We start from the raw sequence: 114,967 nt of genomic DNA, 5'->3' as shown, positions 1-114,967 counted from the left end.
CCGGCGGGCGAATACCAGGTTCAGCTTCATGCCAGCGGGGAAAACTGGCATCTCTACGTCTACGAATTCGCGCATGAGCTGTGCCACATTCTCTCGAATTTCGACGAAAACGCCACCCAGCAGGACGTCCGCTACAACCAGTGGTTCGAAGAGACGCTGTGCGAGACGGCGTCGCTCTTCGTGCTGAAGAACCTCGCGGCGAGATGGGAGAGTTCGCCGCCCGCGCCAAGATGGTCGGAAGCCGCGAAGAAGTTGCGCCGATTCTTCGATCACCTGCTATCCGAGGGGCACCGCCAGCTCCCGCTGCATACGCCATTGACTGCCTGGCTGCAGGAAAATGAAGAGCAACTGCGCAAAGACCCTTACCTGAGGCAGAAAAACGAGGTGGTCGCCAACCTGCTTCTGCCGCTGTTCCGCGATGAGCCCCAGGACTGGGCTGCGCTGCGCTACCTCAACCTCGATCCTTCGGATGCCCGCAACAGCCTGCGGCATTACCTGCTCCACTGGTACAGGAACGCGCCGCTCGAACACAAGCACTTCGTCGCCGGCATTCTCGCGATGTTCCGGCTCGACGATCTTGTGCCGATGACGCCTGCCCTGGCCGACACGACGGGCATGGACCACTCCAGCGACCTCGCTCGAAACTGAGCGCCCGGCGCACGGCTTCTTGCCGGACGGATTGAACTTCTTGCGCTTCAGCTGATCCACCGGTCAGGCGAGCCGTTGCGAAGAGATTGCTCGGACCGGCGGTGCGTCGAAAGGGAGCCGGTGTGACTGCCGCTCCCGGGAGCGGTTGGCGATCATTGTGGGGTCATTCATCGTCGTTTGACTCTGGAAGGGGGGGTAATGAACTACCAACCCGCAATACAAAGTGAATCGTTTCAAGGAGAAATCAAATGAAGAACTCTCCCAAACTGAAGTCCGCTCTCAGCCTCTTGGTGCTTTCGGGCACGTGCTTGCCGCTTGCCTCGGTTGCCGGTGTCTGGGATTACGACAACGTGAAGTCGGTCGATCAACCCGCAGCCGAAGCTGCAGCTCCGAAGTCGGTCGAGCAACCCGTAGCCGAAGCCGCAGCTCCGAGAAGTGGCCTGGAAGGGCCGATCCGCACGGAAACCATGGAACCCGCTCGCTCCGAGGATGCAGGCACCATTTACGAACTCGGGCAGATCCAGCAGTCGCCCGCGGAAGCGTCGCCAGGCAAACACGGCGCCGCGGGTCCGGTTGGCAAAGAGACCGCGGAATTCCCCTACCCGTGATCGGTTGAGCGATAGCGGTCGCTGTAAGGCGGCCGGCGGGCGGCCGGGTGGTTGTTGCGAAGCGCGGCCTCGGCGGCTGTTGAGCGCAAGCAGCCGGGGCGCATCGTCTTCCCGGTTGACCATCGGCGACACACCAGAGCGCGCGGCCGGGAGACTCTGTGTCGAAATCGGCCTTGACTTTTTCCGATCAGGCGCCTAAATTCAAGCAGTTTTCGGTGGATGAGGTTTAGGCATCGTCGTTCGGTGCGCGGCCTCATCTGATTTAAAGGCAAACGGGGGGAAACCCCCGGACGCAAAGCCGCGGACCCTACCCTGAGTTGTCAGATGAGCTCAGAAGGGTGGCCGGGTTGCCCGAATCGAGCGTATCCCTTACGCAGATCGAGTTCCCTCCTTCAGCTTTGCGTCTCCAGTTTGACGGAGGCGTCATGGCACTCGCATCGTGGACCCAGCAACAGATCCTTGATCAACTGATTTCAGGAGCGCGTTGGAGCGGGCCGACAATCACTTATGCCTTTCCCGCGGCGGCGTCCGGAATCTACGGTAGCCAGGAACTGTCGGGGTTCGTGGGCCTCAATGCGGCGCAGCAGACCCAGGCCGAGCGGGCGCTGCAAACCTGGGATGACCTGATCGCACCCGATCTGGTGCGTACCACGGCGACCACCTCCAACATCGAGTTTGGCACGTCGACAACCGGTGTCGGCTACGCCCATGCCTACTTCCCGACTACCGGCAGCGTCTGGTTCAGCCGCAGCTACGCTGACCTGATGTCACCGCAGGTCGGCCAGCACTCCTTCATGACGTATGTGCATGAGATCGGGCACGCGCTGGGCCTCGATCACATGGGCGACTACAACGGTTCGGGGAGTTGGACGCCGTCTTCGTACGAGGACAGTGGCGTCTACTCGGTGATGTCGTACTTCGGTCCAAACATGAACAGTGGCAGCGGTAAGGTTGCCTGGGCCGACTGGGTGGGTGCGGACGGCAGGTTGTACTCCCCACAGACACCGATGGTCAACGACGTGATGGCGATCCAGGCGATCTACGGCGCCGAGACGACGACGCGCACCGGCGATACCGTGTATGGCTTCGGCTCCAATGTCACCGGCTCGATGGCGCCGATCTTCGATTTCACGCTCAATGCCAATCCCATCGTCACCATCTACGATTCCGGCGGCATCGACACGCTCAATCTGAGCGGCTGGAACACGGCCTGCACCATCAATCTGGCGCCGGGGTCGTATTCGTCGGGCAACAGCATGACGTACAACATCGCCATCGCCTATACGTGCGATGTCGAAAACGCGGTGGGAGGCTCTGTCGGTGACCAGATTACCGGCAATCTGCTGGCCAACCGACTCGATGGTGGCGTGGGCAACGACACGCTGTCGGGTGGCGGCGGCAACGATGTCCTTGTCGCCGGTGCCGGCAACGACGTGCTCGACGGCGGCGAAGGGACGGACAGTGTGGTGTTTTCCGGCGCCTGGGGGGCCTACAGCTATACCTGCACGAACCTCTACCCGACGACCTTCGCCTTCACCTTCTACGGCGCCGCGACCGGGACGGACACCCTGCGGGGGATCGAGACGTTCATCTTCGCCGACGTCACCAAGTACGCGAGCGAGTTGTCGGGGGCTGGGCCCTCGCCGTCGCTGGTTTCGATTTCCAGCAGTGCCGCGACGCAGGCCGAAGGCAATGCCGGGCAGACGCTCTTTTCCTACAAGGTCAGCCTGAGTGCTGCGAGTTCCTCGGTGCAAACAGTCAACTGGAGCCTGAGTGGCACGGGATCGTCGGCAGCCGATCCGGCGAGCGATTTTTCCGGGGCTACCGCCGGCAGCATCACCTTTCAAATCGGTGAGACCGAAAAGACCATCCAGATCTACGCGCGCGGTGACACCAGCGTGGAAGCGGATGAGCACTTCACGGTGACCTTGTCGAATCCGTCTGCCGGCCTGAAGTTCGCCTCGTCAAGCGCGCAGGGCACCATCGTCAATGACGACACGAGCAGCGGCGACGACGATTTCGGATCCACGACGGCAAGCGCCGGCAACCTGGCGGTGAATGGCAGCGGGGTATCGGGTGCGATCGAGCGGGCAGGCGACCTCGATCTGTTCCGCGTCAACCTGAACGCCGGTGTGACCTATGTCTTCGATCTCGTCGCTACTGGCTCGGGAGTCGATCCTTACCTGTCGCTCTATGCGATGACGGCCACTTCTCTGTCTGCGGTCGCCAGCAACGACAACGTCAGAGCCGGGACGAGCAGTGCGCAGATCACCTATACCGCAACCAGCAGCGCAACGTACTACCTGTTGGCCCAGGATGCCTGGACGGGTACCGGGAGCTACACGATCAGCGCGATCACCTTCGCGGGCAGGACGATCACCGGCGACGAGGCAGCGAACCGGCTGACCGGCACCCTGGGGGACGACGTGCTGTACGGTCTGGGTGGTGCGGACGTCCTGTCGGGCGACGGTGGCGACGACCGTCTCGACGGCGGCACTGGTGCAGATGCGATGAGCGGTGGCAATGGCAACGATATCTACGTGGTGGACAACGCGGCCGACTCCGTCAGCGAAACGAGCGCCGCCGGTGGAGTCGATCGCATTGAGTCGTTGGTAAGCTTCACGCTGGGCACCAATCTGGAAAACCTCGTGCTCACCGGGAACGCCGACAGCAACGGCACCGGCAACAGCCAGAGCAATCAGTTGACGGGCAACAGCGGCAACAACGTCCTCGATGGCAAGGCGGGGCTGGATACCTTTGCCGGCGGTTCGGGCAACGATACCTATCTGCTCGACATGGAGGGCGAGTTGGCGAACGTGACCGAGAACGCCGGCCAGGGAACCGACACGCTGACCGTTCTTTACGCCAATCCCTTGGCGGCAAAATCCATCGCGCTGACCGGGAATCTGGCCAACATCGAAAACGTCCTGCTCAGCGGTGCCGGCCTGTTCAATGTGCTGGGCAATGGCCTCGCCAATGTCCTGACGGGCAATGCCCTGGCCAACCGCCTCGACGGTGGCGCGGGAATCGACACGCTGATCGGTGGCGCCGGTGGGGATACCTATGTCGTCGACCAGGTGGGCGATGTGCTGGTCGAAACCTCAAGCCTGGCGAGCGAGATCGACACCGTCGAGAGCTGGGTCAGTTGGGGGCTGGGCGCCAACCTGGAGAATCTGACGCTGCTGGGCAGCGGCAACCTGGCTGCCACCGGCAATGCGCTGAACAACACGCTGACCGGCAACGCCGGCGCCAATCGCCTGGACGGCGGCCTGGGTGCCGACATCCTGCTGGGCGGTGCCGGTGACGATCGCTACGTCGTCGACAACCTCGGCGACAAGGTCTACGAAACCACGACCAGGACCAGCCAGTTCGATGCCGGCGGCACTGATACGGTCGAGAGCAGCATCAACTGGACGCTCGGCAACTTCGTCGAGAATCTGACGCTCAGCGGCAGCGGCAACCTCAGCGGCACCGGCAATGCTCTCGCCAACACGCTGCGGGGCAATGCCGGGATCAACGTCCTCGACGGCAAGGCCGGGGTCGACGTACTCGACGGTGGCGAGGGTTCGGACATCTACCTGGTCGGGCTGGCCAGCGATCATGCGGCGGCGGAGATTGCCGACAGCGGCAACGTCGGCAGCGACGAGGTCCGCTTTGCGGCAAGCACCAGCGGCACACTGACGCTGTTCGCCGGCGATCGTGGCATCGAGCGGGTGGTGATCGGCAAAGGGGGTGAGGTTGCTGGGGTGACGGTTCGCAGGTGGTCAAGCAGCGGTACGCTGGCGCTGGACGTGGACGCTTCGCAGGTGGTCAACGCCTTGTCATTGCTTGGCAATGCGGGTGCCAATGTGCTCACCGGTACTGCCTACGCCGACACGCTCGACGGTGGTGCCGGTGCCGACCGGCTGATGGGTGGCGACGGCAACGACCGCCTGATCGGCGGTGCGGGTAACGACACGCTGACCGGCGGCGCCGGCGCAGACGAGTTCGTGCTGACTCAGGCATTGAGTTCGACCGCCAACCGGGACGTGCTGGCCGATTTCGTATCGGGAACCGATACCATTGAGTTGAGTCTGTCGGTGTTCGGGGCCCTCGGTGTGGCGCCCGGCGACCTGACCGCGGACCAGTTCTGGTCGGGCAACGGCATTCGCGCGGCGCACGACGACAGCGACCGGATCATCTATGACACGGCGACAGGAAGCCTGCTCTACGACGCTGACGGCAGCGGCAGCGGCGCGGCCGTGGCGATCGCTGTCGTCGGGCTGGCGACGCATCCGAGCTTGGCGTGCGGCGACTTTCAGTTGATTGCCTGAGACCCGGGCCTTGAACCGGCGATTGCCGGGACCGATGAGTCGTACCTGGCTGGATTCGATAAGGGCGGCGACGTCGCCGCGGTTGCAGACGATGACGCGCGGGCTCTGGTCACGCAGCAGCAGCTCGAGTGGGGCGGGGCGGAGCACGCCTCTGGCGACGAGCAGATAGTCTCGTCGCCAGAGGCGTGCGGCGGCGAGCACGTCGTCGAGCAGGGGGTCCATGTTGGTGGTCAGGACGAAGTCGAAATAGTTCTGCGCACAGAGCGCGGCGAGCGCCCGGTAGCCGGCGCTCACCTCGGCCGGCTTGCGTGTCTGGAGGAACTCGGCCAGGTAGCGGTAGCGCTCCGTGGCGGTCGTCTGGCGATCTTCTGGCAGAACGCGTCGAAATCGGCGCAGCCGCAAAACTGGAGCAGCTCGTTCATGGCGCCGATTCCGGCATCCACGGAGGCGCCGGCACCGAGCAGCATTACGGGCGGTTTGTTGCCAACCGCGCAGCGCTCAATGCCAGCCGCCGGCGCCGGCCTGCTGGCGCGCCTCGCGATCGCGGCGCAGGTTCTCCTCGAGTTCTTCGCGGCCGCTCTTGGCGATCGCCACGGTTTTCGCCTCGTCGCGAAAGTGCGGCAGCATTGCGTTGAGCGTGATCATGTTCTGGCGGCGAAAGGCCTCGGCGATCGAGCGCGCCTCATAGGGCTCGACGCCGAGGACGGTCAATGCCGTGCGGGCGCTCTTCAATGACGACTCGAAGGTCTCGCGCTCGATCGCCGTCACGCCGCGATCGGCCAGTTCCAGCCAATGCCGCACATTGCGGGCGCGCGCAACGATGGTGAGCTTCGGAAAAGTCGCCCGGGCCAGGTCGACCAGGGCGAGGCTGTCGGCCACGTCGTCGATCGCCACTACCAGCAGCTTCGCCCGCGCCGCGCCTGCCGCCGCCAGCAGATCGAGCCGCGTCGCATCACCATAGAACACCTGGTAGCCGAACTTGCGCAGGGTATCGATCTGGTCCGGGTCGTGGTCAAGCACCGTGATCGGGATGCCCTGCGCGAGCAGCACGCGGCCGACTATCTGGCCGTAACGCCCCATGCCGGCGATGATCACCGGCGCACTGTCGTCGTCGATCGCGTCCGCCGCGCGCTGCGTGCGTGCGCGGCGAGCCGTCAGGCGATCGAAAGCGATCAGCAGCAGCGGCGTGGCGGCCATCGACAGCGCCACGGCGGCAGTCAGCAGGCCTTCCCAGTCGCGCGGCAGGACCTGCGCCGCCCGCGCGACGCCGAAGACGACGAAGGCGAACTCGCCGGCTTGCGCGAGCAGCGCTGCGAACAGCCAGCGTTCGCCGGGCGGAACCTCAAGGCGCGGCGCGATCAGCGCCAGCATCGTCCCCTTGACCACCAGCAGACCGACGACCAGCACCGCCAGCAGGGCGGGCCGCGCGATCACCTGGCCGAAGTCGATCGACATGCCCACGGCGATGAAGAACAGTCCGAGCAGCAGCCCCTTGAACGGCGCGATGTCGCTTTCCAGGGCGTGCCGGTATTCCGAACTGGCCAGCAGCACGCCGGCCAGAAACGCTCCCAACGCCATCGACAGGCCGGCCCCGGCCATCAATTGGGCGATGCCGATCACCAGCAGCAGGGCGAAGGCGGTGAAGATTTCGCGCACTTCGGATTTGGCGATCAGCCGCATCAGTGGTCGTGTGAGAAAGCGGCCGATGATCACCACGCCAAGGATCGCGCCAAGCGCTTTCGCCGCGCCCGCCCAGCCGGCGCCGCCCTCGCCGCTGGCGGCACCGAGGAAGGGTACCAGGGCGATCAGCGGGATCGCCGCGATGTCCTGGAACAGCAGCACCGCAAAGCTGCTGCGGCCGACAGGTGCCGCCATCAGGTTGCGTTCGTTCATCGTCTGCACGGCGATGGCCGTCGACGACAGCGCCAGCGCCAGTCCGGCGGCCACTGCCGCCTGCCACGTCAAGCCGAGGGCGATGAGGCCGAGCGCGAGCACTGCGCCGCACGCGGCCATCTGCAGGCTGCCGCCGCCGAACACGGCGCGACGCATTTCGATCAGACGTTTCAGCTCGAGTTCGAGCCCGATCAGGAACAGCATCAGGACGACGCCGAACTCGGCGAAGTGCAGCGTCGACTCGACATCGCCGACGAGCTTGAGGCCCCATGGGCCGATCAGCCAACCGGCAAGCAGGTAGCCCAACACCGAGCCGAGACCGCTGCGTTTGGCGATCGGCACGCAGAGGACGGCCGCCGCGAGGTAAACAAGGGCATTGCCCAACGGATCAGTCACGGGCCACCTCCGCATCCGCCACAAACCCCTGCAATCGCCGGCGATACTGCGCGGCATGCTGGTGCAGCGCGTGGTCATCGATCTGATGCGCGCCGTGCACCACCAGTGGCGGCAGCCAGTGCATGCCGCAATAGCGTGCGGTCATTTCCATCGCCGGTATGAAGGCCGCAAACGGGAACTTGTGGACGCCCTCCGGCGTGTAGCCTGCTGACGGCGCGCCGGTGGTCGTCACCCAGAGACACGACTTGCCGACCAGCGCGGTGCCGCCTTCGCCGGTGGCCCAGCCGTCGGTGAGCACCGTGTCGAACCAGAGCTTCTGCAGCGCCGGTGCGGAGTACCACATGAGCGGGTGTTGCCAGATGATCAGGCGGGATTCGAGCAACAGTTTACGTTCGGCGGCGACATCGATCGCGAAATCCGGATAGCTGTCGTACAGCGAGCGGACCGTCACCGAGGGCTCGCGGCGCGCCGCTTCCAGCAGCACGCGATTGGCGCGCGAGCGCGCTGGATGCGGGTGGGCGTAGATCAGGGCGATCAAGATGACTCCTCGGCAGTTGGCGCGACTTCTCGCCAGGTCCGGCGCGCGCGACGCACGAGCACGGCTTGCCCGCCGGCCGCCACACCGTCCTCGGCGGCTCGCGCATCGCGGCTTCAATGGCGTTGCGCTGAGTATACCGCGCGATGCTGGTCGAGAAAGGAGCGCCGCTCGCGGCGCGCTCGCCGCTTCGGATGGGCCGGGCGGGCCGCGTGTTTTCTTGCACGGCATGCTTTCTGTTCAGCCTGCCGCGAACACGTCGTGGCGATTCGGACAACAGGCCCCGCTCAGCCCTGTACAGCAACTTTCCGATCGCCGCCCATGTTCGACAACCTGCAAAAATTTGCCGCCGCTTATGCCGTGGCAATCGGTGGAATTCTCCGCACCTGCCTGTCCTCGTAGAACGTGCCTCAGGAGTTGCAAACCAGCCGCTACTACCTGTCGGCGCATCCGCCAGCCGGGCACGTCAGGCTGGTTGCGCCGACCGGCACTCGGCTGGAGGTGGCGCGCGCCTACGCGGTGACCAGGTTGGGCTGGATTCGCCGCCAACAGGCTCGCCGCTTGGCGAGAGTTGACCCAATCGGGCCACATCGCCGCTCAACCGATCGCGGGTGCCGAGCCTGGCGGCACGAAGGCCGGCCGTCTCCCTCGTTGCTCAATTGCCGAGCGAATTCATCAACATCGGCGCCCAACGGGCCTTCACGCATCCGCAGCAGCGTATGCGGATCTCTGTAAAGTTGTTCCATTGCGATCTCCTTCCATAGAGACGTATTGCCCTGGACGAAGGCTAGAAGTATGCTCAGTCAACCAACGCCGACCGGCCCTGGTAGGGTGGAGTTCCGAACTTGGCATTAGCGCCACACATACGCAAAGCAGTTGATGCTGATATCCCGGCGATCCCGACCCTTGCCATGTCTTCATTTGGCACTACGGAAGGGCCGGAAATCGTTCAACTGATTGGTGACTTGTTGGTCGATGTGACCGCGCAGCCCCTGCTGTCGCTGGTTGCAACCGTCGACGGCAGGGTCGTCGGGCACGTCCTTTTCAGCAAAGTCAGACTCAAGCCCGCCGGCCAGGAGGTATCTGCCGCACTCCTTGCTCCGCTTGCGGTCCATCCAGACTGCCAGTCGCAGGGAATAGGGGGGCAACTCGTTGCGGCAGGGCTCGAACAACTTTCAGGCGCTGGCGTGGATCTTGTATTTGTGCTCGGGTATCCTCGTTATTACCCACGATTCGGTTTCCTGGAGGCCGGAGTCAAAGGGTTTGACGCCCCCTATCCCATTGCAGAGAAAAACGCGGCGGCCTGGATGGTGCGGGAACGTCATCCAGGCGTGATCGGCAGGACGCGTCGGCAAGTGATATGCGCCGACGCGCTTACTGCGCCAGAATACTGGCGTGAGTGACGCCTCCAACGGCCGGCTTCGCCACAGCTTTCCGCGCCACTCAAGCCACACCCGGGAGTTGGTCAGGCTACTCGCGGAGGGCATTCCGTTCGCGCTTATCGTTGCAACCGGTAGGCCAAGGCAAAGCCGACTGCCAGCAGTGACGCCAGCGGTGCGATCCAGAATTCGGGCGCGTCCATCGCCCACAGTGTCGCCCCGCTGATCAGGCACCAGGCGGCCGGAATCGGAAACAGCCAGCCCGCATGCCGCAGCTGGATTGCGAGCAGCACGCCGAGGGTGGCAAGCGCGGTGGGGTCGGGCGCCATGCCGAACAGTTCGGCCGGGGTCCAGCCACGGCCCAGCAGCGGTGCCAGCAGCGGGTAAATCACTCCGACGGCCCCCAGCAGGACCAGGCCATACCCGCGCCGCAGGACGGCCGCCGGCGCCGCATCAAATCGGCCCTGCCATGCTGCCATGCCGAGCAGCACCGCTTGCACACCCCACGCCCACGCGAAATACTCGGCGGCCCAATTGATCGGGGCGTAGCGTTGCGCGTGCCAGGCCCACGCCACCCACAGCCAGCAGGCGGCCAGGACGATGAGCTGCGCCCGGCCTGCCCGTTCGCCGCCGCGCCAGGCCAGCGCGAACAGCACGGCGCCGAGCGCGAGTGCGAACAGCGGCAAGGGCCACCATTCCTGATTATGCAGTTCGAACAGCCGGGTGTAGGTGCGCTGCGAAAACAGCAGCAGGTCGCGCAGGCTGTAGGTCCACCACTCACTCATCCGAGGCCCGCCACGAAGGCGGCCATGCGGGCGCGCATGGCGGCGTCGGGCATGCGTCCACTGGCGGCAGCGAGATTTTCGCGCACATGATCGACGCGGGTGGTGGCGGGAATCGTACAGGTGACGGACGGGTGGGAGATGATGAACTTGAGCGCGACCTGCGCCCAGCTCGTGCAGTCAATTTCGGCCGCCCACGCCGGCAGCGGGCGGCGCGCCAGACGGTCGAGCAGCGCGCCCTGCTGGAACGGACGGTTGGCAATGACGGCGATGCCACGCGCCTGCGCCAGCGGCAGCAGGCGCTGCTCGACTTCGCGGTCGACGAGGTTGTAGGTGAGCTGCACGAAGTCGATCGGCTGGCTCGCCATGATGCGCTCGAGGTCGCCGTGGCGGCGTCCGTGCGAGGTGGTGATGCCGACGTAGCGCAACTGGCCCGCCGCCTTCATGGCGAACAGCGTGGGCAAATGGTCTTCCCACGCCAGCAGGTTGTGCACCTGCATCAGGTCGAAGCGCGGGATGCCCCACAGCCGGCGCGAGGTCTCCATCTGCGCGCGGCCTTCGGCGCCGTCTCCGATCCACACCTTGTCGGCGGCGAACAGCCCGGCCGGGCGGCCGAGTTTGGCCAGGCCGTAACCGATGACTTCCTGCGCCGAGCCATACATGGGCGAGCTATCGACCAGGCGCCCGCCTGCCTGGAAGAAGGCACGCATCACTTCGGCGCTGGCATCGAGCGCGGCGCGGTCGTTGCCGACGTTGAAGGTGATCCAGCTGCCCAGCCCCACCAGCGGGATCGCCTCGCCGGCGGAGGGAATGGCGCGGGTTGCGGGGCGGGCGGGCTGCGCAAGGGCTGCCGCCGGGCCGAGCAGCGACGCGGTGGCGAGCGCGCCGAGCAGGCGGCGGCGGGTGTAATCGGGTCTCATCGCGTGCAGGATACAGGATAGGAAAGCCAATGGGCTTTGAAGGCGAGCGAACTCGGCGGGCCGCGTTTCCAGGGCAAGTTGCTCGCCGAGACGGACAACAAGTTGTTCAGCCAAGCCAGCCTGCCGCACTCCACGGGAACATCCGGATCGGGCGACGCCAGAGTGGCGTTCGCCCGACTTTTTTTCGTCAATCGGCCCGCCATTGCGGCAGCCGCCAATCGAACACCAGTGCCAACCCGCGCAGGACAGTCGCCAGCGAGGCGCCTGCCAGCAGACCAACCCAGCCGGCCAGGCCCAGCAGATCCGCGGCGACCACTACCCAGCCGCCGGCAAACGAACATACGGCATAAGGTCGATGATCGCGGAACGCCTGCGGGATTTCGTTGCAGACGATGTCGCGCAGGACGCCGCCGAACACGGCGGTGATCATGCCCATCAGCACGGCGACGATGGCCGGCATGCCGGCGGCGATGGCGAGTTGGCTGCCACCCGCGGTGAACAAGCCGAGCCCGATGGCATCAGGCCACTGCATCGCGCGTTCGGTCAGCGCGAAATGCCGCGCCTGCAGGAAGAACATCGCCAGGACCGACAGGGCAAGCAGCACCCACAGCCACACGGAATGTTCCACCCAGAAGAAGGGACGGCGGTCGAGCAGGATGTCGCGTAGCGTACCGCCGCCAAAGGCGCTCAGGCCGACGACGATGCAGACACCCACCGCGTCGAGCTTCTTGCGCGCAGCCTCAAGCAGGCCGGAGATGGCAAAGGCAAGGATGGCCGCTGCCTCGATGGCAAACTGTGCTGTCGACAAGGTCAATGCGTTGGAGATCATGTGACGCGCTTTGCACGCTCTAGGGGTGACTGGATCGGGAAGAATCGATGTGGCGCGAGTTCCGAAGGTCTTTGTCGTTGGTGCATTGTAGCGAAGACACATGCGGCCGGAGGGCTTGCGCGAACATTGGCCGATCCTGACCGGACATCGCCGAGCGGTCTCCGTATCCGGATGGGAGCCGGCCCCATCCGTGATTCAGGGAGCGTCAGCGTTGGCCAAGGACTTGCCAGTGAGCAGTCGCCTTGAACGGCCGCCGAACTTTGTTGCCTGCCCTTCACGCGGCGACAGCGCGAAAGTCGGCAATGGGCACGTAAGCGTCGTTGGTTGGCGAAAATTCCACGTCTGTTGCAAACACCGCCTGGCAGTGCGGGCAATCGTCGAGCGATTAGTCAAGTTGCCGAAATACGGCTGCGCTGACCCGCTGATGATCGAAGCTGGGCGACGGGACCATGGCAACCGGTTGTCCGTGGATCAGCCAAGGAAAAAGCCAATCCGAAGATTGGCTTTTTCCTTGATTCTATTGGCACGCCCGGAGCGATTCGAACGCCCGACCCCTTGGTTCGTAGTTAGGTACGATAGCCGTTTTTGACACTTCCTGAAACGTCCCGAACTTTGAATATTTCATGTAACCAGTTGTTTTACTTTAATCAATCGCCTATACTTTGTCTCAAGGGGTATCAAGAACTACCATACTGAATCACTCTAACTTGTACCCTGGCTTGTACCCGGGAACGTTCGGAATGGGATGTCTGTACAAAGGGAGGATGGAACATGGGCAAGTACAACGTCAAAAGTCTTGAGGCTGTTGCGGCCAAGGTCATCACGGGGGAACGGTACTTGTCTGACGGCGATGGGTTATATCTGCGGGTTCGCGCAGGGGAGGCGAGGCAGGTTTGGTTCTACCGCTACACCATGAACGGGAAGGCCCGAAAGATGCAGCTGGGCGCCTACAGCGATATGGGTCTAGCTGCTGCGCGAGTCAGGGCAAATGAGCTATCAGCCATGCGTCGTCAAGGTGTGGACCCTGTTCTGGCTGAAGAGGCCGAAGAAGCGGCAAAGGCAGAAGCCAAGGTGGCGGCTGCGGAAGCTGAGGCAGCAGCAGCGGCAAAGGCCGCGGCGCGGCTTACAGTAGGGGCCTTGCTCGATCGGTGGCAGACTGACTACCTCGCCCACAAGCGCAAAGACGGGGGCGCCGAGATACGGCGATCGTTCGCCAAGGATGTGTTGCCGGTTCTTGGTGCGGTTCCTGCTGAAGATGTTGGCCGGGGCATGGTTGCTAATCTCCTCGATAGCGTCGTTCGTCGAGGTTCCCCGGTCATAGCAAACTACCTGCTTGCTGATTTGCGCCAGATGTTCGAGTTTGCGCGTGCTCGCCAAATCATTGAGGCGAACCCTTGCGATGGACTGAGCAAGGCGCAGTTTGGCGGCTCCAAGGTCGAACGTGATCGCTTTCTGAGCGAGGCCGAGATTCGGGAACTGCTCGCCAAGATTCCGGGGGCAAAGTTGCAGAAGCGCACCGAGGCGGCGATCTGGTTGATGTTGAGCACAGGTTGCCGAGTCGGAGAAATTAGCAAGGCACTATGGTCCGCTGTCGATCTGGAGGGCAGGGTTTGGATCATCCCCGCTGAGGATGCGAAGAATACCAAGGAGCACCGAATCTATCTGTCGGCTTTTGCCGTCAAGTGGTTTGAAGTGCTGAAACCAACGTCGGGCGCTTCGCAATGGGTGTTCCCCGCAGAGAACAAGACTGACACCCATGTGTGCGTCAAGAGCATCACAAAGCAGATCGGCGACAGGCAGCGAGAAGGCGCGCCGATGAAGAACCGTAGTCACGCGGTGGCGTCACTGAAGCTGAGTGGCGGCGATTGGACGCCTCATGACTTGCGGCGGACGGCGGCAACCCTGGCCGGGGAACTTGGAACGCCACCCTACGTGATTGAGCGGATGCTGAACCACCAACAGCGGAATCCGCTTGAGCGCATCTATCAGCGGCAATCGTTGGAAGCTGAACAGCGGGAAGGCTGGCGGTTGCTGGGGCAACGGCTGGAAATGCTAACCAGCCACGCGTCAAATGTGGTCACGCTCAAGCGTACAGCCTGAAGCACGGACATGGGGCGCGGCGATCTGATCGAGAAGCGGCGCAAACTCATGGAAGAGTGGGCGCGGTACTGCGCGACGGTGACGCCGGCGACCGGCAACCTGCTACCAATGAGATCTACGAAAACCGGCTGATCGAGTGTCGCTGCGGCCGAGTGGTCGCCAAAAAAACCGCCGATGCGATGACCAATTGCTCGGCCACCCGCCCATAGCGGGTCCATGGCCAGCCCGATCATGTAAAATCGGTTCGTCGCATGGTGTGGCACGCAGTTTAATGCTGCATCGTGGGCGGGAGTGCCGGACGGGAGCCTGAGAACACCCGATCCGGCGATCAAAATTGCAGTGACCACACAGCAGCTTTTGAACGCGTCTTGACAGACACGGCGACAGCGTAATTCAACTTACGCATGCCGTGCGTATTTTATCGCGAACGCGTTTAAGGCTGCCTTTCGCCATAGGCGGAAAGCAAGCGATGAAAACTAGCACGCGCACCACCCAAGAAAGCAAACAAATCCCCGAAGTCGTTTCGCAGTTCGACCAAATGCCTGACCAGGCCGTTGTCGACCTGAACAATGCCCGTGCCATTTCTGGCCGTTCGCGGGCAAGCCTTTACAGACACTTCCGGGCCGGCGATCTGACGCTCATCAAGGTCGGCAACTCAACCCGCGTTCGCGTCGGAGAGTTGCGGCGGTTGATTGGTGCGGCGTGAGGGCTGCTGACCATGACAACCGACAAAAAACCCGCTACGGCGGGCACCGAAGCGGGCTCAAGAACTGCATTCGACGGAGACATTCTAGCAGAGATCGCAAAAAACAGCCGACAGGTCTACCGCATCGTGCGGTACTCCTTCAAAGGCTATCCGCTGGTCGACATTCGTGTTTGGCTCGCCGACGACACTACCGGCGAGCTGCGACCGGGCAAGGGTGTGTCGATCAAGCTCGAAGTCCTGCCTGAGATTGTCGCGGCGCTATCTGGGCTGATCGAAGGACGTCGGCAATGAGCGGGCGCGGCAAGTCACAGAAAAGCATGGATCTGATTCACGCTGCATTCCGGATTTTTTCGGAGATCCAGCCGGCAAGCGTTCGTGCTGCCTGTTACCGGCTTTTCACAGAGGGCCTTATCCCGTCCATGGCGAAAAACCACACCAATGCGGTCGGCACTCAGTTGGTATGGGCGCGAGAAAATCACCATCTGCCGTGGGACTGGGTTGTGGACGAGACACGTGCGGCTGAGCGTATCGCCAGTTGGGAAAACCCGGAAACCATCATCAGGTCCGCCATCGGCCAGTACCGGAAAGACTACTGGAAGGATCAACCGGAATGGGTGGAGGTCTGGAGCGAGAAAGGAACTGTCCGCGGTACGCTTTCGCCAGTCCTGAAAAAGTACGGTGTCACCTTCCGCGTGATGCACGGCTATGGATCGGCGACAAGCCTGCACAACATCGCCCAAGAATCGGCGAGAAGCTCAAAGTATCTGACCATCCTGTATATCGGCGACTGGGACCCCAGCGGGATGAACATGTCAGAAGTCGATCTTCCCGCGCGGATGAATCGATACGAAGGCGACTTCACTATCGAGCGCATTGCACTCGACGCCGGCGACGTTGGACCAGGAACGAAGCTCCCATCCTTCGCTGCCGAAACCAAGGTCGGAGACTCGCGGCATAAGTGGTTCGTGGACCGCTACGGTCAACGCTGCTGGGAGCTTGATGCTCTATCGCCTGTCGTTCTTCGCCAGCGCGTTGAAACCGCCATCCTCGGATGCTTGGACCAGGATGCATGGGACCATTCGGTGAACGTTGAGGCTGTGGAGCGTGAGTCCATGACCGGCTTCATGGACACGTGGCAGAGTATTTCGAGGCCTGCAAAGAAATACTCCCTGGACTCATTGGAAGGAGGCGCGCGATGAGAGACGCCCCAGCTTTTCAAGAGTATGCAGCCGCAATGCTGGCCAACGCGAACTACCGCATGATGACGTTGGCCGAACGCGGTCTGCTGGACACCTTGCGCCGCGAGTGCTGGGTGAACGGTAGTCTGCCTGAAGACCCCGCAAGGCTCGGCAAGATGCTGGCCTTCGATCGGGCGGAGATCGCCGCAGCGCTGCCTGCCGTTATGCCGTTCTTCGCCACCAAGGGCGGATTAATCATCTGCCCGGAGCTTGACGAGCTGCGCGCGACCTACTCAGAGCGACGGGAGCGGCAGGCGGCGGGCGGGAAACGCTCTGCCGAAAAGCGCAAAGGGGAGGCGGCAACTATCTTGCGAGGTGCTTCGAAGCAGCCTGCAAGTAGCTTGCAAGTCCGTAGAGTGGAACGGTCGCTTGGGGAAGGTCGATAACTGTCAGGTGGGCGTCTTCGCGGCGGTGACGCGCGATGGCGTAGCAAGCGTGGTGGATGCCGACTTGTATCTGCCGGAGAAGTGGGCCAAAGATACGACACGTTGCGAGGCGGTGGGGGTGCCTGAGGAGGCGCAGACGTTCCGCACCAAGGGCGAGATCGCTCTGGACATGGTAATTCGCCTGAGGCGGGAAGGCTTGCACTTCTCTTTCGTCGCCTTTGATGGCGGCTACGGGCACTTGCCCTGGCTGCTCGGGGAACTGGATGTCGAGGGAGAGATCTTCTTCGCTGAGGTGCATTCGGATCAGGCGATCTATCTCCAGGATCCCGCACCCGCGGTGGCGGCTCGTCGTTCGTCGAAGGGTCGAGCGCCCCGTCGGCTGCGGACCACGGCGGTGCCCATGACGGTGGCCGCGTGGGCAGCCACGCAGTCGGCATCCGCCTGGGGGCGTCTGTCGATCCGTGACGGCGAGAAGGGCGAGGTGATGGCCGACTATCTCACCCAGCGGGTGTGGGTCTGGGACGGCGAGGCGCCGTCGGCGAGCCGTTGGCATCTCCTGGTACGACGGGAACTCGATGGGACGAAACTCAAATTCGGCCTGTCCAATGCCAAGCCCAGGGCGTCTTTGCGCCGCTTGGCGGAAATGCAGGGAGCGCGCCATTTCGTCGAGCAGTCCTTCCGAGAGGCCAAGAGCGCCTGCGGCATGGCCGAGTATCAGGTCCGCCGCTGGCAGGCGTGGCACCATCACATGGCCCTGGTCATGATCGCCACCATGTTCCTGGCCAAGGAGCGCCTGGCCCATCGCGAGACGGCTGAACTGCTCTCCTGCCGTGACTTGATAGAGATCATGCGCCATCGGCTGCCTACCAAGATCGTCACCGACGAAGACCTCGCGGCATCCATCATCGATAGGCATCGACGGCGGCACAAAGCCATGGAATCCGCCTACAGAAAGCAAGCCGCCATGCTCTCAGCATTAGATTGAAAGACAATCTGACAAAGTAGAAGTAGACAAGACCAGACCAAACCAAACCAGTCAAAAGCAGTAGCCAAGGAAGGGGTTGTTCCCTGCAAGGAATACGAGGAATGGACGGGCGGCGGTACCGACCCCGACGAATACCGGCGAGCGGCTGACGGCGGCTGAGCACTGGCCGGCAAGGTCCGGGCGCTGTGTCGTTGCCATGGCATCCGGTCCGACCCCGGCGATCTCCGGCCGAACCAGAAGTCAAGGTACTCCTGGGGCATTTTGCATTGCGGATAATGCGAACCCCGGCATGCCTCTAGGATATTTTCTGCCCACATACGCAACAGCTTGCCCAATCGCTTGCCCAGCCATTCGTTCGCGCCCAAATGCCACGCAGTCGCATATGGATTTTCCCGTAGTGGCTGAAGTCGAGCCCTTTTCTTCGCCGCGCTAGCATGGCGATCGAGAAAGCAACCTGCACCGCCTGCTGGCCCGTCTGGCCGGTGGGGAGTGTCGCATGACGACCGGCGAGCCGCTGAGGGGCGCAATCGCCGCGCGGGTGGCAAGGGGTGCTGGCCAGATCGCTCGTCCTGGCGCGTTTCTGCAAGCCTGGGCGCAGTATTGCAGGCGCTACCAGGCGTCCGGATGCTGGTGACTGCACTGGTGTTGGAGCTGCTTGCGGGGGCGTTCGTGAAGTTGAAGGTGTTCGGGGGTGGGCAGTGAGCGATGGCGGTCAATCGATCGCAACCGGCAGGGCTCCACTGTCCGAAGGGGATGTTCTGTCCAAACAAACGGGGCCACCTCTGACCGCGCCGGTTAATCAGGAAGCCAAGCCAAAGATGATGCTCCGTGCATCGAACGCTCGCCTGTCACCCGCCAACCTGATAAATTACAACCTTTGCGATTGAATCCGACTTTATGCGACCCGAACCACTGCTGCCCAGCGTGGTCATGACCGTTGAGCCGTGGGTGTCCGTCGACCAGATTGCCGAGCATCTGGGCGTAACACGTGACTCGATCTACCGCTGGATCGAGCGCAAGGGTCTGCCTGCACATCGGGTGGGGCGGCTATGGAAGTTCAAGGTGTCGGCAGTTGATCAGTGGGTGCTCTCTGGTGGTGCGGATGAAAGCAAGAAAGAACAAACAGGAGGCCTAGCATGAGCGTGAACGAATCTGCCTGCGAGAGCTACAGCAGCGCTCCAAGAGTCGGCACGACAAAGAAGCACTATCTCATTAGCTCCATTGCAAAACTATACGAGACGCCGTTGCCGTCGGCACGCACGGGCCCTCTCTATAACGCCTTCTCTTATCCGACGAAGATCTCTCCTGAGGCAATCGCCGTTTATATCGCCACTCACACCGAGCCTGGGGCGACGATCCTTGACGCATTCGCGGGCAGCGGCACGACGGGCATTGCCACGCTGCTGTGCGACCGCCCTACTTCAGAGATGAAAAGGATTGCAGAGTCTTTGGGCGTGCAGCCTAGTTGGGGCGCACGGTACGCGCATCTCTTCGAAATCGGCGTCTTGGGCTCGTTCGTGTCCGAGACGCTGTGCCATCCACCGGAACCTGAAGCGTTCGCTAGTGCTGTAGATGAACTCTGCTTGCAGGCTCAGGAGAGGCTCGGATGGCTTTATGAAGCTAAGGACGAGGCTGGCCGAACGGGAGTGCTTCGCCATGCCATCTGGTCGGATGTCCTAATCTGCCCACACTGCAAGACAGAAACCTCTCTTTGGGACGCGAGCGTAAGGACCAAGCCGCTGGTCATGGCCGACTCGTTTTGCTGCAAGGGATGTCGAGAACAAGTTGCCGTCGAGACCTGCGAACGTGCGACCGAAGTCGCGGTAGACGCTTTTGGCTGGAAACGGCTCGCAAAGAAGCGCGTCCTCGCACGCGTTCACGGACGAAGCGCGTCGACAAAGTGGCAGCGGCCTCCAACGGATGAAGATTACGAGCTTTTGGCGGGGATCGCTGAGACGAAGCCGCCGAAATCCGCCCCTCACGCGGACATTCGGTGGGGCGAACTGCGGCGTGGGGGCTATCACCTTGGCATCGACAAGCTTCATCACTTCTACACGAAGCGCAACTTCATCGCGATGGCCACGCTCATGGAGCTCGCCTCCGCATTTCCGCCCAACGTGCGCGACGCGCTGCGCCTGCTGATCCTGAGCTACAACGCTAGCCACTCCACACTTATGACGCGCGTTGTGTTGAAAAAGGGGCAAAGCGACTTCGTGCTCACGGGCTCGCAAAGCGGGGTCCTCTACATCAGCGGTCTGCCGGTTGAGAAGAACATCCTCGAAGGGGTACGCCGCAAGTCCAAGGTGTTTATCGACTCGTTCCGAATGCTGCATGGGAGTCGAAGCCAAGTAGTCGTCCACAATGCGAGCAGCGAGATGATGCCGCTTCTGGAGCGCTCGGTGGACTATGTCTTCACCGATCCTCCCTTCGGTGGCTACATTCCCTACGCTGAACTCAATCAGATCAACGAGCTGTGGCTGGGGCGCACGACTGACCGCTCGCGCGAAGTGATCGTGAGTCCGTCGCAGTCGAAGGGCGTTGCCGAATACGGCGCGATGATGGGAACTGTGTTCAAGGAGGTGGCGCGTGCGCTCAAGCCCGAGGGCATGGCCACCGTAGTCTTCCATTCAGCGCACTCGCAGGTGTGGCGCGCGCTCGTACAAGCTTACACCACGGCAGGATTTGCAGTCGAAGCGACGAGCGTCTTGGATAAGATACAAGCGAGCTTCAAGCAAGTAGTTTCGACCGTCTCGGTAAAGGGTGATCCGCTCCTACTGCTGTCAAAGCGGCAGGTGGAGTGCTCTAAGGCCCAGTCCAGCGCAAAAATCGCTACCGAAGTGATCCGCGCCGCCCGAAATGGAGCGAAGCTTGATCCTCAGCGTCTTTACTCTCAGTTCGTGGGCAAGTGCTTGGAACTTGGGCGAGATGTGGACATGGACGCCAAGACGTTCTATGCGCTGGCCAAGGCCGAAACCCTTTCGACGATGCAGGGTGCCGCGCCTTGAAGCAGGTGCGCCGCCCATCGCAGGAGCCAGGCCAAACCACAGATACGGGGCGGCGCAAGCGTCTAGGGCAGTATTTCACCGGAACGGGGCTCGGGCGCCTGCTGGCCGCTCTTGCCCAAGCAGACAAGGCGAAGACCATCATCGACCCAATGGTGGGCTCGGGCGACCTACTCGCGTCCTGCCTTGAAATCGGAGCGAAGCCCGAGCTAATAGCGGGCGTCGAAATCGATGCGCTCGCGCTGGGCGCTTGCCAGAACCGACTACCCGTCGCGAACTGTCTACTGGGGAACGCGTTTGACTCGGACGTAATCTCCAGCTTGCCTGGGCATGCGTGGGATCTGGTCATCGCCAACCCCCCCTACGTGCGGTATCAATCCTTCTCCGACAAGGCCGAAGTCTCTCACGCGCTACCCACCGCGATACAGATTCGCACGGGTCTACTGCAGTCGCTAAGGCTGCTTCCCGCGCTCGACGATGAGGACAAGCGGATCTTCGCCAGCCTGGTCAGCGGCTACTCGGGGCTATCGGATCTCGCCGTACCGTCGTGGATCCTCTGCGCGGGGCTGGTCAAGCAAGGCGGGAGGCTCGCGCTCGTGGTGCCCGAGTCTTGGCTTAGCCGTGACTATGCAACCATCGTCCACTACCTGCTATTTCGTTGGTTCGACATTGAATTCGTCATCGAAGACGAGCACGCATCGTGGTTCGAGAACGCCCAGGTGAAGACAACGCTAATCGTCGCCAAACGAGTGAAGCGGCGCACATCGGCCTTGTCGCGACCGGAGGGAGCGAGTTACTGCCACATCGCGATCTCTGCAGCGGCAGCTAGCTCCCAAAGCCCTATCGGACGGCTCGCGCTTCTCGGCAAGGAATCTGAGAAAAGCTTCGCCAAGCAAGCTCGGCAATGGCTGCGTGACGCGTCGCACCACGACACTGGCCTGGTACGCGTCCGGCCTGTCTCGTTGAAACTGGCGTGCACGAACGCGGTCGCCGCCGCCTCGCGCCAGAAATGGTTCGCGCTCCTTGGGAAGGACGAGAGATTGGCATCGGAGGGCATCTACGTTCCGCATGAGCTTCACGACTGGCTCTCGCGCCACCACCTTGCCGTCGCCTTCAACACATTCGAATCGCAGGGCGTAGCGGTTGGCCAGGGCCTGCGCACTGGAGCCAACGGCTTCTTCTATGCCGACGGCGAGCGCCATGGCGATGAAGTGATGCTTACATTCTCCGGGCCGCTTTTGGCCCTCACTGCCAAGGCTCCGTCGATCATCGCTAAACCCGTCCTCAGACGTCAGTCCGAGCTGCCCGACTGCTTCGTTGTGTCGTCAGCCACTACCAATGGTTACGCTCTCGATCTACGAGGCCACGCCCTCCCGGATGACCTGGAGGCTGGCAACTTGGTCTCGAAGCCTTACGAACCCATGCCGATCGAAGTAGCTGCGGTCGTGAACGCGGCGGCGCGGGCAAACTTCGGCACGGCGGCGAAGCCTCTCAAGGTCTTCGAACTCACGGCGGTCTCCCCGAACATCAGGCTCGCCTCGCGCGGCGCGCCTGCTCGGCATTGGTACATGTTGCCGGACTTCGCGCCTCGGCACCGGCCGGACATCTTTCTCGCGCGAGTCAACTCGGCAACGCCGAAGGCCTACCTTAACGAAGGCCGAGAGTGCCTGATCGACGCAAATTTCTCGACGATATGGACGAAAACTACGTCAAAGTGGAGCGCGAATGCGATCCTCGCATTCATGAACAGCGCTTGGGCTCAGGCGGTGATCGAGCACTCGGGCTCGGTCATGGGCGGAGGCGCCTTAAAGGTCGAAGCCACGCACTTGCGCCGCTTTCCCATCCCCAGCCTAAGCGAGGATCAACTCCGCAGGCTCGATGGACTCGGTGTCAGGCTCGCGAAGGGCGAAAGCGTCGACGAGTCGATCGCGGCGATCGATGCGGTGATCGCGGCCTCTTTCGGCTGCGACCAAGACGGGACGAGGGAACTGAGAAGAATCGCGAGTGAGGGACAGGCGCGCCGAGCCAAGCACACCGGAAAACGAAGAGAGAACTATGGGAACGAAGTACATTGAGGCCCAAGGCAAGGCGTTCCTGAAAGTGGCAGTGGCCCTCATGAACGAGGGCAAGGCGGAGGATGTTCTGCGACACGCACTCTCTGCCAAGCTACCCCTGATGTTTCCTGAGGACCCTTGGTGGATCAAGGCGCACGTCACCGGCACTGAGTCGCTTGCGAAGTTCCACGAATTTGGCGCTAAAAAGTACGGCTTCGTGGACGTGTTGGTGGGCTCCACGGTCATCGAATACGAACGCGACCTCACGGCGTCCGGCACGTTCGAACATGGCCTGCACCAGGTCAAGCAATACTGCGCGTCCCAGCTCAATGCGGGCGCGCGCCCCGATCTTCTCGTTGGCGTGCTGTCGGATACCGTCCGCTGGCATGCCTTCGGAGTGTCGAGCGTCAAGGAAATCTCTGCCGTCCCTGGCCCGACGACCTACGGCCCGGAGCACATCGAGATCAACCTGATCGAGGCATGCGACCTGTCAGTTGCCGGAAATGTCGAAGCCAAGAAGCTCGGCGATTTTCTCGTGCGGCATCTGGGACGCGAAGGCGGACGATTGCTTGCCGCATTCACGCTGGCGAAGGACTTGGGCTTTGAGAGCCCCTTCTGCCAAGCACACCTGGAACCTATCGACAACCTCGTGAAAGTCGCTTTCAAGAGCGACCCGGCCTACGCGGGACTGATCACGAAACTATGGAATGACTTTGTGTCTTACTTGGGAGGTGAGACCGCCGCAGGCATGTTCGACATGAAGTCGTATGTGGGGGAACTCTACATCCTCACGCTTGCCAAGCTCATTTGCGCCAACGTCCTGAGCGACAAAGGATTGGTCAGTGACGGTGCGGAACTGCAGTCGATCCTGGACGGCTCGTTCTTTAAGGCGCGCGGGCTTCCCAACCTCGTCGAATACGACTACTTCGGCTGGCTCAATGCGAGCCCCTATGTATCCGACCTAGTTGAAGTAGCGCGCGACATCCAGGACGACCTTCGCGCCTATGATTTCGCTTCATCGCCGGCTGAAGACCTGTTCGGCTCGCTGATGGCGCAGCTCGCCGCGCGTTCGCAGCGGCTGCTTCTCGGCCAGGAGTGGACTCCGGCTTGGCTTGCGGCGAAGCTGGTGGAGGTCGCGTTCTCGAAGATCCCGAAGGAGCAGCAGCCTAGGTTTCTGGACATGTGCTGTGGTTCGGGCGCGATGGTGGTCGAGACCGTTAAGGGAGCCCAAGCCAGGCTGCTTGCCTCCGGCGCTAAGCGGGGCGACCCGGCGGCGCTGAGCGAACTGGCCGCCGCCATCACCGCTTTCGATATCGATCCACTTGCCGTGATGCTGGCGAAGGTGGGCTGGGTGCTGACCAATAAGGAATGGCTCGTTCCCGGCCAAGAAGCGCAGATTCCTGTCTACCACGCCGACTCACTGTTCGCGAACACACCGGTGACCAAAGTGTTCAGCACGACGGGCGAAGAGCGGCGAAAGCTGCGGCTCGACACCGAGGCGGTCGAGCTGCCAAAGTTCCTGATCGAATCGAAGCGCCAAGCTCTCTTCGACGCGCTGCTCTCGCGCGGATACGAGATGGCGATGAGCAGCGCGAGCTCGGCGAAAACCACCCTCAAAGATCACGACATCGAAGTGATGGTGGACGCGGTGGCGGCCGACACAGGCGCGGCCCTTGCCGCCGACGAGCGATCCGCAGCGTTGCAGTTCTGCGGTTGCCTTCTTCGCGCGCTCGAAGTTCTACAGCGGGCCGGTCGCAATGGCATCTGGGCCTTCGTGCTAAGAAACAGTTTCCGGCCGGCCTTGGTCGCGGGGCGCTTCAATGGGGTAGTCACCAATCCCCCCTGGCTCGCGCTCAGCAGGATTGGGAGCAACCCCTATCGAGATGCGTTGAAGGCGAAGGCAGACAAGTATGGGATCAAGGCACCGGGTGCCTCGCACCTGCACGTCGAGATCGCGACGATCTTCCTGTTGCACGCCATTGATCGTTACCTCACGCAGGGAGCGGTGATTGCGTGCATTCTTCCCGACACCGTCCTCAACGGCACTCATCATGAGCCGTTCAGGTCGGCCGACTATCTATCGGCGACTCGCCCAGTGACCTTTGACCCGCAGGAGATTTGGAAGGTTGCGAGCCAGACCTTCAAGAACGAAGCGATCGTGCTGTTCGGCTCCAAGACGCAGCCCAAGGCGCCAGCCACGAAGTTTGTCGGGCGCGAAGTCGGGCGGTATTCCGATTTGAACACTACGTATCACCTCGTCACGTCCGGAGGCAAGACGGCCTGGACGACGGAGCCGCCTACCGCCGCGATCAACGTGAAAGCAGCAGAATCTATCGGTCCGCTGTTTCGACAAGGGGCGGACGTCATGCCTCGAGGCATCATCTTCCACGCCGCTCAAGACACTGGATCCGGTTGGAATCTTGGGCCGATCACTGTAGGGTCTCCGCTTTACTACCTGCGCTCCGAAGGCAAGGTCTTGGCGGACTTCACGCTCACCGTCAACGGCGTCAGCGACCAAGTCATGTTCGACGTGCTGCTCTCCAAACACTTGGCTCCCTACGAGCTCGCAACGGGTGCCAAAGGCTTTCTGCCTCTGAAATACGGGTCAAGCGGATGGGAGGTACTCACAGGTCCCGCACTCGCCGCGCTCGGAGCATCCACCGCAGGAGCCATCACGAAAGCGCTCGCTGCTAAGAACAATGAGACGCTGAATCAGTTTTTCGCCAGGGTCGACACCGACCGAAAGAAGCTCACGAACCAAGGTTGGACGGGCCAAGACTGGCTTGTCTTCGCATCGGCAGGCGGGAAGCTTCCGTGTGCCGCGTATGTTCGGGGCTATCAGATTCCTTGCTCGAAGACCATCATCGATCAAACACTCTATTGGGGTAGCGTCGGGTCTGAGGACGAAGCGATCTACATCACCGCGTTGATCAACAGTCCTGCAGTCATTGGTGTGATCGTGGCCCACCAACCTCGCGGCGCTTTCGGAGAGCGGCATATCCACAAGTTGGCGTTTGACAGGACACCAACGTTTGATCCGACTAATCCAAAACACCTCGCCGTTGTTTCGGTCGCAAGGGCATTGCTATCGGAATGGTCTACACGGAGAAAGGAACCTGATATTCAACAGCTACTCACCCCAGAAAAGCACATGATTACGCGGCGCAAGAAGATCCGTGAGGCGCTCGAGAGCCTGCCTTCTTGGACAGCATACGAGAAGGTCACGACCGATGTGTATGGAGTCTGAAACCCGCGGCCGTCTTGGTGGTGCGAGAGCCGGAGCCGTCCAGGCTTTCCACCAATGAGAAGGTGCGCTGTTCCGGCATCTGTTTCGCGGGCGTACGGACATCTACCCGATCGGCTGGGAAAGTGAGCACGGAGAAGGATGGCGGTCACTGTCCGAGCACGGCAACTGATTCAGCAAGGTGGCCGTCGACGTGCTATTATCGTGAGGCGCGTGTCACGGTCTGGCCCTTGGCGTAGGGCCGCGCAATAAGGGAGCCTCGCCCCGCTTGCCGTCGAAGTGAGGAAAATATAAGAGGAAGCGATGCCCGACAAACCTGTGACCGTCACGAAACGAGGCAGGCCGCCCAAAGGCGACCAACCGATGACCTGACTGCCGAACGCAAGCACGCGCAGCGGCAGCGTGACAAGCAGGCGATCACAGACGGCATCGGCGATGAACAAAACGCGCCGCTACGGGCGCTGCTGGCGATCCTGGGGCGGGTTGATGCGTCGGACGCCGCTCGACTCTGCGCCCAGCGAGCTTGGGCAGAAATCGGCCGGCGCTATGGTTTCGTGAGTGTCACAGAAAAGCCAGCACTGAAAAAACACCGTCGAGGTACAAAAAATGATTGACAAGACGAGAACCGAAAACCTGCGCCCTGGCTGGAAACCTGGCCAGTCCGGCAACCCAGCAGGGCGACCCAAGGGAAGTCGCAACCGTGTCACATTGGTGGCGTTGGCTGCGATGGAAGAAGGCGCCGATGCGATCGCCAGAAAGGTGGTGGATCTCGCCAAGGAAGGTGACATCAGCGCGGCCAGATTGGTGCTGGAAAGACTGGTGCCACCGGCGAAGGAGCGCCCGATTTTCCTGTCCTTGCCGGATACCAGCTCTGCCGATGGCGTCGCGCAGGCTCAGGCTGCCATTCTGCAAGCAGTCGCGGCCGGCGACCTTCTGCCCGGCGAGGCTGCGACGCTCGCCGGTATCGTGGAGGCGCGCCGCAAGGCGCTGGAGACGCAGGAACTGGAGGCGCGGATCAGCGCACTCGAAACGCGACCGAAATGACCACGCTGCAGCAGAAGCGACTGGCGAAGCTGGAAGAGTCTCAGCGGCGCCGCGACGTGTGTTGGGACCTCGACAGGCTGTTTGCGCAAGCGGGTACCAGCCGTGCTGCGATCCTGGCCCAGCACGGTACGCTGTGGGCGTTCAGGGATTGGTTGGACGCGCAAGATGGAAGAGGTTGGGCAGACAGGAAGAACAAGCAATGACCACGGCACTTGAGAATCGGCTGAAGAGGCTGGAGAAGGCGATGATACCGCCCGGAGACAGCATCGATCTGATTTGCATCCGCCTCGTGTCGCCCGGTGGCAGAGGCGAGATTATCCGCGCTGACCTCGGCGACGGAATTCTGGAACGACGCGCCGATGAAGCCGAAGACACTTTCATCGAGCGAGCGAAGGTCGCGGCGCTCGCCGCCAGCCCGCAGCGCCCCCGCCGCATCATTCTGCACCCGAACAGGTGACATGAGCGCACTCGAACGTCGCCTGGCACAACTGGAAGAAGTGTTGCTGCCGAAGCCCTGGCAACCCGTCTGCATGCTGACTGAGCCAGCGAGCGATGCACTAACCGAGGAATGGGCGGAATACCGGCAGCAGGTTGAGGCAGCGAAAGCTCGTGGAGATTTCGTCATCGTGGTGGCGCCCGTGAAGCACGTGCGAAGACGGCGAACTACGACAAAAGGCGTGACGTACTGCGCCAGCGAATTCGAGGCGCGACTGGTAGAAGCGTCGATGCTTCCGTCGGAGCGTGGCAACGACAGTCTGCTGGTCGACGTGATGAAGAGTTTGCCTGGTAACGTGATCGGGCCGGTGGTCTGCGACACGGCGTAAGCGGCCAACGACTTCTCGTGGTTCGGTGGCGGCACTCGACCCAGACCACACGGCAGAGGTTCTTGAAAGCGGCCGTTGCTCGCAACCGCGCGCCACGCGGAAGCTGCCGTTCGATTTCCAGCAGTGCTACTCTTGCTTGACGGGTAGCTTTTAAGCGGGAGCGGTCACTGGGTGTAGGGTGGCGTCTGGCGGCAACCGGCCATCAGCGGCCGGTGCGGCGATCGAAAATTTCTTCCTGATTAGCAATGAACGTCAGCCGCCCGAATCGAGCGCTGGGGCAGCGGCGAGCAGGCTACGGCGGCGAGCAGGAGCCGCGCGTTCAAGGTCCTGAGATCGAATCGGCGGTTGAATCGGTAGGCGAAAGCGGCGAGGTACTGAGCACCATACTTTCGGAAGGCAAGCGCGTGATAACAGCCCGAAAGGCTGGTCTTGAGATTACCCAAGACCGTGTTGACCCACTTGAACTCTGGCAGGTCCTTGGGCTTTCGCCCGGCGACAACGGTCGGCTGATGAACGCAGCCTGCGTCGATGACGGCGTTGAAGCAAGCCAGACCATCCGACAGCACCGTCGATCCCGGAGCGAGGTTGCTCTTGGCCCACTGGGCAATTGCCGTCAGGGTGAAACCGGGAACGAGCGTGAGTTTGGCACGCAAGGGGTGGCCCTCCTCACTGAACGAGACGGCTGCAACGAAGGGCACCTTGTTCTCCGAACCGCGCCCGACCTTGCCGCCGGTACGCTCGCCTCCCAGGTAGGCGTCGTCGACCTGCACCTGACCTTCGAGCACATAGCGCTCTTCTCGCTGTTCCATTGCCCGCATCAGCTTGTGGTGGATGAGCCAGGCGGTGGGGTAGCTCACGCCCAGATGTCGCTTCAGCGCCAGCGCCGACAGACCCGTCTTGGCCTGGCTGATGAGGTAGATCGCCAGGAACCACACGGTCAGCGGCAGCTTGGTGCCTTGAAACACCGTCCCGGCGATCAGCGACGTTTGATGCCGACAGGCGTTGCACTGGAAAACCTTGCAGGAACCCCCGCGCAGAACACAGTGTCCCGCTCCACCGCAGCGCGGACAGGAAAACCCGTTCGGCCACCGCGCCGCCTCCAGCGCTGCTGCGCACTGCGACTCGGTTCCGAAGCGCTTAGCAAACTCTGGCATCGACAAACCGGGTTGAAACTGAATTCGATTCATTGCCATGGCCCTGACCTCCCTGTGGTGACAGAGTTCAGGATAAGCCCAGCCGGGCTCACCAGATGCGCCCAGCTGACGATCGTTGCTAATCAGGAATTTCTTTGCTTGGGCGACTGCTCTTCTGCTCAACCCGGACCTCTACCCGCAGTGGCGCGCTGGGTGCCAGCACCCCGCGGTGACAGCGTCCATGCCTGTGCCGGCATTTAATTGCAAATTATGCAACCTTTGATTTGTTCTTCAGCTTGTTTAAATACACTACCAAACCGATTTGATTATTTTTGGATAGTCGTTCCGATAATTTTGCAAAGGCGGGAATTACACCATATCCAGGAATAAAATGACCAGTTATATCAAACACAACATCTAGAACAGCCTCAGATGTGCTGTGCCTTAGTGACTTCTCCGAAATTATCTTCTCGAGAGCATCAATGTATTCTTTGTGAACAGATTCGACAACTTGGGCAACCAGTCGCTTCGGGGGTTCTGGTTGCAAAATCATACCACTCAATAATTTGTCTAATTCTTTCCGTAAAAACTGGGCTTCAGATTGTAGCTCGATAATATCTTTTGCAGATAAGAATGATAGATTGCCAACCCCCACTCTATTAAACAGCTGCCTAACTATTTTCTTCTGAATCACGTCTTGCTTGTATAGTTCGTGAAGTTGCACTAGCTCGGATTTTCCTTTGGTGTCGACAATCCCTTCGCAGCCTAGAGTGTGTGCAATGAACATATGCCAAAGGTCAGCTTTTGCGTCCACGTAGCGTGATGTAAGTTCAGGGCCGTGATTAGAGCTAATCTTTAGGTGTGAGTCAAATTCTGTCAAATATTCGAACGCAATATTTTGTTGTTCTCTTGTTACGACCGATGTAAATGAGTCAGAGCTATCTCGACCCTCGACCCCCCAGGCTTTAACAACCCCAGCCTCCGATAGTTCATTAAATGTTAGAAATATTGCATTCCATTGCTGTTCATCATTTTTTGAGTACTTAATAACACTATCGATAAATCCGGTTCGGATATAGATATGTTTTGCGTAGCTAACAAGTGCGGAAACAACCTGACTCCACTCTGGAATTCCGAAACTTGTCTTGTGCGTTAAAAATAGGGTTGTCATTTGGTCGTTTCTAAGGCAAAAGAAAAATCTGACTCGTAGATATGATAACTATGCGCAATATGGGTGTAAGCCATCTTGCTGACGCCTAATTCATCAGAAACCAATTTAAGCAGAGAACAATTCGATACCATGTCGGGTAGCGCCGCCATCCAAGCATCATTGCTGCGAAAAAATGAGGTGAGGCCTAGAGTACCATTTCTCAATAGGAACTGATGGAGTACATTACACGGTGGATGGTCTACTTCGTAATCGATGGCAGGATTCCACAACGAAATGACACACCGTCTTGAGTTAGTTGATTCTCGAAATTTTCTTATTATCTTTTCTAGCTGGTTAATGTGCCCATCTCCATAATCATACAGCCTGCTACCTACTGAAACACCTGCAAATCCTTGTTCCAGGGATCTTTTGTATGAGTCAATAAAGCCATCTCTATAGCAGTATTTTTTCGAGATCTCTATCGGCTGTTTGACTTCTGGTATGTGAATGGTGAAGTTAATTCCCTCAATGGCTTGTAATCCTCTTTCAGTCTCAGTCCAGCTTCCGCAACCTAGTAAGACAGTAATACTTTTTTCCCAGGCGGCGGAAACTGTTTCTCCTGTGATAAGTGTGGGAGTACACTCACCTCTTTGATATTCGGTATTCGACATAGCTGTTGACGGCTGCTTTTGTTGTTATGGTCAGATTTTCTGGTAAGTCGTTAATGGGAAACCATCCCATTCCTTTGTGGGAATCGGGCTCTATATTTTGAGGGGTACCAGACTTTACGTGGACTAGGAAGGCGGGAGAGACCCAGTGAAACGCGTTATTTTCGCCAATGTGATTGGTGACTCTTAAAAGAGAAATGATTTCTCCCTTAATTCCTAGCTCCTCATCTATTTCACGAAGTATCGCACTTTCAATAGTTTCCCCGTATTCAACCCCACCACCTGGAATTGACCAGCACCCTTGTTCTGGGGCTTTTTTTCTTAATAGAAGAAGAATTCGTTCATCGTTAACAATAACGGCACCAACTCCAACGCCGATGTAATCAACACCCTTTTTCATACAGATCTCCTGTCGTAAAATGAAACTACCAATCGTGGCATCGATAATCTTTTAATAAGACGCCAAATTCCGGGTTTCCTGACGATTCGCCCATGAAAATCGGGTCGAGAACCCTAGACGCACCATCTAGAGCATCTAATGGTGGAGTTACAGATGTTGAACGATATTTTCCGTGTAGTGGTATAGGGTTCTCATTTGTAATCCAACCTGTATCAACCGAAGTGACAAAAATTCTTTTCCGCGCAAAATCTGTTGATATTGTTTTTGTTAACATGTTTAGGCCGGCCTTTGCAATATTTGTATGAGGATGGTATGAGTTTTTGTTCTTTTTTGAAAACACACCCTCCATAGACGATACATTGACAATATATCGTCTTTCGCGGGGAGATTTCTCCATCATTTGGCGCAATCCACTTATAAGGAGATATGGCGAAATTAGATTAACCAATTGTACCTCTAGAAACTCAATTGGGTGAATTGTATCAATCTTCCTGATCCAGCTATTTACCTTGCGTATATCTAAAGGCTGTCCTTCCGAGTCAAAGCGGTTGGGTGGAAAGTTGGAAGCATCCTCGTCACCAGCATACAATGGTGGGTAGCCATATATTGTAGTTTCTGAGTTATTCGGGGTTAGCCGTCCCATCTGGTTCAGTAATACTTCACTTCCTGCGAGGTTCGTAGGCAGTGTGCTAGGTGCACTATCTAAGGGATTGCTTTGTATATGGCCATGATAGTAATTCCTGGGCCGTCTAATAGTTTGCGCCGCGTTATTTATTAAAATATCAATGTGGCTAACCGACCTTGATAGCTCATTGATAAATTCTAATACATATTGTGGATATATTAAATCAAGCTGATGTATTATTAACCTGTCTTTCCATTGCTCAAAATCCGGCTCTCGCATATAGGTTTCGATCGAATGGGATACAAAACGCGAGGTTCCATGCACCGTTGCCCCTGACCGCAACAATTTTTTTGCCGTTTCTATTCCGACTTTTATTCTGCATCCAGTGATTAAAACGACTGCACCGGTTAAGTCACTTAAGCTATTCCTTTTCTGAACATTTAGATTTCCGCACTCTAGACACATTTTGTTGTAATGGTTGTGCGGAATAAAGTCTTGCTTTTTGCAGATATAGCAAGCATTCATAGTATTATCCTGAGAAAACCATCGGTTCTGCAGAGGTGACCGTAGCAGTTTGACATTTCCGGGAGTAGCCCATTCGTGAAAAGCGCACCGATGGCGGTGGCGTCGTGGTTCCGTCGAGTGCCGGTATGGCACTCGCACAAGACGAAGGAACCGCTTCTCTGCCGTCGCGAATAGGCCCCTTTGAGGGGCCAGCGACGGAAGGCCCCCGGCTCTGCCGGGGGATGGTTACTGTTGGCTGCGCTTGCCATCTCCTCGGCAATTGAAAAGAGTATTTATGCGAATCGCAAATCGTGTTTTTGCGGACGTTTGAAGACAGCTCTAGCATTTAAAAAAAGCCCCACGGGATTTTCGGGATTAATATTAACAGTGCTATTGAGGCGCTTCAGCGCCATGCTGCGCTTAACGTTCAAGGTCAGGGGCGCGGCGCAGCTTTATCGCGCAGCGTTCCCTGCACAGCAGGGTTGGGCCTCATGCCGGTAGGGCGCCACCAGGAAGGAAGATCAGCGAAACAGATGTACGCGATCCCTATAGGCATTGCTTCCCCTTCCGGCACTTTTCCATCTCCTCGAAATGCCATCGATAAAAGTCATTCATCATGCGTTCCTCCTCTTGTTTCTTCTCTTCCTCAGCGCGGTGACGGCCGAAGAAAGCATCGACCAGCATGACTAGACAAACCCAAAAGAGAAGGGGTTCGTGCTTATACATCAGAAGGCCTACGGGTAAGACGATGATACCGGTCAAGGGCATGGTCTCGAAGAGCCACAGTGCTCCCTTGACTATGTCCGTGACTGTGTCGTTCAGCCAGTCACTGAAAGATTTTTTTGCTTGGCCCATGTGATCCCCTGCCCCCTTCCGAGGCCTACGGTAGTGGTCGATGCCGCGAAGAGCAAAGCAGCGACAAGATAGCTACGCGAATAGTGAGGCATGCCTTCCTCCTATTGCTCAGCGAAAGAACGAAGGACGTATTGATCGCGGTGGGCAACGTCCACCAATTTATCGCCGACGGCGCACCGCCAAGCCTGGGCAAAGTATTCCTGTTCTGACGGAACGTAGTTCAGTCCGCTCAGCACAATCGGGTACGTCGCCAGCAATCGACCTGTCTTTGCTTCGATGACTTGCACATTCATAGCTCGTTCCTTTTCGCTACGTGGTGATAGAGGCCCAACCGTTCAGCTTGCAGGCGGTCCCCTCGAAGCGATGGGTGGGCGTCACTATGGCAGCGGAACAGGGTGGATGGATTTGTAGGCATGCTCGGCAAACGCCTTGAGATGGTCGGCGACGAGATCGAGAGCCCGAGCCGTGTAGCTCTCCGTTGGCACAATGTATTGATGATGGAGGTCATTGAATACATAGAGACCCTTCCCAAGGTATTCGCTGGCCGTCTTGGAACGTAGAGACTCCGGCAACTTAGCCGTACTTCCATCGTGATGCGCAAGTGTATTTCGAAGACCTTTCAGCTCCTCCAACTCCTTGCGGATTGTCTTGTCCGGAAAGGCGGAAAGCGACAGCACACGATCGACGAACACTTCCACTTGCTTCAGGAAGTCGCCGGCACGTAGCTCCTGCAACCCAAAGGGTAGTTGCTTCTGCCTCCGCACATATTCTCCGATGTTCTTTACGGACGACTCGTAGACCGACCAAAGCGAGATTACGAACCCTCCGCGCAGGATCTTGGGGAATAACTCGTCGACAACCCTCGTGTATTCGTCGATCTTGTCTTCAACATCGTCGGGGTGGAGTCGCCCTTCAAAGCGTGCGATTTCAGCGTTCGCCTGGACACCGCGCTGATCCCTGAGGAAAACGAGCTGATTTTCGATCGCCTGCCGAGCAGTGCGCAGCCCTTCGATCCGCAGCCAAGGGTCCGGAAACTCGACGTGGCGGCGGAAATGCTCGTCCAAAGAGAACGCATCGTCAGACATCGCGATCTTGTGACGCCCAACGTAGAGGTGACCGGCGCTGCGCGGCTTTATCGCCCAGCGTCCAGCGACTGAAGGGAGCGAGGTTGAGCGCCCGGTTAGCGAAGTGATCGGGCCAGCGGCCGCAAATCGCCCCGCATTCAAGCCGCGTGCTGTTCATCAAATCGCGCACTAAGAAAGGAGTAACTTAAGAGAGTATGCCGCGTTGCTGCATCCGTTCTTGAATCACTTGCGGATGCACACGGTACCGACCTTCCGCGACACGCAAGGTGAAATGGGTGTACGTTGGGCTGTGCGGAGCCCCTGTGTTGATTTCTGAATTGGACAAAAAGACACCAGTAGTCGCTGGATTGTCTTTTGAGAAGTACCGCATAAGTTCCTGCCTTGTAACGATGATTCCGTTGCCCAATTGGCCATCAATAAGGGCATCGAGAAACCTGTCTCTGAGTGTCATTTTTCTTCGCCTCTAACGTTGTTATCGGGAGACAGGTTTGCGCCATAACTCCGGCGCCCGCTCCCTAACGCGGCGTCGTCTGGCGTGCTCAAAGCCGCTTGGGATCTGGCTTTGCGCCGCATGTTTGCTGATTCCAAACAGCATACAGTACTGAAAACAGGTGTAAAGCGGCACCTCACCAGCTACGGCGATAGCATACACCCAGACCGCTTCAATGACTGCTTTCGGCTGATTTCTTCCACGTCCGGGCCAGCCGCCCCTCATCAATGCACCATCGGCACCATTTCCCGCAGCCTCTCCCACACCGCCACGATGATTACCATCGAAGCGTCGTCGGCGTTTGGCTCGCCTGTCGATTCGAGCAGCGATTGGTTGCCAGACCACAGCCCCAGATTGTTCCGAATCCAGGCGCCCACCATGTGCAAGCCGATCAGTTCAGACTCCGCCATCGCGCTGATCGTCGCCTTGTCGGTATCCGACAGAGTGGCGATGACCACGCCGACCGCTTCGTCAACCGTCGCCGGCCACTCCTTCTGATTCAGCGGCGCCCTTCCTTCCGCCAATCCCACGGAGGTATCGGCTGGCCATCGGCCCACAGGCCGGCACGCTTCGCCCGCGCTTCCCGCTCCGAGAATTCGTAGGCTCAACGATCCTCGGGCGACTGATCCTTCGCATATTTCCGATACCACCAGGCCATACCGACCGTGATCTGTGCATGACCGACGTCTAGTGTAATCGGGCAAGTCGGGCAACTGGCCGGCTGCACCCAAACCTTGCCGACGATGCGCTTGTATTTGTCTCGCTTCTCCCACTCGACGCGTACGTCCTTGTTGAATACGAGGCGCGACAGGTTTTCCTTTGAGCGCTGGCCAAACGGCTGCGCCGTCTCGGGAGCGTCGATACCGCCTAGTCTGATTTTGTGCTGTGGGTGCTGAGCACCGTGACCGTGTCAACGTTGCCTATTGGCAGCCGACATGTCGATCAGCGGCGATGCGCCGACACCAGGAGTGGATCAAGGCGCTTCGCTTACTGGTAGCAGTCATTACAAACGAAGTTGCCTTACAGCGGTAGCTTCGTTGGGTAAACAGATTTGTACGACAGCCACAAGTCTGACACAACTCTTCCCACTCGGCTTCCCAACGTGTGTTCATACGAGAAACTGCGGAATCACAGCACCCCTCCTAGGCATTTCCAGTTTTCAAGACTCTGGGTGCCTTCTCCGAGCGTTTCAATACGGCTGACTACAACGCTTCAATCAACTCGTCTGATTTGTGGTTTTCAGCTTGTTCATCATCTCTGACCTTTTCTAATTCGTAATTCCTAATTCGACGAACGACATCAGATTCAAAACAAACAACAACATTTCCTGTTGTTGCTTCCATACGCTCTGTGGCTTGAGGCCGTGCGAATAAACGTTTCATATTCATGCCGCTTTTCCTCCTTGCTCTTTCCTAAAATTTAGGTAGGTGGACGATCCAACGGTATACATTAGCTGAGTGATAAAAACCCACGACAACATGTCAGCAAATATGTAGAGAACGTTAATGTCGATGTTCGAAAAAGAGTCGACAGGACCATTATCAAAGTAGAATGTTGCAGGATGTTCAATACATATAAACCCAAGGGTCGACCGGCCTTCATTTGAAAGTCTAAGCGTCTTCACCATCCCACTATCTAGCCGGTGCTCGTTCGCATGTGCCCGAAAGGTAATTGGTACGATTAACTGTGACTTTGGTAGCCATTTTGTGCTCGTTTTTGTGCCTGCTCGCATCTCGCCCCAAAGCACATCCTTTTTTTCTCTTCGTAAGATGTTATTCCGAAATCTCGCCCACAGTTTGTTGTCGCGGCGCTTGTATTGGTAAGACTTCCGAATCTTGTCAACATCCAATTTTGAATGACAAAAGACTCCTGTGCGCTTTGCGGCTTCCGGAATATTGTTGGTTAGGTGAGGGAGACCGGTTTCGGCGACATCCAAAAATGATGTATCATTGCCCGACCACTCAACTGGGTCACTCAACCAATTGGGTAAACTGACCACTTCAACAAGATGCCCTCTATCATCCTTCATGATAATAGACACGCGCGGCCCAATTTTATGTCGATGCGTCTCGGTAAAATAATGGACTATTCGCATAGTAGAATCCGCGCATAGGTTCTTGAAACCCCTCTCAAGAAACGCGTTCAAGCGTCCGTACGCCAACGAGGAGTCGTTCGGTTTCAAGAAGAAGTGATTTTTGAATTCTCGATGGTGCCGGGATGCAGTGTATTGATAGTTGGTAAATCGGAGTTGGAATTCGCAAAACGACTTCCTGATTTGTTCGGTGCAACTCTCAATGGATGTGTCAACAGCGGTCAATCGGACCAGTTTGCTAAGCCGGTCAATTAATCGCCAAAGCGTCCAAACCAGGCTAGCTGATTCCATGATTCACCAGTTGAAAACGGCGCAACAAAAGCGCTCCCGGGAACACGAGCCTAAGCCGAGGGCGCAAGCTAAACGAAAGCCCATTTTAGCTAACAATCATCTCGCGTTTGACGCCCAGAATAAACTGCCACCAAAATGTGCAGTCCACTTATGATCGAAGGTCTCAGACAGGTCGCTACGCCTAGATGTCTAACGATTGTTGCAACAAGAAGTCTGCCTGAGGCAAGTCTTCGTTGTCAACGATAGTGTTTACAAAGCAGCCCTGACGCATGACCCTGCCGAATCGGATCCGTTTGCCGGAAGCCCGTGCTTTCGCCGTTGAAGCGGTCAGATCACAGGGGGCTGGCGACAAGCGAGCGCGTGATGCGTTGGTGGTGTGGGGTCAGAGAAGAGGAGATAGCGAGGTGTCAGGAACTCCGGGACGATCGCTGGTCGCGCCCAGTTCAACCCCTTCCTGCCCGACTGGCTGACGAACCACTGCACACAAAAAGGGCTACTTGCCCGGGACTTCAACGGCGAGTTGACGGTTTCGATTCGGCGGCAAGCGCATACGCTTGAGTCCTTGAAACGCGCCGACGACACAAGCCGTGGTGAGTTGGGCCTGCCTGATGAGCCTCACGTGGAGTCGCTGAGGCGTGAGTCTCTTCCACCTATTCTGCAGGGGGCCTCACACGAGGTTGATCAATGCCTTGCGAAGTGCTCTCTTGGCAGGGTTCTGCGCGAGTGGCAGTGTACAAGATGCCGGCCATTTTCGCCGACTTGTACCCGGATTTGTACCCCCGCGCGCCACAAAGCAAAAAGGCCAATCCGAAGATTGGCTTAAGTGCTTGATTCTATTGGCACGCCCGGAGCGATTCGAACGCCCGACCCCTTGGTTCGTAGCCAAGTACTCTATCCAGCTGAGCTACGGGCGCCTTGCCGTGTTTGAGGCCGAGATTATACCGAGCTGGTTCGCCCCGCTCAAGCACTATTTGGACCAACCGTCTGGACGCTGGCGCTGCCGCGGTTTGGCGAGTGGTCTGTGCGCTGCCGGCGCCGGCCGGGATGTGCCGTGTCGCGCTAGGCCAGGGCTCGCCCGACGATCTCAAGCACGTCTGACGACAGGCCGTCGATAGCCCGCAGACTTTCGAGCGAGGCTCGTGCGTATGCCTGACGGCCAGAGTCGAACTTGCGCCAGCGATCAAAACGCCGCGCCAGGCGTGCCGCCACCTGTGGATTGCTGGGATCAAGCGCGCCGATCTGCGCCGCCAGGAAGCAGTATCCGCTGCCGTCGGCGGCATGAAACCGGACATGGTTGTTGCCGAAAGTATTCAGCAGGGCGTAAACCTTGTTCGGGTTATGCAGGTCGAACGCCGGGTGAGCCAGCAGTTCCTGCACCACCACCAGCGTTCCCGGCAATCGGCTCGACGCCTGCACCGACAACCACTTGTCGACCACCAGTGCTTCGTCATGCCAGCGCTCGTAGAACGCCGCCAGGGCTTGCGCGCGCTCTCGGCAGTCGTATTGCGCCAGTGTTGCCAGGGCGGCGAACTGATCGGTCATGTTGTCGGCCGATACGAATTGCTGCATCGCCAGGGTCCGCGTTTCGGCGGTATCGAGCTCGCTGAGGTAGCCCAGGCAGAGGTTGCGCAGGGCACGCCTGCCGGCGGCTGCCGGTGTCGGCTGATAGGGCGCGTCTGGCGCGAGCGATTCGTAGCATTGCCGTAGCTCGTGCTGTAGTTGCTCCGCGACGAAGCAGCGCAGGCCGTTGCGGGCCGCGTGCAGTGCGTCTGGGTCGACGATGGCGATTTCTTCCGCCAGCGTCGCTTCGCCGGGCAGCGTCAGCGCTTCTGCGGCGAAGGCCGGATCCTCCCCGGCGCGCAGCAGGACCTGCAGCGCTGCTTCGGCAAAGCTCAGTGGCCAGTGCGCCGGCCGGCCGGCGGCGATGTCCACGGCGGCCGCCAGGATCAGGCGGCTGGCCAGGCGTTGTCCGGCTTCCCAGCGGTTGAAGGGGTCGCTGTCGTGGGCGAGGAGGTGGCTCAGGTCTTCATCGCGCCAGTTGTAATCGAGAATCACGGGCGCCGAGAAGTCGCGCAACAGCGACGGTACCGGGGCGGCAGCCAGATCTTCAAAGACGAACTCCTGTTCGGGTTCCGTCAGGGAGAGGACGCAGGTCGTTCGCTGCTGGTCGGCGCGATCGCTTTCTCCGGCCAGGTGGAGGGGCATGTCGATGCCATGGGGGTCGATGAGCCCAATGGCGACTGGAATATGGAAAGGGGAAGGGGAGTCGGGGGAAGGGGAGCCGGGCTCGGCGGCCGTCGGCCCCGACTGGGACAGGCTGAGCACGTAGCGGCGGGTCGCCGGGTCATAAACGCCGCTGGCCCGCAGGCGAGGCGTGCCGGCGTGATCGTACCAGCGCTTGAACTGGCTCAGGTCGATTCCGGAGGCGTCGGCCATCGCGGCGACGAAGTCGTCACAGGTCACAGCCTGGCCATCGTGGCGGGCGAAATAGAGATCCATGCCCCGCCGGAAGGCTTGCCTCCCGATCAGCGTCTGGATCATGCGTACCACTTCAGCGCCTTTTTCATAGACCGTGCTGGTGTAGAAGTTGTTGATCTCGATGTACGAGTTGGGACGCACCGGATGCGCCATAGGGCCGGCGTCCTCGGGGAACTGGGCGGCGCGCAGCGCGCGCACGTCGCGGATGCGGGTCACCGCGCGACTGTGCATGTCGGCGCCGAATTCCTGGTCGCGGAAGACGGTCAGGCCCTCCTTGAGCGAGAGCTGAAACCAGTCGCGACAGGTGACGCGGTTGCCGGTCCAGTTGTGGAAGTACTCGTGCGCGACGACGCGGTCGATGTTCTGGTAGTCGCCGTCGGTGGCGCTATCGGCCCGGGCGAGAACGTACTTCGTATTGAAGATGTTCAGGCCCTTGTTTTCCATGGCGCCCATGTTGAAGTCGCCGACCGCGACGATCATGTAGTGATCGAGGTCGCATTCGAGTCCGAAAGCCGCTTCATCCCAGCGCATCGAGCGCTGCAGCGCGTCCATCGCATGCGCGCACTGGTCGAGCTTGCCGGGCTCGACGAAGACAGCGAGCTGGACCTGGCGACCGCTGCCGGTGGTGAAATAATCGCGCAGCACGTCGAGGCGGGCGGCAACGAGCGCAAAGAGATAGCAGGGCTTGGCAAAGGGATCCTCCCAGCGCGCCCAGTGGCGGTCGGCGCCTTCGTCGCCGCTGCCGATCGGATTGCCGTTGGCCAGCAGCACCGGCAGCGCCGCCTTGTCGGCATGCAGCGTGACGACGTAACGCGACATGATGTCCGGGCGATCCGGGAACCAGGTGATCCTGCGGAAGCCCTGCGCCTCGCATTGGGTGAAATAGCCGTCTTTCGAGCGGTAGAGTCCCGACAGGCTGGTGTTGTGATCGGCATCGACGCGCACCAGCGAGCTCAGTGTCAGGGTGTCCGGCGGACTGGCGATGGTCAGCAGCGAGTCACTGCAGCTGTAGCCGCCTTCGCCGAGGGGGCTGCCGTTGATTGCCAGCGAGAGGGTTTCGAGCCCGTGGCCGTCGAGTTGCAGGGCCTGTCCCGGCGTGGCGACCGGATTGCGCCGCAGGCGGAGCTGGCTGCTGACCAGCACTTCGCCGCTGTGGAACTGGATGTCCAGGTCCACCTGGTCAACGAGAAAGGGCGGCGGGGTGTAATCCTGGCGATGGATTCGTTGCGGGGTTTCGGTTTTCATTGGTGCCTCGATGGTGGCTTGCCGGTGTTGCTGATCGACAGGACGTCGACGATCACGGCTTCTTCAGTAATCCGGTGGCCTGCAACTGCTCGGTAATGCCTTCAGCCAATTTACGGTAGCCGTCGGCGTTGGGGTGGATGGCATCGGCTTTCAACGCAGGGTCGGACAGGACGGCGGCGAGAACCCCGGCCACCAGCGGCAGCCTTTCTTCGCCGGCGAGCTCGGCATAGATCGTCGAGTCCGGCAGCTTGCCGGTTGCCACGCCGATCAGCGAGAGCTTCGGTACGGCGACCAGCACCACCTGTGCGCCGGAATGCCGGATGGCGGCGATAATCGCCCGCAGCTCCTCCTTGACGGCCGCTTCAGGTCGCCGCCTCAGGAAGTCATTGCCGCCGATTTCGACGATGACCAATGCCGGACGTGTTGCAGTGAGTTCGTCGCGCATCCTGTCGCGGGCGGCCGCCGCGGTATCGCCGGGGAGACCGGCGTTATGGACCTGCCAGCCGCTACTGGCGGCCAGTCGGCTGGGGTAATCCTCGGCCGGGTTGGCGCCGGTGCCGAAAGTGATGCTGTTGCCAAAGGCAAGCACGCTGCTGCCGGCCGGCAGGGCGGCAAGGCGTGGTGAATCCTGGCAGCCGGCGAGCAGCGTGAAAGCCAGCCAGAGCAGCAGGCGCAGGCGGCTCATTTTCGGGCGATGGGGTCGGGTTCTTCGCGGCTCACGGCAGATCGTCGCGGTGCAGCAGGAAGACATACTGATCACCGGCTGTCGTATCGAGCCAGGTGAAGGGTGTCTCCGGGAAGGCGGCTTCGAGTGCCTCGCGGTTGTGGCCGATCTCGACGACCAGCAGTCCGTGGGGCCTGAGCTGCCTGCGCGCTCCGGCGAGGATGGCACGCGTCAGATCCAGGCCATCGTCGCCACTTGCCAGCGCCAGTTCGGGTTCGCGTCGATACTCGGCGGGTAGCGTCGCCATCGCGACGGCATTGACGTAGGGCGGATTGGCGATGATCAGGTCGTAACGCCGGCTCTTCAGCCCGGCAAAAAGGTTGCCTTCAACGAGACGAATGCGCGCTGCCAGATCATAGTCCGCGACGTTGTGCCTGGCCACGGCAAGCGCATCGGGCGAGAGGTCGACGGCGTCAATGCGGGCTGCCGGAAAGGCGTGCGCCGCCAGGATTGCCAGGCAAGCCGAGCCGGTGCACAGGTCGAGCACGTCAGCCACCGCGTCCGGGTCCTCGACCCAGGGCGCCAACTGCTCGCGCAGCAGTTCGGCGATGAACGAGCGCGGAACGATCACCCGTTCATCGACGTAGAAACTGAACTCGCCCAGCCAGGCCTCATTGGTCAGGTAGGCGACCGGCAGACGTTCCTTGACCCGGCGTTCGATGAGGTGCAGCAGGTCGGCGCGTTCAGCGCTGGTCAGCTTCGCGTCAAGAAAGGGTTCGAGCCGGTCGAGCGGCAGGTGCAGGCTATGCAGCAGCAGATAGACGGCTTCGTCCCAGGCGTTGTCGGTCCCGTGCCCGAAGAACAGCCTGGCCTCGTTGTAGCGGCTGACGGCGAAGCGCAGCAGGTCGCGCAGCGTCGAGAGTTCGGTCCTGGCCTGTTCAAGCATGGCCGGGCAGCAACTGCTCGATGATGCGGCGATAGATGGCGGCCAGTTGCGGCAAGTCGGCTAGCGCCACACACTCGTTGACCTTGTGGATGCTGGCGTTGACCGGGCCAATCTCGAGGACCTGCGGACAGATGTCCGCGATGAAGCGACCGTCCGATGTGCCGCCCGTGGTCGACAGCTCGGCTTCGATGCCGGTTTCAGCGGCGATGGCCTGCAGCGCCGCGTCGATCAAAGCGCCGCGGCCGGTGAGGAAGGGCCTGGCGCCGAGTGTCCAGGCGATGTCGTAGTCCAGGCCTGCGCGGTCGAGGATGTCGCACATCGTCGCCTGCAGTTGCTGCGGGGTGCTGGCGGTGCCGAAGCGAAAGTTGAAATCGATGATGACACTGCCGGGGATGACGTTATTCGCACCGGCGCCGCCGTGGATGTTCGAGATTTGCCAGGTCGTTGGCGGAAAGAAGTCGTTGCCATCGTCCCAGACGATGTCTGCCAGAGTGGCGATCGCCGGCGCCACGAGATGGACCGGGTTTTTCGCCAGATGCGGGTAGGCGATGTGGCCCTGAATGCCTTTGACGGTCAGTCTCCCCGAGAGTGACCCGCGGCGGCCGTTCTTGACCATGTCGCCGAGACGGCGGACCGCGGTGGGTTCGCCGACGATGCAGTAGTCGAGCAACTCGCCGCGCCGCTGCAGGGCGTCGGTGACGACGACTGTGCCGTCCACGGCATCGCCTTCCTCATCGGAGGTGAGCAGGAAGGCGAGCGAGCCGCCATGCGCCGGCTGCGCGGCGACGAAGGCTTCCGCCGCCGTCACGAACGCGGCCAGCGAAGCCTTCATGTCGGCGGCGCCGCGGCCATACAGCATGCCATCCCGATGCACCGGCAGGAACGGGTCGCTGTGCCACTCATCGAGCGGTCCGCTAGGGACGACGTCGGTGTGGCCGGCAAGACAGACTAGCGGACTGCGGTCGCCTCGGCGAGCCCAGAGGTTGGTGACACGGCCGCGATTGATGAACTCGCAGCTGAAGCCGATCGCGGCGAGGCGGCTACTGATGATCGCCAGGCAGCCGGCGTCTTCGGGAGTGACCGAGCGACAGGCAATCAGCTGCTCGGCCAGTCTGACCGTGGCGTCGCCTGTCGCTATGCGGCTGCTGTCACCTGACATCTGCTGGTTCCTGCCTACTGCTGCTCAGCGTCATCCAGACTGAGGGAGAATTCCTTGTAGGAAGGGCCGCCAGGGTTGGTGCTTGACAGGTCGAAAACAGCATCGTGCGGCTTTGCTTCCGTCGCCAGATTGCCGGTTGCTTCGTGGTTGTTGATCAGCCACGACAGGTTGGTGGGTGAGTCCGCATTGAGCAGTGCTTCCTGCAGGGTGATCACGTCGTTGCGATAAAGCCGGAACAGATCCTGCTCGAAGGTCTGTGAGCCGGGTGCGAGGCTCTGTTCCATCGCTTCCTTTAGGGCCGGCACGTCGCCAGCCTCGATCAGTTCCTGCACGTGGTAACTGTTGAGCAGTACCTCGACCGCTGGGGTCAGCTTGCCGTCCCTTTTTTTCACCAGCCGCTGCGAAACGATCGCCTTCAGGCTGACCGAGAGGTCCATGTACAGGGCTCCCCGGCTATCCAGCGGGAAGAAGTTGATGGCCCGATTGAGCGCGTGGTAGCTGTTGTTGGCATGCAGCGTGCCGAGGCACAGATGGCCGGTCTGGGCGTAGGCGATCGCCGCCTGCATGGTCTCCCGGTCGCGGATTTCGCCGATCAGGATGCAGTCGGGTGCCTGCCGCATCGCGTTCTTCAACGCGTTTTCCCAGCCGAGGGTGTCCATTCCGATCTCGCGCTGGTTGACCAGTGACTTCTTGTGCCGGAACAGATACTCGATCGGGTCCTCGATGGTGAGAATGTGGCCCGAACAAAGCGTGTTCCGGTGATCGAGCATCGACGCCAGGGTGGTCGATTTTCCCGAACCCGTCGCCCCGACGATGAGGATCAGCCCCCGTCTCTCCATGACCAGGTCGGCCAGCACGGGGGGCAAACTCAGCGAGTCGAGGGCCGGAATGTTACCCATGACATAACGGATGACGATCGAGATCGAGGCGCGTTGCCGGAACAGGTTGATACGAAAATTGCCCAGGTTGGGGACGCCGAACGAGAGGTTCATCTCCTTCGTTTTTTCGAAGGCTGCTGTCTGCTCGGGATTCAACAACTCGGCGGCGATCTTCTCGATCATCGCCGAATCCATCATCTGTTGATTGATCGGTACGGAATTGCCCTGGATCTTGATGTGGATCGGTGCACCGGCGCAGATAAAGATGTCCGAAGCCTGCCGGTCGGCCATCACCTGAAAGAGCTTGTCGAGGATCATTCGTCTTACCGCCGATTCAACACCGAGGGGGGCGATCAATCGCCGCGCAGCAGATCATTGATGCTGGTCTTGGCTCGCGTCCGGGCGTCGACCTTCTTGACGATCACCGCGCAGTAAAGGCTGTAGCTGCCGTCTTTTGACGGCAGGTTGCCGGACACCACCACCGAGCCCGGCGGCACCCGGCCGTAGCTCACTTCGCCGGTTTCACGATCAAGAATCTTGGTCGACTGACCCAGATAGACGCCCATCGAGAGGACCGAGCCTTCACCGATGATGACCCCCTCGACGACCTCCGAGCGGGCGCCGATGAAGCAGTTGTCCTCGATGATCGTCGGGTTGGCCTGCAGCGGCTCGAGCACGCCGCCGATGCCGACCCCCCCCGAGAGGTGGACGTTCTTGCCGATCTGGGCACAGGATCCGACCGTTGCCCAGGTGTCAACCATCGTGCCTTCATCGACATAGGCGCCAATATTGACGTATGACGGCATCAGGACCACGTTCTTGCCGATGAAGGCACCGCGACGGGCGGTTGCCGGCGGAACGACGCGGAAACCGCCGCGGAGAAATTTTTCGCTGTCGTAACTGGCAAACTTGTTCGGCACCTTGTCGAAATAGCGCATCGCGCCGCCATCCATCAGGCTGTTGTCCTGCAGTCGGAACGACAGCAGCACGGCTTTCTTGAGCCATTGGTGCGTGACCCATTCGCCGTCAATCTTTTCGGCGACGCGCAGGGCGCCTTGGTCAAGCTGGTCGAGAACGCTGGCAACGGCTTCGCCGATGGCTGCGGGCGCCGTGCCGGGTTGTAGCGAGCTGCGGTTTTCCCACGCCTCATCGATGATCTGCTGGATGGCCTGCATGTCTGCTATTCCTAGAGTTTGGAAATGAATGAGCGGATTCGCTCGGCGGCTTCGAGGCAATCCGCGAGCGGCGCAACGAGCGCGATGCGGACGAAGCCGGCGCCTGGATTGACCCCTTGGGAAGTGCGTGCCAGGTAGGTTCCCGGCAGAAGAATGACATTATAGCCGGCGAGTAGCCGACGGGCGAACTCGCTGTCGCTGACCGGCGTCCGGACCCACAGATAGAAGCCGGCGTCAGGGATGGCGGCCGGCAGGACCTCCGCCAGGCGAGGCGTGACGGCCGCGAACTTTTCCCGGTACTGGCGACGGTTTTCGCGAACGTGCGCCTCGTCATTCCAGGCTGCGACGCTGGCTGCTTGCACCGCCGGGTTCATCGCACTGCCATGATAAGTGCGGTAGAGCAGGAAAGACTTGAGTGTTGCCGGGTCACCGGCGACGAAGCCCGAACGCATGCCGGGCACGTTGGATCGCTTGGACAGGCTGGAGAACATGACCAGCCGCTCGAAATCGCGTCCGAGCAGGCTGGCGGCCTGCAGGCAGCCGAGCGGTGGGTCGGCTTCGTCAAGGAAAATCTCCGAGTAGCATTCGTCGGAGGCGATCACGAAGCCGTAGCGGTCGGCCAAGGCAAACAACTGCTGCCAGTCCTCGAGGTTCAGCACCTTGCCGGTCGGATTGCCCGGCGAGCAGACGAAGAACAGCTGCACCCGCCGCCATTCGGCTTCGCTCAGCGCGGTGAAGTCAAACGCGTAATTGTTGGCCGGCAAGGTATTCAGGAATCTCGGCTCGGCACCGGCAAGGTAGGCCGCGCCCTCGTAGATCTGGTAGAAGGGGTTGGGGCTGACGACCAGCGGCGTGTAGCCTCGCGATGGATCGATGATCGTCTGTGCAAAAGCGAACAAGGCCTCGCGCGAGCCATTGACCGGGATGACCTGCGTTTCCGCGTCGATGCCGTGCAGGCCGTAACGCCGCTCCAGCCAGGCGGCAATACCCCGCCGCAATTCGCTGCTGCCGAGCGTGGTAGGATAGGTGGCCAACCCGGCGAGGCCAGCTGTCAATGCGTCCTTGATGAACGCCGGCGTCTCGTGCTGCGGCTCGCCAATCGACAGTCTGATTTCGCGCTGCTGCGGGTCAGGCGTGACACCGGAAAACAGTTTCCGCAACTTCTCGAAGGGGTACGGTTGCAGCTTGCTGAGGAAGGGATTCACTGGCTTGCACGTCTCGTGGCGGGACGCTGGATTATAAGGGGCATCGAGCGACGGTGAAAGCAAGCGCGGCAGACACGGATTGGCGGTTCCCCGCGTGCCCTTCGGGCCGCCGCACCGGGATACCGCCAGTTGCGGGCCAGCGGGCATGCAACCTGCGTGCAAGCGACGGCAGCAAGCACGGCGCTTTCTGGCGAAGGTTCTACACGCTCTCAGCCGGCACGGCGCCGCAGCATTTCTTGAACTTCTTGCCGCTGCCGCAGGGGCAAGGGTCATTGCGGCCGATCCTGGGGTCCTCGCGGCGAATGGTCCCTACGCCGCGGTGTGCGACCCAGAAGCGGTAGATGTTGGTCACCGCCTGCGGCAGGTTTTCTTCGCACTCCTCGCGCAGACGATCGAGATCCTTGCCCGAAAGCCATTCTTCGCCGGCTGCACTGGCCGCCGCTTCGGCGTCGCCGGTGAGCATGAACAGCGGAAAGAGTTGCTCGTCAAGGTAAGCGATCTCCTCGCTGTCCTCCTTGTCATCATCCGCGCCAAGCGCCTCGAACCAGTCTGCGGGTGCGGTGTCGATCCCATGCAGATAGGCCTGGCACCAGGGGACGTAGTCGCTGGCGGAGTTCTCGTCTTCGTCCATGGCGTAGAGCAGTAGCAGCGGCGGATCGCCGCTCGCCAATTCGGCCTGCAACTGGGTTCCCAGCAAGCGCAGCAAGTGTGCCGCTTCGCGCCAGTGATCACCGGCAGTTTGTTCCGAGTCGCCGAGCACCTCGCTCAGCCACTGTGACTCGGGGGTTGGCTGCGGACCGGAAAGTGCCGCGCAGAGATAGCCCTGAGCTTCGTCAAGGCGCATCGCCTGCGCCAGCACGGGACCACCGAGAAGTTGCTCGAGTCGCAGGAGTTGGTTGTCGCTAAGTTGTGCCTGGATGCTCATGATCTCGGCCCCGGGTGCTGGATTGACTGGGAAATTCCGCGAGTTGCACCGTCGGCGCTGGCGTCCAGCCTTTCTGGCGGTGTTCGGCGACGACCGTGGTAAAGATGCCGCCGCGGACATAGAAGCGGGCCGTCAGTCGCATGTAGCGAGGTTTCGTCGCGCTTGCCAGATCGTCAAGGATGCGGTTGGTCACGTCCTCGTGGAAACAGCCGGTGTTGCGGAACGACCAGACGTAGAGCTTCAGGCTTTTCAGCTCGACGCAGGTCCGCGCAGGAATGTAATCGAGAATCAGTGTCGCGAAGTCCGGCTGTCCGGTTTTCGGGCACAGGCAGGTAAATTCAGGGATTTCCATGTGGATATGGAAATCGCGCCGCGGGGCCGGATTTGGGAAGGTTTCGAGGGTTGGGACCGGATGGGTGCTCATTGTGATTCCGGGTGGCATTCGGGGGGGCAACGAATCGGGCGGACGGAATGCTATTATAGTCAGTTGTGATGGCATTCCGGGGGAATATTTTTCGCTCGCTTACTGCCGGGGTGAGGGCTGACAGTCGCTCCACATCATCCTCTTGTCGATCTCTTCTGACGCGACTGTAGCGGTTGCGTTCTCGTTCATGCGCCTGACCAAACTGAAACTCGCCGGCTTCAAGTCCTTCGTCGATCCGACGACGCTCGCCTTGCCTGGCCAGCTCGTCGGCGTCGTTGGCCCCAACGGTTGTGGTAAGTCCAACGTCATGGATTCCGTGCGCTGGGTGCTAGGCGAATCGAAAGCCTCGGAGTTGCGTGGCGAATCGATGCAGGATGTGATTTTCAACGGTTCCGGGAGTCGGAAACCCGTTTCGCGGGCGGCGGTCGAACTGGTGTTTGACAACTCGCTCGGTCGTCTCGCCGGCCAGTGGTCGCAGTATGCGGAACTCTCGGTCAAGCGCCTGCTGACGCGCAACGGCCAGTCCGAGTACTACATCAACAACCTGCATGTTCGCCGCAAGGACGTCACCGACCTCTTTCTCGGTACCGGTCTCGGGCCCCGCGCTTACGCCATCATCGGCCAGGGGACCATTTCGCGAATCATCGAAGCCAAGCCGGACGAACTGCGTGTTTTTCTCGAAGAGGCAGCCGGTGTCACCCGTTACAAGGAAAGACGCAAGGAGACCGAGAACCGCCTGCGCGACACACGCGAGAACCTGACGCGGGTGGAAGACATTCGCCTCGAGCTCGGGTCCCAGATGGAGCGCCTCGAGGGTCAGGCTAGTGTCGCTCGCCAGTATCGTGAATACAGCGACGAGCTCGCACGCAAGCAGCAATTGCTCTGGCTGCTGCGGCGCAATGAAGCGCAGTCGGAGCGTGAACGGCTGACGCGCGAGATCGAACAGGCAGCGACCGATCTCGAAGCCCGGAACGCGGCCCTGCGTGATCTCGAGGCTCGTCTCGAGGAGGCGCGCGAAGCTCATTTTGCCGCCAGCGATGGGGTGCATGCGGCACAGAGTGACCTCTTTGCGGCCAATGCCGAGGTTGCACGGCTGGAAGCCGAGATTCGCCACCGGCGGGATTCGCGCCGCGAGTACGAGACGCGGCTCGCCCAATTGACCGACGACCGGGCGCATTGGCAGGCTCAGGCCGGGAAGCTGGCGACCGACGACGAGCGCTGGCAGGGCCTGCTGCTGGTTGCTGATGAGCAGGTCGAACAAGGGCAGCTGCGCCTCGAAGCGCGGCAGGAACGCCTGCCTCTCGCCGAGGAGAAGTACGCCGCGGCTCTGGAGGCGGTCAACCGCGAGCGCACGGAAATTGCCCAGGCCGAACAGCGGCTGCACGTCGAGCAGGCGAATCGCGGGCACGCGCAGCGCTCGCTGCAGATCGTCGCCAGCCGTCGTGAGCGCCTGGCGCTCGATCGCCAGGCGATGGCGGTCCCCGATGACGCTGCATTTGCCGACAAGCAGGAGGAGCTTGCCGAGCTGCGTGAAAGGATCAGTGCGGCCCTGGAGAGTCAGAAGGGCCAGCAACTCGAGCTGCCGCGCCTGGAACAGCGACGGCGGGAAGTGCTGGCGGAAGTTCAGCACGCACAGAAGGAACGTGCCGAGGCCAACGCTCGTCGGATTGCGCTGCAGCAACTGCAGCAGCGCCTGCAGACCAACGGCAAACTGGACGAATGGTTGCGCCGGCACGGGCTGCAGCAGGGAGAGCCGTTGTGGAAATCCCTGCACGTCGAAGCCGGTTGGGAAGACGCGGTCGAAGCGATCCTGCGCGAACGGCTGTCCGCTCTACCGGCAGAACGTGCCGACCCGGCATGGAGCAGGGACCGCCCGGGCGGCAAGCTGACCTTGTTGTTGCCCCTGGCCGGCGCGAGCCAGCCGCCGGCAACTGCCGACGAGTGGCTGCTGGCGCGAATCCGCTGCGACGATCCGTCCTTGTCGTCGATTCTTGCCGACTGGCTGGGCGACGTGCTGACTGCTCCCGACCTGGCTGCGGCTCTGGCGCGCCGCAGCCAGCTGGCAGCGAACGGATGCTGCGTGACCGCCGGCGGCGACATCGTCAGCCGGCAGAGTGTGACGCTGTTTGCGCCGGACAGTGCGGCGCACGGCCTGCTCGAACGTCAGCGCGAGATTGACGCGCTGGCGGCGGTGATCGCTCAGCGGGACGAAACGGTGGCGCACACGCAGGCGAGCCTCGGTGATGTCGAACGCCGCCTGGCCGATGCGCAACACGCTTTGCACGAGGCGCGGCAGCAACTGGGCGTTCTGCAGGACAAGGCGCATGCCATCCAGGTCGAGACGCTGAAGCTGTCACAGGCGCAGGAGCGCTTCCGTGAGCGACAGGAGCAGATCGACGAGAGTCTGGCTGAAATGGTTGCCGAGGAAGAGACCGAGAGCGAGCGCCTGTTTCTTGCGGACGAAGCCATCGACCTGCAACGTCAACGGGTGAGCGAGCTGCAGACGGTGATGCAGGCGGCGCGGGCGGAGTTTGAGCACAGCGAGCGGATGCTGCGCGACGAGCGCGAGCAGGTCAACGGCGCTGAACGCGAACTGCGCGAGGCCGAGTTTGCGCAGCGCGAGTGTCGCAACAAACTGCAGGAGCTGGCCGGCAACCAGGAGCTTGCGCGGCAGCAGCTGGCACGTATCGTTGAAGAACTGGCGCGCTGCGAGGAAAACGCCAGCGCCATGCAGGCCGAGGATCTCGAGCCCGAACTGCAGCAGGCGCTCGATCATCGCGTGGCTCGCGAGCACGCGCTGGCAAACGCTCGTGATGCCCTCGAGGCGGCGGCAAACGGTCTGCGCATGCTCGACGAAGAGCGCCTGAAAGTCGAGCAGAGCCTGGACCCGCTGCGCAACCGGATCGGTGAACTCCGGCTCAGGGAACAGGCGGCCAGTCTCAGTTGCGAGCAGTTCGCGGCGCAGTTGACCGAAGCCAATGCCGATGAATTTTCGCTGCTGGGCGAACTCGCCGGCGCGCGCGCGGGCGGCTTGCAGAATGCGATCGCCGCGCTGCAACGCTCGATTGAAGCACTCGGTGCCGTTAATCTGGCGGCCCTCGACGAACTGGAAGCAGCACGTGAACGCAAGGGATACCTCGACGCCCAGTCGGCGGACCTGACGCAGGCGATGGAAACGCTCGAGAATGCGATTCGGCGCATCGACCGCGAAACGCGCGATCTGCTGCAGACGACCTACGACGCGGTCAACCGCAGCTTTGGCGAACTTTTTCCAACGCTTTTCGGCGGCGGCGAGGCCAGGCTGATCATGACCGGCGACGAGATTCTCGATGCTGGCCTGCAGGTGATGGCGCAGCCGCCCGGCAAAAAAAACTCGACGATTCACCTGCTTTCCGGCGGTGAAAAGGCGTTGACGGCGATTGCGCTGGTATTCTCCATGTTTCAGCTCAATCCGGCGCCCTTCTGTCTGCTCGACGAAGTCGATGCGCCACTTGACGATACCAATACCGAACGCTTCTGCGCGATGGTGCGACGCATGTCGGCTAATACGCAGTTTCTGTTCATCAGCCACAACAAGATCACGATGGAGATGGCGCAACAGCTCGTCGGTGTGACCATGCAGGAATCCGGCGTCTCGCGCATCGTTGAAGTCGACATGGAAGAAGCGCTGCGCTTGCGCGAGCAACTCGTTTAGGAATGGACATGACAGACTTGCAGATGGGTTTGATCGGCCTCGGTGGCGCCGCGGTCGTCGGCGTGCTGGCCTACAACAAGTGGCAGGAACACAAGCATCGCAAACTTGCCGAGGAACTGTTGAGCGCTCGTCAGGCCGACGTCCTGCTCGATGAAGCGGCGGCTGACGACCGGGCTGACGAGTACGCCGGCGAGGCTTCGCGGGCGATTGGCGACTTCCATTTGCCGCCGGCCGTCGCCGGCGCGACCGCCAGGGCTGGGCAGGAGCGGGTCGAGCCGCTGTTGCGCGAGGCGTCCGCGCTGGCAGAGGTGGCGTCGGACAGCGACGCCGATGCCGCCGGCGAGACTGTACACGCGGCACACCCTGCACACCCGACTTCGGCGCCGCTTTGCCTCGTGTCGCCGGCAATCGATTACATTGCCGCGATCGAGGTTTCCGAGCCGGCGGCGGCCTACCAGATTCGTGAAGCGCAGCGCGCTGCCCTGGCGCGGCTTGGAAAAACCGTGAACTGGATCGGCTTCAACGAACACTCGCACGAGTGGGAGCCGATCCTCGAGGACGGTGATGGCGCCTACCGGCACATTCGCGTCGGGCTGCAGCTCGTTGACCGCAAAGGTCCGGTCCGTGACGGCGACCTGTCGATCTTCCATGTCGCCATACAGGATCTGGCAACCGAATTGATGGGCGTTGCCGAGTTGCCTCTACGCGAACCGGCTTTGCAGCTGGCGTCGCAACTTGACGAGTTCTGTGCCGGGGTCGATATTCAGATCGGCGTCAACGTCATCAGCCAGGGGCAGGTTTTCCCCGGGACCAAGTTGCGTACCCTGGCCGAATCGGCCGGCATGGTCATCGACGCAGACGGCCGCTTTGCCCGTGTCGATGACGAAGGCAATCTGCTCTTTGTGCTGCTTAACCAGGAGACACAAGGCTTTTCGGCCGAATCGATGCGCTCCATGAGTACGCACGGCGTCACTTTCCTGCTCGACGTTCCGCGAGTCGCGAGTGGTGATCGCGTGTTGACCCAGATGCTCGAACTCGGGCGGCGATTTGCCGACTCGCTGCACGGCGCGCTGGTCGACGATAACCGGCGTCCGCTGTCCGAGAGTGCGATCGAGCCAATCCGGCGGCAGGTGGTGCAGTACCAGACAGCGATGGCGCATCGCCAATTACCGGCAGGCGGGGCGCTGGCCCGGCGCCTGTTCTCCTGAATCCCGAAGGTTGGGGCATGAGTTTCAGCGAGCGCGCCCGTGCCCTGCGGGTCGAGATCGAGAAGCACAACCACCGGTATTATGTCCTTGACGCACCGCTGATCAGCGACGCCGAGTACGACACCCTGTTTCGCGAGCTGCAGTCGCTGGAGGCCGAACACCCCGAACTGGTGACCAGCGATTCGCCGACGCAAAGGGTCGGCGCCCCGCCGCTGCCCGAGTTTGCGTCGGTCGTCCATGCGACCCCGATGTTGTCCCTCAGCAACGCCTTCGCCGACGAAGAGGTACAGGTTTTTGACCGCCGTGTCCGCGAGGGCCTGGGCAGCGAAGCTGAGGTCGCTTATGCGGCCGATCCCAAATTCGACGGGCTGGCGGTCAGCCTGTCCTACGAACAGGGCATTCTGGTGCATGGCGCAACGCGCGGTGACGGTACGACAGGCGAGGACGTGACGGCCAACCTGCGCACCTTGCACAGTATCCCGCTGCATCTGCAGGGCAGCGGCTGGCCGGATCGGTTCGAGGTGCGTGGCGAGGTGCTGTTCTGGCGCAGCGATTTCGAGCGGCTAAACGCCCGCCAGCGCGAGAGGGGCGAGAAGGAATATGTCAACGCGCGCAATGCCGCAGCCGGTAGCCTGCGCCAGCTCGACTCGGGGATCACCGCGACGCGGCCGCTGCGCTTCTTTGCCTACGGCGTGGGCTCGGTCAAAGGCGCCGCCTTGCCGGCGACGCACTCGGCCTTGCTCGACCAACTCGCCGAATGGGGTTTTCCGGTGGCGCCGGAACGGCGCCGGGTCAGCGGCCTCGCGGGCCTGCTCGCCTATTTTGCCGAGATCGGTCGGCGCCGCGAGTCACTGCCCTACGACATCGATGGCGTGGTCTACAAAGTCGATGACCTGGCGGCGCAGGAGCGCCTGGGTTTTGTCTCGCGCGCACCGCGTTTTGCACTTGCGCACAAGTTCCCGGCCGAGGAAGCCGTCACCGAGTTGCTGGATATCTCGATCCAGGTGGGTCGGACCGGCGCGCTGACGCCGGTGGCGCGGCTGGCGCCGGTGTTCGTCGGCGGCGTCACGGTGACCAACGCCACCCTGCACAACGAGGACGAGATCCGCCGCAAGGACGTGCGCATTGGCGATACGGTCGTCGTTCGCCGGGCGGGCGACGTGATTCCGGAAGTCGCCCGCATCCTGCCCGAAAAGCGTCCGCTGGCTGCCAGGCAATTCATCATGCCGACAAGCTGCCCGGTCTGCGGCTCGCAGGTCGTGCGCAACCCGGACGAGGCGGTGGCGCGCTGCAGCGGCGGGCTCTACTGTCCGGCGCAGCGCAAGCAGGCACTGCTGCACTTCGCCTCGCGTCGCGCGATGGATATCGAAGGTCTCGGTGACAAACTGGTCGAACAGCTGGTCGATAGCGCCGTCGTGCGCACGCCGGCCGACCTCTACCGGCTGGGATTGCTGGCCCTGGTCAATCTCGAACGGATGGCCGAGAAGTCGGCGAGCAATCTGCTGGCGGCGATCGAGCAGAGCAAGCAGACAACGCTGGCGCGCTTCATCTACGCGCTTGGCATCCGCAACGTCGGCGAAGCGACAGCCAAGGATCTGGCGCGCCACTTCGCCAGCCTCGACCGGCTGCTGGCTGCCGACGAAGCACAGTTGCTGCAGGTGACCGATGTCGGCCCGATCGTCGCGCAGAGTATCCGTCAGTTCTGCAGCGAGCCGCACAACCTCGAGGTGATCGAGCAGTTGCGTGCGGCCGGGGTGGTGTGGAGCGAAGGCGAGGCGCCGGTGCCGCCCCGCGGCGCCGTGGTCGGCAAGGTGTTCGTCTTGACCGGTTCACTGCCTTCGCTGACCCGTGATGCGGCCAAAGAGCTGATCGAAGCGGCGGGTGGCAAGGTCGGCAGCGCGGTTTCGAAAAAGACCGATTTCGTCGTCGCCGGTGCCGAGGCCGGCAGCAAGCTCGAAAAGGCCCGGCTGCTCGCGATCAGGGTGATCGACGAGGGGCAGTTGCTGACTCTGCTGAACCTGGAGCAGACAGCGCCATGAACCGGTCCAGCGATCCGATGGCGCGGCAGCACGGTCACCACGGGGCTGTCCTGGCAGAACATCCGGCGAGCCCGGAGGAGGGGACATGAGCGACCCGCGACAGGCCATGGCCATCCTCGCCTCGGCCGATATCATCCACTCGGCGGAGACGGTCGCGGCCGCGGTCAGCCGCGTCGCGTGTGAAATTGCCGAAAGGCTGCGCGACAGCAACCCCCTCCTGCTGTGCGTGATGAACGGTGGCGTGCCTTTTGCTGGCCAGTTGATGACGCAGCTGACTTTTCCGCTCGACTTCGACTACGTGCATGTCACGCGTTACGGCCAGCAGATCGCGGGTGGCGCCTTGTCCTGGCGTGCCGAGCCGTCGACCCCGGTGAGCGGGCGCACGCTGCTGCTGGTGGACGATATCCTCGACGAAGGGCTGACGCTGGCCGCGATTCGTGAACGGCTGCTGCAGCGGGGCGCCGACGCCTGTTATACCGCGGTGCTGGCCGACAAGCTGATCGGCAGGAAGAAGCCGATTGCGGCCGACTTCGTGGCGCTGACCGTACCTGACCGCTTCCTCTTCGGTTACGGCATGGATGTCTTTGGCGCCTGGCGCAATCTGCCGGCAATCTACGCCATGCGGGACGATTGAGATGCTGGCAATCATCGGCGGTAGCGGCCTGACCCGGCTGGCCAGCCTGGAGGTTTCGCATCGCAGGCTGGCAGGCACGCCTTACGGCGAGCCGTCCGCGGCACTGACCTTCGGCCGCATCGGCGATCGGCCAGTGGTTTTCCTGGCGCGGCACGGGGATGCGCACAGCATTCCGCCGCACCAGGTGAATTACCGGGCGAACCTCTGGGCCCTGGCCGAGTGTGCGCCCGCCGGTATCGTCTCGGTGGCGGCGGTCGGCGGCATTCGTTCCGATCTCAGGCCGGGCGATCTGGTCATCCCGCACCAGATCATCGACTACACCTGGGGTCGCCATTCGACCTATCACGAAGGGCCCGACAGCCCGGTCAGGCACGTCGACTTCTCGCATCCCTACGATCAGTCGTTGCGCCGCAAGCTCCGCGACGCGGGTACGGCGGTCGGCCTCGTGGTCAGCGATTCTGCGGTCTATGCGGCAACGCAGGGGCCGCGCCTGGAAACTGCCGCCGAAATCAACCGCATTGAGCGCGATGGCGCCGATGTTGTCGGCATGACCGGCATGCCGGAAGCCGCCCTGGCGCGTGAACTCGGCGTGCCCTATGCGGCAATCAACGTCGTGGCCAACTATGCCGCGGGGCGGGGCGGCAGCCACGCGGGCATCAGCCTGGATGCCATCCATCAAGTCCTCGAGGGGGCGATGGCGCAAGTGCGTGCGCTCATCGAAGCGATGCTGAACAGCGATGATTAGACCTGTCCTGAGAATGGGCGACCCGCGCCTGTGGCAGCAGGCCAGACCGGTCGAGCGTTTCGATCGGCCGGATCTGCACGCGCTGATTGCCGACATGGAAGAGACCATGCATCACCTCGACGGTGCCGGCCTGGCGGCGCCGCAAATCGGTGTCGGCCTGCGCGTGGTGATTTTCGGCGTCGAATGTAATCCGCGCTATCCCGATGCCGAGCTGGTTCCACGGACGGTGTTGATCAATCCGGTGTTGACGCCGCTCTCGGCAGCGATCGAGGAAGGCTGGGAAGGCTGCCTCTCGGTGCCGGGGCTGCGCGGTTGGGTGCCGCGCTGGCGCAATTTGCGCTACACCGGCTTCGACGCCGTCGGTCGGCCGATCGACCGCACTGTCGCTGGTTTCCACGCGCGCGTGGTGCAACACGAATGCGACCACCTCGACGGCATTCTCTATCCGATGCGGATCAGGGATTTCAGCCGCTTCGGTTTCGTTGACGAGCTTTTTCCGAACGGTGGTGCCGGTGCGGTCGAATAGCGTGTTGCCGCGGGAGCGCTGTCGGTGGCCGTTGGCAAGACGGCGGTGGCCCCCAGCCACGGCCCGGTGCGGGAACGATTTCTGATGAGGACGCCAGCCGCGGCCAATCGATACCGGATTCTCTTCGTCTGCATGGGCAACATCTGTCGTTCGCCGATTGCCGAAGCAGTCGCCCGAAGCCTGGCGCAGAAGCAGGGCCTGGCGGCCATGCTCGAGTTCGACTCGGCAGGAACGCATGGCCATTACCATGCCGGCGAGGCGCCGGACGCACGCGCGCGGCGCGTTGCCGCCAGGCGTGGATACGATCTGTCGAGACTGCGCGCCCGCCCGGTAATTAAGGCCGATTTCGATCGGTTTGACTGCATTCTGGCCATGGACGAGGCCAACCTCGCGGCATTGCAACGCCTGCGCGCGGACGACAGCCGGTCGAAGCTTGGGCTCTTCCTCGACTACGCCGAGGGCCTTGGCATCTCCGAGGTCCCCGATCCCTACTACGGTGCCGAGTCAGGTTTCGAACGGGTGCTCGATCTCTGCGAACTGGCGGCGAAGGGTCTGCTGGCCGACTTCGCGCGCCGCCAGGGCGGGCCGGGCAGGGGGTAAGCGGCGCTATGGCCCACCCCGGCCAGCGGCGGCATTTCTGTCGCCGCTGGCTTCACGGTGCACGCACTAGGTAGCAAAGTCGCGGCTCGTGACACCGGGAGTCAGGCGACCCGGTTCTGTGGTTCACCGCGAACGAAAGCTTCGAGGTTGGCAGTCAGTTGATCGGCGAGGGCCTGCATCGCCGGCTGGCTCGCCCAGGCCACGTGCGGCGTCAGCAGGAAATTGGGCAGCGCGAGTAGTTGCGGCGCCAGCAGGAGGTTGCCATCGCTTGGTGGCTCGACCGTCAGCACATCGAACCCGGCGCCAGCGATCCAGCCCCGCTGCAGGGCGCTGGCCAAGGCCGCTTCATCAACCAGCCCGCCGCGCGCGGTATTGATCAGCAAGGCCGTCGGCTTCATCGCGCGCAACTCGGCTTCGCCGATCAGATTCTTCGTCGCCGCCGTCAACGGGCAGTGCAGAGAGATCGCGTCGGCCTCCCGCAGGGCCTGCTCGAACGGCGTGTAGCCGGGCCGTACGCGGGTCTCGCCCTTACGCTCGCTTCGCAGCACGCGCATGCCGAAGGCCTCGGCCAGCCGGGCGACACCGCTGCCCAGGCTGCCGCTGCCGATCACCGCCAGCGTCGCGCCGTGCAGGTCACGGATTGGGAAATCGAAACAGCAGAACTGCTCGGAGCGCTGCCAGTTGCCTGCAGCCATTGCCTGCCGGTAGGCGACGAGATTGCGCGACAGCGCCAGCAAGAGCAGAAAGACATGCTCGGGGACGGTATGCGCGGCATAGCCGCGGATGTTCGAGACGATGATGCCGCGGCTTCGGCAGGCGTCAAGGTCGACGTTGTTGGTGCCGGTCGCCGCGACGGCGACCATCTGCAGGGTCGGCAACGCGGCGACCAGCCTGGCGTCGATCTGGAGCTTGTTGACGATGGCGATCGTCGCCCCGGCAAGTCGCTCCTCAACGTCTGGCTGCAGCGTCTTCGCGTGTTCAACCCAGAGATGGGGGAAATCAGGCCTGCGCACGTTGGCGATGATCGACTCACGTTCGAGATAGACAATCCGGTGCATGGCTCAGCCCAAAAATGGCTTGCCGTGGCGGCCGGCGATGGCAGCCACCTTGCTGCCCAGCGCGGGGTCGCCGGCAAAGAGCAACAGGCTGACCTCCTCGGCGGCACACAGGCCTTCGATCGCCGCCAGGTCGCCTTGCAGGATATTGAAGACGCCCCCCGGGAAACCGCTGCGTGCCGTCAGCTCAGCCACTGCGAAGGCCGCGGAGGGGGCCTTGGGGCTTGGCTTGAGGACCAGCGTGGCGCCCGCCAGCAGCGCCGGAGCCGCCTGCTGCAGCGGGCCAAGCAAGGGTGCGCGGTCGTCGCTGACCACCGCCACGACACGGCCGCCGCCGGTTGCCGCGGCGCCGGCCGTCGCCGCGCGCAGCACCTGTAGCGCGGCGCTCACTTCCGCCGCCGCGGCCGCGGCATCCTTGCCGGTTTCCTCGGCGATCAGGCCGGCAAAGTGTTCGGCGTAGCCCGCCAGCGCATCGGCCAGCGCCGCGAGCAGCGTCGCTCGCGCTTCTGCCGTCAGGGCAGCCCATGCCGGAAGCGCGTTGCACGCCGATTCAACGGTAGCCAGCGCTTCTGCAGCGCCGCACAGGGGCGTCCGGCGCCGCACCTTGCCACTCCGCACATCGCGGACATCAAAAAAGGCCGGCGCCATGGTCAGGTAGGCGTGGCCATTGATCCACAGGGGAATGGCCAGGATCTCATCGCTTTCGGTCATCACATTCCTTGATAGGGCGCTGATTGGTGGCTTGCGCTGGCTGTCGCTGTCGCTACGCTTCGCTGATGGCCGCGGACAGGGTGCGGCAGACCAGGGGCGGAGCGCCGAATAGTAGTCTCCCGTGGCGCAAAACGGAAGGTTTGGTGGGTACGCAGCGGCTGCATCAGCGTCAGAAACAGGCCCGCCTGAGGGTCATGGGGTGTCTGCGACCGGTCCGACGTCGTGACCTTGATCTGCCGTCCGGCTTGCACGCTATCAGCCTGGCAGGCTAACGCCGATTGCTAAACGCCGCCGTCGCGGAGATAATCAGCCGCCCGGGCAGGTTGCTTCTGAACCGCAGCGGTCATCCAGGATGGAGGAATCCCGTGAACACGAAAAGCCAGATTCCGAACCGCGTTCGGATGCCGAGATGCGCGGGGAACGGGCGGAAATCTTCCCGTTGCGTGGGCGAGCTGATGCCGAAGGGCGTCAAGCCGACGACGACCGATGCCGATTTGCTCGCCGCCTGGGATGCCCGGACCTGCCAGAAATCCGGCTTCAAGGCGAGCCCCGACCGCTTCTCCCTGAGCGAAGCCAGCGTGGGGATGGATTGAGCTTGCGCCGCTCCCTGCAGCTTGCCGCGGCCATCGCGCTGGCGGCGATGGTCTTGGGCCAGACCGCCGGCTGCGCCCGGAGCAACCGCTATGATGGTCTCAAGGCCTTGCCGCTCGAGGAGGTCAAATCCGTCGTCGCACGCCATGGTGCCGACCACACCCCACGGGTCGGCATCGCCTTCGGCGGCGGCGGCGTACGCGGCTTCGTTCATCTCGGCGTCCTGCGCGCCTTCGAAGACGCGGGAATTCGCGCCGACGTGGTCGCCGGCACTTCCGTCGGCGCCCTGGCTGCCACTCTCTATGCCAGCGGCTTGAGCGCAGGCGAAATCGAGTCACTGGCCAAGTCGGCAAGCCGCTATGAATTGCTGGATCTTGTCGTCAGTCGCGAGGGCGTCATCAATGGCCAAGCCTACGCGTCCTGGATCCGTATCGTGACCGGCCACCGGAGCATGCGCGAACTGCCGGTGCCGCTGGGCATCACGGTGACCGACCTCGGTGCCGGCAAGGCTCTGCTCGTCGTCGACGGCGACCCGGGCGAGGCGGTACAGGCCTCGGCAACGGTGCCGGGCGTGGTGATCCCCGTGCACTCCAACGAACGCACCTATGTCGACGGTGGCGTGCTGACTATCGTTCCGGTCCGCTTCGTCAGGGCCATGGGCGCGGACGTGGTCATCGCGATTGACATCTATTGCGGCAAGCATCCAGCGCGACGCGGCAATGCCCTCGACACGGTACTCAAAACCTTCCGGCTGCAAAGCTGCCTGCTCAGCGATGCCGAGCTCGCCGAGGCCGACATCCTCATTCGCCCGGACTTCGAACCGGACAACCCGGTAAGCTTCGCCCAGCGTGACGCAGCCATCATGGCGGGCTATCGCAGCGCCGCCGCCGCGATCCCCGCGCTCAAGGCGAAGATCGCGGGCTGGCAACCCAGGCCGGAGTAATCCGGGGCATCGGCTGCCGTATCGTCATCCGGCAAGATCGGTCTGTTTTGGTCGTCGACCGCAAAATCCACCACGCAGCCATTTCTGGCATGACGGGGTTTCAAGCCAAGCCACATGACACGTCATGCCCGATTCCGTCGATGCAGCGAAAACTATCGTTCCACTGGGTGCCTACCTCGTCAGTCAGTAGCGCCTGTGTTTACCGGCTCGCGCTCACTTCGTACAAACTGAACGAGCGCGATGAGTGCCAGTAACTGAATGGTCAGGGTGAGGGCAAGCGTTATCAGGTTGATCGCCGGGGACAGGTATTTATTACTGAGGAACACCGAGATGTCCCATATTCCGTGGGCGATCATCGCCGGCACAATCCAGGCAAATCGCCGCCGGAAGAGGTAGAGCACGAAGCCGGTCAGTGCAGCGAGCAGCAACTGGATGATTCCGAGCGCGCCAGTGCCAAGAAAGATGTTCGGTATGTGCAGCAGTCCGAAAGCGATGGTCGTCCATAGCACCGCCATTCCTTCGCTGCGGCCGCTGGCGCGCATGCCGCGCAGAAACACGCCGCGCAGCGCCATCTCCTCGGCGAATCCGACCCCGATACCGACAGCGATAACGACCAGCAGCAAGTCAACAGGCACGTCGCCCCATTGGATGAACACCAGACGCAACAGGATGGTGCCGACGAACAGGGTCATCAAGGTGGCGTGCAGCCGATTGGTGGGCAGACGGACCGGGTCTCGCCATACGACGTTCCAGCGTGCCAGAACCAGGAACGCAATCAGCAGAAGGCTGCCTGCGACAAGCGGGATCAACGCCGAGTAAATTGCATTGTTGGCGTTGGCAAACCACTCGCCGTAGTCAATCCCGCTCGCCTGTGCGATGCCATAGAAGACAGTGATGTAAGCAATCAGGCATAAGGTGCCAATTGCAACGCTCGGGGAGAATCGCCAGGGGGGTGTCGGGACAATGGCTTCGTTGGGTTTGTTCATGTTACTGCCCTTTGGTTGGTGCAAAGCGGCGAAGCATCAGCCTGAGCTGGAATGTGGTCTGGCCCGACGCCCGGGCGACGTTTCGCGCACTACCTTACAAATCTTCGAACTTGTCTACACGCGGTTCGTTACTGACTTCGCAGCGCCTGTAGCCGGACTTGTACTTGAGATTGACTCCGAACATGCCATTTCCCAAATCATTGAAGCCTTCAACGTGGCCTTTCTCGCCCTTCATGAACATGTCGCAGGCTTCGAGGGCCTTGGCCGACGGGCCGGAAGCCTTCGTCTTTCCGGCGGGCTTGGTCGCTTCGCCGCGTGTCATTCCGGTGAATTCACCGTTCTTGGCGTAGGTGCAGGTAAACGGATCTTTGCCATCATAGGTGCCGGCGATGGAGTAGCTGCCATCCTTTGCTTTGACCAGCTTGCCGGTCTTGATATAGACCGGCTTGGTGCTAAATTCGCTGGCTGCCTGACCACGACAATAGGCGGGCATGTTGCCCGGTGTGACTTTTTCGGCCAGGACAGGTGTGGACAGAACGGCCAGTGCGAGCAGGGCGATCTTGGTTTTCATGCTTGTTTCCTTTTTGTTGAGGGTGATGAAGAAAAAATTCGATCAATTTCCGGGTTGACCGCGATCGAGCTGCGGCCGACTTGCCAAGGTCAGTATTCCATCCTCTTGTCGAGCTTCAGTTGCCAGCCAGCCTCCCCCGGCTTTAGCTTGTACTGGAGCTGCCGCGTTTTCCCGGTTGGCTGCTTGTTTTTGTCGCAGATTGGGAAACGGCGCAGGAATGTTCCTTCGACCGGCGCCATGTCGTCGTTGCCGCAATAGCCCTTGTCGGCCCCCTTGGTTTCGCTCAGGGCCGGCAGGTTGATCGCGCTCAGCGACTTCTTCTTGTTGGCGCTGAACGCAACCAGGGACATAAGCTTTTCCGGCCCTGGCTCCAGAACATAGATGTAGATTTCGGGCGAACGGTCGGCATTGATGTCCGCCACTTCGGCTCCGGTGACGATACCCGTAATATCCATCTCGATCGGCGAGTTGTCGATCTGCAGTCCGGCTGGAACGATGCGTACGGCGTTCCCTGCCGCCTTGTTGGGACTCGTGACGTGGAACGAAATGCCCTGCAGCTCTTCCTTTTTGTCAAAAGGCGCCGCACTGGCGAGGCCGGCACCCAGGACAAGCGCAGTGCCTGCAATCAGATTGACGATGTTTCTGTTTTTCATGCTTGGCTCCTGATCAACGGTTACCAGATGCGAATGCGCAAGGATTCATCGAGCCACATCGGATCTCCCTTGCGGATGCCGAATGCCTCGTAGAACGTCGCCTCATGCTGTGACGGTGCCAGCATGCGATAGACGCCGGGCGGATGCGGGTCGGTCGGGAGAATTTGCTTGAGCCAGCCTTCGTTGGACTTGTCGGCCCAGACCTGCGCCCAGGTCAGGAAGCAGCGTTGATCCTGCGACAGGCCGTCGATGCGCTTGTTCTTCTCAGGGTGCTCTTTCAGATACTTTTTCAGTGCAGCATGGCCTAGCGAAACGCCGCCGACATCGGCAAGATTTTCCCCGACGGCGAGTTTCCCGTTGATGTGCAAGCCAGGTAGTACCTCGACGGAATCAGCCTGGCCGACGAGTTTGTTGGTCTCGGCGATAAAGCGCTGGTTATCGACATCGGTCCACCAGTTGCTCAGATTGCCCTTTTCGTTGTAGAGGCGCCCCTGGGAATCGAAGCCATGGGTGATTTCATGGCCAATCACTGCCCCCAGCGCGCAATAGTTGCTCGCCGGGTCTGCTTTCGCGTCGAAGAACGGCGCCTGCAGGAAGGCGGCGGTGATCTCGATGCCGTTGCGTCCCGGACTGTAGGCGGCGTTGACGACGGTAGGCAGGGTGGCGGAAGGTTCATTGAAGCCGTCCGGGACGACTGGCTTGCCGAGTTTGGCAAGGTTCCGGCGGGCGCTGAACTCGTTGCTTCGCATGGCGTTGCCAAGATAGTCATCGCGACGGATATCGACGCCCGAGTAGTCGATCCAGTCTTGCGGATGAGCGACAGTGATCTTGGCAGCGTCGAGTTTCTGAAGTGCAGCGGCACGCGTATTCGGCTCCAGCCAGGTATTCTTTTCGATGCGCTCACGGAATTCGGCGCGTATCCGTTGCACCAGTTCTTCCGCATCCCGCTTGGTTTCAGGCGTGAAATGTCTTGCGACATAGACCTGACCAATAGGGTGGCCCAACTTGCCTGGCAAGGCGGCCGCGACCATGCGCTTACGTGGCGGGAAGTCAATCTTGCCATACATGGCTTCGGAAAAAGCCTTGGACGGTCCGAGGAATGCTGGCGTCAGGAAGGGGATTGAGCGGCGCAGCAACTCCCATTCGAGGTAGGCCCTGGTGTCGGCCAGCGGCAGTTCCTTCAGCATGGCGTTGCGCTCGCGCACGGCATTGGCGTGAATGACGACGACCTCGCTACCCGTCGGCAGGCCGAGGGTGCTGAAAAGCAGATCGACATCGATATTCGATAACATCTTCTTCAGGTCGGCATAACTCATGCGCACAAAAAGCTTGGCCGGGTCGCGCATTTCCAACGGGGTCAGCTTCTTGGCGGCCACCCGGGTATCCATGGCCAGCACCTTGGCAGCGACGGCAGCGGCGGCTTCCGGCGCGCTGCCAGCGATCACGAGTGAGTCGGCGATCAGCTTGAGTTGAGCATCGCGTATTGGCCGATTGCCCGGTTTCAAATAGTTGTCGAGACCCATCGGCAGATCGCCGTCTCCTGCCACGACTATGTTGCGGGTCCGGTCTAATGGATCGGTGCTTACCTGTAGGCCAAGCAGCAACGCGTCGTTGCTTAGCAGACTGAGCCTGGCCAGGGCTTCGGTCAGCGACTTCTTGTCCTTGATGGCGGCAATACGGTCGAACTCGGGCTGGAGTGGCTTCACGCCCAGTTCGGTAAGGCGTTCCTCATCCAAGCCTGCCGCGTAGAAGTCGCCCACTTGTTGCAATGGCGTGCCCTTTGGCGCGGACAGGCTGGCGCGCGAAGCTTCGTCAAACATGGCCTGCAACTGTAACTCGACCACTTTGCTCTGGATGGCGATACTGGACATGTTCAGGGAATCGGCAGGGATCTTCGCCGCATCGATCCAGCGTCCGGCCGCATAGCGCCGAAAATCCTGGCGCGGGTCGGCTGTCGTGTCCATTTTTTCGGGGGAGAAGCCAAGCGGGAATCCGAAATTCAGGGCTTGCGCATCGATCACATCTGACGTTTCGACATTGGCTGCTGACGGCTTGACGGTGTACTTAGCGGCGTAGGCAGGAAGCCCGAGCACCGCGATGGCCGCAACAATCAGGGTATGACGGGGAAGGAACTTGGACATCAGGTTTCCTTGGAATCTGGAGGAGGCTTCTGGGTCAGAAGGCGGAATTTGCAGGGCGGCTTAACGGGCGCGCAGATGGCGTGTCTCGATCCAGCCGGCTGTGCCTTGTCCCGTGGTGGTACGGACGTGGCACCAGTTACCTTCGCAGTTATCGACCGTCATCAAGCGGCCGTTGCCAACGCGCCCCACAACACCGCCACGGCCAGGCCCATCGAGAAGCACAAGCGCATCGACGGCATCGCTGGCGGCTCCGGTAATCGTCACGATCTGGCCGGCGCCGAATGCGCCGCCACTGCGGTGGCCGCTCGAACTGTGACCACGGTCATCATTGCCAGCCTGGCTGTTTCCCTCGGAAGCACAGCCGGCCAATGCTAGGGCAGTACACGCAAAAAGAACCCTGTAATTCATGATGGAATTCTCCGTGACAGGTTTGCAGAAATCTGACTCGTAATAAGAAAGGCGGCTCGTGGCCGCTTGTTGTCAGCCGCTTTACCAGAGGGACAGACGTTCCTCCGGTTTCAGATAGAGCTTTTCGGCTGGCTTGACATCAAACGCTTCGTACCAGGCGTCGACATTGCGCACCATGGCGGCTCGCGCCTCCAGTGTCGCGTAAGTGCTACCACCCAACGTGTCCTGCCTCAGGCGCTCATCCTTCAGCTTGCCCCGCCAGTTTTGCGCCCAGGCCAGAAAGAAGCGCTGATCGCCCGTGGTGTCATCGATGATCGGTGCGGGTTTGCCTTTTAGTGATCGACGATAGGCATCAAGGGCGATGTGGACGCCGCCCAGGTCTGCCTGAGATTCGTGCAGGGTGCGCTTGCCATCGACAAACATGCCGGGCATCGCCTCATAGCGCGACATTTGCCCGGCCAGTCGTTCGCCGCGTGCTTTGAACTTCTCGGCATCCGCAGGGGCGAACCAGTCTCGGACGTTGCCCTCTGCATCGAAATGGCTGCCGAGATGGTCAAAGAGATGCGTGAATTCATGCGCGATCACGGCACCCAGACCACCGTAATTTGCCGCCGGGTCAGCCGCCGCATCAAAGAAAGGCGCTTGCAATATGCCCGCCGTAATGATGATGGCGGGCTTGGTGGGATCAACCGTTGCTCCGGCCCAATAGGGGGCCATATGTTCGAGGTCCCAGGCCTTCCGGTCGCTCATAGTCCCCAGCTTGGCGCGGTAGATCCTGGCACTGCGGGCAATGACGCGTTCATGATTGCCCAGTGCATCGCCACGCACCACCTTGAGTGGCTCGGTTGCCGGCCAGTGGTCCGGATGGCTGATCTGCCCAAGCGTCGCTGCCAGCTTGCGGCGCGCCTCCGTACGTGTCGAATCCGAAATCCAGTCGAGCCGTGTCAGGCGATCGTCAAATGCGGCCTTGATTTCGTCGACCATGGTGATGGCGGCGGCTTTCGTCTGCTCGGATACGTAAAGCCTGACGTACTCCTCACCAAGAAAGCGTTGCAGCTTCTCCTTGGCCGTATCGATGCTCTCGGTCTGGCGTGGCCGCATCGTCTTCTGCAGCCCGAGCGAACGGGTGTAGAAGTCAAAATGCGCTTCGCGGAAGGCGAGCGGCAGGACTTCAGCACAGCCCTTGATGTATTGGTAGGTGAGGTAGTCACGCCAGGTTTCGAGGGGAACCCCTGCCACCAGGCGGGCTCCGGCTGCCAGCGCTTGCGGTGTTTTCACGAAAACACTGGACTGCTCGGAGAGGCCGGAAGCCGAGAAAAAGGCAGCCCAGTCCACCCCCGGGAAACGATTGCCCATCTCCCCAAACGGAATCATGTTGTAAGAGGAATAATCAACCTTGTCGGATGGCAGCAAGGCGGCGGCAATACGGCTTTCCAGATCCAGCACCCGTTGGGCTCGCCGCTGGGCATCCTTCAGCCCGGCCAGTGCCAGCATGCGTTCAACATGCTGGCGATAGGCTTGCCGTCTGGGTTTGCTCTTGGATTCAAGATAGGGTTCACGCTCACCGAGTGACAAGCCTTCGCTCAGAAGGTCCACCTGGGCGATGTAATGGGCAGAGTCCTTGGCGTCGATCTGGATAGAAGCCTTGATCGGGTTGCCGCCGGGAAGTCCATCACTGGTGCCGAGATAGCGCGCCAGATCCTGGCGGGTGCGAATCGCATTGATGCGGCGCAACGACGCCTGCAAGGGCGCCGTCCCGGCGGCCTCGATCGCCTTCTCGTCGTTATAGCTCGCAAACCAGTCGCCCAGAATCTGCCGGTTGCTTCCCGGTGGCGCCGCCCGGTCAGCGGCCATTTCCGTCAGTAGTTCCAGCAACTGCACTTGCATCCGATCATCGAGATCGCTGAACACGGTGACCTTTGACCTGTCATCGGGAATGCTCGTCCGCTGAATCCAGGCGCCATTGGCGTAACGGAGCCTCTTGCAAAACTCACCCTGCAGGGCTGATTTTTTCGCGGCTGGAGGCGAAAGCGGAGGACGCGGGCGGCCACTTCTGGCATGATATGGTTATCGAGACCAATATCATAACGCCCGCCAAATGAATACTACCCAACCCCAGCTGATCATGCAACGGTGGCACGTGGTTCAGCACGAGTTACTGCCCGAGTTGAAGGCGCAAGTGGGTCCGCTGACGCCGAAGCTGGAGAAGGTCATCCACACGCTGGAATGGGTACGTATCGAGGAATTCACGGCGGTTTCGTGGTGTGGCGTAGGGCGTCCGCCGTTTGAACGGGCGTGGCTGGCGAACGCCTTTGTGGCCAAGGCCGTGTTGGGCCTGACGACGACCGTGGGGCTGATTGAACGCCTGATGATCGACCGTGCGCTGCGCCGCATCTGTGGTTTCCCGCTACACAAGACGCTGCCTTCCGAGGCGACCTTCTCGCGCGCCTTCGACGAGTTTGCCGAAGGGGGCCTGAGCCAGCGCGTGCATGAAGCCCTGATCAAGGAACATCTGGGAGATCAGCTGATCGGGCATCTCAATCGTGACGGCACGGCCATCGAAGCCCGCGAACGTCCGTCCCGGAAGGAAACGCCCGCATCGGAAGCGGCCGCCACGGCACAGGCCGCCCTGTTGCCGAAGGAAGAGCGCCCTGCCGAGACGAGCGTGCCTGAAACGCCCGCACCGGCACGCAAGAGAGGCCGCCCGCGGCGCGGCGAAGCACGTCCGGCTGCGAAGGCCGCCCCGATCAAGCGCCAGCGCGAGCAAACGTTGGCTCAAATGCTCGAAGAGATTCCCACCGCGTGTGATCGCGGCACGAAGTGCAATGCCCAAGGCTACAAGAACAGTTGGCGCGGCTACAAGCTGCATCTCGACACCGCCGACTGCGGCGTCCCCATTGCGGCGCTGCTCTCCAGCGCCTCGATGCACGACAGCTTGGCCGCCATTCCGCTGTCGCTGATCAGCGCCGATCGCGTCACCAACCTTTACGACCTCATGGATGCGGCCTATTGCAGCGCCGACTTGCGCGAGCACAGCCAGAGCCTGGGCCACGTCCCCCTGATCGATCACAATCCGCGCCGCGGAGAGAAGATCGAATTCTCCCCGGCTGAAGCGATCCGCTACAACGAACGGACCGCCGCCGAGCGGAGCAACGCCCGGCTGAAGGATGAATTCGGCGGTCAGACCATCCGGGTCAAAGGCGACACCAAAGTGATGGCTCACCTGATGTTCGGCATCCTGGCGCTGTCCGCTGACCAGTTGATGCGATTACGACGATGACCGCCAGCGTTCCCTCTCCGGCCGCTGTGCATTCGCGGAATGCAGGAGGGCGCTCGCCCCGCATGAGGCAAACCATGCCATACGGTTAGCCGCTCAGCCAAGGAGACCTCCCTCGCGAAAAAAATCGCTCCCCGAGAGCGAATGGTGCGGCGCAGCAATTTGTCCGGGTGAGTTTTGCAAGAGGCTCAACGGTGAAAGTCATCACCCGGCTTGACGCTGCGATCCATGGCCGTCGTGTCGAAACCCCAGGTGCCCATCGCTGGTCCCGCAGCTAGTACAACGGGGCACGACATGGCAGCAGCGACGAACACCAGGAAAGCACGCCATAAACAAAACAGCTTTGTCATCTTGTTACCTCATAAGCAGGCTATTTCAGCAAGCTAATGGTCTTAGCGCTGGCGTTTGGCAATATCGTTGGAACGACTGATCAGGTTGTCGTCACATTCCCTGTTGAAGCTCATCGCCTGGCCCTTTCGGTTGTAGCTGGCGATGCAGCCGCGCTGGGGCCAGACGACTTCGAATCCACCGTTGGAGAGGCGGTTGATGTCATGTTCATCGCGGGAGCCACCGCCGTACGAATTGCTGCCGGAACCTCGGCGGGCTTCCTCGCCGTCGCGAAAGCCATCCTTGTAGTCTTGCGGGTGACGGTAGGTGTCGAACTGAGAGCCCTTGAGGCCATCGTTGTAGCCGCGCTTGTATTCGATGCTGGTGCCACCGGAGTGGGCGCTATAGCCGGAACCCGACTCGCGCAGGTAGCGCTCGAGTACCCAGCCGAACTCATAGCTGTTGTCAGGCAACTCGACCTTGCACCAGTATTCGCCACGATGCGATTCGCAGCTGCGGTTGCGAACCTCGTCGCCCTCGCGCAGGTTGAACTTGACCGAGGAATCACGAGACGGACTGATATGTACGGGCAGCCGGTTATCCTTGACTACTCCCTGGACCCCAGCGACCCGGCAAAGCTCGGAAGTGCCGCAATCGGCAAACGCAGAAGGTGCAGCGAAAACGGTGAGAGCAAGGACGATGCAACTTGCGGCGAAGGAATGGCATAGTGACATGAGGAGCGTTTCTCCGATGGATTGAGATGGAATTCGGTCGACTGCGGTCAAGCAGTCTGGCCTGCTTTATCAGCCGAACGAGGAAGAGTCGAGCGACGCGGACCGTCAGGGCCAGCGATTCTCTCCGGCACGCGATGCCGGGCGGATTCTGGCATCGCGCTCCGAGAAAAAACAGGTTTAACGTGTTAAACGGAGGGCGTCATACCCCGGGACGCAAATGCTGGGAATGCCGTAGCCCGGCCTTCTCCAGGCCGGCAATGCAATGATCGGTCAGTTCGCGGTTGAAGACGACCTTGCCGATCACGCCTGCGGGGTCTGCGGCCACTTCCGGCTTGAGCGCCAGCAGCCGCCGCAAGGCGGCCGTGGCCTTGGCTGTTTTGCCGAGTTGGCCGCAAATCATGGCGGTGAACAAGGGGTCCCAGAATGATTCCGGCGTATTGATACGATCCGCGTAGACCAGGGCCGCGCGGTAGTCGTGGCGCCGGTAGGCATCGAGCGCGCAGGGATACCAGTACCATGATGGATGCAGCGGATTGATGGCACGAGCACGTTCCAACAGTTCGAGACCCCGCTCCCAGTTTCCGGTCTGGCAGGTTTGCAGACCGATGCTGGCGAGAATGTCGACACGATTCGGGGCGCTTGCCAGCGCCCGCCCGGCAACATCATGAAACAGTGCATGCTCGCCACGAGACGCATGGCACAGCGCTAGGCAATGCAGACCTGTCGGGTTCTCCGGGTCGAGTTCGAGCGCACGACGCGCGGCGAAATCCGCTCGCTCCAGAGGAGGCAGAGCATCACGCCGGTTGAAGTCAAAACACTCCTCACCGACATAGGCGATGCCCAGGCAGGCCCACGCCTCGGCGTAATCGGGGGTGTCGACCACCGCCTGCTCGAGCAAATCGCGGGCATGGAGATGTCGTTCGGGGCTCAGCGAGTCCTGGTACTCGTGGAAGCGCAAGACGGCGTAATAGGAGGGCAGTGCCAGTTCGTGCGGCCCCTTCTGCCGCGCCAAGCGCTCGACGACTCCATGCGGCGAGCTGATCAACCCAACAACATGGTTCGCGATGTCCTCCTGAATCTCCCTCAGCGGCTGAACGCCCAAGTTTCGTCGGTAGCGCTCGGACCACAGCAGACAGTGACTCGATGCCTGGAACAGCTGCGCAGTGAAGTTCAGGCGCTGATCGCGCACACCGAGCCCGCAGGAGAGCGTGTAGTCGGCAACCGGGATGCTCGCAGCCTTGCGGGGAAAGCGGTCTTCTCCGCGTGACCGGAGCATTGCTTCGGAAGCGATGACGCTCAGATTGGCGGCTTGGGCAAGCCGATGGGTCAGTTCGAACGTCAAGCCATCACACACGAACTGCGTATCAGGACCTGCGTCGAGATTGACGACCGGTAATACGGCAACCGATGGCGCATTCCTTCGCAGGGTCGTCGGGCGAAAACCCGCTCGCGGTCCTTGCGCCGCATCGGCCTTCGCAGCCGGAATCACCTGCAGCGCGTAGCGACCGTGCCGAATCGTCAACTGCCAGGGACTGCCCGATCTCACCGTGGCGTAGAATTCAGCCAGCAGGCGTCGCAAGCGGCCGACATGCACCCCTACGAGCGAGTTGGTCTGCGGGTCGAAATCATCCGGCTGCTTGAAGACCTCGAGGGCAATCCGGTAAGCCGTAAGGCGTTTGCCCGGCGTTGAGTCGGCCAGGAAAGAGAGCAGACGGGCGAGTGCCGGCGCAGCGGCGAACGCCGGCGCCGCCAGGGCTTCCTGAACGCATTGGCCAAGCGGAGGCGGGCACCGGCTCGCGACGGCACACGACTGGTTCGACGATTGATCGGTGTCTTTCGGCAAGCGTGGCATCGACGTTCCGGGGGAAGCTCCAGTCCGGCTATCACTTTCCGCAGGCAGGCACCCATGCCATCACCTCGGCGGCCAATGGCGCATCGCCAGATGCCTCTACGGGAGGATCAAATTTTATACGGATAGAATGGGAACTGGCGGATTGCCAAACGTCGCAGTCGCGGAGATAATCAGGCGCCCGGGCAGGCTGCCGTTGACCGGCACCGGTCATCCAGGATGGATGAATTCCGTGAAGAGGAAACGCCAGATTTCGATCGCCCGCGCGGCCTTCACCGGCCTTGTCGTTGCCAACCGCAGGAAGAACGAGGATCGCGACCGTGAGGACTATCGCCGGAGTAACGACAACCAGGCGCGCGGCCATGCGCTGGACGACATGGGCTACCTGAAGCGCGGGTGCGTCAGCGCAGTGCGCTGTCACCTCGAACGCGACCACGGTGCTGTCCGCGTCCTGGACCTGCGTCACCCCACCCTCCACGACCGGATGCTGACCGGCCAGGGACGGGTGTATTTCGAACAGGGCGGCAAGCGGGATCTCGCCTACACGTCCACCTGCGACTTCGACCGCCGCGGTTGCATCCGCGATGGCCATTACAGCGACCGGAGCAGTTGGTGACCCCGAGCGGGCGACGACGCGGGGGGTCGAGATCGGCGGGTGTCCGGGCCGTTGCGCTCGTCAGCCTCTGGCTGATCGGCTGCGCCTCCCAGCCCGCTTCCCAGCCCGTCTCCCAGCCCGTCTCCCGGCCAGCCGGGCCAAGACCCGCAGCCGAATCGGCAGCGGCCCCGCGCGCCGACAGCCGTTTTGCCCCGGCCGAGGCGGCGATTGCGGCGAAGCACGGCAGCGATTACTCAGGATTCAACCTGCTCGAACGCAGCGACCGCGCCTTGCTCTGGCGGCTGACGCTGATCGACTCGGCAAAGCACAGCATCGACCTGCAGTATTACGTGTGGTTCGGCGACACACTGGGCCGGCTGATGATGGACCGCGTCATCAAGTCTGCCGACCGCGGCGTCAAGGTGCGCATCCTGTTTGACGACCTGAACACGATGCTGCACGACATGACCCATGTCGAGATGCGCGACGAACTTCTCGCACGTATTGATCGGCACCCGAACATCCAGATCCGCGTCTTCAACCCGTGGGACGATCGCTCGCTATTCGGCCGCGGGGTCGGCATGGCCAGTGATTTCAAGCGCCTGAACCGGCGCATGCACAACAAGCAGATGGTGGTCGACAACCGGGTGGCGATCATCGGTGGGCGCAATCTCGGCGACGAGTATTTCGGCCTCAATCCCGAATTCAACTTTCACGATCTCGACGTTCTCGGCGTCGGACCGGTGGCCAGGCAGGCCAGCCAGGTCTTCGACCGCTACTGGAACAGCGACTGGGTGCGCGCCATTCCGAGGCTGGCACCCGGGGCCGACATCCCGCCCGAGAGCGAATTGAGCACCGCGTCGATCCGGACCGTGATGGCCAACCCCAGCCTGATGAGCATCGACGCCGGCCGCAGCGACTGGACGGCGGAGATCGACGGCCTGCCGGGCATGCTGGCTGCCGGCCGCAGCGAGGTGCATACCGACTCCCCGGTGCGCGACGCCGGGACTAGTAACCACATGCCGAACGCCATTCACCACCTGATGCATTCGGCGAAAAGCGAACTTCTGATCACCAACGCCTACATCATCCCCGACGCCAGTTTCATGGCTGACCTGCGGGAACTGGCCGGGCGCGGCGTCACGGTGAGAATCCTGACCAATTCTCTTGCCTCGCATGACGTGCCGGCGGTCAACAGCCACTTCGAGCAATGGCGTGAGCCCATCCTCGAAACCGGCGCCGAGCTCTACGAGCTGCGCCCGGATGCGGCGATCCGTGGCGAGCTGGCGGATATCGCGCCGCTGCGCGCCGAATTCGTCGGCCTGCACACCAAGGCGATGGTGATCGATCGCCGGCGCGCCTTCGTCGGCTCGATGAACCTCGACCCGCGCTCCCAGATCCTGAACTCCGAGATGGGGGTCCTCATCGACAGCCCGCTGCTGGCCGAAAAACTGGCTGAACGCATGCTGCGCGACATGGCAGGTGACAACAGCTGGCAGGTGATCCGCGCCGACGACGGCACGCTGCGCTGGCGCAGCAGCGCCGGCGAACTGACGTCGCAGCCGGCCCGCAGCTTGTCCCAACGTATGCAGAACGTCCTCTTCAAGGCCTTTCCGGTCGATCTCTACTGACTGCTCCCGCCATGATCCGCCGTCCAACTTCCTCGCTGGCCACGCTGCTCTTGGCCGCGCTGCTTGCCGGTTGCGCCGGTGTTCCCCCGCTGCCGCCCCCGGATGCCGATCCCGGCGGCCGCTACACACCCCTGACGACGCCCATCACCGCTCTCGGTGATACGCAGGAGCATCAATCGACCGGTTTCCCGATGCACGATAACGACAGCGCCGTCGACGCCTACGTCGAGGTCGCGCAGCGCCCGCCCGAGCAGGCGCTGTTCGGCCGCCGGCTGATGGAGTGGGCGCTGCACAGCCATCCCGACGAGCCCTTTCTGCATCTTGGCGACGTCCTCGACCTGTCGTGCCGCAGCGAGGCCGAGCGGATGAGCCGCATCTTCGTTGAAGCGCGGCGTCCGGGTGCCATCCTGCCGGGCAACCACGACGGCCTGATGTTCGGCATCTACGCCTACAGCACGCTGGGGGCCTACCTGGCGGAGTCCTCGAGGAGCAATGCCGTGCGCTGGAACCGGGCATGCCGGCGCGGCGCGGAGGTCGACGACGGCAGCTTCAGGTCCGACAGTGAAGCCTTCACCAAGCGTGATTTCATCGCGCGCTACATTGCCGAGCACCACGATGTCGCTCCGCCCAAGCCCGGCCTCGAGCCCCCGCCGCCCATCGGCAGCCACACCATAAGCTGGCGCGACCCGAATCCCGAGAGCTTCCTTTCCGGTGTCGAGGCCGAGCTGTTCGACGGTCCATCGCACGCCGAATCCTTCCTCGCGCAGCGCCTCAAACTGCCGCGTGCTCCCGGCGCCACGCGCGATACGATCATCATCGGCCTCGATACCAACCAGGCCGGGCCGTTGGTAGACGCCTGGGACGCGCTGCTGGGACGCAGCCCCGGCGACCGTGGCCACGTCCATTCCGACCAGGTCGAGGCGGTCAGCAAATGGGTGGATGAGGCCGTTGCCCGTGGCGATGTCGTGGTCTTCGCCGGCCATCACAACTGGCGCTCGCTCAGCCTGAGCTCGCGCGCGAGCCTGCGCCAGCTCATGCAGCGGGTCGAGCACCCGCTGGTGTATCTCTCGGCGCACACGCACACCGGCTTCTGGGCAGCCCATCGGGCGCTCGCCAGCCGGCCGATCCTGGAGCTCAACGTCAGCTCGCTGTCCGACTGGCCGCTGGCCTATCGCCGCATCAGCTTTGCCTATGACGAGTCTGCGCGGCGTCTCCAGGTGCGCGGCGAGTTGCTGCCGAGGGGCGCCCAGCCGACGCTGAGCGACGCCGATTTGCTCGCCGCCTGGGATGCCCAGACCTGCGCCAGATCAGTCGTGCCGGTCTCGCGCATGGAAGCCGAAGACCTGGCGGTGGTCAAGCTGCAGCGCGATTCGCGCGGCAGCCTGCTCGAATGGCTGGTGTCGTGGCTGGAACCGATCTGCGCCACCTGCGAAGCTCCACTGTATCGGCACGCGCTCACCTATCAGGACGAGCTCCTGCGTGTTCTGCTGGAAGTCGACCAGGACCTCGGCGGCGACGCCCGTCCTCTGCGGCGGCTGAAACTGCCGCGCTGGTGTGGCAGCCAGGATTTCGCGGCCTGTGCCAAGGGACTGATGGCCGAGCAGCCGGACGACTTCAAGTCGAGCACCGATCTTTTCCGGCGCAAGGCGGCGCTGGTCGCGTTGATGAACGAACACCTCGACGACCTGACGGCGCCCGAAGCCAAGGCCTACATGACCTGTCGCGCCGTGCAGGCGGCCAAGATCGACTTCGACCTGATCGACAACGAGCACAAGACCCACCGCAACGAGGCCCAGCGCCGCAGCGACCGCTTCTTCCTGATCGAGGCCAGCGTGGGAATGGAATGAACCGGTGCCCGTTACGTCCAACGTTAGGCGGCGAAGTTCAATAGTGGTAGCGCAACTGAGCAAGAAGCAATGCATCACCCTCAACTCGATACACCATGCGGTGTTCGTCAGTAATCCTTCTTGACCAGAACCCAGACAACGCATGTTTCAGTGGCTCAGGCTTGCCAAGTCCAGAAAACGGTTCGCGTTTAACTTCCTGGATCAACTTATTGATCCGCTCAACCATCTTGCGATCATTCTTCTGCCAGTACAAATAGTCGTCCCATGCCTCGTCTGAAAAGATCCACTTCACAGGGGCAACTCCCGCTCAATGCCTTGTCCCGAGGTAAGCTGCGCAACGGATGAGAGAAGACGCTTTGCGTTTGCAGGACTTCGCAGAAGGAATGCCGTCTCTTCAAGTGCGTTGTAGTCCTCAAGGGACAGCATCACAACCGATTGGTCGCCATTGCGAGTAATAATTAGCGGCTCATGATCATCACAAACACGATCCATTGTCTTAGCCAAGTTCGCGCGAGCAGCGCTGTAAGTGATAGCGTCCATCAGATTGTTCCTTTGTACATGTACGCGCTATTGTACAATAACACCCAATTGCTCTGCAAGTGTGACGCCGCGCCGCCTAACGAACAGGGATTGATCGTGCGAAGCCCCGATCTCTCCCGTTTGTTGGATGAGCCCTTCCTGATGCCCGTTCGGCTGAACGGCTGCCTTTCAAGAGACTGAGCGACTGCAACGGGTCGGTTGCCGACGGCAAACAACGAAAGCTCAGCGGCCGTGTAGGGCCTGGAGCGGTCATGGCAATGGTCAAGAAGTGACCGCGTCGAACGGCGGCCAAGTCCTACCGAAGCAGATCGTCATCGACGCAAGCGGTCAGACTCCTCATCGGCCAATACCTTCGTTTGCTCAATGCGAGCGTAACGACGGGTCCTGGCCCGCAAGCAACCGGCCATGAGAGCTTGCATGGCGCTCGCCTCGACGGCGCCTGCCGCTGGCGTTCAAATCGGAGGACGCGCGGGCCTCAGCGCTCGTAGGATTCGATGCGCGCGGCCGCGCTCAGCGGCATCAGGAACGCGGTCGGATCAAGCAGTACTTTCTCGCGCACCGCCGCCAGCGTAATCTGGCCGCCGTAGCTCACCGATGACTGCAGGTGGCCGCTGATGCGCTGCAGGACCACAGTCCAATGGAGACACCTGATGGAAACCACGGTTGGCGCCGACAATTTCAGGGTCAGGTGCCTGAAGCTTCTCGACGCCGTCCCTTCCTGTCGCCGACCTGCAGTCGGCCGATGCCGTCGCCAAAGTCGCAGTTGCCCTTGAACTCGACTACACGAGCCTGATGCGTCGGCTGACCCTCCAGGTCAACGCTGGCCTTGGGAAAAGTCGCCACGGCTTGCTGATGGCCAGTACCTGGGTTGATGGCTGATCAGGGCTGATTGCCCGAAGTCATCCGTTCGATTCCAGGTGGACGGGGCGGAAAGTTTGTTGCCGCTTCCGCTGCCGGCGAACCTGCTGGCGCACGAGTCAGACCGGTGGCATGCTCAAAGGGAGGTCGCCTGCCCGCAGAGCTCAGGGTCTCTGGCGATCCGGCGCAAGCACGGCACGTGCGAACCCGGGACCGCTCATGATGGTAAGATATTGCGCCGCACAAGCTGCAGCGGGCAAGTGGCCGAACGCCGGGGAGGAGTCCCTGCGGCGCGGGATCGGCAGCTGGACAGGAAGGCTATGACCGAACAACAGGCAGACAAGGGTTCCATTCAGGTCATCGAGCGGATGATGTCGCTACTCGAGGTGCTGGCGGACATGCCGGAGCCGGCGAGTCTCAAGCTGCTGGCGCAGAGCACCGGTTTGCATCCATCCACCGCGCATCGCATCCTGGCAGCAATGACGAGTGCCGCGATCGTCGAGCGGCAGGATGCCGGGAGCTACATGCTGGGTATTCGGCTGCTCGAACTCGGCAATATCGTCAAGTCGCGGATCAACATCCGTCAGGTCGCCTTGCCTCATATGCAGCAGTTGCACGAACTGGTGGGCGAAGCGGTGAACCTCGGTATTCGCCACGAAGACGAGATCATCTACGTCGAGCGGACCTCAAGCGGTCGTTCGCTGGTGCGCGTCGTTTACCTGGTTGGTGGGCGGGCGCCGCTGCATCTGACCTCGGTAGGCAAGCTGTTTCTGGCGGATGACGGGCTGGCCGATGTCCGTGCCTATGCCAGGCGTACCGGTCTGCCGGGCAAGACCCCGCATTCGCTGACCCGGCTGGACGCGCTGGAAAAGGAGCTCGACAGGATTCGCCGGCATGAATTTGCCTGCGATAACGAGGAAGCCGAGATCGGTTTGCGCTGTCTCGCCGCACCGATTCGCAACGACGAAGGGCAACTGGTCGCCGGGCTGTCGGTTTCCGCGCCCGCCGATCGCCACAATCCCGACTGGGTGACGCCGATCAAGGCGACGGCCAGCGAGATCTCGCTGGCCCTGGGCTATCGCAGGCCTGTGCGCAGGTGATTGCAGCCTTTGGTCAACGCAAGGGCGGCAAGCGCCGTTAATGACTACTGCAAGACGCCAAGCGGAGATGCCTGGTGATTGCGAATCCCAATCTCACCAGGAGGAACTCCATGCACAAGCTGATTACCCTGTTGCTCGCTCTGCTGATGGTCGCTGTCAATGCCTTTGCTGCAGTCAATGTGAATACGGCCAACGAGGAGGAACTGCAGATGCTTACCGGTATTGGCCCGGCAAAGGCCAAGGCGATCGTCGACTACCGGACGAAGAACGGTTCCTTCAAGTCGGTGGACGACTTGACCAAGGTTCCCGGGATTGGTCCGGCCGTGCTCGGCAAGATGAAGGGCGACGTGACGCTGACCGGCGCGACGACGCCGAAGGCGGCCGCTCAGACCGGGGCGCCGGCTACCAGGGCGGCAACGCCGCCAGCCAGCGAAGCGGCGAAGCCGACCGTGCCAGCCACTCCGGCGGCAGCACCAGCGCCGGCCGCGGCGAAGCCGGTTGCTGCGGCCGCCACTCCGGCGACGCCTGCGGTGCCTGCGGCGGCAGGTGCTGCCAAAGCCGCAGCGCCAGCCGCCGCCAGCACGCCGGCACCAGTACCCGCCAAGCCGGCTGCGGCGACACCTCCGGGCGCCCCCGCGGCGGCGGCCACGCCAGCCGGCAAGGCTGAGCCCGCCAAGTCAGCACCGGCGAAGAGTACGGCCGACGAGAAGAAGGCGGCCAAGCAGGCAAAGAAGGACGCCGAAAAGCAGGCGGCGGCAAGCAAGGCTGAGGCCAGCGCCGCCAAGAAGTAGTTTCGCTTGCTGGTCCGGCACGTGGCAGCCACCAACCCCGCTCCGGCGGGGTTGGTCGTTCACCCGGGGCGGATCAGGTTCGAGTGCAGGTCGCGGCGGTTTGCCGCCATCATTGGCACGATGCTTGATACACTCCTGCCCTGCGTCAAGAAGCCGATCCCATGCACCCCCTGCCATCGCTGTTGCCCTTCCTGTTTGTTTTCCTCTGGAGCACCGGTTTCATCGGCGCCAAGTTCGGGCTGCCGTACGCCGAACCTCTGACCTTCCTGCTCGCCCGCTACGTTCTGGTGCTCACCCTGATGACGAGCTTCGCCCTGGCGACGCGTGCGCCATGGCCGAGCGATCGGCGTCAGGCTTTCCATATCGGTGTTTCCGGCCTGCTGGTGCACGCGCTGTATCTGGGCGGGGTGTTCATGGCCATCAAACAGGGTCTGCCGGCTGGGGTGACGGCTCTGATCGTCGGCATGCAGCCGCTGTTGACGGCGTGTGGCGCCGGCTTCCTGCTCGGCGAGAAGGTGTCGCCACGGCAATGGCTAGGGCTGGTGCTCGGTTTTGCCGGCGTCTCGCTGGTGGTCGCCAACAAGCTCGGCGACCTGCCTCTGGCGGCGATGCTGCTGCCTGCATTCGCGGCGCTGCTTGGCATCACCCTGGGCACGCTGTACCAGAAGCGATTTTGCCCGCACTTCGACCTGCGAAGTGGTTCGGTGATCCAGTTCCTGCCGACGGCGGTCGTCACCGCTGTGGTTGCCTGGAACACCGAGAGCATGACCATCGACTGGACGCCGGAGTTCGTCTTTGCGCTGCTCTGGCTGGTGCTGGTGCTCTCCTTCGGTGCCATCAGTCTGCTCAACGTGCTGATCCGCAGCGGCAGTGCGGTCAATGTTGCCAGCCTGTTCTACCTGACGCCGCCGAGCACGGCCGTGATCGCCTGGCTGGTTTTTGGCGAAACACTTGGTGGGCTGGCGTTGGCCGGCATGGTGCTGGCGGTGGGTGGCGTCTATCTGGCGCGGGCGCGGACGTGATGGACGATGCCGCCAAGCCGCTGCTGCGCATTCTCGGTATCGACCCCGGCCTGCGCATTACCGGCTTCGGTCTGATCGAAAAGGCGGGCAACCGGCTGACCTACGTCGCCAGCGGCTGCATCCGGACCGACGTCAGGGATTCGCTTCCTAGCCGTCTGGGAACGATCTACGCCGGCCTGCGCGAACTGGTGGCCAGGCACCAGCCGGATCAGGCGGCGGTCGAGATCATCTTTGTCAACGTCAATCCACAGTCGACACTGTTGCTTGGCCAGGCGCGTGGCGCGGCGATCACGGCGCTGGTGGCGAGCGGGCTTGGGGTCTCCGAGTACACCGCTCTGCAGGTCAAGCAGGCGGTGGTGGGCAACGGCCACGCCGACAAGGTGCAGGTGCAGCACATGGTCCGTCGCCTGTTATCCTTGTCGGCAGATCCCAGGCCCGACGCCGCCGATGCGTTGGCCTGTGCGATCGCGCACGCGCACGGCGGGCAGGGGTTCGGTAGCCTGGCGAGTGGCGGCCTGCACGTGCGCAATGGCCGACTGATTGTCGGCAAGGCTGCGGCAAAGTGAGGGAGAACAACCAATGATCAGCCGGCTGACTGGAATCCTGCTGGAAAAGAACCCACCGCAGGTAGTGGTTGACGTGCAGGGCGTCGGTTATGAGCTCGACGTGCCGATGAGCACTTTCTATAACCTGCCAGCAAACGGCGAGAAGCTCAGTTTGCTGACCCACTTTGTCGTGCGCGAGGACGGACACTTTCTATACGGGTTCGCCAGCGAAGCCGAGCGCTTTGCCTTTCGCCAGTTGCTGAAGATCTCTGGCGTTGGTGCGCGCCTGGCTCTGTCGGTTCTTTCCGGACTGTCGGTGGGCGATCTGGCGCAGGTGGTGGCGCGGCAGGAGGTGGGTCGGCTGACCAAGGTGCCGGGGATTGGCACCAAGACCGCCGAACGCCTGCTGCTGGAGCTCAAGGGGAAACTCGCCGACGCCCTGCCGAGCAGTGTCGTGTCGCCTGCCGGGGCGCACAGTGACATCCTCAATGCGCTGCTGGCGCTGGGTTACAATGACCGCGAAGCGGGCGCGGCGATGAAGCAGTTGCCGGCCGACAGCACCACCTCCGACGGCATTCGTCAGGCGCTCAAGCTGTTGTCAAGGGTCTGAATCGACAATGAATCCGGGTCACAAACAACTCATCCAGATCGCGCTCGTCGCGCTCCTGCTGGTCGGCTGTATTGCCGTGCTGTTGCCGTTTACCGGTACCCTGCTTTTCGCCATAGTTATCTGTGTCACGACGCTGCCGATCCGCAATCGCCTTCTCCGGATCTGCCGCGGGCGCAGCAATCTGGCGGCGTTGCTGGTGTCGATCCTGCTGCTGTTGCTGCTTGTCGCACCAGTTGCTCTGCTCTCGGGTTCGATTGCCGACGGCGTAGAACTCGCGATCCGTTATCTGAAACCCCTGATGGAAAATGGCCTTCCCGCTGAGCCGCCGGCCTGGCTGGCGAGATTGCCGATCGTCGGTCGCGATGCCAGCACCTATTGGCACGAACTGGTCGCGAGCCGGGAGGAGATGAACAACCTGCTTCATCAGTTCGTTGACCCAACCCGCAAGCTCGCGCTGGCCACCGCCGCGCTGCTGGCGCAGGGCCTGCTGCAACTCGTGCTGGTCATTTTTTTCGTCTTCTTCATTTTTCGCGACGCACATCTCTATGCTGACGCCCTGCACATCGGCAGCCGGACGCTGGCCGGTGACCTGGGCGAGCGCATGCTGGCGCTGGTCGAAGGCACCGTCACCGGGGTCATGGTCGGCATTGTTGGTACTGCCGCGGCGCAGTCGGTCGTGGCGATGATCGGTTTCCTCATCGCTGGCGTACCGGGCGTCGTCATTCTGACGGTGGCGACTTTCTTCCTGTCCATGGTGCCGGTGGTCGGTGCAACCCTGATCTGGCTGGGGGCTGCCGTCTGGCTGTACAGCGAGGGACAGACCGGCTGGGCCGTGTTCATGGTGCTCTGGGGAATGTTCGGGATCAGCAGCGTGGACAACTTCATCAAGCCGATTCTGATTTCACGAACATCCAGCCTGCCGCTGCTGTTGATTGTCGTCGGCGTCTTTGGCGGCGTGCTGGTCTTCGGTTTCATCGGCCTCTTCTTGGGGCCGACCCTGCTGGCGCTAGGGCAGGTCTTGATCGGCGAATGGCTGGCGCACGCCGATGCGCAAGTGCCCGCCGCGGAGGAGCACCGGCCGCGATGATCGAGACCGACGACCTCGGCAGTGTTCCGGTCGACCGGCTGATCTCGGCCGAATCGAAATCCACCCAGGAAGACGCGATCGAGCGCGCCCTGCGGCCCCGACGCCTGGCAGATTACGTTGGCCAGGCGAAGATCCGCGAGCAGTTGACGATTTTCATCGAGGCGGCCAGGAGGCGCAGCGACACGCTCGATCATGTTCTCCTGTTCGGTCCGCCAGGCCTTGGCAAGACCACGTTGGCGCATATCATCGCCGCCGAGATGGGCGTCAACCTGCGCTCGACTTCAGGCCCGGTGCTCGAGCGCGCCGGTGACCTGGCCGCAATTCTGACCAATCTCGAACCGCGCGACGTGCTGTTCATCGATGAAATCCATCGCCTGTCACCCGTCGTCGAAGAGATCCTCTATCCGGCACTGGAAGACTTTCAGATCGACATCATGATCGGCGAAGGTCCCGCGGCGCGCTCGGTCAAGCTCGATCTGCCGCCGTTCACGCTGGTCGGCGCGACCACCCGTGCCGGCATGCTGACCAACCCGCTGCGTGATCGTTTCGGGATCGTTTCCCGACTCGAGTTCTACACGCCCGAGGAACTGACGCTGATCGTCACGCGCTCGTCGCAGTTGCTCAAGGTGCCTGCCGACGCGGGCGGGGCGCTGGAGATCGCCCGGCGTTCGCGTGGCACACCACGCATCGCCAACCGCCTGCTGCGTCGTGTGCGCGATTTCGCCGAGGTCCGGGCCAGCGGGCACATCACGCAGGAAGTCGCCGATCTGGCCCTGCTGATGCTCGACGTCGATCACGGTGGGCTCGACGTCATGGACCGCAAGCTGCTGTCCGCGGTCATCGACAAGTTCGGCGGCGGCCCGGTCGGCGTCGATAACCTCGCCGCTGCCATTGGCGAGGCGCGCGATACCATCGAGGACGTGCTCGAACCGTATCTGATCCAGCAGGGCTTTCTACAGCGGACGCCGCGCGGCCGGGTGGCGACGGCGGCGGTGTACCGTCACCTCGGTCTCGACGCCCTGCTCGGCGAACCCCAGGGTGAGCTCTGGCGGGCGCCCTGACAAGTTCCCTCTGGTCACAAATACTTACATTCGCGACAAGGATGCTGCCTTAAAATCGGCGCCGGCCATGAGACACCAGCAGAAATCCAACGCGTTCACCATCCCCGTTCGCATTTACTACGAAGACACTGATGCCGGTGGCGTCGTCTACTATGCGAATTATCTGAAGTTCTTCGAGCGTTGCCGTACCGAATGGCTGCGTGAGATCGGCCATCAGCAGGCGGACCTGCTGCGCGATCCGGGCATCGCCTTCGTCGTTCGCAGCGTCAGTGTCGAGTACCTGAAGCCGGCGCGGCTTGACGATCAACTGGTCGTCGGCCTTGAAGTGGAGAGGATCAGTCGCGCGCAGATCTTCTTCCGGCAGCACATCCGGCGCGCCGATGAAACGGTGGCGGGCGGCTGGCAGGAACTGGTCCGAGGCGCCATCCACATCGTTTGTGTAAACTCCGCGCTGATGAAAACGACTTCGATCCCCGCAATTCTGCGTACCAAACTGGAAACACTGCAATGAATGTCTCGCAAGACCTCTCGATCCTGCACCTGATCCTCAACGCCAGCGCCGTGGTTCAGGCAGTGATGCTGCTGCTGGCCGGCGTCTCGTTCATGTCCTGGTATTACATTTTTCGCAAGTGGTTCACGGTCAAGGCGGCGCGCGCACAAACCGAACAGTTCGAGCGGGACTTCTGGAGCGGTGGCGACCTCAACAGCCTCTACCAGAGCGCGATCAATGACCGCCACAGTACTGGCAGCATGGAACGTATCTTCGAAGCCGGCTTTCGGGAATTCACCAAATTGCGCAGCCAGAAAAACCTCGACCCGAAAGACGTGATCGACGGCTCGCGTCGCGCCATGCGTGCGACCTATCAGCGCGAGATGGACAGCATCGACTCGCACCTCGCCTTTCTCGCTTCGGTTGGTTCGGTGAGTCCTTATGTCGGCCTGTTCGGAACGGTCTGGGGGATCATGCATTCCTTCCGCGGCCTTGCCAATGTCGGCCAGGCGACACTCGCTGCGGTTGCCCCGGGTATTGCCGAAGCGTTGGTGGCGACGGCCATCGGCCTGTTTGCGGCCATTCCGGCGGTGGTCGCCTACAACCGCTTCGCGCACGAGATCGACCGTCTCTCCTCGCGCTTCGAGTCCTTCATGGAAGAGTTCTCGAACATCCTGCAACGGCAGATGAGGTAAGGCCATGCGTCCGCGCCGTCTGAAAAACGAAATCAACGTCGTTCCCTATATCGACGTCATGCTCGTGCTGCTGGTCATCTTCATGGTGACGGCGCCGATGATGACCACTGCCAGCATCGACGTGCCGTCGGTCGGCAAGGCTGCGCAGCCGCCGGTCGAAGCGCTGCAGGTAATCGTCCGCGCTGACCGGACGCTGGCGCTGCTGGCTCCCGGCAAGCCCGAGCGCCCGCTGAGCCGGAGTGAACTCTCCGAGGAGATTGTTGCTGCGCAGCGGAAGAATCCCGAGCAGGCGGTGGTCATTGCCGGTGACAAGAACGTCAAGTATCAGGCGGTGCTCGAAGTCATGGACGACCTTCAGCAAAAGCAGGTCAAACGGATCGGCCTTCTCGTACAGCCGACAGGCAAGTGAGTTCCTGATCTGTGGAAGCTGTCGAAACCCTCCCGCGGCCGCCGAACGACGACCCGGCAAAATGGCCATCGCTGGTGCTTTCGGCGGCCGTCCACTTGCTCCTGATCGGCGCACTGTTCCTGGGCGTGCAATGGAAGAGCAAACCGCCGTCGGCAGTTGAGGTCGAGGTCTGGCGCGCGGCACCGGCGCCCAAGGTCGTCAGTCAGCCGGAGCCAGCGCCGGAGCCGAAGCCCGAAACAAGGCCTGCGCCGAAACCGGAGCCCAAGCCTGAACCCAAGCCTGAACCCAAGCCTGAACCCAAGCCTGAACCCAAGCCTGAACCCAAGCCCGTGGCGAAAGCAGTCGCGAAGCCAGACCCGAAACCCGAGCCCAAGCCGCCAATCAAGCCGGACATCCCCCTGAAAGAAGACAAGAAGCTCAAGGAGCCAGCGAAGAAGGAGGAGCCCAAGACGAAAGAGGCACCTCGAAAGGAAGACCCGAAGGCGAAAGAGCAACCCAGGAAGGAAGAGCCAATACCGAAGGATCCGCCCAGGAAGGAAGAGCCAAAGGCGAAAGAGCCAAAGACGAAAGAACCGAAGCCGGAGCCTGAGCGGCGCCCGAGTTTTGACGATGAGCTGAAGCGGGATCAGAAGCAATTGCAGCAGCAGAAGGCAGCTCAGGAGCAACTTGCCCGTGCTGATGCCGAGGCTCGCCAGCTCAGGCAGTTGGCGGCCGAGCAGGCGGGGGCGGAACGGAAGCGCGGGCTCGCCGAATACGTTGACAAAGTGCGCGGCAAGATCCGTGGCAACATTTCGCTGCCGCCCGGCATCCAAGGTAATCCGCAAGCCGAGTTCGAGGTCACGCAGCTTCCCACGGGGGAGGTCCTCGACGTCAAGCTGCGCCGTTCGAGCGGCAACCCGGCGCTCGATGCTGCCGTCGAGCGTGCAATTCGCAAGTCGTCGCCCTTGCCCAAGCCAGCAACCCCGGATCTCTTTGAGCGCGTTCTCAAGATTCCGTACAAGCCGCGCGACGACTAGGCGAACGAGCCGGCACCCATACCGACGACTGCCGCTCATTGACTTGAACGCTCATCAATTCGACATCTTTCTCGATTCGCACGAGGTCACCCTGGCCAACGAGGTGGTCGCGGCCTTGTGTGCACACGACAGCGAGCGAACGGCGCAGAGCATTGCTCGACTGCGGGCTGAAGCGCCCGAGCGGCCTGATTTGCCGGTCTTCGATAGCCTCCACGCCTTCCTTGAACTGACTCGGGAGATCCATACGGCGGGGCTCGATGCCGATGCGCTGGAACTGACCGTTGAAGTTCTCCATACCCGGATGGTTCCTGCGGCGGGTATTCTCGGCAGCGCGGCCAAAGGATTTCTTGAATTCATCTGGCTGCAACTGGCCCGCGCGGCAACACATCCGTTCGACCGCGAGCGACCCCACCTGCATGCTGCCGACCTGTTTTTGCGCGCGCAAGCCTACGACGCCGCGGAGGCCGCCGCAATCGGCATTGCCGGAGCTGACACTGATCGCGCCGTGTTGCGCTGGCGGGCGATCGCCCGCTATCGTCGGGCTGGTCTGAAGGCTGCACGAGGACAGATTTTTGCGTTTGCCTGGTACGCACCCGACGCCTTTCCCGATCTGCTGCGGGAACTCGGCGACTCGCAACTTGACAAGGATTCGCTTGCCTTCAAGGCAGACGTTGAGGATCACGGCAGCGCGTGGCTGCCAGCCTGGTACCTGCTGCGGCACCCGGAAGCGAGCGCTGAAATGGGCAGCGAGCCTGCAGCGGGACTGCCACAGGCGATCGAGAGCAGGCCGGCGCGGCAGGCATTTTCTCTCCTGACCCGTATTCTTGACCTCGAAAAGCAGGGCCACAGTCGGACCCTGATCGAATATCGGGCGCGACTGAAGGCCACTGATGCCAGCTTCTTCGCCATTTATATGCGGTCGCGAGAGGTTCAGCATCGATAGGCACACCTTCGCCGCGATTGCCGCTGATCGGTCACCGTTCGCAAGATAACGTTTGGTTACAAATCAGGAGCATTTGGAGGCGATATAATCGCGAATTCTGTATTGGACTACGCCATGCTTGGAATCGGACTCAAACTGCATCGTCTCGTCCTGCTTGCCGTCAGCGTGATCGCCTTGCTGCAGACGCCGGCATATGCTCAGCTGACCATCGAAATCACCGGCGCCGGCGCCAATCGCATTCCGGTGGCAATCGCCGATTTCGGTGGTGATCCTGGCTCGGCACGCACGGTGACCTCGGTGATACGCGCTGACCTGGAACGTAGTGGTCTGTTCAAGATGATTGACCCCGGCGGTCAGGTGGTGACCGACGCTTCAAGCCCGGTTTTCACAGACTGGAAGAACCGGGGTGCTGACGCGCTGGCGGGCGGCAGTATCGGCGCCAGTGGCGATGGTCGCCAGGAGGCACGCTTCCGTCTTTACGACGTCAACAAGCAAGCCTCGCTTGGCGGCTCGGCTTTTGTGACCTCTAATGCAATGTTGCGCGCTGCCGGCCATCGTATTGCCGACATGATTTACGAAAAGCTGACCGGTGAGCCCGGCATCTTCTCGACCCGCGTCGCCTATGTGGTCAGGGCAAGCGCCTCGCGTTACGAGTTGCACATCTCCGACGCTGATGGCCAGAATGCCCAGGTGGCGCTGATCTCCAAGGAACCCATCATCTCGCCTTCCTGGTCGCCTGATGGTGGCCGTCTGGCCTACGTTTCCTTCGAAAACAAGAAGCCGGTGGTCTATGTGCACTCGTTGTCCTCCGGGAAGCGGGTTGTCGTAGCCAACTTCAAGGGCTCCAACTCGGCACCCGCGTGGTCGCCTGATGGCCGCAAGCTGGCCGTGGTCCTGAGCAAGGACGGCGGTTCGCAGATCTTCACCGTCAACACCGACGGCTCCGGCGCGCAGCGACTGACAACTGCCAACGCCATCAATACCGAGCCCAACTTTTCGCCCGACGGGCAGTTCGTCTACTTCACGTCAGATCGTGGTGGCAGTCCGCAGATCTATCGCATCGGGGTTGGTGGTGGCGATGCCCAGAGGGTGAGCTTCGAGGGCAGCTACAATGTCACTCCGCGCCTTTCACCCGACGGCAAGTCGATGGCCTTCATCAGCCGCCGGGATGGCAGCTTCCGGCTTTCCGTGATGGACCTTGCCAGCCGCCAGGTGCAGGTGCTGACCGATTCGCACAAGGATGAATCACCGACTTTTTCACCGAACGGCCGGATGATCCTGATCGCCACCGAGATGGGTGGCCGCGGCGTGCTCTCCGCCGTTTCGATTGATGGTCGTATCAAGCAGCGTCTTTCCATTGCGGCGGGTGATGTTCGCGAACCGGCATGGGGTCCCTTCAACCGATAACAAGGCATTTTGATTCCGAATCTTCCGCAGGAGAAATTCATGAAACAACTTATCATCCCGGCTGCTCTGGCACTTCTGGTGGCCGCCTGCAGTTCTACTCCAGACAGCACCGACCAGACCGGCGCTCCCGTCGAGACACGCGGCGGTGGGCCGGCGGTGGCGACTGTGACGACTGGCGGAGTAGAAAGCGGTAGGCTTCCGGCCGTGCTCACCGACCCGAAGAGCATCCTGTCCAAGCGCAGCGTGTATTTCGACTATGACAGCTACGAAGTGAAGTCCGAGTACAAGGACCTGGTGACGGCTCATGCCAAGTTTCTGGCCGAAAACCGCCAGTTCAAGATGCTGATCCAGGGCAACACCGACGAGCGCGGCAGTCGCGAGTACAACCTGGCGCTCGGTCAGAAGCGTGCCGACGCGATCAGAAAGATGTTGAGTTTGCTTGGTGTTGCTGAGGGTCAGCTCGAGTCGGTCAGTCTGGGCGAAGAGAAGCCGAAGAATGAGGGTCACAACGAAAGTGCCTGGGCCGAGAATCGTCGCGGTGACATGCTCTACAGCGGTGAGTTCTAGGATGCGGGAGCTGTCGATGCTCCGGTTGCCGGGCTCGGCGCGTCTTTTGCCGATTGTTTTGCTGTTCGCATTGCTCGGCGTACGAGACGCGCAAGCCGGGCTCTTTGATGATGAGGAAGCCCGGCGTCAGATCAAGGACTTGTCCATCAAGGCCAACGAACGCCTCGACATTGTTGCCAAGGGACAGATCGAACTCGCCAATCAGATTCAGGCGCTGCGCGACGAGAACTCGCGTCTGCGTGGTCAGGTCGAAACACTGAGCTATGAGCTCGAGGCAGCCAAGAAGCGACAGCAGGATTTCTACGTCGACCTCGACGGCCGCCTGCGCAAGCTCGAACCACAGCCTGCGGCAAGCGCTGAACCAAAGCCAGCCGATGAGAGCAAGCCACCGGCGGTCGAGCCGGCAAGAAAGGCCGCGAGCGATCCGGCGGCTGAAGCGCGCCAGTACGAAGCGGCGCTCAATCTTTTCCGGGCCAACAAGCTCAAGGAAGCGGCAGCGGCATTCGATGCCTTTGCCAAGGCACATCCGGATAGCAGCTTGACGCCGAGCGCGTACTATTGGCTGGGTAACGCCCATTACTCACTGCGTGACTGCAAGAAGGCGATCGAAGCGCATCGCGTAGTGGCCAACAAGTGGCCGGCCAATGCCAAAGCGCCGGATGCGCTGCTGAACATGGCCACTTGTCAGCAGGAACTTGCCGACGCCAAGGGCGCAAAGAGTACGCTCGAAGCGCTGGTTGCGAAGTACCCGGACAGCAGCGCCGCCGCGACCGCCAGGCAGCGCCTGAAAAAGTAGCCTGGTGAAGGCATCGGTCGGACCGCTTTCGCTGAAGATCAGTGAAATTTTCCTGTCCCTGCAGGGTGAAAGCTCACGTGCCGGATTGCCGACCGTTTTCGTGCGCCTGGTTGGCTGCCCTCTCCGCTGCGTCTGGTGCGACACGACCTACGCCTTCAGCGGCGGGCAGACGATGGCGCTGCCCGAAATTCTCGCCGCGGTGGCGTGTCATGAGGTGCCCTACGTCTGTGTGACCGGTGGCGAGCCGCTCGCCCAGGCGGCGTGCCTGCCACTCTTGGGTCAGCTGAGTGATGCGGGCTATGCCGTGTCCCTAGAAACCTCGGGCGCCCTCGACATAGGCGGTGTTGATGCACGAGTGTCGCGCATCGTTGACCTCAAAGCGCCCGGCTCCGGCGAGTGCGAGCGGAATCGCTGGCAAAACCTGGCGCTGTTGACTGCCAGGGATGAACTCAAGTTGGTGCTCACGGACCGCGCTGACTACGAGTGGGCGCGCCAGCTGATTGTTGACCGACAGCTCGCCAGGATCTGCCCGGTGCTTCTGTCGTCAGTCGAGGGGGACCTGCCGGCAGCGACACTCGCCGAGTGGATACTCGCCGACCGCCTGCCGGTACGTTTTCAGCTGCAGATCCACAAAGTGCTGTGGGGCAGGCTGCGGGGCAGGTAAGTGCCGTCACGGGGGCGATGGACGAGCGCCTCGCTGGTCCCTTGCCGCCCATGCCAGACCCAGGCGCCATGTCGTTTGCCCGGCTCCGCGACTCGGCGCAGTCCGTGCGTCTCCATCTTCAGATTCCGCCGCGTTCGGAAATCCTGACGTTTCTGGAAAAAAGGGCCGGGCGTGGACACGATATCAATGGATGGGCGAACCACTGACGCCAGAAAGCGGTATATTCGCCACCCCATGAGCGGGCAACTTTCACCTGGTAAGCAGCGGGCTGTCGTTCTCCTGTCCGGAGGGCTTGATTCGGCCACCACGTTGGCGATTGCGCGCGAGCGTGGTTTCGCATGTTATTGCCTGTCGATCGACTACGGCCAGCGGCATCGTGTCGAACTGGACGCGGCTGCGGCCGTTGCCCGAGCGTTCGGGGCCAGTGAACATCGGGTGCTACGCCTTGGGCTCGACGAGTTTGGCGGCTCGGCGCTGACCGACACGTCTATTGCGGTTCCCGTTGACGGCGTGCAGCCCGGAGTTCCGGTGACTTATGTGCCGGCGCGCAATACCGTCATGCTGTCGCTGGCTCTGGCATGGGCCGAGGTTTTGGCTAGCCACGACATATTTGTTGGCGTCAATTCGGTCGACTATTCCGGCTATCCGGACTGCCGGCCGGAGTACATTGCGGCCTTCGAAAGGATGGCCAATCTGGCTACCAGGGCCGCCGTTGAAGGCGCGCTGCTGCGCATTCATGCGCCGCTGATCGATCTTGCCAAGGCACAGATCATACAGCGCGGCAATGCACTCGGCGTGGACTATGGACTCACGGTTTCGTGTTACCAGGCGGACGAGGACGGGCGCGCCTGCGGGGTTTGTGACTCCTGCCGCCTGCGGCGAGCCGGTTTTGCCGCAGCCGGGGTGGCTGACCCGACGCGCTACGCCGCCTGCATGATCGCTTAAGGGCTTGTATGGCACCGCTTGATTCAACGAACAGCGTTCTGTGGTTCGCTTTTGCCCTCGGGCTCGTTTTCGGCGCTGTGGCCAGCCGCACGCGCTTCTGCACCATGGGCGCCATCGGCGATATCGTCAACATCGGCGACTGGAGTCGCATGCGCATGTGGCTCCTGGCGATCGCGGTGGCCATTCTGGGTACCTCGGCATTGCATGCCGGAGGCCAGATCGATCTCGGCAAGTCGATCTACCGTACGCCTACCTTCACCTGGTTATCGTACCTCGTCGGCGGCGTCAGCTTCGGTTTCGGCATGGTCCTGGCTTCGGGCTGTGGCGCCAGAACGCTGGTTCGAATCGGCGCCGGCAGTGTCAAGGCTCTGGTGGTGTTCATCGTGCTCGGTCTCGTGGCCTATATGTCGATGCGTGGCGTGCTCGGCGTCTTTCGGGTGAAGGTGCTCGAGCCCGTTTCTCTGCACCTTGCTGGCGGCCAGGATCTGCCGGCGCTGCTGGCCGCCGTCGGGGTAGCACCGGCTGTGGCCTTACCACTTTGCGCGCTGCTGATCGGCGGCGGCCTGCTGCTGTTCGCTTGCCGGCGGCACGATGGACTGACCCTTGACGGCCTCCTCGGCGGCATCATCATCGGTCTCGTTGTCGTCGCCGGCTGGTACGTCAGCGGGCACCTCGGCTATGTTGCCGAGGATCCGGATACCTTGCAGGAAGCGTTCATCGCGACCAACAGCGGCCGTATGGAGTCGTTGAGCTTCGTCGCGCCGCAGGCCTACACGCTGGAACTGCTGATGCTGTGGTCAGACAGCAGCCGGAGGCTGACTTTTGCGATCGCGAGTGGGCTCGGCGTCGTCGTCGGCAGCCTGGGCCATGCGCTCGCCAGTGGCAGCTTCCGCTGGGAGGGGTTTCGCGATCTCGAGGATACGGCCAACCATCTTGCCGGCGCGGCGCTGATGGGCTTTGGCGGCGTGGTCGCCATGGGCTGTACGATTGGCCAGGGCATCACCGGTGTGTCGACGCTGGCTGTGGGCTCCTTTCTGGCACTCTCCGCAATCATCGCCGGCGCGATGCTGGCGCTCAAGTATCAGTACTGGCGGGCTGAGCGGGCGAGCTGAGAGCGATCCTTCGGCGAGACTGTTCGCCACTATCGACGTTTGCGCTGGCGACGCGAAGGGGGCGCGCGATCAGGACCTTGTCCACCCGATTCCGATCCATATCGACCACTTCAATACGCAAGTCGCCGAGCCCAAAGTGATCCGAGGGCAGAGGGATACGGCCGAGTACGTACATGACAAAGCCGCCCAGGGTATTGAAGGCATTCTCGTCTTCTCCCGGCAGGTCGCCCGGGATCTCGAGAGCTGTCTTCAGACGTTCGATGGTCACGCTGCCATCAACCAGCCACGAGCCGTCTTCGCGAACAACAATATCGTTCTCCTCCGGGGTATCGGAACTTGGCAGATCGCCGACGATCGATGTCAGCACATCGGTGAGCGTCACCAGACCCTGCAATCCACCATACTCATCGACCATCAGCGCGCACTGTTGGCGTGCTCGCCGGAAAGTCTCAAGTAACTGTGTCGTCGTCACGCTGGCTGGTACATAAAGGGCTGGGCGCACAAACGCCTCGATCGTCAGCGGTTCGCCGAGAAGCGCTCCCTTCAGGAGATCGCCGGTGCGCAGAACGCCGACGATCTGTTCCAGTCCATCGCGGCAAATCACGATGCGCTTGTACGGACTGTCGGCGAGACGCCGGCGGATCTCGTCCTGGCTGTCGTTCAGGTCGATCAGGTAGATGTCCTTGCGGTGGGTCATGATGGCACTGATACGCTGCTCGTCAAGGCGCAGCACGTTGGAAACGATCGCCTGCTCACTCGCATGAAAGATACCGGCTTCGGCACCCTGGCCCATCAGGACCTTGATTTCGTCATCAGTGACCGATGATTCCTGCTTCCGGCGGGCACCAAGCAGGCCCAGCAGCAGGCTGGACGACGACGAGAGCAGCCATACCAGGGGGCGAGCCAGTCGCGCGAGCAGGTTCATCGGCCGTGCTATCAGCGAAGCGACGCGTTCGGGCGCCAGCAGCCCGAGGCGCTTGGGGACCAGCTCACCAATCACGACCGAGAAATAGGTCACGATGATGACGACCAGCGTCATCGCGATACCGCTGGCGTAAGGCGCCAGCGACGGATACGTGCTCAGCCATCGGGCCATCGGCGTTGCCAGTGTCGCCTCGCCGATGGCGCCACTGAGGATGCCCACCGTTGTGATGCCGACCTGCACAGTGGAAAGGAAGGTTGCGGGCTCGTGGTGAAGCGCCAGCGCCGAGCGGGCACCGACGCTGCCGTCGTCAGCCAGCTTTTTCAGGCGTGACTGTCGCGAAGAAACAACAGCGATTTCAGACATCGCCAGGACGCCGTTGAGGAGAATCAGAAAGAGCAGTAGAGCAATGTCCATCGGTAGGTTCCAGGTCTGCAAGTCAGTCGGGATGGCTGGCTGATAGCTGCGGCGAGCGCACCCGGGAACAGCATTATAAGGGCCTCGGTAGAAGGTCACCCTGTGCGCGACGGGAGCGCAGGTCTGGCGATGCCATGAGGATTTCTGGCGGTGCCTGGCTGCCGGCGGCGGCGGCCGCCGCTCGCAGTGGGTTGACCAAAGCGAGATTAATCAATAGACTGCGCAGCCTCCAGTAAGAAAAAGCACCTCGCAGCTGTTCAGTTGCGTCCTCGCCGCTCTGTTCGCAGGCTGTCAAAGCGAACAGAGTCCCGGCCTCAGGGGCAAGTACCCCCCAAGTATTCGAGGCTTTGCACCCGCCTGTAACCGTCCATCGTCGAGCCGTTCTGTTGGCGCGATGACCAAAGTGAAGGAGAGAGCATGTCCGCAACAATTTCACTCAGAAGCATAACGGGGCGCCGTGTTGACGCCAGTTTGAGTTTTGTCCAACACAGCCTGATCATCGTTGGGCTGATGGTTGTCCTGGGCACTTTCAAGCCCTGGGGCAGCGATGGCGATGTCCCTGACCAACCGCAAGCTACCGTGGCGGAGCGTTCGCCAAATGAAGTTTCCGGAGCGGAAGCCGCCAAGCCTGTGTCGGCTGCGCTGCCGCTACGACTGCAGCGCGCCCTGGACTTCGTTTCGCGTCGCTATCGGGTGGCTCCCGAAGCGCTGGTGCCGGTGTTCGAAGCCGCGCAGACCGTCGGCCGCGAACGTCGCGTCGATCCTCTGCTGATCATTGCCATCATTGGTATCGAGTCACGCTTCAATCCCTTCGCCGAAAGCGTGGTCGGTGCGAAAGGCCTGATGCAGGTGATCCCGGGCTATCACCTGGACAAGGTGCCGCAGGGTGCGGGCGAGCAGCCTTTTCTTGACCCGGTGACCAACATCCAGGTTGGCGTGCATGTCCTCGAGGACGCGATCCGCTGGCGTGGCAGCTTGACGGCGGGCCTGCAGCATTATGGTGGCGCCCCGGATGACCCGGAAACCAGATACGCGAACAAGGTGCTTGCCGAGAAGGAGCGGCTTGAGCAAGCGGCGCGGCGAGGCCCTGCTGCGCGGGCCTGAGAATCGCCAGTGTCGCGTTTCGTTGCGCTGTCGGTCGGCCTATCTCGCCAATCCGGCACCCGTGATGCGCCGGATCGCTTGCCGGGCTTCAACCGAGAGGACAAGCTCCGAGTGGGCGAGCGGCGTCATCAGCCGCTGGTCAAAGTGGAGCAGCCCCTTTTCGTCCTCGCGCAGAAATTCCGCTTCGATGAGGTTGGTGATGAAGGCGGAGAAGGTCGCTCTTTCCGGAAACTCCGGTGTATTGAACTGGTAGAGCAGTGATAGCCGCTGCGCCAGGAAATGACAGGAGTTTTCCAGTGCCTGGCGGGTCAATTGACCCGTTCCATGTTGCTGGAGCAGCGACAGGGTAAGGAAGTGACGTTCGAGCAGCGGGCGAATGGTTTCGCCGAGCAAGTGCAGCTCGGCAAATTCCTCACTGATCGGTTCCGGTGCTGCGAGTACCCCTGAGTCTTCAGAGCGCGCAACCAGGTTGCGCGCAAGCAGCACGCCGATTACGGCTTCCGTAGCCGCCGGGAGTTCGTCGGGATGCCAGCGAAGGAAAAGTTCAGCTCGCATCAGGCTACAGATGCCACTCACTGCCTGGGCGACGCGTGCTCCATCAAGCCGGCGGTTGTGGCTCAGCAGGCAGGCCACGAGGGCTGGCAGGGCAAAAAGGTGCAGAACGTTGTTGCGAAAATAGGCCAGCAAGGGTGCCTGTTTTTCGCGCACACGGATCAGGTCGCCCAGTGGATCGGCGAAACGTTCGACGATTGTCAGCCGCTCGGCGTAGGCCACGATCTGCGACGGGTCAAGGTCGCAGGTGACGCTGGTCGGTGTGTAAGGAGCCTCGCGGGCGAGGGCCTGATAGTGCTCGATCATGCGCTGCAGTGCGTGTTCGTCGGCGGTATGCTTGGGCGTGGCCAGCAGTGCGAGAGCCGTCAGATTGACCGGATTGATTACCGCTGCCTCGTTGATCCGCTGGGCGAGCTCTGCTGCCGCCTCGCGTGTGGCGGTGCGAGACCATGGCGACGGCGACGCGCCGTCTTCCTCGCGCCATCCGGGGTGGTGTGCGTCGAGAAAGCCGGCCAGGGCCAGCGGTTCGCCGAAATTCACATGCACCTGGCCAAAGACACGCTTGATGCGGCGAAGGCTTGTCAGGATTCCCCATAGCGATTCACCTTTCTTGGGCTTTCCCGCCAGTTCACCGAGATAGGTGCTGCCTTCGATCACCTTTTCGTAACCGATGTAGACCGGTACGAAAAGCAGTGGTCGCGCGTGTTCACGGATGAAGCTCTGCACGGTCATCCCGAGGATACCGGCTTTTGGCGTCAACATTCGTCCACTGCGGCTGCGTCCGCCTTCGATGAAGTACTCGATCGGGAAGCCGCGGGCGAGCATCAGGTGCAGGTATTCGTGGAACACGGCAGCATACAGCGGTTCCCCCTTGAAGCTGCGGCGCAGAAAAAAAGCACCGCCACGGCGTAGCAGCGAGCCGACAAGCGGCAGGTTGAGATTCGCGCCGGCAGCGATGTGGGGCGGCGTCAGCCCTTGCCGAAGGATGATGTAGGATAGTAGAAGGTAGTCGATGTGGCTACGGTGACAGGGGACGTAAACGATCTCATGCCCGGGGGCGATGCGCGTCACGACGTCGAAGCGATGCAGTTGAATGCCATCGTAAAGCTGGGTCCATAACCAGGAGAGGAACAGCTCCAGGGCGCGCACGACCCCGTACGAATAGTCGGAGGCAATCTCCAGTGCGAAGTCGCCTGCCCGTGCTCTGGCCTCGCCAGGCGAGATGCCGTGTCTTTCCGCTTCGCTGACGATCGCCGCGCGGACTGGTTCGCCGGCAAGCACGGCATCCACCTGGGTATTCCGGTGCGAGAGGTCGGGCCCAATCGCCATCTGGCGCTGGCGGCGGAAATGGACCCGCAAGATGCGCGACAGCTTGCGCAGCGCCTGCTCCTCTCCCAGCCCACCCTGCAGAAGATCGCGCAGCGATATGGGGGAGTTATAGCGGACGAGCACGTTGCGGCCGTGCAGCAGAATGGCCAGTAGTTGCCGCCAGGTGCCTGGCGGGCGCCAGGCTTCCGAGAAGAGCGCCTTGAGAACGGAATCCTGCTTGTCCGGACTGCGTCCCCAGAGGATGACCACGGGTAGCAGTTGCACGTCGAGCAGCGGATCGGCCACCGTGTGACCGATCAGACTGGCCAGCAACGGAGAGTAACTGCTGTTGTCGCGCGCTCTGCCGGTCAGGCTGCGGTCACGATTCAGGAAGAAGAACGAGCGGGGCAGGCGCTGCCTGCCCAGCACGATCGGTGCCTCCGCGCGTGGCAAGCCGGCTCGCCGCGACTCTTCGAAGAGCACCAGCAGGTTCGAGAGGTGCCTGTCCTGCAGGACGTAACAGACTGGCTTCGTTGGGTTGAGGCCAAGCTCTTGCAAGTTGTCGGGAAAAACCGAAGTTCGTACCCATAGATACAACAGGCGGCGAGCCAGTGGGATCAACCAGCCGGAGACCTTGAAGGCGTCAGCCATGATGGGCACGCGGTCGGCTGCTGGAAGCCGCTGCTACTCCTCCTCGACGACCTTGTGCTGCGATGCCAGTTGCTGTTGCGTTGCCGGTGGTACCTGCGCGTAGTGCGAGAAGGCAATGCTGTACGAGCCCTGCCCCCCGGTCAGCGATTTGAGACGCGACTGGTAGCCTTCCAGTTCGGCCAGCGGCGCCTCCCCGGTGATCGCCATTAGCCCGGGGCCGCGCGGTTGGGTGCCGGTCAGGTGACCACGCTTGCTCGAAAGGTCGCCAGTGACGTCTCCCGTCAAGGCATCCGGCGCAAGGATTTCGATATCCACGACCGGCTCAAGGATGATCGGCTTGGCGGAGCGAATGGCTTCGATGGTGGCCTTGCGGGCAGCAGTGAAAAAGGCAATGTCCTTACCGTCGACCGGGTGCGTCTTGCCGTCGTGGACGGTGACGCGCAAATCCTCCACCGGGAAGCCAGCGACGACGCCGTCGGCAAGCGCTTGGCGAACACCCTTCTCGACTGCGGCCATGAACACTCCCGGAATGACGCCTCCCTTGACGATATCGACGAACTCGAAGCCGGCGCCACGTTCCAGCGGCTCGACCCGGAGCATGACCTCGCCGAACTGACCCGCACCACCACTCTGCTTCTTGTGTCGACAGTGACCTTCGGCCGAGCCAGTAATTGCTTCACGATAGGCAATCCGAGGCGGTTTGGTGTCGAGTTCCAGCCTGTACTGCTGGGCCAGGCGCGTCAGCTTGGCGCGCAGGTGCATCTCGCCGAGGCCGCGAATGACCGTCTCATTGGTTGTCGGATGACGTTCTACCTTGAAGCACGGGTCCTCGATCTCGAGCTTGTGAAGGATCTCGAACAGACGCTGCTCGTCAGCCTTGCGCCGCGCATGGACCGCCAGGCCCTGCATCGGTTGCGGGAATTCGAGTGGCTTCAGGTGAATATGATCTTCGTCATGCGTGTCGTGCAAAACGCAGTCGAACTCGATTTCCTCGACCTTCGCGATGGCGCCCAGATCACCAGGCAACAGCGTATCGACCTCGACATATTCCTTGCCCTGAAGGCGATAGATGTGGCCGACCTTGAACGGACGTTTACCATCACCGACAAAGAGCTGCGAGTCCTTCCGGATCGTACCCTGATGAACACGGAAAACGCCCACCTTGCCGATGAAGGGATCGCTCACCACCTTGAAGACGTGGGCCAGCACGTGCTTACACGGGTCAGGTTCGGCGTGAAAGGCTTCCATCGGTCCGTCGGGCTCGCCGCGGTAGAAGGGCGGCGGGTTCCCTTCGGTCGGATTGGGGGCCAGCCTGGCGAGGACGTCAAGTAACTGCGGGATGCCGGCGCCCGTCTTGGCCGAAACGAACAGAATCGGAATGAGGTGGCCAGCACGCAGTGCCTTTTCGAAGGGCAGGTGCAGTTCGTCAGGACTCGGATCAACACCTTCGTCAAGGTAGCGTGCCAGCAGGTCCTCGTCTTCCTCGACTATCTGGTCGATCAGCGCCCGATGCGCTGCCGCAACTGATTCGAAATCGCTCTCGCCATCGTCGTGCCCGAGAACCTCAACGACTTCACTGGCCTGCCTGGCCGGCAGGTCGAGTAACATGCATTCACGGCCGAAGCGCTCACGGATCTCTCCGACCAGCGCCGGGAGGTTGACGTTCTCGGCATCGATCTTGTTGATGACAATCATCCTGCAAACACCTCGAGCGGCTGCCAGCTTCATCATCCGCTCGCTCGATAGCTCAATGCCGTTCTGTGCGCTAATTACCACCAAGGCTGTGTCCACAGCCGCGAGAGCACCAATCGCCTGACCCGCGAAGTCGGGAAAACCCGGTGTATCGATCAGGTGGACCTGTACCCCTTGCCAGCAAAAGCTTGCCAGCGCAGCATTCAGTGAGTGGCCAAAATCCTTCTCTTGCGGATCGAAATCGCAAACTGTGCTGCCCTTTTCGACGGCTCCCCGGCTGGTGATGGCGCCGGCTGCTGCAAGCAGGCTTTCGGCTAGCGTCGTCTTGCCGGCGGCACCGTGGCCAACAAGAGCAACAGTGCGAAGGTTACTGGTGGCGGTCTGGCCCATTCATCATCTCCCATTGAAGTCGAATGCAGGTCGCAAATACGAGAATAGCCCCATGGCATCACGGTTGCGCGTGCGCTCATCATTTTACCCCTGCCGGGGCAGCAGCGCTTGTTCGCCGTGGACTCGCGTCGCGAGTGTTGTGCTTTGTGTTAACTGCGTGACTCGGCTACATTTACGCGCTTTACATTCATGCGCACCGCGTCAGGAGGCACAATGGAAAACGATCCGCGCAAGGCCGATCTTCGCGAAGCAGCCCTCGAGTATCATCGTTACCCCACGCCGGGGAAGATTGCTGTGCAGCCTACGAAGGGCCTCAGCAATCAACTCGACCTGGCGCTCGCTTATTCTCCCGGCGTTGCTTACGCTTGCCACGCCATCGTTGATGACCCTGGTACTTCCAGTCTTTACACTTCACGCGCCAACCTAGTCGGCGTGATCACCAACGGCACAGCTGTTCTCGGCCTTGGCAATATCGGCCCGTTGGCTGCGAAGCCGGTGATGGAAGGTAAAGGTTGTCTTTTCAAGAAGTTCGCTGGTATCGATGTTTTCGATATTGAACTCGCCGAAAGCGATCCGGATCGACTGATTGACATGATCGCGGCGATGGAGCCGACGCTCGGCGGCATCAATCTGGAAGATATCAAGGCTCCGGAGTGTTTCTACATCGAGGCCAGACTCAAGGAACGGATGTCGATTCCGGTTTTTCACGACGATCAGCACGGCACGGCGATCATTTCCTCGGCAGCAATTCTGAACGCGCTCAAGGTCACCGGCAAGAAGATTGCCGAGGTGAAAGTGGTTTGTTCGGGAGCTGGCGCGGCAGCCATTTCCTGCCTCAATCTGTGGTGCGACCTCGGTGTTCGGCGGGAGAACGTCATCGTCTGCGACTCGAAAGGCGTGATCTACGTCGGCCGTGACGCCAACATGGAGCCGACCAAGGCGCGTTATGCGCGCGAGACCGACGCCAGAAGTCTGGCGGATGCGATGGTGGACGCCGACGTTTTCCTCGGTCTGTCGGCAGCCGGTATCCTCGAACCCGCCATGCTCATTACCATGGCGGAGCAGCCGATTGTTTTTGCGCTCGCCAATCCAACGCCGGAGATCATGCCTGAGTTGGCCCGAGAAGTGCGTCCCGACGTGATCATGGCCACCGGCCGTTCGGATTATCCCAATCAGGTAAACAATGTCCTGTGTTTCCCGTTCATCTTCCGCGGTGCCCTCGATGTCGGGGCGACCGGGATCAACGAGCAGATGAAAATGGCCTGCGTCACGGCCCTTGCAGCCATGGCGCACGAAGAGGTCAGCGATGAAGTGGCGATGGCCTATCCTGGTGAGGAGCTCACTTTTGGTCCGGATTATCTGATCCCCAAACCCTTCGATCCGCGTTTGATCACGACCATCGCGCCGGCAGTCGCCGAGGCGGCGATGAGTTCGGGCGTAGCCACCCGACCAATTGCCAATCTGAAGGCTTATCGGGAGAAGCTGAGGGACTTCGTCTACCGCACGGGCGTCGGCATGCGCGCGGTTTTTTCCGCGGCCAAGCGCGGGCGCCGAACGCGCATCGTCTATCCTGACGGCGAGGAAGAGCGGATGTTGCGCGCCGCACAGATCATCATCAATGAAGGTCTGACGCGGCCGATCCTGATTGGCCGCCCGGACGTGATCTCTGCGCGACTGCAGAGGATCGGCTCGAAACTGGTGGCTGGCACCGATTTCGAGGTCGTCGATCCAAACAGCGACGGCCGCTACAAGGAATGCTGGACGGCCTATCACCAGTTGCGGAAGCGTCAGGGGGTAACTATGGACATCGCGAAGACCCGCCTGCGCAGCAACAATACCATCATCGGTGCCATGCTGGTCCGGCTCGGTTACGCGGACGGAATGATCTGTGGTCTATCGGGTCGCTTCGGGCATCACCTGCGGCAAGTTGACGAAATCATTGGCAAGGCGCCGGGCTGCACGACGATGGCGGCGATGACCCATCTGTTGTTGCCTGGTCGCGCCCTGTTTCTCTGTGATACGCACGTCAATGCCGATCCCAATGCCGAGCAAGTCGCTGAAATCACCTTGATGGCTGCAGAAGCGGTTCGTCGTTTCAAGATCAGGCCGAAAGTGGCTCTCCTGTCGCATTCGAACTTCGGATCCTCGCAGACCCCTGCCGCCCGCAAGATGGGGGAGGCCGTGGCGATCATCCGTGCCAGGGCGCCTGATCTGGAAGTTGACGGAGAGATGCACGGTGACAGCGCGCTTTCTGAAGCAATACGGGCGCAGTCAGACCCGGAGTCGCCTCTTGCCGGTGAGGCCAATGTGCTGGTGATGCCCAACCTGGACGCCGCCAATATCTCGCACCACCTTCTCAAGATGACCGGAGGCGACGGCATGGCGGTCGGTCCGATCTTGCTCGGGGCAGCACGGCCGGTGCATGTCCTCTCTCCCACGTCGACGGTCCGCCGTGTGGTCGATATGACCGCATTGGTGGTGGTGGACGCGGCAAGCAAGTAGGTGCTTCAGGGGCCAGGGGTTCCGGAGTTGGTCGTCTTGCACCGCCACGGACCCCGATTTCCTGAGTCGCAGGAGCTTGGCTGCGTAGAGGCGTCTGCAGGTCGCAGCCCAGCCCGGAAGGCGAGATCCTCGCCTGCCAAGCCCTCGGGGGTGCCCCTTCTTCTTTACAAAACCCCCCAGTCAATGCATCATCGGCCCGACTCTCGGTATAGTCGGGGCCTAATGGTCCAGAACGCGTTGCAGGGTCCAATCGCGAAAAATGGCAGCCAATCCGCAACAATCACCGCTTAGCGGCTTTGCCCGTGCGCTGGTACAAGCAGGTCGACTCAAGGAAGCCGAGGCCGAGGCACTGCTTGCGCAGGCGGCTGCAAAAAAGACTTCGCTGATCGAACAGGTGGTTAGCGCCAAGAAGGCGACCTTCCTTGAATTGGCGCGGTTTGCGGCAGACAAGTTCGGTTTTCCCCTGCTCGATCTGGCAGCCTTCGACGATGCGAACATCCTGAAGAATGCGATTGACCGAAAGTTGATCGCAACCCACCGTGTTGTGCCACTTCACAAACGCGGCAATCGCTTGGCAATAGCCATCGCGGATCCAACCAACCTGCGTGCGCTCGACGAGATTCGGTTTCAGACCGGGTTGGCGGTGGACCCGGTTGTTGTTGAGGAAAACAAGCTCGGACCGCTGGTTACGAAGCTGTCTGAATCGGCCGAGGAGACGCTGAGGAGTTTCTCGACCGAGGAGATCAACCTCGAATTCAGCGATGAACAGGCGCAGGATAAGGCCGACGAGGCGGCAAGCCTTGATGTCGATGACGCACCGGTCGTCAGGTTCATTCAGAAGATGATGCTTGACGCTATCAATGATGGTGCGTCTGACATCCACTTTGAGCCCTACGAGAAAAGCTATCGGGTCCGCTTTCGGACCGATGGTATTTTGCGGGAGGTGGCCGCGCCGCCATTGGTCATCAAGGAAAAGATCGCCTCGCGCATCAAGGTGATCTCGCGTCTCAATATTGCGGAGAAGCGTGTGCCACAGGATGGCCGCATGCGTTTGGTGCTTTCGAAGAGTCGGTCGATCGACTTTCGCGTCAGTACTTTGCCAACGATGTATGGGGAGAAGATTGTCCTGCGGATCCTGGACCCGACCTCGGCTAGTCTGGGCATAGACGCTCTGGGATATGAACCCGACCAGAAAGCGGTGTTGCTTGACGCCATCAACCGGCCATACGGCATGATCCTGGTGACCGGACCGACCGGTTCCGGCAAGACCGTTTCACTTTACACCTGCCTCAACATTCTGAATCGACCGGGGGTCAACATCGCGACAGCGGAAGACCCTGCGGAAATACCGTTGCCCGGCATCAATCAGGTCAATGTCGATGACAAGGCTGGATTGACCTTTCCCATAGCTCTCAAGGCCTTTCTCCGCCAGGATCCCGATATCATCATGGTAGGCGAGATTCGGGACATAGAGACTGCGGAGATTGCGATCAAGGCAGCGCAGACCGGTCATATGGTGCTATCCACGCTGCACACCAATGATGCGCCCGCCACGCTGACCCGCCTGATGAATATGGGCATTCCGACCTTCAATCTTGCTTCGAGCATCCTGCTGATCACTGCGCAACGGCTGGTCCGGCGGCTTTGCACCTGCAAGCGACCGCTCGATACACCGGTCGAGACACTGCTCAATGCCGGGTTCACGGAGAGCGACCTGGATGGCAGTTGGGTCCTCTACGGGCCGGGCGAGTGTGATCGCTGCAAGGGAAGCGGTTACAAGGGGCGGCTGGGTCTCTACGAAGTCATGCCGGTGACTGAAGCGATTCAGCGAATCATCATGGCCAATGGAACGGAACTTGATATTGCAGTCCAGGCCAGAAGGGACGGGGTCAATGACCTTCGCCGTTCCGGTCTGCTCAAGGTCAAGCAAGGACTGACCTCTCTTGACGAGGTCCTCGGCAGCACCAACGCTTGAGAAAGAGGGATGTATGGCGACCGCAGCAAAACCCACCAGGAAGACCGCGTCGGAAGTCAAAGAGCTTGTTTTTCTCTGGGAGGGGAAGAACAAGGCCGGAAAAACCGTTCGTGGCGAGCAACGCGCTTCCAGCCAGACCGTTGTGCAGGCCACTCTGCGCCGTCAGGGGATTCAGGTCAGCAAGATATCCAGACAGCATTTCAGGGGTGGGCGGCAAATCACGGACAAGGATATCACGCTGTTTACGCGCCAACTGGCGACGATGATCAAAGCTGGCGTGCCCCTGCTCCAGACGTTCGAAATTGTCGGTCGCGGGCATGATAACCCGGCCGTAGGCAAGTTGTTGCTGGATATCAAGGCCGATGTGGAAACCGGCAGTTCGCTTTCGCAGGCGTTCCGGAAGTATCCACTGCAATTTGACGCCTTGTACTGCAATCTGGTGGCGGCCGGTGAACAGGCGGGTATTCTGGAAACCCTGCTGGATCGCCTGGCCAACTACAAAGAGAAAATGATCGCGATCAGATCCAAGATCAAGGCGGCGCTGTTTTATCCGGTGGCGATCATCGTTGTCGCCTTCATCATTACAGCTGTGATCATGATCTTCGTGATCCCGGCCTTCAAGGAAGTCTTCAAGAGTTTTGGTGCCGATCTGCCAACGCCGACGCTCATCGTGATCGGCATGTCTGATTTCGTTGTCGAATACTGGTGGTTGCTGTTTGGGGGTATCGGCGGGTCGATCTATGCCTTCTTCTATACCTGGAAGCGGTCGGAAGCCATGCAGATCGCTTTCGACCGCATCTTCCTTCGCCTGCCTGTTTTTGGCAGCATCATCCGCAAGTCGGTCATCGCGCGCTGGACACGTACTCTGGCGACGATGTTTGCTGCCGGCGTCCCTCTGGTCGAGTCGCTGGAATCCGTCGGCGGTGCTGCCGGCAATTATGTCTACAAGGCGGCGACACGGCAGATCCAGAGCGAGGTGAGCACCGGCACCAGTCTCACTTCAGCGATGCAGAATACCGAGCTTTTTCCGAACATGGTGAATCAGATGGTCGCCATCGGCGAGGAATCCGGCGCGCTTGATTCAATGCTGGGTAAGGTGGCCGATTTCTTCGAGGCGGAGGTCGACGACGCGATTGAGGCTCTGGCCAGCCTCATGGAGCCGATGATCATGGTTGTTCTAGGGGTGCTGATTGGCGGTATGGTGATCGCGATGTACCTGCCGATTTTCAAGCTGGGCGCTGTGGTCGGATAATGCTGGGTGCGCTGACTGCCGATCTGGACCCGACCCAGTTCACTCTCATCGGCGGTGTGGTCGGCCTGCTGGTCGGTAGTTTTCTCAACGTCGTCATCCATCGTTTGCCAAGAATGATGGAGCGAGACTGGCGCCTTCATTGCGCGGAGCTGCGCGGCGAAGAATTGCCCGAGGAGCAACCGTTCTCGCTGGTATGGCCGCGCTCGCGATGCCCAGCCTGTGGTCACGCCATTACGGCGATGGAGAATGTTCCGGTCCTGAGCTGGCTATACCTGCGTGGTCAGTGCTCAGCTTGCCACGCGTCGATTTCTCCCCGCTATCCGCTGGTCGAGACCATCAGTGGCCTGTCTTGTGCCTTTGCCGCGTTTCACTTTGGCTATGGCTGGGCGGCGTTGGGCGCCATGTTACTTATCTGGTGCCTGGTCGCGCTGACCTGCATCGACTTCGATACACAGCTGTTGCCCGACGCCATCACGCTGCCCCTGCTCTGGGCTGGATTGCTGTTCAATTTGTTCGCCACCTACACCGACCTGCAGTCGGCAGTGATCGGGGCGGTTGCTGGCTATCTCTCGCTATGGTTGGTTTACTGGGCGTTCAAGCTGATCACGGGCAAGGAAGGTATGGGTTACGGCGACTTCAAGTTGCTCGCTGCGCTTGGCGCCTGGCTGGGGTGGGAGATGTTGCCTTTGACCATTCTGCTCTCGTCGCTGCTCGGCGCAGTGGTCGGCATTGCCCTGATCGTTGTTGCCAAGCGTGGGCGGAACGTGCCGATTCCTTTTGGCCCTTACCTGGCGACAGCGGGGGTCCTTGCGCTCTTCTGGGGGAAGCCGCTTACCCGTGTTTACGTTGGCTTGCTTTAGCCCTCTGAACACGCAGCTGTACTGATCCTTGTCCGCGGTGAGCGTCTGGACCCTCCTCAGGTTCGGGTATAATCGCTGTTTTACCAGTGCCGTCTGAAGGTTAGTCATGCCGATTTATGCCTATCGCTGCGCATCCTGCGGTTTCGAAAGAGATCATCTGCAAAAGCTGAGCGACCCGGCTCTGCGGATTTGTCCGGAATGTGGTCAGACTACTTATAGCAAGCAGGTGACGGCCGCAGGTTTTCAGCTGAAGGGCAATGGCTGGTACGCCACCGACTTCAAGGGTGGCAACAACAAGGTGCCGGTCTCGACCGAAAAGCCCAAGAGCGCTGAGAACTCCGAGAGTTCGGAGAACAAGGGGAGCAGCAAGGAGGGTGCGCCGAGCCCTGCCTGCGCTACCGGAGCCAATGCGTGCGCCGGCAACTGATAAAACGATACTTCATTACCGGACTTTTGATCTGGGTGCCTTTGGCGATTACCGCCTGGGTGCTCGTGCTGATCGTTGGCACCATGGATCAGTCCTTGCGCTTGCTACCCGAGGCGATCCATCCGCGAAGTGTTTTGGGTTTCGATATCCCGGGTGTCGGGGCAATCCTGACCTTGCTTATCATCGTCCTGACCGGGTTGCTCGCTGCCAACTTCATCGGCCAGCGGTTGGTTGTCTGGTGGGAGATGTTGCTAGCACGCATACCGGTAGTCAATTCGATCTACAACAGCGTCAAACAGGTTTCGGACACCCTCTTCTCTTCATCCGGCAACGCTTTCCGCCAGGCACTGCTGATCGAGTATCCGCGTCGTGGCGCGTGGACCATCGCCTTCCTGACCGGCAAGCCGGGCGGGGAGGTGCTGCGGCATCTCGACGGCGAGTACGTCAGCGTGTACGTGCCGACGACCCCGAATCCGACCTCGGGCTTTTTTCTCATGTTGCCCAGAGCGGAAGTCATCGAACTGGAGATGAGCGTAGACACGGCGCTGAAGTACGTGATTTCGATGGGCGTCGTAGCTCCGCCGTTGCGGCAACCGGCAGTGAATGCTGCTGGCAGCGATATAGCTATCAATTGACTGAGGTAACCTGGAACAAGTATGCGGACTCATTATTGCGGACAAGTCGATGCACAGATCATCGGCCAGGAGGTGACGCTTTGTGGCTGGGCACACCGGCGTCGTGATCACGGTGGGGTGATCTTCGTTGACCTACGCGATCGCGAGGGGCTGGCACAGGTCGTTTGCGATCCGGACCGTCCGCGGATGTTCAAGACCGCCGAGTCGGTGCGCAACGAGTTCTGTCTGCGAATTGTAGGCAAAGTACGTGCCCGGCCGGAGGGGACGGTTAACGTCAACATCGCGAGCGGTGAAATCGAGATCCTTTGCCACGAGATGGAAGTGCTGAACCCGTCGGTGACGCCGCCTTTTCAGCTGGATGACGAGAATCTGTCGGAGAACATCCGGCTGTTGCACCGGGTGATCGACCTGCGTCGTCCGCAGATGCAGAAGAACATGCAGCTCCGATACCGGACTGCGCGTGCCTTCCGTAGCTTCCTCGACAACACCGGCTTCATCGACATCGAAACGCCAATGCTCACCAAGAGCACTCCTGAGGGGGCGCGTGACTATCTGGTTCCTTCGCGCGTGCATCCCGGGCAGTTCTTTGCGCTTCCGCAATCCCCACAGCTATTCAAGCAATTGTTGATGGTCGCCGGCTTTGACCGCTACTACCAGATCACCAAGTGTTTCCGCGATGAGGATCTGCGTGCTGACCGGCAGCCGGAGTTCACCCAGGTCGACATCGAGACTTCGTTCATGGGCGAGGGCGAGATCATTCAGCTCATGGAGGAGCTGATCAGGGCGGTATTCACGGAAGTGATCGCGGTCGAGTTGCCGAATCCATTTCCGCGTTTGAGCTACGCTGAGGCAATGGATCGCTATGGGTCCGACAAGCCGGATCTGCGTGTCAGCCTCGAACTCGTTGAAGTCACCGATGTGCTCAAGGACGTGTCCTTCAAGGTCTTTGCCAGCGTTGCCAACAGCGATGGGGGCCGGATTGCTGCCCTGCGCATCCCGGGTGGCGCGACCCTGACGCGAGGCGAGATTGATGCCTACACCCAATTTGTCGGCATCTACGGCGCGCGCGGACTGGCCTACATCAAGGTCAATGACGTGACCCAGCTCAACGAGATCGGTCTGCAGTCACCGATCGTCAAGAATCTGCACGCCCTGGCGCTGCAGACCATCGTTGCGCGTACTGGCGCGCAGTCGGGCGACCTGATTTTCTTCGGAGCCGACAAACGCAAGGTGGTTAACGATGCACTCGGCGCGCTGCGCGTCAGGATCGGGCACGAAAAGGGTTTCGTCAATGGTCGCGCCTGGGAGCCGGTGTGGATCGTCGACTTCCCGATGTTCGACTATGATGACGACGAAAAGCGCTGGACTGCCTGCCATCACCCCTTCACCAGTCCGAAAGACGAACACCTGGCGCTGCTGCAGAGTGAGCCCGGAAATTGTTTGGCCAAGGCTTACGATCTGGCGCTGAACGGTTCCGAACTCGGTGGTGGCTCGGTGCGGATTCACCGTGCGGCAGTGCAGGAGCAGGTCTTCAAGGCGCTCGGGATCGGCGATGAAGAGGCGCAGCTGAAGTTCGGCTTCCTGCTTGATGCGCTCAAGTATGGTGCCCCGCCACATGGTGGCCTGGCTTTTGGTCTGGATCGCATCGTCACGATGATGGCCGGCGCCGAGTCAATCCGTGACGTGATCGCCTTCCCGAAAACCCAGCGTGCGCAGTGCCTGCTCACCGATGCGCCGAGCAGCGTAGACGAGAAGCAACTGCGGGAACTGCATATCCGCCTGCGTCAGAAAGTCGAAACGCAGCTTGAGATTGGCAAGGGCTAGTTGTCCGTGCAGAAAGTAGCCGCTTTCATTCGACTGCTGCTGCTGGCCATGCTGGTCGGTGGATTGGCAGCTGCGACGCAGGCGCGTGAAGCGCGCTATCTGGCGAGCATCGCGGTGTCCGAGCTGCCGCCAGAGGCTGTGCATACCCTCCGTCTGATCCAGCAGGGTGGGCCATTTCCTTATCCGCGCAAAGACGGCAGCACTTTTGGTAATTTCGAAAGACGCTTGCCCTCGCAGCCTCGAGGCTATTATCGTGAGTATACCGTGCCAACCCCGGGAAGCCGCGACCGCGGCCCGCGACGCATAGTCGCTGGCGAGGGGCGCGGCCGCGATGTCAGCACCTCGGGCGAGTACTACTACACCGACGATCACTACCGCAGTTTCCGCCGGATACGCGAATAGTCATGAGCCAGAACAAGCTGCTGAAACTGCTGGAAGATTCCCCGCAGGCGGGTATCTTCCATTTGCCACGGCGTAGCCAGGCGGCAGTCCGAGCGGCTGCCGAAAGCGCGGGCTGCGCCTGCTTTGATGTCAGTTTCGCAGAGTCTGACCGGATTGACATCGTGTTAAGCAGGATCGGGTATGCGCTCGACTTTCCCGAATGGTACGGGCAGAACTTCGATGCCCTGAAGGATTGTCTGACCGATTTTTCCTGGTGTGAAGCAGCAGGATACGTGTTGTTTATCTCTGGCGCCGAGAGCCTGGATGCGGAAAACCCGGCTGCTTTCAAAACCCTCAACGATGTGTTTGCCGCGGCGATTGCCGAATGGCGGGTGCATGATCTCCCGATGTGGGTGTTTTACGATCTTCGTGCTGACGGACTGGCGGCTTTCCCGCCAACGGCATGAGGCGGTACAAGCGACCGGTTTCGGTACTGGTCCTGGTTCATACTCCGGACCTGCAGGTGCTGCTGCTCGAACGCGCCGCGCACCCCGGTTACTGGCAGTCGGTCACCGGCAGCCAGGAAGCCGGCGAGCGACTGCCTGAAACGGCCATCCGCGAGGTCGCCGAGGAAACCGGGATTGCCGCCTCGGTCGATGAACTGCATGATTGGCAGATTACCAACAGCTACGAGATTTTTGCCGAATGGCGTCACCGTTACGCGCCAGGGGTGTTACACAATATCGAACACGTCTTCGCGTTGCAGCTGCCAGCGGAAAGGCCGGTTGCTATCGCTCCGGGCGAGCATCTGAACTACTGTTGGCTGTCATGGCGCGAAGCGGCCGCAAAGTGCTTTTCGTGGAGCAATCGCGACGCGATTCTCATGCTGCCGGAGCGGCTGGCAGAGGGCTGAGTCGCTGTTCCAGGCAGGCCGGACAGAGGCAGCCGGCGCTGGCCTCCGGCACGCGGGCAAGCGGCGGTACCTGCATGCACCAGCAGGACGAAAGGCCCGCGGCGGCGCCACAGACAAAGCTCTCGCCGCAGTTGGTGCACAGGCTCTGCAGTGGGTTTTCCGGCGGTTTGGACATGACCCGCTCAATCCTGAGCCAGCAGGCCTTCAGCGACCCAGCACTGGAGAAAGCCGGCGGCGGTCTGTGCCGGTTCCGGATCGCCGCTTTCGGCAATCAGCGTGCAGCAGTCGGCAAAGCTGGCGACTCGTGTCAGGGCGCGCAGGAGCGCTGCTTCGCAGGCGTCGGCCGATCGCCAGCGGCAGTCGAGGTCTGGGCGCCAGATCAGCAGCACATGTGGCCAGGGAAGCGGCTCGTCGCTGATCGCTTCGGCATCCGCGTTGAGGTCTTTCCAGATCGGTTCGACCCTCCACGTCAGATCGAGCAGCTGCAGCGAGGGCACCGGCTTGAAATGCCTTTGCGGCCACTCTTCCGGTGGTAGCGCAACGAGTTCGCCAACGCCGAGGAGCGTCGCATCCGCGGCATCGAAAGCCGTGCGCATTGCCCAGTCCATGCGCGCGAGGTCGACCAGCGCGGGGTGCGGCAGGTGCTCTGGGGTGGCGGCGAGAAACTCCGCCAGCGAATCGCCGAACCAGCGGATCGAGCGGAAATGCGAGGGGTGTTCGTCCAGGTAGGCGCGCGCCAGAAGGTCGAAAGCCTCGTCGCCGAGCGCCCTCTGCAGGACCGGATAGTTGTCGCGCAGGGCAGCTGTCAGGCGGGCACGGTAAGCCTGCAGGTACACCGCAAGCCCGCTCTCGAGCGCTGCGCCCTCGGTAGCAAACAGGCCCGGCGTGGGATCATCGAGTAGAACCGCCTTCTGGAAACGCTCCTGTAGCGCGGCGAGCGCGCTCATGCCGCCTGCCTTCTTGCCGCGAGTGTCTGTTGCGCCACCGAACGCGCTGTATCGAGTTCGGCGACGAGCCGATCTAGCGGCGGAATATGGTCGTCGCGCTCGATCATCGTCGGCACGTGGCCAAGGCGGCCGACGGTATGCGCGTAAAGGTCCCAGACCGCTGCGCAGACCGGGTGGTCGTGGGTATCGATCAGGTAGCCGCCACGGTCCTCGTGCCCGGCGAGATGAATCTGGCGAACGGCGCCGGGCGGCATCGCATTGATGAAGACGCGGGGGTCGAAGCCATGATTGACACTGCTCACATAGACATTGTTAACGTCGAGCAGCAGCTCGCAGCCGGTTCGCCTGACGAGTTCGCGGATGAACTCCCACTCGCTCATCTCGTCAGCACGATAGCGCACATAGCTGGAAACGTTCTCGAGCAGGAGGGGCTGAGCGAGCGCGTCCTGCACCTGCGCGACGCGCGGCAGCAGATGCTCCAGGCTGGCCTCGGTGTAAGGGAGGGGCAGGAGATCGTGCAGGTTCAGCGAGGAGGTTCCGGTCCAGCACAGATGGTCGGAGACCCAGGCCGGCTGTACGCGGTCGACCAGCGCGCGAAGCTGCCTCAAATACGACGCGTCAAGGGCGTCGCTGCCGCCGATCGACAGAGATACCCCGTGCATTACCATCGGATAGTCGCGGCGGATTCTATCGAGGTAATGCAGGGGTTTGCCGCCGGGGACCAGATAGTTCTCGGAGATGACCTCAAGCCAGTCGACCGCCTGTGGCGCAGTGGCAAACTCCCGATAGTGCTCGGTACGCAGGCCAAGGCCGAAGCCCTGCAGGGGTTCACTCATGGAATCGCATCTTCCCTCACGCTTGAAGTTCCGGGTGACCGGTCACCGCATGGCGCCCCGGCCGCCCGTGTCGGCATCGAGCCTACTTGACCACCTTGCCTCCTGCATCGGTACATTCCTTGGCGCTGGCCTTGGTGACCCAGCCCTGACCCTTGCAGGCATTCATTCCCTTGCACTCGTTCTTGGCAGTCTTGCAGTCGGAGTGGCCCTTGCAGGAGTTGATTCCGGCGCAGTGTACCATGCCGCCTTCGGCAGCCTGGACAGTCGGGGCCAGGATACCCCCGGTGGCAAAAAGGGCCGCCGCGGCCGCGGCGATGACGACACCAGACTTTTGATTTGACATTTGTTTCTCCTCTCGTTCGATGGGTTTGGTCAGAGCGCGCTGATCTGCATTCGCTTCTCTGACACTGCTTAGACGCAGAAACTCCGGAATTACTTACAGGCGGTAGAAAAATTTCTCTGCCACCTACCGGACGATCGTCACCCAAAGGGCTGGTTGGAACCTTCCTTGACGTTGTCAGGGACGCTGAACCTCATGCTAGTCATTGCCAGCTTCTCTTTTGGACGACTTCAACAATGATGACGTTATCGCGGGACGGGCGCTGCCAGCCCTTCTTTCGAAGTCGAGGCGCCAGCTGAAGCGCTTCTCCGCACCGTTTTGATCTTTGCCAGCGTCGCGCCGGCTTGTTGCCTGCCGCGCTCCGTAATCCGCTGGCGGTTCTGCCGGGATGCCTGCCCGTCCGTGACCATTTCCGGACGAACTGATGGCGCGATTAGCACTCTAACGGGGCGAGTGCTAAAATATTCTATATTGCCTGCAAGAAGGAGACATGAACATGACTCAAGCCCTGGCTTTTCCGACGGTTTCTGCAGCCGGCAGCATTGACGCCTACATCCAGGCGGCGCGACAGTTTCCGCTGCTGACCCAGGAGGAAGAGGTTTGCCTGGCGACCCGCTTACGCGACGACGGTGACCTCGACGCGGCCCGGCAGCTGGTGCTCTCGCACCTGCGTCTGGTGATTGCCATCGCGCGCGGCTATCTGGGCTACGGCCTGCCACACGCCGATCTGATTCAGGAGGGCAACATCGGCCTGATGAAGGCGGTCAAGCGCTTCGACCCGGGGCGGGGTGTGCGGCTGGTTTCTTTCGCCATTCACTGGATCAAGGCCGAGATTCATGAGTACGTCCTGAAGAACTGGCGAATGGTCAAGGTGGCGACGACCAAGGCGCAGCGCAAGCTGTTCTTCAACCTGCGCAGCATGAAGCCGAACAGCGACACGCTCGCTCCGGCTCAGGTGGCCAATATTGCTCACCGCTTGAGCGTCAAGGCGGACGAGGTTGTCGAAATGGACAGCCCGCCTGTCGGGTCATGATCTGGCGCTGGATGGCGACAGCGACGATGATGATGTGTATGCACCGATCACCTACCTGGCCGACAATTCGAGCGAACCCTCGCAGGTGCTCGAAACCCGTGCGCGCAACCGTTTGCACAACGAGGGCCTGCAAAGCGCCCTGGCCAGCCTCGATCCGCGCAGCCGCCGGATCGTCGAGGCGCGCTGGTTGGTCGACGAAAATTCCGGCAACCTTGCACCAGCTGGCGGCAGAGTTCGGTGTCTCCGCGGAGCGCATACGCCAGATTGAAGTCAAGGCAATGCAAAGGATGCGTGCCAGCCTGGCGCTGCAGGTGGACGCGACAAATGGTCGCAGCTCCGCATGCTGCGACGCCGCATAAGGGCCCCAGAAGGTCAATGTAATCATCATGTTAGGTGTGCCTGTTGCCAACGTGGCGAGTATTCGTGTTAGACTCACAGAATCGATATCTTGATTTGGGTCAAATCGGGGCAGACCACGCGGGGAGCCTGGCCTTTTTGGGGAGGATTGATGAGCCTGGTTGCAGCAGACACGCTCGCCGGTCGGACTTGGGTGGCCCGCCCGAACCATTCGCTTTCGGTGACCGGACGCAAGCTTCTGTTTGTCATCACGGCTGCTGTTTCCGCTCTGATTGCCCTGGCTTTCTCGTTTTTTGGTGCCTGGCCGGTGGTTCCGTTCGCTGGCCTGGAGCTCGCGTTTCTCTGGTGGGCGCTTCGACGCACTGAGTTGACTGCCAACGACTTTGAGCGGATCACGCTTGAGTCAGGGCAATTGACGATCGAAAGCCGTCGTGGCGCCGTGGTGGCGCGCCATGAGTTCCAGCCCTACTGGGCGCGCTTGCAGTACGTCAAGCCGCCCGGGCAGAACATCCATCGCTTGCTGATTCGCTCGCACGGCAAGGAGGTCGAAGTGGGCAGCCTGCTGACCGAACAGCAAAAAGTGGCTCTGGCGGAAGAGCTGAAACAAACCCTGGGCGCTGCTTAGCCCCGATAAAGTACTCTAAGGAGACAAATTGAAGATCCTTCATCGTTTCTGTCTGCGGACGGGCAAGTTCTTCTCGGGGTTGCTCGCGGCCCTGATCCCCTTGCTGGCGCGCGCCGATTACAGCTGGAATTTCCCTACCCCTGTCACGCCGATCGCCCGCGACACGCTGGAAATCCACAATCACTTCATGATCGTGATCACGGTACTGTTTGTCGTCGTCTTCGGCATCATGATCTACTCGATGATCAAACACAGGAAGAGCGTTGGCCATCAACCGGCGAAGTTCACGGGGCCGACGGGGACAGTGCAGTGGCTGTGGGCTT

General features: G+C 61.3%; 108 protein-coding genes, 1 tRNA gene, 2 pseudogenes and 1 riboswitch (1 of these 112 cut by a window edge). Of the genes and pseudogenes, 64 read left to right on the top strand and 47 right to left on the bottom strand.

Annotated elements, in window-relative coordinates:
• The 3 genes from V5B44_RS16915 to V5B44_RS16905 form a co-directional block, all read left to right on the top strand.
• Positions 1-648, top strand: the 3' portion of a protein-coding gene (locus V5B44_RS16915) for a hypothetical protein (RefSeq protein WP_332360173.1). It extends 309 nt beyond the left edge of the window; the window shows 648 of its 957 coding nt (coding positions 310-957); its start codon lies off the left edge, out of view; the stop codon is at positions 646-648.
• A gap of 248 nt (positions 649-896) precedes the next feature.
• On the top strand, positions 897-1,256 hold the full coding sequence (locus tag V5B44_RS16910; protein ID WP_332360172.1) for a hypothetical protein: 360 nt from the start codon (positions 897-899) through the stop codon (positions 1,254-1,256).
• 257 nt (positions 1,257-1,513) lie between these two features.
• Positions 1,514-1,611, top strand: a riboswitch (cyclic di-GMP riboswitch).
• 70 nt (positions 1,612-1,681) lie between these two features.
• On the top strand, positions 1,682-5,569 hold the full coding sequence (locus V5B44_RS16905) for a M10 family metallopeptidase C-terminal domain-containing protein (RefSeq protein WP_332360171.1): 3,888 nt from the start codon (positions 1,682-1,684) through the stop codon (positions 5,567-5,569).
• Positions 5,570-6,067: 498 nt separating this feature from the next.
• On the opposite strand, the gene kefC is transcribed toward V5B44_RS16905, so the two are convergent.
• Both kefC and V5B44_RS16895 read right to left on the bottom strand, forming a co-directional pair.
• Positions 6,068-7,873 (bottom strand): glutathione-regulated potassium-efflux system protein KefC, encoded by a 1,806-nt coding sequence (gene kefC, locus V5B44_RS16900; protein ID WP_332360427.1) that lies wholly within the window; start codon positions 7,871-7,873, stop codon positions 6,068-6,070.
• Positions 7,851-8,396 carry an NAD(P)H-dependent oxidoreductase gene (locus tag V5B44_RS16895; RefSeq protein ID WP_332360170.1) on the bottom strand — a complete coding sequence of 182 codons (546 nt, stop codon included), beginning with the start codon at positions 8,394-8,396 and terminating at the stop codon, positions 7,851-7,853. Before V5B44_RS16895 ends, kefC begins: the two co-directional genes overlap by 23 nt.
• 432 nt (positions 8,397-8,828) lie before the next feature.
• Here V5B44_RS16895 and V5B44_RS16890 point away from each other — a divergent pair.
• Both V5B44_RS16890 and V5B44_RS16885 read left to right on the top strand, forming a co-directional pair.
• Positions 8,829-8,951: pseudogene (locus tag V5B44_RS16890) on the top strand (metal-dependent hydrolase); the annotation flags it as partial.
• A 287-nt stretch (positions 8,952-9,238) separates the two neighbouring features.
• On the top strand, positions 9,239-9,796 hold the full coding sequence (locus tag V5B44_RS16885) for a GNAT family N-acetyltransferase (RefSeq protein ID WP_332360169.1): 558 nt from the start codon (positions 9,239-9,241) through the stop codon (positions 9,794-9,796).
• Between the two features lie 95 nt (positions 9,797-9,891).
• Here the strand turns inward: V5B44_RS16885 and V5B44_RS16880 are convergent, their stop codons facing one another.
• The 3 genes from V5B44_RS16880 to V5B44_RS16870 form a co-directional block, all read right to left on the bottom strand.
• The gene (locus V5B44_RS16880) at positions 9,892-10,557 is read right to left on the bottom strand and encodes a DUF6064 family protein (protein ID WP_332360168.1); all 666 of its coding nucleotides are present in this window, start codon (positions 10,555-10,557) and stop codon (positions 9,892-9,894) included.
• On the bottom strand, positions 10,554-11,474 hold the full coding sequence (locus V5B44_RS16875) for an aldo/keto reductase (protein WP_332360426.1): 921 nt from the start codon (positions 11,472-11,474) through the stop codon (positions 10,554-10,556). Before V5B44_RS16875 ends, V5B44_RS16880 begins: the two co-directional genes overlap by 4 nt.
• Before the next feature lie 187 nt (positions 11,475-11,661).
• The gene (locus tag V5B44_RS16870) at positions 11,662-12,303 is read right to left on the bottom strand and encodes a trimeric intracellular cation channel family protein (RefSeq protein WP_332360167.1); all 642 of its coding nucleotides are present in this window, start codon (positions 12,301-12,303) and stop codon (positions 11,662-11,664) included.
• Positions 12,304-13,074: 771 nt separating this feature from the next.
• Between V5B44_RS16870 and V5B44_RS16865 the strand changes: the two genes are divergently transcribed.
• From V5B44_RS16865 to V5B44_RS16800, 14 genes are all read left to right on the top strand, one after another.
• Complete coding sequence (locus V5B44_RS16865; protein ID WP_332360166.1) at positions 13,075-14,403, top strand: tyrosine-type recombinase/integrase; 1,329 nt, start codon at positions 13,075-13,077, stop codon at positions 14,401-14,403.
• Between the two features lie 469 nt (positions 14,404-14,872).
• A complete protein-coding gene (locus V5B44_RS16860) occupies positions 14,873-15,109 on the top strand; it encodes a hypothetical protein (protein ID WP_332360165.1) in 237 nt (78 codons plus the stop codon).
• Between the two features lie 12 nt (positions 15,110-15,121).
• Positions 15,122-15,400 carry a transcriptional coactivator p15/PC4 family protein gene (locus tag V5B44_RS16855; RefSeq protein ID WP_332360164.1) on the top strand — a complete coding sequence of 93 codons (279 nt, stop codon included), beginning with the start codon at positions 15,122-15,124 and terminating at the stop codon, positions 15,398-15,400.
• Positions 15,397-16,308: a hypothetical protein gene (locus V5B44_RS16850; RefSeq protein WP_332360163.1), complete on the top strand. Its 912-nt coding sequence runs from the start codon at positions 15,397-15,399 to the stop codon at positions 16,306-16,308. The genes V5B44_RS16855 and V5B44_RS16850 overlap by 4 nt, the downstream gene beginning before the upstream one ends.
• A complete protein-coding gene (locus V5B44_RS16845; RefSeq protein WP_332360162.1) occupies positions 16,305-16,733 on the top strand; it encodes a hypothetical protein in 429 nt (142 codons plus the stop codon). Before V5B44_RS16850 ends, V5B44_RS16845 begins: the two co-directional genes overlap by 4 nt.
• Entirely contained in the window at positions 16,717-17,718 is a 1,002-nt protein-coding gene (locus V5B44_RS16840) for an IS701 family transposase (RefSeq protein ID WP_332360160.1), read from the top strand. Before V5B44_RS16845 ends, V5B44_RS16840 begins: the two co-directional genes overlap by 17 nt.
• A 930-nt stretch (positions 17,719-18,648) precedes the next feature.
• Positions 18,649-18,858, top strand: a complete 210-nt coding sequence (locus V5B44_RS16835) for a helix-turn-helix domain-containing protein (protein WP_332360425.1) — start codon at positions 18,649-18,651, stop codon at positions 18,856-18,858.
• Positions 18,855-20,723 (top strand): DNA methyltransferase, encoded by a 1,869-nt coding sequence (locus V5B44_RS16830; RefSeq protein WP_332360159.1) that lies wholly within the window; start codon positions 18,855-18,857, stop codon positions 20,721-20,723. Before V5B44_RS16835 ends, V5B44_RS16830 begins: the two co-directional genes overlap by 4 nt.
• 5 nt (positions 20,724-20,728) lie before the next feature.
• Positions 20,729-22,795, top strand: coding sequence for an N-6 DNA methylase (locus V5B44_RS16825; RefSeq protein ID WP_332360424.1), 2,067 nt, complete (start codon positions 20,729-20,731; stop codon positions 22,793-22,795).
• On the top strand, positions 22,776-26,021 hold the full coding sequence (locus V5B44_RS16820) for a hypothetical protein (RefSeq protein ID WP_332360158.1): 3,246 nt from the start codon (positions 22,776-22,778) through the stop codon (positions 26,019-26,021). Before V5B44_RS16825 ends, V5B44_RS16820 begins: the two co-directional genes overlap by 20 nt.
• Positions 26,022-26,624: 603 nt before the next feature.
• On the top strand, positions 26,625-27,062 hold the full coding sequence (locus tag V5B44_RS16815) for a DUF5681 domain-containing protein (RefSeq protein WP_332360157.1): 438 nt from the start codon (positions 26,625-26,627) through the stop codon (positions 27,060-27,062).
• Positions 27,059-27,265: a hypothetical protein gene (locus tag V5B44_RS16810; RefSeq protein ID WP_332360156.1), complete on the top strand. Its 207-nt coding sequence runs from the start codon at positions 27,059-27,061 to the stop codon at positions 27,263-27,265. The genes V5B44_RS16815 and V5B44_RS16810 overlap by 4 nt, the downstream gene beginning before the upstream one ends.
• Positions 27,262-27,519 (top strand): hypothetical protein, encoded by a 258-nt coding sequence (locus tag V5B44_RS16805; RefSeq protein ID WP_332360155.1) that lies wholly within the window; start codon positions 27,262-27,264, stop codon positions 27,517-27,519. Before V5B44_RS16810 ends, V5B44_RS16805 begins: the two co-directional genes overlap by 4 nt.
• A gap of 1 nt (position 27,520) precedes the next feature.
• Positions 27,521-27,886: a hypothetical protein gene (locus V5B44_RS16800; RefSeq protein WP_332360154.1), complete on the top strand. Its 366-nt coding sequence runs from the start codon at positions 27,521-27,523 to the stop codon at positions 27,884-27,886.
• A gap of 239 nt (positions 27,887-28,125) precedes the next feature.
• On the opposite strand, the gene V5B44_RS16795 is transcribed toward V5B44_RS16800, so the two are convergent.
• The 22 genes from V5B44_RS16795 to queF form a co-directional block, all read right to left on the bottom strand.
• Positions 28,126-29,079: an IS1595 family transposase gene (locus V5B44_RS16795; protein WP_332358257.1), complete on the bottom strand. Its 954-nt coding sequence runs from the start codon at positions 29,077-29,079 to the stop codon at positions 28,126-28,128.
• 208 nt (positions 29,080-29,287) lie between these two features.
• Complete coding sequence (locus tag V5B44_RS16790; RefSeq protein WP_332360153.1) at positions 29,288-30,190, bottom strand: hypothetical protein; 903 nt, start codon at positions 30,188-30,190, stop codon at positions 29,288-29,290.
• Positions 30,187-30,840 (bottom strand): thymidylate synthase, encoded by a 654-nt coding sequence (locus tag V5B44_RS16785; protein ID WP_332360152.1) that lies wholly within the window; start codon positions 30,838-30,840, stop codon positions 30,187-30,189. Before V5B44_RS16785 ends, V5B44_RS16790 begins: the two co-directional genes overlap by 4 nt.
• Complete coding sequence (locus V5B44_RS16780; RefSeq protein WP_332360151.1) at positions 30,812-31,237, bottom strand: NUDIX domain-containing protein; 426 nt, start codon at positions 31,235-31,237, stop codon at positions 30,812-30,814. The genes V5B44_RS16785 and V5B44_RS16780 overlap by 29 nt, the downstream gene beginning before the upstream one ends.
• A gap of 25 nt (positions 31,238-31,262) precedes the next feature.
• The gene (locus tag V5B44_RS16775; protein WP_332360150.1) at positions 31,263-32,387 is read right to left on the bottom strand and encodes an SDR family oxidoreductase; all 1,125 of its coding nucleotides are present in this window, start codon (positions 32,385-32,387) and stop codon (positions 31,263-31,265) included.
• A 525-nt stretch (positions 32,388-32,912) separates the two neighbouring features.
• Positions 32,913-33,221 carry a hypothetical protein gene (locus V5B44_RS16770; RefSeq protein WP_332360149.1) on the bottom strand — a complete coding sequence of 103 codons (309 nt, stop codon included), beginning with the start codon at positions 33,219-33,221 and terminating at the stop codon, positions 32,913-32,915.
• A 101-nt stretch (positions 33,222-33,322) separates the two neighbouring features.
• Positions 33,323-33,514 (bottom strand): hypothetical protein, encoded by a 192-nt coding sequence (locus V5B44_RS16765; protein ID WP_332360148.1) that lies wholly within the window; start codon positions 33,512-33,514, stop codon positions 33,323-33,325.
• Positions 33,515-33,598: 84 nt separating this feature from the next.
• Entirely contained in the window at positions 33,599-34,306 is a 708-nt protein-coding gene (locus V5B44_RS16760; protein ID WP_332360147.1) for a hypothetical protein, read from the bottom strand.
• Positions 34,307-35,020: 714 nt separating this feature from the next.
• Positions 35,021-35,326, bottom strand: a complete 306-nt coding sequence (locus V5B44_RS16755; protein ID WP_332360146.1) for a DUF6794 domain-containing protein — start codon at positions 35,324-35,326, stop codon at positions 35,021-35,023.
• Positions 35,327-35,400: 74 nt separating this feature from the next.
• Positions 35,401-35,673 carry a thermonuclease family protein gene (locus V5B44_RS16750; RefSeq protein ID WP_434735479.1) on the bottom strand — a complete coding sequence of 91 codons (273 nt, stop codon included), beginning with the start codon at positions 35,671-35,673 and terminating at the stop codon, positions 35,401-35,403.
• A gap of 325 nt (positions 35,674-35,998) precedes the next feature.
• Positions 35,999-36,184 (bottom strand): hypothetical protein, encoded by a 186-nt coding sequence (locus V5B44_RS16745; protein ID WP_332360145.1) that lies wholly within the window; start codon positions 36,182-36,184, stop codon positions 35,999-36,001.
• Entirely contained in the window at positions 36,181-36,825 is a 645-nt protein-coding gene (locus V5B44_RS16740) for a hypothetical protein (protein ID WP_332360144.1), read from the bottom strand. The genes V5B44_RS16745 and V5B44_RS16740 overlap by 4 nt, the downstream gene beginning before the upstream one ends.
• A gap of 1,191 nt (positions 36,826-38,016) precedes the next feature.
• Positions 38,017-38,093, bottom strand: a tRNA-Arg gene (locus V5B44_RS16735).
• Between the two features lie 145 nt (positions 38,094-38,238).
• Positions 38,239-40,902, bottom strand: coding sequence for an aminopeptidase N (gene pepN, locus V5B44_RS16730; RefSeq protein ID WP_332360143.1), 2,664 nt, complete (start codon positions 40,900-40,902; stop codon positions 38,239-38,241).
• Positions 40,903-40,954: 52 nt separating this feature from the next.
• On the bottom strand, positions 40,955-41,587 hold the full coding sequence (locus V5B44_RS16725; RefSeq protein WP_332360142.1) for a GDSL-type esterase/lipase family protein: 633 nt from the start codon (positions 41,585-41,587) through the stop codon (positions 40,955-40,957).
• Positions 41,588-41,618: 31 nt separating this feature from the next.
• Positions 41,619-42,512, bottom strand: coding sequence for a 50S ribosomal protein L3 N(5)-glutamine methyltransferase (gene prmB, locus V5B44_RS16720; protein WP_332360141.1), 894 nt, complete (start codon positions 42,510-42,512; stop codon positions 41,619-41,621).
• Entirely contained in the window at positions 42,505-43,671 is a 1,167-nt protein-coding gene (gene dapE / locus V5B44_RS16715) for a succinyl-diaminopimelate desuccinylase (RefSeq protein ID WP_332360139.1), read from the bottom strand. The genes prmB and dapE overlap by 8 nt, the downstream gene beginning before the upstream one ends.
• Before the next feature lie 14 nt (positions 43,672-43,685).
• Positions 43,686-44,867 (bottom strand): PilT/PilU family type 4a pilus ATPase, encoded by a 1,182-nt coding sequence (locus tag V5B44_RS16710; protein ID WP_332360138.1) that lies wholly within the window; start codon positions 44,865-44,867, stop codon positions 43,686-43,688.
• 35 nt (positions 44,868-44,902) lie between these two features.
• Complete coding sequence (dapD, locus tag V5B44_RS16705; protein WP_332360137.1) at positions 44,903-45,724, bottom strand: 2,3,4,5-tetrahydropyridine-2,6-dicarboxylate N-succinyltransferase; 822 nt, start codon at positions 45,722-45,724, stop codon at positions 44,903-44,905.
• 11 nt (positions 45,725-45,735) lie between these two features.
• Complete coding sequence (gene dapC / locus V5B44_RS16700) at positions 45,736-46,929, bottom strand: succinyldiaminopimelate transaminase (RefSeq protein WP_332360136.1); 1,194 nt, start codon at positions 46,927-46,929, stop codon at positions 45,736-45,738.
• A 199-nt stretch (positions 46,930-47,128) separates the two neighbouring features.
• Entirely contained in the window at positions 47,129-47,854 is a 726-nt protein-coding gene (locus V5B44_RS16695) for a UPF0149 family protein (RefSeq protein WP_332360135.1), read from the bottom strand.
• Positions 47,832-48,278, bottom strand: coding sequence for a preQ(1) synthase (queF, locus tag V5B44_RS16690; RefSeq protein ID WP_332360134.1), 447 nt, complete (start codon positions 48,276-48,278; stop codon positions 47,832-47,834). The genes V5B44_RS16695 and queF overlap by 23 nt, the downstream gene beginning before the upstream one ends.
• 187 nt (positions 48,279-48,465) lie before the next feature.
• Between queF and smc the strand changes: the two genes are divergently transcribed.
• From smc to V5B44_RS16655, 7 genes are all read left to right on the top strand, one after another.
• On the top strand, positions 48,466-51,972 hold the full coding sequence (gene smc, locus V5B44_RS16685; protein WP_332360133.1) for a chromosome segregation protein SMC: 3,507 nt from the start codon (positions 48,466-48,468) through the stop codon (positions 51,970-51,972).
• Between the two features lie 8 nt (positions 51,973-51,980).
• Positions 51,981-53,180 carry a cell division protein ZipA C-terminal FtsZ-binding domain-containing protein gene (locus V5B44_RS16680; RefSeq protein ID WP_332360132.1) on the top strand — a complete coding sequence of 400 codons (1,200 nt, stop codon included), beginning with the start codon at positions 51,981-51,983 and terminating at the stop codon, positions 53,178-53,180.
• A 17-nt stretch (positions 53,181-53,197) separates the two neighbouring features.
• Positions 53,198-55,219, top strand: coding sequence for an NAD-dependent DNA ligase LigA (gene ligA / locus V5B44_RS16675; protein ID WP_332360131.1), 2,022 nt, complete (start codon positions 53,198-53,200; stop codon positions 55,217-55,219).
• Between the two features lie 85 nt (positions 55,220-55,304).
• A complete protein-coding gene (locus tag V5B44_RS16670; protein ID WP_332360130.1) occupies positions 55,305-55,853 on the top strand; it encodes a hypoxanthine-guanine phosphoribosyltransferase in 549 nt (182 codons plus the stop codon).
• Position 55,854: 1 nt separating this feature from the next.
• Positions 55,855-56,598, top strand: coding sequence for an S-methyl-5'-thioinosine phosphorylase (locus V5B44_RS16665; RefSeq protein ID WP_332360129.1), 744 nt, complete (start codon positions 55,855-55,857; stop codon positions 56,596-56,598).
• Positions 56,591-57,124 (top strand): peptide deformylase, encoded by a 534-nt coding sequence (gene def / locus V5B44_RS16660; RefSeq protein ID WP_332360128.1) that lies wholly within the window; start codon positions 56,591-56,593, stop codon positions 57,122-57,124. Before V5B44_RS16665 ends, def begins: the two co-directional genes overlap by 8 nt.
• Positions 57,125-57,208: 84 nt before the next feature.
• On the top strand, positions 57,209-57,724 hold the full coding sequence (locus V5B44_RS16655; RefSeq protein ID WP_332360127.1) for a low molecular weight protein-tyrosine-phosphatase: 516 nt from the start codon (positions 57,209-57,211) through the stop codon (positions 57,722-57,724).
• A gap of 101 nt (positions 57,725-57,825) precedes the next feature.
• On the opposite strand, the gene V5B44_RS16650 is transcribed toward V5B44_RS16655, so the two are convergent.
• Positions 57,826-58,782 carry a D-2-hydroxyacid dehydrogenase gene (locus V5B44_RS16650; protein ID WP_332360126.1) on the bottom strand — a complete coding sequence of 319 codons (957 nt, stop codon included), beginning with the start codon at positions 58,780-58,782 and terminating at the stop codon, positions 57,826-57,828.
• A gap of 3 nt (positions 58,783-58,785) precedes the next feature.
• Entirely contained in the window at positions 58,786-59,490 is a 705-nt protein-coding gene (locus tag V5B44_RS16645; protein WP_332360125.1) for an aldehyde dehydrogenase family protein, read from the bottom strand.
• Between the two features lie 443 nt (positions 59,491-59,933).
• Between V5B44_RS16645 and V5B44_RS16640 the strand changes: the two genes are divergently transcribed.
• Positions 59,934-60,083 (top strand): hypothetical protein, encoded by a 150-nt coding sequence (locus tag V5B44_RS16640; RefSeq protein ID WP_332360124.1) that lies wholly within the window; start codon positions 59,934-59,936, stop codon positions 60,081-60,083.
• 2 nt (positions 60,084-60,085) lie between these two features.
• Positions 60,086-61,024 (top strand): patatin-like phospholipase family protein, encoded by a 939-nt coding sequence (locus V5B44_RS16635; protein ID WP_332360123.1) that lies wholly within the window; start codon positions 60,086-60,088, stop codon positions 61,022-61,024.
• 179 nt (positions 61,025-61,203) lie between these two features.
• Here V5B44_RS16635 and V5B44_RS16630 read toward each other — a convergent pair whose 3' ends face one another.
• From V5B44_RS16630 to V5B44_RS16605, 6 genes are all read right to left on the bottom strand, one after another.
• Positions 61,204-62,010, bottom strand: coding sequence for a CPBP family intramembrane glutamic endopeptidase (locus V5B44_RS16630; protein WP_332360122.1), 807 nt, complete (start codon positions 62,008-62,010; stop codon positions 61,204-61,206).
• 94 nt (positions 62,011-62,104) lie between these two features.
• A complete protein-coding gene (locus tag V5B44_RS16625) occupies positions 62,105-62,581 on the bottom strand; it encodes a hypothetical protein (protein ID WP_332360121.1) in 477 nt (158 codons plus the stop codon).
• Between the two features lie 89 nt (positions 62,582-62,670).
• Positions 62,671-63,234 carry a hypothetical protein gene (locus tag V5B44_RS16620; protein ID WP_332360120.1) on the bottom strand — a complete coding sequence of 188 codons (564 nt, stop codon included), beginning with the start codon at positions 63,232-63,234 and terminating at the stop codon, positions 62,671-62,673.
• Between the two features lie 20 nt (positions 63,235-63,254).
• Positions 63,255-65,375 carry a M13 family metallopeptidase gene (locus V5B44_RS16615; protein ID WP_332360119.1) on the bottom strand — a complete coding sequence of 707 codons (2,121 nt, stop codon included), beginning with the start codon at positions 65,373-65,375 and terminating at the stop codon, positions 63,255-63,257.
• A gap of 60 nt (positions 65,376-65,435) precedes the next feature.
• Complete coding sequence (locus tag V5B44_RS16610; protein WP_332360118.1) at positions 65,436-65,783, bottom strand: SH3 domain-containing protein; 348 nt, start codon at positions 65,781-65,783, stop codon at positions 65,436-65,438.
• 81 nt (positions 65,784-65,864) lie between these two features.
• Complete coding sequence (locus V5B44_RS16605) at positions 65,865-67,784, bottom strand: M13 family metallopeptidase (RefSeq protein WP_332360422.1); 1,920 nt, start codon at positions 67,782-67,784, stop codon at positions 65,865-65,867.
• A gap of 97 nt (positions 67,785-67,881) precedes the next feature.
• Between V5B44_RS16605 and V5B44_RS16600 the strand changes: the two genes are divergently transcribed.
• Positions 67,882-69,063, top strand: a complete 1,182-nt coding sequence (locus tag V5B44_RS16600) for a transposase (RefSeq protein WP_332357344.1) — start codon at positions 67,882-67,884, stop codon at positions 69,061-69,063.
• 389 nt (positions 69,064-69,452) lie between these two features.
• Here V5B44_RS16600 and V5B44_RS16595 read toward each other — a convergent pair whose 3' ends face one another.
• Positions 69,453-70,121, bottom strand: a complete 669-nt coding sequence (locus tag V5B44_RS16595) for an SH3 domain-containing protein (RefSeq protein WP_332360117.1) — start codon at positions 70,119-70,121, stop codon at positions 69,453-69,455.
• A gap of 199 nt (positions 70,122-70,320) precedes the next feature.
• Positions 70,321-71,973 carry a hypothetical protein gene (locus V5B44_RS16590; RefSeq protein ID WP_332360116.1) on the bottom strand — a complete coding sequence of 551 codons (1,653 nt, stop codon included), beginning with the start codon at positions 71,971-71,973 and terminating at the stop codon, positions 70,321-70,323.
• Positions 71,974-72,202: 229 nt separating this feature from the next.
• Here V5B44_RS16590 and V5B44_RS16585 point away from each other — a divergent pair, with 229 nt between their 5' ends.
• From V5B44_RS16585 to V5B44_RS16575, 3 genes are read left to right on the top strand one after another with little or no spacing between them, the layout of a single operon-like run.
• Positions 72,203-72,586, top strand: coding sequence for a hypothetical protein (locus tag V5B44_RS16585; protein ID WP_332360115.1), 384 nt, complete (start codon positions 72,203-72,205; stop codon positions 72,584-72,586).
• Complete coding sequence (locus tag V5B44_RS16580; RefSeq protein WP_332360114.1) at positions 72,583-74,196, top strand: phospholipase D-like domain-containing protein; 1,614 nt, start codon at positions 72,583-72,585, stop codon at positions 74,194-74,196. The genes V5B44_RS16585 and V5B44_RS16580 overlap by 4 nt, the downstream gene beginning before the upstream one ends.
• A gap of 11 nt (positions 74,197-74,207) precedes the next feature.
• On the top strand, positions 74,208-76,043 hold the full coding sequence (locus tag V5B44_RS16575; RefSeq protein ID WP_332360113.1) for a hypothetical protein: 1,836 nt from the start codon (positions 74,208-74,210) through the stop codon (positions 76,041-76,043).
• Positions 76,044-76,080: 37 nt separating this feature from the next.
• Here the strand turns inward: V5B44_RS16575 and V5B44_RS16570 are convergent, their stop codons facing one another.
• From V5B44_RS16570 to V5B44_RS16560, 3 genes are all read right to left on the bottom strand, one after another.
• On the bottom strand, positions 76,081-76,335 hold the full coding sequence (locus V5B44_RS16570) for a Txe/YoeB family addiction module toxin (RefSeq protein WP_291912991.1): 255 nt from the start codon (positions 76,333-76,335) through the stop codon (positions 76,081-76,083).
• Positions 76,332-76,583, bottom strand: a complete 252-nt coding sequence (locus V5B44_RS16565) for a type II toxin-antitoxin system Phd/YefM family antitoxin (protein ID WP_332360112.1) — start codon at positions 76,581-76,583, stop codon at positions 76,332-76,334. Before V5B44_RS16565 ends, V5B44_RS16570 begins: the two co-directional genes overlap by 4 nt.
• Before the next feature lie 684 nt (positions 76,584-77,267).
• The gene (locus V5B44_RS16560; protein ID WP_332360111.1) at positions 77,268-77,426 is read right to left on the bottom strand and encodes a hypothetical protein; all 159 of its coding nucleotides are present in this window, start codon (positions 77,424-77,426) and stop codon (positions 77,268-77,270) included.
• Between the two features lie 335 nt (positions 77,427-77,761).
• Between V5B44_RS16560 and V5B44_RS16555 the strand changes: the two genes are divergently transcribed.
• From V5B44_RS16555 to V5B44_RS16470, 18 genes are all read left to right on the top strand, one after another.
• Complete coding sequence (locus tag V5B44_RS16555) at positions 77,762-78,541, top strand: IclR family transcriptional regulator (RefSeq protein ID WP_332360110.1); 780 nt, start codon at positions 77,762-77,764, stop codon at positions 78,539-78,541.
• 110 nt (positions 78,542-78,651) lie between these two features.
• Positions 78,652-79,332 (top strand): ComEA family DNA-binding protein, encoded by a 681-nt coding sequence (locus tag V5B44_RS16550; RefSeq protein WP_332360109.1) that lies wholly within the window; start codon positions 78,652-78,654, stop codon positions 79,330-79,332.
• Between the two features lie 161 nt (positions 79,333-79,493).
• Positions 79,494-80,354 (top strand): DMT family transporter, encoded by an 861-nt coding sequence (locus V5B44_RS16545; protein ID WP_332360108.1) that lies wholly within the window; start codon positions 79,494-79,496, stop codon positions 80,352-80,354.
• Positions 80,354-80,920: a crossover junction endodeoxyribonuclease RuvC gene (gene ruvC, locus V5B44_RS16540; RefSeq protein ID WP_332360107.1), complete on the top strand. Its 567-nt coding sequence runs from the start codon at positions 80,354-80,356 to the stop codon at positions 80,918-80,920. Before V5B44_RS16545 ends, ruvC begins: the two co-directional genes overlap by 1 nt.
• Before the next feature lie 13 nt (positions 80,921-80,933).
• A complete protein-coding gene (gene ruvA, locus V5B44_RS16535) occupies positions 80,934-81,509 on the top strand; it encodes a Holliday junction branch migration protein RuvA (protein WP_332360106.1) in 576 nt (191 codons plus the stop codon).
• A 7-nt stretch (positions 81,510-81,516) separates the two neighbouring features.
• On the top strand, positions 81,517-82,596 hold the full coding sequence (locus V5B44_RS16530) for an AI-2E family transporter (protein ID WP_332360104.1): 1,080 nt from the start codon (positions 81,517-81,519) through the stop codon (positions 82,594-82,596).
• Positions 82,593-83,657 (top strand): Holliday junction branch migration DNA helicase RuvB, encoded by a 1,065-nt coding sequence (ruvB, locus tag V5B44_RS16525; protein ID WP_332360103.1) that lies wholly within the window; start codon positions 82,593-82,595, stop codon positions 83,655-83,657. Before V5B44_RS16530 ends, ruvB begins: the two co-directional genes overlap by 4 nt.
• Before the next feature lie 67 nt (positions 83,658-83,724).
• Complete coding sequence (gene ybgC / locus V5B44_RS16520; RefSeq protein ID WP_332360101.1) at positions 83,725-84,168, top strand: tol-pal system-associated acyl-CoA thioesterase; 444 nt, start codon at positions 83,725-83,727, stop codon at positions 84,166-84,168.
• Entirely contained in the window at positions 84,165-84,842 is a 678-nt protein-coding gene (gene tolQ, locus V5B44_RS16515) for a protein TolQ (RefSeq protein ID WP_287635194.1), read from the top strand. Before ybgC ends, tolQ begins: the two co-directional genes overlap by 4 nt.
• Before the next feature lie 4 nt (positions 84,843-84,846).
• Complete coding sequence (gene tolR / locus V5B44_RS16510; RefSeq protein ID WP_332360100.1) at positions 84,847-85,251, top strand: protein TolR; 405 nt, start codon at positions 84,847-84,849, stop codon at positions 85,249-85,251.
• An 11-nt stretch (positions 85,252-85,262) separates the two neighbouring features.
• Positions 85,263-86,267 (top strand): cell envelope integrity protein TolA, encoded by a 1,005-nt coding sequence (gene tolA, locus V5B44_RS16505; RefSeq protein WP_332360099.1) that lies wholly within the window; start codon positions 85,263-85,265, stop codon positions 86,265-86,267.
• 43 nt (positions 86,268-86,310) lie between these two features.
• On the top strand, positions 86,311-87,210 hold the full coding sequence (locus V5B44_RS16500) for a hypothetical protein (protein ID WP_332360098.1): 900 nt from the start codon (positions 86,311-86,313) through the stop codon (positions 87,208-87,210).
• Positions 87,211-87,324: 114 nt separating this feature from the next.
• On the top strand, positions 87,325-88,617 hold the full coding sequence (tolB, locus tag V5B44_RS16495; RefSeq protein WP_332360097.1) for a Tol-Pal system beta propeller repeat protein TolB: 1,293 nt from the start codon (positions 87,325-87,327) through the stop codon (positions 88,615-88,617).
• 39 nt (positions 88,618-88,656) lie between these two features.
• Positions 88,657-89,184: a peptidoglycan-associated lipoprotein Pal gene (gene pal, locus V5B44_RS16490; RefSeq protein ID WP_332360096.1), complete on the top strand. Its 528-nt coding sequence runs from the start codon at positions 88,657-88,659 to the stop codon at positions 89,182-89,184.
• 16 nt (positions 89,185-89,200) lie between these two features.
• Positions 89,201-89,980, top strand: a complete 780-nt coding sequence (gene ybgF, locus V5B44_RS16485) for a tol-pal system protein YbgF (protein ID WP_332360095.1) — start codon at positions 89,201-89,203, stop codon at positions 89,978-89,980.
• 4 nt (positions 89,981-89,984) lie between these two features.
• Positions 89,985-90,644, top strand: coding sequence for a 7-carboxy-7-deazaguanine synthase QueE (queE, locus tag V5B44_RS16480; protein ID WP_332360094.1), 660 nt, complete (start codon positions 89,985-89,987; stop codon positions 90,642-90,644).
• Between the two features lie 234 nt (positions 90,645-90,878).
• Positions 90,879-91,589, top strand: coding sequence for a 7-cyano-7-deazaguanine synthase QueC (gene queC, locus V5B44_RS16475; protein ID WP_332360093.1), 711 nt, complete (start codon positions 90,879-90,881; stop codon positions 91,587-91,589).
• 8 nt (positions 91,590-91,597) lie between these two features.
• The gene (locus V5B44_RS16470) at positions 91,598-92,701 is read left to right on the top strand and encodes a YeeE/YedE family protein (RefSeq protein WP_332360092.1); all 1,104 of its coding nucleotides are present in this window, start codon (positions 91,598-91,600) and stop codon (positions 92,699-92,701) included.
• Here the strand turns inward: V5B44_RS16470 and V5B44_RS16465 are convergent.
• Positions 92,664-94,040: a hemolysin family protein gene (locus V5B44_RS16465; protein ID WP_332360091.1), complete on the bottom strand. Its 1,377-nt coding sequence runs from the start codon at positions 94,038-94,040 to the stop codon at positions 92,664-92,666. The genes V5B44_RS16470 and V5B44_RS16465 overlap by 38 nt on opposite strands.
• Positions 94,041-94,511: 471 nt before the next feature.
• On the opposite strand from V5B44_RS16465, the gene V5B44_RS16460 reads away from it, so the two are divergent.
• Positions 94,512-95,144: a transglycosylase SLT domain-containing protein gene (locus tag V5B44_RS16460; protein ID WP_332360090.1), complete on the top strand. Its 633-nt coding sequence runs from the start codon at positions 94,512-94,514 to the stop codon at positions 95,142-95,144.
• A 39-nt stretch (positions 95,145-95,183) separates the two neighbouring features.
• Here V5B44_RS16460 and plsB read toward each other — a convergent pair whose 3' ends face one another.
• Both plsB and fusA read right to left on the bottom strand, forming a co-directional pair.
• Positions 95,184-97,655 (bottom strand): glycerol-3-phosphate 1-O-acyltransferase PlsB, encoded by a 2,472-nt coding sequence (gene plsB, locus V5B44_RS16455; RefSeq protein ID WP_332360421.1) that lies wholly within the window; start codon positions 97,653-97,655, stop codon positions 95,184-95,186.
• Between the two features lie 33 nt (positions 97,656-97,688).
• Positions 97,689-99,737, bottom strand: coding sequence for an elongation factor G (gene fusA, locus V5B44_RS16450; RefSeq protein WP_332360089.1), 2,049 nt, complete (start codon positions 99,735-99,737; stop codon positions 97,689-97,691).
• A gap of 213 nt (positions 99,738-99,950) precedes the next feature.
• Here fusA and V5B44_RS16445 point away from each other — a divergent pair, with 213 nt between their 5' ends.
• From V5B44_RS16445 to nudB, 10 genes are all read left to right on the top strand, one after another.
• Positions 99,951-102,239: an NADP-dependent malic enzyme gene (locus V5B44_RS16445; RefSeq protein ID WP_332360088.1), complete on the top strand. Its 2,289-nt coding sequence runs from the start codon at positions 99,951-99,953 to the stop codon at positions 102,237-102,239.
• Positions 102,240-102,498: 259 nt separating this feature from the next.
• The gene (pilB, locus tag V5B44_RS16440; RefSeq protein ID WP_332360087.1) at positions 102,499-104,214 is read left to right on the top strand and encodes a type IV-A pilus assembly ATPase PilB; all 1,716 of its coding nucleotides are present in this window, start codon (positions 102,499-102,501) and stop codon (positions 104,212-104,214) included.
• Between the two features lie 13 nt (positions 104,215-104,227).
• Complete coding sequence (locus tag V5B44_RS16435) at positions 104,228-105,466, top strand: type II secretion system F family protein (protein WP_332360086.1); 1,239 nt, start codon at positions 104,228-104,230, stop codon at positions 105,464-105,466.
• Complete coding sequence (locus tag V5B44_RS16430) at positions 105,466-106,326, top strand: prepilin peptidase (protein WP_332360085.1); 861 nt, start codon at positions 105,466-105,468, stop codon at positions 106,324-106,326. Before V5B44_RS16435 ends, V5B44_RS16430 begins: the two co-directional genes overlap by 1 nt.
• 106 nt (positions 106,327-106,432) lie before the next feature.
• Positions 106,433-106,753, top strand: coding sequence for an FmdB family zinc ribbon protein (locus tag V5B44_RS16425; RefSeq protein ID WP_332360084.1), 321 nt, complete (start codon positions 106,433-106,435; stop codon positions 106,751-106,753).
• Positions 106,738-107,388, top strand: coding sequence for a DUF502 domain-containing protein (locus tag V5B44_RS16420; protein ID WP_332360083.1), 651 nt, complete (start codon positions 106,738-106,740; stop codon positions 107,386-107,388). Before V5B44_RS16425 ends, V5B44_RS16420 begins: the two co-directional genes overlap by 16 nt.
• 21 nt (positions 107,389-107,409) lie before the next feature.
• Positions 107,410-109,212, top strand: a complete 1,803-nt coding sequence (gene aspS / locus V5B44_RS16415) for an aspartate--tRNA ligase (RefSeq protein WP_332360082.1) — start codon at positions 107,410-107,412, stop codon at positions 109,210-109,212.
• A 48-nt stretch (positions 109,213-109,260) separates the two neighbouring features.
• Entirely contained in the window at positions 109,261-109,614 is a 354-nt protein-coding gene (locus tag V5B44_RS16410) for a ribonuclease domain-containing protein (protein ID WP_332360420.1), read from the top strand.
• A 2-nt stretch (positions 109,615-109,616) separates the two neighbouring features.
• Positions 109,617-110,060: a barstar family protein gene (locus V5B44_RS16405; protein ID WP_332360081.1), complete on the top strand. Its 444-nt coding sequence runs from the start codon at positions 109,617-109,619 to the stop codon at positions 110,058-110,060.
• Entirely contained in the window at positions 110,057-110,506 is a 450-nt protein-coding gene (gene nudB, locus V5B44_RS16400) for a dihydroneopterin triphosphate diphosphatase (RefSeq protein WP_332360079.1), read from the top strand. The genes V5B44_RS16405 and nudB overlap by 4 nt, the downstream gene beginning before the upstream one ends.
• Here the strand turns inward: nudB and V5B44_RS16395 are convergent.
• From V5B44_RS16395 to bufA2, 4 genes are all read right to left on the bottom strand, one after another.
• Positions 110,475-110,681 (bottom strand): cysteine-rich CWC family protein, encoded by a 207-nt coding sequence (locus V5B44_RS16395; RefSeq protein WP_332360078.1) that lies wholly within the window; start codon positions 110,679-110,681, stop codon positions 110,475-110,477. The two genes, nudB and V5B44_RS16395, sit on opposite strands and share 32 nt — an antisense overlap.
• A gap of 7 nt (positions 110,682-110,688) precedes the next feature.
• Positions 110,689-111,453 carry a DNA-binding domain-containing protein gene (locus V5B44_RS16390; protein ID WP_332360077.1) on the bottom strand — a complete coding sequence of 255 codons (765 nt, stop codon included), beginning with the start codon at positions 111,451-111,453 and terminating at the stop codon, positions 110,689-110,691.
• A complete protein-coding gene (bufB, locus tag V5B44_RS16385; RefSeq protein WP_332360076.1) occupies positions 111,450-112,289 on the bottom strand; it encodes an MNIO family bufferin maturase in 840 nt (279 codons plus the stop codon). The genes V5B44_RS16390 and bufB overlap by 4 nt, the downstream gene beginning before the upstream one ends.
• An 82-nt stretch (positions 112,290-112,371) precedes the next feature.
• Entirely contained in the window at positions 112,372-112,632 is a 261-nt protein-coding gene (gene bufA2 / locus V5B44_RS16380; protein ID WP_332360075.1) for a BufA2 family periplasmic bufferin-type metallophore, read from the bottom strand.
• Positions 112,633-113,125: 493 nt separating this feature from the next.
• Here bufA2 and rpoH point away from each other — a divergent pair.
• The 3 genes and pseudogenes from rpoH to V5B44_RS16360 all read left to right on the top strand — a co-directional run.
• Positions 113,126-114,021, top strand: a pseudogene (rpoH, locus tag V5B44_RS26760) (RNA polymerase sigma factor RpoH).
• Positions 114,022-114,170: 149 nt separating this feature from the next.
• A complete protein-coding gene (locus V5B44_RS16365) occupies positions 114,171-114,644 on the top strand; it encodes a DUF2244 domain-containing protein (protein ID WP_332360072.1) in 474 nt (157 codons plus the stop codon).
• A 28-nt stretch (positions 114,645-114,672) separates the two neighbouring features.
• Positions 114,673-114,967 (top strand): cytochrome c oxidase subunit II transmembrane domain-containing protein (locus V5B44_RS16360; protein WP_332360071.1); only part of this gene is annotated, 295 nt, incomplete at its 3' end.

This window comes from Candidatus Accumulibacter necessarius, from assembly GCF_036625085.1.
This window is presented reverse-complemented; position numbering and strand designations above follow the sequence as displayed.

Bases quoted from the DNA above. Each gene is read 5' to 3' on its own strand.
- V5B44_RS16910 (WP_332360172.1), top strand. From the start codon at position 897: ATGAAGAACTCTCCCAAACTGAAGTCCGCTCTCAGCCTCTTGGTGCTT.
- V5B44_RS16905 (WP_332360171.1), top strand. From the start codon at position 1,682: ATGGCACTCGCATCGTGGACCCAGCAACAGATCCTTGATCAACTGATT.
- kefC (WP_332360427.1), bottom strand. From the start codon at position 7,873: ATGCGGAGGTGGCCCGTGACTGATCCGTTGGGCAATGCCCTTGTTTAC.
- V5B44_RS16880 (WP_332360168.1), bottom strand. From the start codon at position 10,557: ATGAGTGAGTGGTGGACCTACAGCCTGCGCGACCTGCTGCTGTTTTCG.
- V5B44_RS16875 (WP_332360426.1), bottom strand. From the start codon at position 11,474: ATGAGACCCGATTACACCCGCCGCCGCCTGCTCGGCGCGCTCGCCACC.
- V5B44_RS16870 (WP_332360167.1), bottom strand. From the start codon at position 12,303: ATGATCTCCAACGCATTGACCTTGTCGACAGCACAGTTTGCCATCGAG.
- V5B44_RS16865 (WP_332360166.1), top strand. From the start codon at position 13,075: ATGGGCAAGTACAACGTCAAAAGTCTTGAGGCTGTTGCGGCCAAGGTC.
- V5B44_RS16860 (WP_332360165.1), top strand. From the start codon at position 14,873: ATGAAAACTAGCACGCGCACCACCCAAGAAAGCAAACAAATCCCCGAA.
- V5B44_RS16855 (WP_332360164.1), top strand. From the start codon at position 15,122: ATGACAACCGACAAAAAACCCGCTACGGCGGGCACCGAAGCGGGCTCA.
- V5B44_RS16850 (WP_332360163.1), top strand. From the start codon at position 15,397: ATGAGCGGGCGCGGCAAGTCACAGAAAAGCATGGATCTGATTCACGCT.
- V5B44_RS16845 (WP_332360162.1), top strand. From the start codon at position 16,305: ATGAGAGACGCCCCAGCTTTTCAAGAGTATGCAGCCGCAATGCTGGCC.
- V5B44_RS16835 (WP_332360425.1), top strand. From the start codon at position 18,649: ATGACCGTTGAGCCGTGGGTGTCCGTCGACCAGATTGCCGAGCATCTG.
- V5B44_RS16830 (WP_332360159.1), top strand. From the start codon at position 18,855: ATGAGCGTGAACGAATCTGCCTGCGAGAGCTACAGCAGCGCTCCAAGA.
- V5B44_RS16820 (WP_332360158.1), top strand. From the start codon at position 22,776: ATGGGAACGAAGTACATTGAGGCCCAAGGCAAGGCGTTCCTGAAAGTG.
- V5B44_RS16815 (WP_332360157.1), top strand. From the start codon at position 26,625: ATGATTGACAAGACGAGAACCGAAAACCTGCGCCCTGGCTGGAAACCT.
- V5B44_RS16810 (WP_332360156.1), top strand. From the start codon at position 27,059: ATGACCACGCTGCAGCAGAAGCGACTGGCGAAGCTGGAAGAGTCTCAG.
- V5B44_RS16805 (WP_332360155.1), top strand. From the start codon at position 27,262: ATGACCACGGCACTTGAGAATCGGCTGAAGAGGCTGGAGAAGGCGATG.
- V5B44_RS16800 (WP_332360154.1), top strand. From the start codon at position 27,521: ATGAGCGCACTCGAACGTCGCCTGGCACAACTGGAAGAAGTGTTGCTG.
- V5B44_RS16795 (WP_332358257.1), bottom strand. From the start codon at position 29,079: ATGGCAATGAATCGAATTCAGTTTCAACCCGGTTTGTCGATGCCAGAG.
- V5B44_RS16790 (WP_332360153.1), bottom strand. From the start codon at position 30,190: ATGACAACCCTATTTTTAACGCACAAGACAAGTTTCGGAATTCCAGAG.
- V5B44_RS16785 (WP_332360152.1), bottom strand. From the start codon at position 30,840: ATGTCGAATACCGAATATCAAAGAGGTGAGTGTACTCCCACACTTATC.
- V5B44_RS16780 (WP_332360151.1), bottom strand. From the start codon at position 31,237: ATGAAAAAGGGTGTTGATTACATCGGCGTTGGAGTTGGTGCCGTTATT.
- V5B44_RS16775 (WP_332360150.1), bottom strand. From the start codon at position 32,387: ATGAATGCTTGCTATATCTGCAAAAAGCAAGACTTTATTCCGCACAAC.
- V5B44_RS16770 (WP_332360149.1), bottom strand. From the start codon at position 33,221: ATGGGCCAAGCAAAAAAATCTTTCAGTGACTGGCTGAACGACACAGTC.
- V5B44_RS16765 (WP_332360148.1), bottom strand. From the start codon at position 33,514: ATGAATGTGCAAGTCATCGAAGCAAAGACAGGTCGATTGCTGGCGACG.
- V5B44_RS16760 (WP_332360147.1), bottom strand. From the start codon at position 34,306: ATGTCTGACGATGCGTTCTCTTTGGACGAGCATTTCCGCCGCCACGTC.
- V5B44_RS16745 (WP_332360145.1), bottom strand. From the start codon at position 36,184: ATGAATATGAAACGTTTATTCGCACGGCCTCAAGCCACAGAGCGTATG.
- V5B44_RS16740 (WP_332360144.1), bottom strand. From the start codon at position 36,825: ATGAAGGATGATAGAGGGCATCTTGTTGAAGTGGTCAGTTTACCCAAT.
- pepN (WP_332360143.1), bottom strand. From the start codon at position 40,902: ATGAAAACCGAAACCCCGCAACGAATCCATCGCCAGGATTACACCCCG.
- V5B44_RS16725 (WP_332360142.1), bottom strand. From the start codon at position 41,587: ATGAGCCGCCTGCGCCTGCTGCTCTGGCTGGCTTTCACGCTGCTCGCC.
- prmB (WP_332360141.1), bottom strand. From the start codon at position 42,512: ATGCTTGAACAGGCCAGGACCGAACTCTCGACGCTGCGCGACCTGCTG.
- dapE (WP_332360139.1), bottom strand. From the start codon at position 43,671: ATGTCAGGTGACAGCAGCCGCATAGCGACAGGCGACGCCACGGTCAGA.
- V5B44_RS16710 (WP_332360138.1), bottom strand. From the start codon at position 44,867: ATGATCCTCGACAAGCTCTTTCAGGTGATGGCCGACCGGCAGGCTTCG.
- dapD (WP_332360137.1), bottom strand. From the start codon at position 45,724: ATGCAGGCCATCCAGCAGATCATCGATGAGGCGTGGGAAAACCGCAGC.
- V5B44_RS16695 (WP_332360135.1), bottom strand. From the start codon at position 47,854: ATGAGCATCCAGGCACAACTTAGCGACAACCAACTCCTGCGACTCGAG.
- queF (WP_332360134.1), bottom strand. From the start codon at position 48,278: ATGAGCACCCATCCGGTCCCAACCCTCGAAACCTTCCCAAATCCGGCC.
- smc (WP_332360133.1), top strand. From the start codon at position 48,466: ATGCGCCTGACCAAACTGAAACTCGCCGGCTTCAAGTCCTTCGTCGAT.
- V5B44_RS16680 (WP_332360132.1), top strand. From the start codon at position 51,981: ATGACAGACTTGCAGATGGGTTTGATCGGCCTCGGTGGCGCCGCGGTC.
- ligA (WP_332360131.1), top strand. From the start codon at position 53,198: ATGAGTTTCAGCGAGCGCGCCCGTGCCCTGCGGGTCGAGATCGAGAAG.
- V5B44_RS16670 (WP_332360130.1), top strand. From the start codon at position 55,305: ATGAGCGACCCGCGACAGGCCATGGCCATCCTCGCCTCGGCCGATATC.
- V5B44_RS16665 (WP_332360129.1), top strand. From the start codon at position 55,855: ATGCTGGCAATCATCGGCGGTAGCGGCCTGACCCGGCTGGCCAGCCTG.
- def (WP_332360128.1), top strand. From the start codon at position 56,591: ATGATTAGACCTGTCCTGAGAATGGGCGACCCGCGCCTGTGGCAGCAG.
- V5B44_RS16655 (WP_332360127.1), top strand. From the start codon at position 57,209: ATGAGGACGCCAGCCGCGGCCAATCGATACCGGATTCTCTTCGTCTGC.
- V5B44_RS16650 (WP_332360126.1), bottom strand. From the start codon at position 58,782: ATGCACCGGATTGTCTATCTCGAACGTGAGTCGATCATCGCCAACGTG.
- V5B44_RS16645 (WP_332360125.1), bottom strand. From the start codon at position 59,490: ATGACCGAAAGCGATGAGATCCTGGCCATTCCCCTGTGGATCAATGGC.
- V5B44_RS16630 (WP_332360122.1), bottom strand. From the start codon at position 62,010: ATGAACAAACCCAACGAAGCCATTGTCCCGACACCCCCCTGGCGATTC.
- V5B44_RS16625 (WP_332360121.1), bottom strand. From the start codon at position 62,581: ATGAAAACCAAGATCGCCCTGCTCGCACTGGCCGTTCTGTCCACACCT.
- V5B44_RS16620 (WP_332360120.1), bottom strand. From the start codon at position 63,234: ATGAAAAACAGAAACATCGTCAATCTGATTGCAGGCACTGCGCTTGTC.
- V5B44_RS16615 (WP_332360119.1), bottom strand. From the start codon at position 65,375: ATGTCCAAGTTCCTTCCCCGTCATACCCTGATTGTTGCGGCCATCGCG.
- V5B44_RS16610 (WP_332360118.1), bottom strand. From the start codon at position 65,783: ATGAATTACAGGGTTCTTTTTGCGTGTACTGCCCTAGCATTGGCCGGC.
- V5B44_RS16600 (WP_332357344.1), top strand. From the start codon at position 67,882: ATGAATACTACCCAACCCCAGCTGATCATGCAACGGTGGCACGTGGTT.
- V5B44_RS16595 (WP_332360117.1), bottom strand. From the start codon at position 70,121: ATGTCACTATGCCATTCCTTCGCCGCAAGTTGCATCGTCCTTGCTCTC.
- V5B44_RS16590 (WP_332360116.1), bottom strand. From the start codon at position 71,973: ATGCCACGCTTGCCGAAAGACACCGATCAATCGTCGAACCAGTCGTGT.
- V5B44_RS16575 (WP_332360113.1), top strand. From the start codon at position 74,208: ATGATCCGCCGTCCAACTTCCTCGCTGGCCACGCTGCTCTTGGCCGCG.
- V5B44_RS16565 (WP_332360112.1), bottom strand. From the start codon at position 76,583: ATGGACGCTATCACTTACAGCGCTGCTCGCGCGAACTTGGCTAAGACA.
- V5B44_RS16555 (WP_332360110.1), top strand. From the start codon at position 77,762: ATGACCGAACAACAGGCAGACAAGGGTTCCATTCAGGTCATCGAGCGG.
- V5B44_RS16550 (WP_332360109.1), top strand. From the start codon at position 78,652: ATGCACAAGCTGATTACCCTGTTGCTCGCTCTGCTGATGGTCGCTGTC.
- V5B44_RS16545 (WP_332360108.1), top strand. From the start codon at position 79,494: ATGCACCCCCTGCCATCGCTGTTGCCCTTCCTGTTTGTTTTCCTCTGG.
- ruvC (WP_332360107.1), top strand. From the start codon at position 80,354: ATGGACGATGCCGCCAAGCCGCTGCTGCGCATTCTCGGTATCGACCCC.
- ruvA (WP_332360106.1), top strand. From the start codon at position 80,934: ATGATCAGCCGGCTGACTGGAATCCTGCTGGAAAAGAACCCACCGCAG.
- V5B44_RS16530 (WP_332360104.1), top strand. From the start codon at position 81,517: ATGAATCCGGGTCACAAACAACTCATCCAGATCGCGCTCGTCGCGCTC.
- ruvB (WP_332360103.1), top strand. From the start codon at position 82,593: ATGATCGAGACCGACGACCTCGGCAGTGTTCCGGTCGACCGGCTGATC.
- ybgC (WP_332360101.1), top strand. From the start codon at position 83,725: ATGAGACACCAGCAGAAATCCAACGCGTTCACCATCCCCGTTCGCATT.
- tolQ (WP_287635194.1), top strand. From the start codon at position 84,165: ATGAATGTCTCGCAAGACCTCTCGATCCTGCACCTGATCCTCAACGCC.
- tolR (WP_332360100.1), top strand. From the start codon at position 84,847: ATGCGTCCGCGCCGTCTGAAAAACGAAATCAACGTCGTTCCCTATATC.
- tolB (WP_332360097.1), top strand. From the start codon at position 87,325: ATGCTTGGAATCGGACTCAAACTGCATCGTCTCGTCCTGCTTGCCGTC.
- pal (WP_332360096.1), top strand. From the start codon at position 88,657: ATGAAACAACTTATCATCCCGGCTGCTCTGGCACTTCTGGTGGCCGCC.
- ybgF (WP_332360095.1), top strand. From the start codon at position 89,201: ATGCTCCGGTTGCCGGGCTCGGCGCGTCTTTTGCCGATTGTTTTGCTG.
- queC (WP_332360093.1), top strand. From the start codon at position 90,879: ATGAGCGGGCAACTTTCACCTGGTAAGCAGCGGGCTGTCGTTCTCCTG.
- V5B44_RS16470 (WP_332360092.1), top strand. From the start codon at position 91,598: ATGGCACCGCTTGATTCAACGAACAGCGTTCTGTGGTTCGCTTTTGCC.
- V5B44_RS16465 (WP_332360091.1), bottom strand. From the start codon at position 94,040: ATGGACATTGCTCTACTGCTCTTTCTGATTCTCCTCAACGGCGTCCTG.
- plsB (WP_332360421.1), bottom strand. From the start codon at position 97,655: ATGGCTGACGCCTTCAAGGTCTCCGGCTGGTTGATCCCACTGGCTCGC.
- fusA (WP_332360089.1), bottom strand. From the start codon at position 99,737: ATGGGCCAGACCGCCACCAGTAACCTTCGCACTGTTGCTCTTGTTGGC.
- V5B44_RS16445 (WP_332360088.1), top strand. From the start codon at position 99,951: ATGGAAAACGATCCGCGCAAGGCCGATCTTCGCGAAGCAGCCCTCGAG.
- pilB (WP_332360087.1), top strand. From the start codon at position 102,499: ATGGCAGCCAATCCGCAACAATCACCGCTTAGCGGCTTTGCCCGTGCG.
- V5B44_RS16435 (WP_332360086.1), top strand. From the start codon at position 104,228: ATGGCGACCGCAGCAAAACCCACCAGGAAGACCGCGTCGGAAGTCAAA.
- V5B44_RS16430 (WP_332360085.1), top strand. From the start codon at position 105,466: ATGCTGGGTGCGCTGACTGCCGATCTGGACCCGACCCAGTTCACTCTC.
- V5B44_RS16425 (WP_332360084.1), top strand. From the start codon at position 106,433: ATGCCGATTTATGCCTATCGCTGCGCATCCTGCGGTTTCGAAAGAGAT.
- aspS (WP_332360082.1), top strand. From the start codon at position 107,410: ATGCGGACTCATTATTGCGGACAAGTCGATGCACAGATCATCGGCCAG.
- V5B44_RS16410 (WP_332360420.1), top strand. From the start codon at position 109,261: ATGCTGGTCGGTGGATTGGCAGCTGCGACGCAGGCGCGTGAAGCGCGC.
- V5B44_RS16405 (WP_332360081.1), top strand. From the start codon at position 109,617: ATGAGCCAGAACAAGCTGCTGAAACTGCTGGAAGATTCCCCGCAGGCG.
- nudB (WP_332360079.1), top strand. From the start codon at position 110,057: ATGAGGCGGTACAAGCGACCGGTTTCGGTACTGGTCCTGGTTCATACT.
- V5B44_RS16395 (WP_332360078.1), bottom strand. From the start codon at position 110,681: ATGTCCAAACCGCCGGAAAACCCACTGCAGAGCCTGTGCACCAACTGC.
- V5B44_RS16390 (WP_332360077.1), bottom strand. From the start codon at position 111,453: ATGAGCGCGCTCGCCGCGCTACAGGAGCGTTTCCAGAAGGCGGTTCTA.
- bufB (WP_332360076.1), bottom strand. From the start codon at position 112,289: ATGAGTGAACCCCTGCAGGGCTTCGGCCTTGGCCTGCGTACCGAGCAC.
- bufA2 (WP_332360075.1), bottom strand. From the start codon at position 112,632: ATGTCAAATCAAAAGTCTGGTGTCGTCATCGCCGCGGCCGCGGCGGCC.
- V5B44_RS16365 (WP_332360072.1), top strand. From the start codon at position 114,171: ATGAGCCTGGTTGCAGCAGACACGCTCGCCGGTCGGACTTGGGTGGCC.